This is a genomic window from Micromonospora sp. NPDC049801 (assembly GCF_040656575.1).
Taxonomy (GTDB): Bacteria; Actinomycetota; Actinomycetes; order Mycobacteriales; family Micromonosporaceae; genus Micromonospora.
The window spans coordinates 57,672-173,014 of sequence record NZ_JBFAMS010000006.1 but is presented as its reverse complement, the minus strand read 5'-3'; the positions used below and the strand labels follow the sequence as shown (position 1 = coordinate 173,014).

The following is a 115,343-nucleotide window of genomic DNA, read 5'->3' as shown; positions in this document are numbered from 1 at the left end:
GCGGTGAGGGTGTGGTGGCGCGAACGCATGGGCCTCAACCCTTCAGTCCGGTCGTGGCGATGCCCTCGATGAAGTAGCGCTGGCCGAGCAGGAAGATGACCGCGACGGGCAACACGGACAGCACCGAGCCCGTCATGATCAGCGCGTACTCGGCGTTGTACTGGGAGATGAAGGTGTTCAGACCCAACTGGATGGTGCGCAGCTCCGGACTGCGCAGGTAGATCAGCGGGCCGAGGTAGTCGTTCCAGGTGGTCACGAACGTCAGCAGGGCCAGGCTGGCCAGCGCCGGTCGGGACAGCGGCAGCATGATCCGTCGGTAGATGCCGAACTCGCCGAGCCCGTCCACCCGCGCCGACTCGCTCAGCTCCTCGGGGATCGTCTCGTAGAACTGCTTCATCAGGAACACGCCGAACGCGCCGAACGCCTGTAACGCGACGATCGACCACAGCGTGTTCGACAACTGCAACTTCGACATGAGGATGAACTGCGGAATCATGTACGACTGCCAGGGCACCGCGATCGTCCCGACGTACGCCAGAAAGAGCGCGTTACGGCCGGGAAAGCGGACCCGGGCGAAGCCGTAGGCGGCGAAGCTGCCGGTCACCACCTGCAGGAGGCTGACGACCACCGACAGCAGCAGCGTGTTTCCCAACCAGGTCGTCATGTCCGAGCGCTGCCAGATGTCCAGGTAGTTTCGCCACACCACGGGATCGGGGAGCCAGGTGATCGGGATGGTGAAGACGTCGCTGTTGGTCTTCAACGACGCCACCACCATCCAGTAGAACGGAAGCAGCAGCGCGGCCGCCGCGAGCACGAGGGCGGCGTACCCGACGAGCCGCCAGCCCCGGGACCGGACCGGCCGGCCGGGCGCGCTGCGGTTGCCGGGCGCGGCGACGGCCGGGGTGGGCAGGGAGAGGTCGGTCGCGGTCATCAGCTGTTCCTCCGCTTGTTGACCATGAACTGGATGACCGTGATGCCGAAGCAGATGGCGAACAGGACGATGGAGACCGCCGAGGCGTAGCCGAACTGGTTCTCCTCGAAGCCTTTCTGGTAGATGTACTGCGAGAGCACCAGTGTCGACTGGCCCGGTCCGCCGCCGGTCATCACGAGGATGAGGTCGAAGACCTTGAAACTTTCGATGGTGAGCAGCACGGTGACGAAGAAGGTGGTGTGTCGTAACCCGGGGAGGGTCACGTGCACGAACCGCTGCCACGGTGTGGCGCCGTCGGTCTCGGCCGCCTCGTAGAGCTGGGCCGGGATGGTCTGCAGGCCGGCCAGGAACAGCAGCATGTAGTAACCCATGTACCGCCAGGTGCCGACGATGATGACCGCCGGCATCGACCAGGTCGACGACGTGGTCCAGCCCGGCGCACTGTCCACCCCGAGGGCGCCGAGCAGCGCGTTGATCGGGCCGTACTCCGGGCTGAACAGCTGGTTCCAGACGATCGCGATCGCCACGATCGAGGTGATGTAGGGGAAGAAGGCGACGGTGCGGAAGAACCGTACGCCGCGCAGTTTGCGGTTGAGCAGCAGCGCCAGCCCGAGTGCCGCCGCGAGGGTCAGCGGGATGTGGAAGACGGTGTAGTAGACGGTGTTGCGCAGCGCGGTCCAGAAGCTCGCGTCGCCCCACATTCGCCGGAAGTTGGCGGTGCCGGTCCACTCGGCCGCCCCGAAGACGTTCCAGCTGGTGAAGGCCACGTAGAACAGCACGACGACGGGTAGCAGGGTGAGCACGGCGAAGCCGACGAAGTTGGGCAGGATGAACGACCAGCCGGCGACCGTGTTGCGCGACACCAGCCGCCGGTTCCTGGGTCTCGTGCGCGGCAATGTTGCCATAGGGAGTCTCCGGAAGCGTTCGGCATGGTGGCGGGACCGGCGTACGACGCAGGCGCGCCGGGCCCGCCATCAGCTCACTGGTTGAGGACCTCGTTCTTGGCACGGGTCTGCGCCTTGCTCAGCTCCGCGTCGACGCCCTTGCCGTCGGAGAGGATCGCCGAGTGCGTCTCGTTGAGGAGGTTCTGCAGGCCGGCGGTGTGCTTCGACACCGGGTTCTCCGGCTTGACCGTGTGCTTCGCGTAGGCGAACTTCGACAGGTCGTCCTGCGGTACACCGTCCAGCCCGAACAGCGTCGCGGTGACCGCGTCGGTGACCTGGGCCGGGGTGATGCCGATCCCGGCCAGCGCCTTGGCGGCATCCGGACCGGCCGCGTACTGGAGGAAGGCCTTGGCCGCGGCGGTCTTGGACTTGCTGATCTTCGGGTTGATCCCCAGGCCGGTCGGGTCACCGAAGGTGACCGGCGTGGCGGAGGTGCCGGTGGTGGACTTGTCGAACTGCGGCGCCGGGGCGATCCCCCACTGGAACGTGTCGGCGTCACCGCTCTTGCGCTGGTTGAGCAGCGTGGCCACGTACCAGGTGCCCATCAGCAGCATCGCCGACTGCTGCTTGCCGAACTGCGCCTGGTAGGTGAGCTTGTTGGTCTTCGCGGTGCCGAAGGTCGGCTGCGCGCCGGCCGCCTGCAGGTCCAGTGACCGCTCGTAGTACGGCTTCAGGTAGCCGAAGTTCCCGGAGAGCAGGTCCGCGTTGGGGGTCTGGGCGAGCGCGAATCCCTGCACCGTCGACTGGAAGGTGTGCTGGTACGCGCCGGTCGCGTTCGAGCCGGCCCCCTTCAGCCCGGTGTGCAGCCGCTTCGCCGCGTCGGTGTAGTCGTCCCAGGTCCAACTGCCGTCCGGCGGCGCCACCTTCGCCTTCGCGAACAGGTCCTTGTTGTAGAACAGCACCCACGCGTCCTGCCGGTACGGCATCGCGTACGCCTTGCCGTCCACCTGGTACGACGCGAGGGCCGGGCTCGAGCCGAGACCGGAGGTGGCGTCGGAGACGTCGAGCAGCTGACCACCGCTCTGGTATGTGTAGAAGTTCTTGAGGCTCTTCATGACGTAGACGTCCGGGGCGGTGCCGGCGGCCAGATCCGTGATCATCTGGGTGTCGTAGTCGTTGCCCGGGGCGTACTCCTTGAGCTCCACCGTCACGTTCGGGTGGGTCGCCTTGAAGCCGTCGGCGAGCGTCTTGAACTCGGGCGTGGACGACAGGGTCCAGCCGGCCAGGGTGATCGTCACCGGGGCGTTGGGGTCGACTGGCTCGTCTCCGCCGCCGCAACCGGCGAGAACAAGCGTCAGGGCCGCCGCGGCGCTGATGACGGCCGGTATCGCACGCTTCATCCCTTTCTCCTTAGGTTAAGGGGCCCGGACGGGCCCGCACTGCTACCAGGCACCCGGGCGGGCCCGGCATGCTCCGTGTCCAGACGGGTCGACGTGCTGATCCCGTCGGGCCAGTCGACCGCCAGGTGGAGGCCGTCGGCGTTCTCGTCGGCCACGACCCGGCCCGCCTGCCCGACAGTGGCTGCCGACACCCCGGACAGCTCGATGAAGGCGGCGACCCAGCAGCCGGGCCGGACGGGGTGGTCCAGCCAGGGCACCACCAGCCCGCCGGCCAGCGGTCCGCCGTGCGGAACGGCGCTGGCGCCGGCCGTTCCGTCCCCGCGAACGCTGTCGAGCCGGCTGGTCAGGCCGGCCCCGGTCACGGTCACCGCCCGCTCGCCGACGGTCGCCGTCGCGTCCCCGGCAATGGCCCAGCCGCCGATCCGCAGCCGCAGCGCGGCCGCCTCGACACCGTCGGCGAGGTCGTCGACGCGGGTCAGACGTAGCTCCCAGGGGCCACGGACCAGGGAGTACACCGTGAGGTGCCCGGCCGGTCGGGACGAGCCGAGATGGCCGCCGCCGTGATCGCGCTGACCTGGATCCGGGTCGACCCAGTGGGCGAGGGCACGTGATCCGGCCACCCCCACGCCGTCGCTGTCGACGTGCACGGTCAGCTGACGCATGCCGGCGCGGTGGGTGACCCGGCCGGCGTCGTCGACGAGAGTGACCGACTGGTCGAGCGGACTGGCCCAGCCGCTGTCGTCGAGGACGGGGCTGGTGGCGGTGGAGTAGCCCAGTCGCGCGTAGAGCGGGGAATCTCCGACGGTGGCGCCCTCGACGGCGTGGTCGGTGCCGTGGTTGACGACGCGGACGATGCCGTCGGCGCGGGTGCCGGAGACGAGCCAGCCCGGCGCGTGTATCGCCCGCACCGTATTCCGCTCCTCGACCGGCAGCGGCTCCTCAGAAGCGGTCCACACCGGATGGTCGGTGGGTAGCGCGATGCCGAGCAGGCCCTTGCTGGCCCAGTACGGCGAGCCCGGCCCGGAGTACGACTGGGCCAGTCGCGGCCACGGCCGGTGCCAGCCGAGGGTGAGCAGACCTCGTTCGTCCAGAGCCCCGTTAGCGACGAAGTGGCGCACGATGCGGGTGGCCGCGCCGCGCAGCTGGCCGAGGCTGACCGAGGGCACGCCGGCGATCGCGCCGACCCAGAACGGCGCCGCCGCGGCGAAGCGGTAGATCAGGCTTCGTCCCTGGATCAGCGGTGACCCGTCGGTGCCCACGAGCGCCACCGCGTCGCTCAGGAAGCGGTCGAGGCTGGCCAGGTCCCGATCGCGGCGCTGCTCGGCCAGGTCCGCGGCGCCGGCCATTCGGGCCCACAGCGTCGGATACAGGTGCAGGGCCCAGCCCACGTAGTGGTCGTACGCCCGGTGCGGCCCGTCGGACATCCAGCCGTCCGCGCGGGCGAAGCTGTCGTGCGTGCGCAGGTCCGCGGCCATCTCGTCGAGCGAGTGCGGCCCACCCACCGAACGCAGGAACGTCTGTACGACCAGCCGGAACCAGACCCAGTTGATCTGTGGATACGTGTCGTCGCCGACCGCCGGGCGCAGGTAGTCGACTACCCGCTCGTGCACCGCGGACGGCATCCGGTCCCAGATCCACGGGCGGGTCATGTCCAGGACCAGCGCGATGGAAGCGGCTTCCACCTTCGCCTGGGGGCGCTCGTCCAAGCGCACCCAGCGGTCCGGGGAGGTCGGGTCGGTGCCGGCGGCGATACCGGCCGCGTACCGGTCGGCCAGCTCGTCCAGGCCCACTCCCCTGGCCCCCGCGAGGCGGAAGCCGGCCAGCAGGAAGGTGCGGGCGAAACCCTCAAGGCCGTCGACGGCCCGCCCGTAACCGCCCTCGGCACCGGGAAGGTTGACGAGAGCGTGGCCGGGCGACGCGAACGGCCGGACCGCGGCGAGCATCCGGTCGGCGAGGGCCAGCCAGTCGTCCCGGCTCCAGGTCGCGGCATCCGAGGCCGTCCCCGGCGTTGACCGGCCGGCCGTCCCGGACGTCATCGCAGATCCTGTCGCATCGGTCGGTCTCCATGGAAGGTGGCGAGCGGGGCGTTGCCGGGAATGTGACGCTCCGGCTTCCGCAGGGTTTCCGAAGTAAAACGCTCACATCAGATCAAGTCAATGCTGTTCTCAAACCAGACGAACACATACGATCAAAAGGACACACGCTGTCACCCGGATCGACTGCGGCCGGAGCTGTCGATGCCCTGCCCCCAGCGCGCACATATGCCTCAATCCTGCAGTCTTCGATCGTTCCGCCGGCTTGCGGTCGCCGCCGTACAGCGACTCAGCGGCGTCTTCAACGCCATAACTGATCTGATACGATCAGAACCGCTCACAGCCGCTCGGGCAGCCGAGGGCCATGGCCGTCGCGCGCCGCCGCGTTCAGCCCGGTTGGCAAGCTCGTCGTCACGGCGCGATACCTTTCGCCGCACGAAGCGTTCCTCGGAGGTCCCCAATGACCAAGGACAGTCCTGTCGTCGCCACGGCGGAGACTTCCCGCGCGCCGCTTCAGGTCGCCCGCCGCCAGCAACTGTTGGCAGCGCTGCAGCGCGACGGCTCGATGCGCATCTCCGACCTGTCGCACGTGCTGGGCGCCGCGCCGGTCACCATCCGGCGCGACATCGCGGAGCTCGCCGCCGAAGGGTTGGTTCGCCGGGTCCACGGTGGAGTCGCCCTGATCCTGCCGGACGACGTCCCGGCAACCGAGGAGCCGCCCGACGCGGGCCTGAACCCGCTCGTCGGGCGCGCGGTCGGCATGCTCGTGCCCTCGTTGGACTACTACTGGCCGGACGTGGCGCGCGGTGTCGAGGGCGCCGCCCGCGAGCTGGACATGCGCGTGGTGCTGCGCGGCTCCTCGTACGACACCGAGGACGACCAGCCACAACTGGCCCGCCTGGTGGGGCGGATGGACGTGGACGCGCTGATCATCGCGCCGAGCATGGACGCGCCGACCGCCGAACGCACCATCGAGTGGCTCGACCAGGTCGGCGTCCCGGTCGTCCTGCTGGAACGCACCGCCACGGTGGGCAGCCATCACGCTGTCATGGAGTCGGTGGTCACCGACCACGCGCTCGGTGCGGCCATGGCCGTACGCCACCTCACCTCGCTCGGGCACCGCAAGGTCGGCCTGGTGCTCGACGCCAACAGTCCCACCAGCCAGCACGTGCGGCGTGGCTGGCTCGACGCCACGACCGAGTGCGGCCTCGATCCGAATGCGACAGTGGTGGCCGTGGCACCCGATACCCGGTCACCGGAGCGGGACACGGTCCTCGACGACGTGCTCGACCGGTGCCGGGCGACCGGAACGACGGCGCTGCTGGTGCACGCCGACGCCGAGGCGATCGCTCTGGTGCAGCACTGCGAGGAGCGGCAGCTGTCCGTTCCCGGCGACCTCTCCATCGTGGCGTACGACGACGAGGTCGCCGGTCTCTTCAGCCCGCCGCTGACCGCGATCCGACCGCCGCGACGCTCGATCGGACGCGCTGCCGTGCGTCTCGTCGCCGACCGGCTCGCCGACCCCGACCGCCCCACCCACCGGGTCGTCATCAGTCCGTCGCTGCGGGTCCGGGGGTCGACCGCGCCGCCACCCGCGTAACGGGTCTTCCCGTCCCGCCCGGGGACCACGACCGACGGTCCACCTACGACCACCACGGCGACTGACCGGCGACGTGGCGCGGTGGGCGGTGGCCCCAGCACGGCGGCCACGCGCCGTTCGGGCGATCCGTAACAAGCCCGAAACTACCGGTTGAAAATGCTGGAACTTTCTGCGAGCCTGAGAGCCATCGATGGCTGTGAACGTTAGCACGATCCACTCAGCTCCGGAGGCGCCGCACGCGACCGTCAGGCCTACCTGTCCGCCCGGCGGCCAGGTCCACCACCAGGAGAAACCACCGCACCGCCACCACCGGGCGGACCGACCGCGAACGTTCTCCAGTTCCGGAACTGTCGCGATAATTGTCGCCCTGGTGGTGTCGCTGCTGCCCGACCTGGCCCGGGTGGCCGAGGCGTTCGCCCAGCTTCGGCGGCGACTACGGCCTCCCGCCGTACCGGCCGGCAGGCTGACGCTGCAACGCTGACAATTCGGACACCGCCGGGGCGATCGGGGCTCCGCACGCGACGATCCCGCCCGCCCCTCACTCCCCTACCACCAGGAGGTACCGACAGTGCGAGGATCCGCAGACCACTCCCCGCCCGCGGGGAACACCCATGCCGACCGGAGGTCGCCCGGCCTCCGGGGACGTCTGTTCACAGTGGCCGCAGCCGGGATCGTCGCCGCGGTCGGGCTGCTCACCATCACCCTGGCGACCGGGTCGGCGTCAGCGGCCGACAACCCGTACCAGCGGGGCCCGGACCCGACCCGGACCAGCGTCACCGCCGTGAACGGCCCCTTCGCCAACACGTCGGTCGCCGTCCCGACCGGGTACGGCTTCAACGGCGGCCGGATCTACTACCCGACCGACACCAGCCAGGGCACCTTCGGGGCCATCGCGATCTCACCGGGTTACACGGCGTTGTTCTCCGCCGAACTTGCCTGGATGGGACCGTGGCTGGCCTCGCACGGCTTCGTCGTGATCGGCATCGAGACCAACAGCCGCAACGACTTCGACACGGCGCGCGGCACCCAACTCCTCGCCGCGCTGGACTACCTGACCCAGCAGAGCCCGGTACGCGACCGCGTCGACCCGAACCGGTTGGCCGTCGCGGGCCACTCGATGGGCGGCGGTGGGGCGCTCAGCGCCGCCATGCGGCGTCCGTCGCTCAAGGCGGTGGTCGGGATCGCGCCGTACTCGCCGTCGTCGAACCTGGCCACCGACCGGGTACCCACCATGATCTTCGCTGGCCAGGCGGACACGGTGGTCACCCCGTCCTACGCCACCGGTCTCTACAACAGCATCCCGAGCACCACCGAGAGCGTCTACCTGGAGGTCGCCGGCGCGGACCACGGCTTCATGGTCGGACGGTCGAACCCGGTGATGGTCCGGACCATGTTGCCGTTCGTCAAGATGTTCATCGACAACGACGCCCGGTACAGCCAGTTCCTCTGCCCGCTGCTGGACAACAGCGGTGTGGTGACGTACCGCAGCACCTGTCCGCTGCTGCCGTCGACGCCGACCACCCCGACGCCGACCACCACCCCGACGAGCAGCCCGACGCCGACGCCGACCACCTCGCCCACCACTGGGCCGCCGAGCTCGGCGAGCCAGATCATCGGCGCGCAGTCGGGTCGGTGCGTCGACGTGCCGAATGCCTCGCGCACGAACGGCACCCGGGTCACCCTCTACGACTGCAACCGGCAGATCAACCAGTCCTGGACCTACACCTCGGGCAAACAACTACAGGTGTACGGCAACATGTGTCTCGACGCCGCAGGCAGCGGCAACGGCGCGGCCGTGCAGATCTACAGCTGCCACGGTCAGACCAACCAGCAGTGGAACATCAACGCCAACGGCACCATCAGCAGCGTCCAGTCCGGACGCTGCCTCGACGTCTGGAGCACCGCCAACGGCGCCCAGATCCAGCTCTACGACTGCCACGGCCAGACCAACCAGCAGTTCCGGCTCGCTGCCCTGACGTGAGCGCACCCGGGCGGGCTCGGCATCACGCCGGGCCCGCCCCGCCGTGCGGCGGCGCCGTGCTCTCACGCACCACGAGCGAGGGTACGACCAACGGCAGGGGCCGCGGCACCGTGTCGTCGATGGCCTGGGTGACCGCCGTGATGGCCCGTCGACCGACCGCGTCGAAGTCCTGCTGGATCGTGGTCAACGGCGGAATCAGGTACGCCGCCTCGGGCACGTCGTCGAACCCGATGACCGAGACATCCTGCGGCACGCGCCGACCACGCTCGTGCAGCGCGCGCAGCACGCCGAGGGCCATCTGGTCGTTGGCGGCGAAGACCGCGGTGGTGCCGCGCAGCTCGCAGATCCGCAGCCCGGCGAGGTAGCCGCTGTGGGCCATCCAGTCACCCTCGACGGGCTCGGGTGGGCGTACGCCCGCGGCCACCATCGCCGTACGCCAGCCGTCGCGGCGGGCGCGCGCCTCGGCCCAGTTGAGCGGACCGGACACGTGCACGATCTCGGTGTGTCCGAGGCCGAGCAGATGTTCGGTCGCCATCCGGGCGCCGAGCACCTGGTCGACGCCGACGGTGACGCTCGCCCTGGACAGGTCGCCCTCCACCACCACGAAGGGCACCCCGGACCGGGTCATCCGCACCACTTCGAGAGCCTCGTCGTTGCCGGCGATCATCACGACGCCCTCCACGCCGACGCGCATGAGGTGTTCGGTGGCGTCGCTGAGCGCCCGTACCGTCACCTCCGAGAGGCTGACCGAGGTGGCGAAGTAGCCGGCGGCGCGGGCGGCGTCCTCGACGCTGCGGTGGATGCTCGTCGGACCGAACAGCGTCCGGGCCGTGCCGATGATGCCGATCATTCCGGAGCGTCCCCGGACCAGCGCCCGGGCGGCGGTGTTGGGGCGATAGTCGAGTCGCCGGATCGCCTCGAGGACCCGCTCCCGCGTCTCGCGCCGGATCGCGGGCGCTCCGTTGATCACCCGGGACACCGTCTGGTGGGACACGCCCGCCAGGCGGGCGACGTCCGCCATGACCGCTGGCCGGTGGGCGGTCGTCACCGCTTCCTCCGCGTGAACTCGCACTGGCGGGCCGTCCGTTCTTCCATGAGTCGGGTTCCTCGTCCGTCAGTGTGAGTGACGGGGCACGTCACTGCCGCTGCCACCGACCAGGAAGTCGAGGTCGGCCCCGCTGTCGGCCTGGAGGACGTGTTCGCTGTACAGCCGTGCCCAACCCCGCTCGGCCACCGGCGGCGGCGGCTTCCAGGCGGAGCGACGCTCGGCGAGTTCCGCCTCGTCGACCAGGAGGTCGAGGCGACGGGTGGCGACGTCGAGCTGGACCAGGTCGCCGGTGCGCACCAGCGCGAGAGGACCGCCCACGGACGCCTCCGGCGCCACATGCAGGACGCACGTGCCGTAGCCGGTGCCGCTCATACGCGCGTCCGAGATCCGCACCATGTCCGTGATGCCGTCGGTGAGCAGTCGGCGGGGCATGGGCACGTTGCCCACCTCCGGGAAGCCGGGGTAGCCGCGCGGACCAGCGTTGCGAACGACGATCACCGTGTCCGGTGTGACGTCCAGGTCCGGGTCGTCGGCGGCGACGACGTACTCCTCGATCCGGTCGAAGACGAGCGCCGGGCCGGTGTGCGTGAGGAGGTGGGGGGTGGCGGCGGAGACCTTCAGCACCGCTCCGGACGGCGCCAGTGACCCGCGCAGCACCACGGTGCCGGAGCCGGCGGCCTGGAACGGCTCCTTCATGGTGGCGATGACCTCGGAGTTCCAGCACTGCGCGCCGTCGACGTTCTCGGCCACGCTCCTGCCACTGACCGTGACGTGCTCGGTGTGCAGCAGCGGCGCGAGCTCCTTCATCACCACCGGGAGGCCGCCCGCGTAGGCGAAGTCCTCCATCAGGTACGCCCCGGACGGCATGAGGTTCACCAGCAGCGGAACGTCGGCGGTGAGGGTGTCGAAGTCCTCCAGCGACAGGGGCACGCCGAGGCGTCCGGCGATGGCGAGCAGGTGCACGACGGCGTTCGTGGAGCCACCGATCGCGGCGTTGACCCGGATGGCGTTCTCGAACGCCTCGCGGGTGAGCACCGAGGACAGCCGTTGGTCCTCGCCCACCATGGCGACGATCCGCCGTCCGGCGGCCTGCGCGAGCGCGTACCGCCGGGAGTCGACGGCGGGTACGGCGGCGGCCCCCGGTAGCTGCACGCCCAGCGCCTCGGTCACGCAGGCCATGGTGGAGGCGGTCCCCATGGTCATGCAGTGGCCCCGGCTGCGGGACATGCCGACCTCCGCCTCGGCGCAGTCGGCGGCGCTCATCCGGCCGGCCCGCATCTCCTCGGTGAAACGCCAGACGACCGTGCCCGAGCCGATGTCCTGGCCCCGGAACTTGCCGTTGAGCATCGGCCCGCCGGTCAGCATCAGCGTCGGCAGGTCCACGCTCGCCGCCCCCATCAGCAGGCCCGGGGTGGTCTTGTCACAGCCGGAGAGCAGGACCACCCCGTCGAGGGGATTGGCGCGGACCGACTCCTCCAGCTCCATCGCGAGCAGGTTGCGGTAGAGCATGGTCGTGGGACGCATGAGTGGCTCGCCCAGGCTCATGGCCGGGAACTCCAGCGGCAGGCCGCCGCTCTCCCACACGCCGCGCTTCACCGACTCGGCCAGGTCGCGCAGGTGGGCGTTGCAGGGGGTCAGCTCCGACCAGGTGGTGGCGATGCCGATCACCGGGCGACCGTCGAAGACGTCGTCCGCGAATCCCTGGTTGCGCATCCAGGACCGGTGGATGAACCCGTTGCGGCCCTCGGCGCCGAACCACTGCGCGCTGCGCAGCGGTCGATCTGTCGTCGACATCAGCACACCTCTCTGTCATGCCTCAAGGTCGCTCGGCGCGACCTAGCGAAGGCCTCCGACGGACAGGCCGCCGCGCCAGTGCCGTTGGAGGCTGAAGAACGCGATGACCAGTGGGATCACGGACACCAGTGAGCCCAGGATGATGAGGCTCCACAGCGAGGTGCCGCCCGAGTTGTTCGCCGAGGCGATCCCCTGCCAGAGGCCGAGACCGACGGTCACCGGGAAGAGCCGGTTGTCCGAGAGCATGGCCAGCGGCAGGAAGTAGTTGTTCCAGGACGCCACGGCGGACAGCAGCAGCACGGTGACCACCGCGGGACGCATCAGCGGAAGCGCGATCTGCAGGAACGTGCGCACCTCCCCCGCGCCGTCCACGCGCGCCGCGTCGAGCAGCTCGTCCGGCACCGCGTCGCGCGCGTACACGTGCATCAGGTAGACGCCGAACGGGTTGAGCAGCGACGGCAGGATCACCGCCCAGACGGTGTTCGTCAGGCCGAGCCGGGAGAACATGATGAAGGTCGGGATGACCAGGGCGGTGGCCGGCACCATGAGCGCGCCCAGCACGACGGCGAAGCTGAAGCGCCGCGCGGCGAACCGGTACTTGGCGAACCCGTAGCCGGCCATCACCGCCAGGACCGTGGCGCCGACTCCGCCGGCGATGGCGTACAGCGTGGAGTTGAGGATCCACCGCAGGTAGATGCCACCGTCGTAGGTGAAGAGCTGCCGGAGGTTGCCGACGTAGTCGATCTGGTCGGAGAACCACAGGGTGTTGCCGCCCCCGAACAGGCCCGGCGCGTCCTTGGAGCTGTTGACGATGACCCACCAGAACGGGACCAGGAAGTAGATCACCAGGAAGCCGAGGAGGATCTGCAGGGGAAGGTAGCGCTGCGGCCGGCGGACGCCGGCGCGGACGCTGGTGTGGTCGGCCATCTAGAGGAAGCTCCTCCGCTTGCGGGTGAAGAACAGGAAGGCGTACACGCAGATGAAGACGATGCCGCCGAGCGCGAACGAGATCGCCGACCCGTAGTTGAAGTTGGCCAGCGAGAACGCCTGCTGGTACGCGTACATGTTGGGGGTGAAGTCGGCCCCGATCGTGCCCGCGGCGAGGTAACGCAGGATCTGCGGCTCGTTGAAGAACTGCAGGGTGCCGATGAGCGAGAAGACCAGGATCAGGATCAGCGCGGGCGCGATCAGCGGGATCTTGATACGCGTCGCGATCTGCCACCGTCCGGCGCCGTCCATCCGGGCGGCCTCGTAGAGCGTCGGGTCGACGCCCTGCAACGCCGCGTACAGGATGATCATGTAGTAGCCGGCCCACTGCCAGGTGACGACGTTGAGCAGGCCGTAGAAGATCAGGTCGCTGCCCAGGAAGTCGGGCGCGGTGGCGCCGAACAGCCCGAAGATGTCGGTGAGCGGGCCGAAGCCCTTGCTGTAGAGGAACCCCCACATCACCGCCCCGATGACGGTGGGGATCGCGTACGGAAGAAAGATCATGAGGCGGGAGAAGCGCGCGAACAGCGTCGTCACGGCGTCCAGGATGAGAGCCATCACGAGCGCCAGGACGATCTGCAGCGGGATCGAGACGAGCGAGAAGCGGATGACGAACCAGGCTCCGGACAGGAAGCTCGGGTCGGTGAACGCCTTCACGTAGTTGTCGAAGAGGACGAAACTGGTGCCGCCGATCAGCTTCTTCTGAAAGAGGCTGAGGTACAGCGCGTACGCCAACGGCGCGATGAGGAACGCCAGGAAGACGATCGCGAAGGGCCCGACGAAGAGCCACCCCATCAGGTGCTCGCGGAGGTGCACCTTGCCACGGATCTTGCGCGTCTCGCTCGGCGGACGCGGTGTGCGCTTCTCGGTCAGTACTGTCATCTGTGGTCTCCGAAGGGCGTGGACGCGGTAGGTCGTGGGTGGGCCGGCCGGCCACCGCCGGCGCGACCCACCCGGAGCGGTCACTGAACGGTGAAGCCCTGCTCCTTGGCGTACTTCGCCACGTCGTCCTGGAGCTTGTCGGCAGCCTGGGAGCCGGTGGTCGAGCCCTTGATGACCTCGCTGATCTGCTTCGTCATGGCGTCCAGGTAGTACTGGCCGAAGGGCGCGTAGGACACCCCCTTGTAGGCCTCGGCGGCGGGCAGGTAGACCTCCTTGTTCGCCTGCTGGCCGCTGAAGAACGCCACCTTCAGGTCGACGAACGCGGGATCCTTCAGCGCGGTGAGGTTCAGCGGGAAGATGATCTGGTTGGTCCAGCCGTCGGTGAGCGACTCCTTGTCGGCGTAGAGCCCGTAGGCGACCTTCGCCGCCAGCTCCGGCTTCTTCGCCTGCTTGGTCACCGAGAAGGCCGACCCACCCCAGTTCACCTGCACCGGGTTGGTCGGATCCCACTGCGGCAGTGGCGCGACCGCGAACTTGCCGGTGTCCTGGCCCTTACCGACGCCCGCCCCGGTGAGGTAACCCGGTGCCCACGCCGCCGAGATGTACGTCGCGTAGTTTCCGTTGATCACACCGGAGATGTACTCCGGGGTGAACTGGTCCTGCGTACCGACCAGGCCCTTCTTGGCGAGGCCACCCCAGTAGTCCAGCACGTCCTTGGACGCCTGGTCGTTGAGCTTCACCCCGATCGACTTCGGCTGGGCCGGATCGAAGGTGAAGGGCGACGCGCCCTTCTGGATCTGCAGCGCCATCATCACGGCCGGCACGTTCGCGCCGAGGTCCCCGAACAACGGGCCGCCGGCGTCCTTGACCTTCTGCGCGGCCTGCTCGTACTCGGCCCAGGTCTTCGGCGGGGTGATCTGGTACTTGTCGAAGATGTCCTTGCGGTAGATCATGCCCATCGGGCCACCGTCGACCGGGACGCCGTAGACCGCGTCGCCCACCGACACGTCCTTCCAGGCGCCCTCGCCGTAGTTGGCCTTGACCGCGTCGTAGCCGTACTGCTTGATGTCGACGAGCGCGCCCTGGATCTGGAAGGTCGGGATCCGGTCCGCCTCGACCATGATCACGTCGGGCGCCCCGGTGCCCGCCGAGATGGCCGTCTGGAACTTGTCGTACTCGTCGCCGCCCTGACCGACGTTGGTCCAGCAGACCTGCACGTCGTCGTGCAGCTTGTTGAAGTTGTCGACGACGAGCTGGGTGTTGGGGTACCAGCCCCACATCGTCACGACCGGCACGTTCTGCTTGGTGATGGTGTTCGTGCAGTTGCTCGCGTCGCTGCCGCCGTCGTCCGAGGAGCAGGCGACCAGGCCACTCCCGGCCGCGAGCATGGCCACCGTGGCGAGTATGTGTCTTCTCTTCATTGAGATGGTTCCCTTCGGAGGTGGCGGTGCACGGACATCCATGCGCCGGCGGCGCCACCGGAGGCGCTGGGACCCGGCTCCCGGTGGCGTCGCCTGGGCAGGCTCCTAGCGCTTGAACAGACGGGGCGCCAGGTCGATGAGGTTCTTCTGCCACACGTCCCAGCCGTGCGGTCCGGGGGTGACCCCGTCGAACTCGTAGCGGATACCGAGGGCGTCCATCGTGGTCAGCGAGGCCATGAAGCTCGGGTACACGAAGTCGGTCTGGTCACCGACGTAGAGGCGCAGCATCCTGGTGCCGTTGTTGATGGCCGCGACGTCGACGCCGGTGCCGCTGCCGAAGCCGGCCGAGAACGCCGCGACGTAGGCGAACTGGCCCGGATAGGCCTTCAGCACACCGAACGCCTGCCCGCCGCCCATCGACAGCCCGGCGAGGGCCTGCTGGGAGGGGTCGCTGGAGACGTGGTACCGGGACCGGGCCGTCGGCACGATGTTCTCCAACAACTCCCGGTTGAAGTTCGACGAGTTGCCGTTGCCCATCACGACGACCATGGGTGTCAGGTCCCCGTCGAGGAACTGGTGGTCGAGGATCTGCTTGGCCCGGCCCATCTCGACCCAGTCCGTGTAGTTCTGCCCGCCACCGTGTTGGAGGTAGAGGACGGGGTAGGGCTGTGCTCGCTGCGGGTCGTACCCGGGCGGGGTCCAGACCAGCGCGGTGCGGTCCTGGCCGGCCACCGTGCTGGTGTAGGTCATGCTCTCGACCGTGCCGCCCTGGCCCGCCGGCACGTCGGTCAGCAGTCGGGCCGCAGGACCCGGGACGAGGAAGGTGCTCCACATCGGCTCCGTGGTCACCTTCGTCGGGTTGGAGACGTCCTTGAACGGCACCCGGTCGACGATCAGGCGGTAGTAGTAGAACCAGGGCTTCAGCGGCCCCACGGTCGCCCGCCACCGGTCGCCGTCACGCGTCAGCGGCACGCGCAGCCAACTGCCGCCCGGCGCGATGTTGGCCCACACGGTGACGTGCTGGGCGTCCGCGAAGTCGGTGGTGGTCTCGAAGGTGACGAACCCGTCCGCGGTGACGAAGGGCGTCGGGGTGGTGCCGGCCGGCGGAGGCGAGAACTCGCCCGTGAACCGGCCGTGGCCCGGGCTCGGCCCGTGGTCCGCCACGTGCCGGAACAGCCGTGGCACGAAGTCGACGAGGTTCTCCTGCCAGGTGGTCCAGTTCCCGCCGCCGTCCGGGTTGACCCCGTCGAACTCGAACCGGACGTCGGCCCGGTCCAGCGCCTTCGTCAGCCGGTAGGTGGTGTTGTAGGCCGGGTCGGTCACGTTCCCGGTGTAGAGGCGCAGCAGCTTGAGGTGGTTGAGCGCCGTGGCGTCCCGGCGGTCGATCGTCGGGGTCGACGTGCCCGAGAACCAGCCGACAGAGCCGAACTGACCGGGCTTGGCGAGGGCCGCGCGGACCGCCCGCGCCGCGCCGTCGGTGACACCGGCGATGGCCTGGTGGGCCGGATCGCGAAGGACCCGGTAGTTGTCGCCGACCGCCTTGCGGAGATCCTTCAACTCCCGGTCGTCCGTGCTGTCGGCGATCACCACGACCATTGGCTGCATCGCGCCCGCCGCCGAGAGGTTGTCGAGGATCTGCTTCGTGCGACCGAGGTCGAGCCAGTCGGTGGCGGCCACGCCGCCCCCCGACTCCAGGAAGAGCGTCGGATAGCCCTTCGGCTTCTTCGCCGCGTACCCGGGTGGCGTCCAGACCAGGGCCGAGCGCTGCTCGGCGCGGACCCGGTAGGTCAGCGTCCCGACCGTGCCGCCGCTGCCGGCGGGCGCGTCGGCCAGCCAGCGCGCCGACTCGCCCGGGACCAGGAAGGTGCTCAGGAGCGGGTCGGACGCCACTCCCGCGCTGTTGGTCGGATCCTTGATGGTCTTGTTGTCGTCGGCGGTCACCTGGTAGCGGTACAGCCCGGGCGTCAGCGCGCCGAGCACCCCGGACCACACGTCACCGCGGCGGGTCAGACCGAATTCCGCCCAGGTGGCGGACGGGCCGAAGTTGCCCTCGACGACCACCTGCGAGACGGTGCCGAGGTGCTCCTGGACGTACGCGGCCGGCACGGTGAACGAGGCGTAGCGGTCCGGGGAGACGTCCAGCCACGGCGTGTCCGCCGCCGCTGCCGGTTGCGGCGCGAGCAGGGCCGCCGCCAGGGCGACGACTCCGGCGCTGAACACCGCCGCGAGCCGGCGTACGCCGAGGCGGCGTCGGCGCCCGTGATAATGTTCGGTTGTCACGCTCCACTCCTTTCCTGTGCCGGCAGCGGATGCGACCCGCTGACCAGCTCAACCCATCGGTGGATCTCGCCGTGCGGTAGCGCTCACCTCCTTCGGTCCCTCGCCGGTGCTGCGGTCGAGCCACGGACCACGAGGTTGGTCGGCAGGACTATCTGGTGCGGCTCGTCCCACTCGCCGGTCACCAGTGACTTGAGCATTCGCGCGGCTTCGTACCCGAGCTGGTACATCGACTGGTCGACCGTGGTCAGACCCGGAACGGTCGACGCCGACTCGGGGATGTTGTCGAAGCCGACGACGGACAGGTCCTGCGGGACGGAGAGCCCCAGTTCCCTGGCGACCTCAAGGACCTTAAGCGCCATCCCGTCGCTCGCCGCGAAGATCGCCGACGGCCGGTCCGCCCGTTGCAACAGGGCGCGCGCCAACGGAACCGCCGACTCGGGATTGAAGTCCCCCCGGCCGATCAACGTCGGGTCGACCGGGATACCGGCGGCGACGAGCGCCGCCCGGTAGCCCTCCTCCCGGGACCATGCCGAGGCGAGGCTGTCGCGACCGGCGATGAAGCCGACGCGTCGGTGGCCCAGGTCGAGCAGATGCTCGACAGCGGTGGTGGCGCCGGCGAGGTTGTCGGCCATGACCGAGGGCGCCGTCGCGCCGCGCACCGGGTCGATGGCCACGACCGGCGTACGGCTGCGCATCTCACCCCAGGGCGTGACGACGATGCACCCGTCGGTGAGGGTGCCCGACAGGCGGGTCAGGTGCCGCTGCTCCCAACCCTCCGAGTAGGACCCGTAGAGGTCGCTGTTGGCGTAGATGATGAGGTCGAAGCCGGAGCGGCTGAGCGCCTTCATGACCCCCTTGAGCACCTCTGCCGTGTACGACTGGAAGCTGTGCGCCACGAGGCCGAGGACGTTGGTGCGGCTGCGCCGCAGGCTCGAGGCCACCAGGCTCGACTCGTAGCCGAGCTGTTCGATGGCGGTGCGGACCTGAGCGATCGTGCGGGCGCTGACGCCGTAGTGCCCGTTGACGACGCGCGAAACGGTGGCGGTGGAAACGCCGGCGATCCGGGCGACATCACTCATTGTTACCGGCGCATTGGCTTCGATCATGCCGCTCTCTCTGGACTGCAATCGTTATCGGTTACGTTTCCAGGATGTTGCCAACGTAACCGACCACGATTGCGAACACAAGACCTCTTCATCCCCGCGCGAGAGCCGGCCGGGGGTCCTAACGGGATTGTGCAAGGTGGACTTCCCGGGGTGCAAAGCCGCGCCATTTCGCGCACGGGACCTACCCGTTGACAACGGGACGGCACGCTCTGTCAGGCGCCATTCCGGAACGCGGTGTTCCCTCCGGGGAGCATGATCGGTAACGTTTACATCGATCGCGAACGTAATCGATGATCATGGCGATGTCCAGAGCTCGCACCGACCCACCACCCCGGGTCCCCGGCGCCGCGACACGGATCCCGACGTCGGAGGCCTCCTCCGAGAGGAGCCCGCCCTGAACACCCACCTCGACGCAGCGCCGCACCCACTCCCCCACCGCGCCGCCTCGCCCGTCCAGCCCCGTCCGGGCCAGCCGGGACGGCTGTCGTGAACACCGCACGCCTGCTCCTGGACCCGCGGCGACGTGTCGCACCGGTGCCGCGCCGGATCTTCGGCTCGTTCGTGGAGCACCTGGGCCGCTGTGTCTACGGCGGAATCTACGAGCCCGACCACCCCAGCGCCGACGCGGACGGCTTCCGGGGCGACGTCCTCGCGCTCGTCCGCGAGCTGGGCGTCACGACGGTCCGCTACCCGGGCGGCAACTTCGTCTCCTCCTACCGCTGGGAGGACGGCGTCGGCCCGGTCGAGAAACGACCGGCCCGGCTCGACCTCGCCTGGCACAGCCTGGAGACCAACGCCTTCGGGCTGGACGAGTTCATGCGCTGGGTCGGCAAGGCGGGCGTCGATCCCATCATGGCGGTGAACCTCGGCACCCGGGGCACCGCCGAGGCTGTCGACCTGCTGGAATACGCCAACCACCGGGCGGGGAGCCACCTCGCCGACCAGCGCCGCGACAACGGCGCCGCAGACCCGTACGGGATCCGGCTGTGGTGCCTGGGCAACGAGATGGACGGCCCGTGGCAGGTGGGCCAGCGAAGCGCGACCGAGTACGGGCGACTCGCGGCGCAGACCGCGAAGGCGATGCGCCGCTTCGATCCCGACCTCGAACTGGTCGCCTGCGGCTCGTCCCATCTCGGCATGCCGACCTTCGGGAGCTGGGAGCGCGACGTGCTGACCGAGGCGTACGACGACGTCGACCTGATCTCGCTGCACGCCTACTACCAGCCGGTCGACGATGACCTGCCCAGCTTCCTCGCCTCGGCCGAGGACATGGACAGGTACATCGACGCCGTCACGGCCATCGCGGACTCGGTGGGCGCGATCCGCCGATCCACCAGGAAGATCATGATCGCGTTCGACGAGTGGAACGTGTGGTACCAGTCCGCCGCGCCGTCCACCCCGCCCAGCGGCGAGGACTGGCCGGTCGCGCCGCCGCTGCTGGAGGACCACTACAGCGTGGCCGACGCCGTCGTCGTCGGTGGCCTGCTCATCAGCCTGCTGCGGCACAGCGACCGGGTGACCGCGGCGTGCCAGGCCCAACTGGTCAACGTCATCGCGCCGATCATGACCGAACCGGGAGGCTCGGCCTGGCGGCAGACCATCTTCCACCCGTTCGCCCGCACGGCCCGGCACGCCCGGGGGGTCGTGCTGGACGTACTGCGCGACGGCAGCACCACGACCACCGACCGCTACGGCGTCATCGACGCGGTCGACGCGGTCTCCACCTGGGACGACACCGCCGCCGAGATGACCGTGTTCCTCGTCAACCGGGTCGTCGACACCCCCGCCGAGGTGACCGTCGACCTCGCCGGCGCCCAGGTGGGCGAGATCATCGAATGCGTCACCGTGGGCGGCGCCGACCTCGATGCCAAGAACACGGCCGACGGCCCGGACCACGCCGAGCCGCGCCCCAACGACACGGTCCAGGCGAGCGACCTCGGCGTCCGCCTGACTCTCGCGCCCGCGTCGTGGACCATGCTGCGGCTGCACGTCACCGACGTGACCCCGTAGCACACCCCGGCCGCGCAGCCCCGGCTTTCACCAGGGGGTGCGCGGCCGGGGATTCCCCACCACAGGGAGTACGGAGAATCGCGTCGACGGTCCGGCCAGGACCGACACAATTGCGGCCGAGGAAAACGCGGTGAGCGCCTGTCGAATTGGCGTGCGGAATCTCGGTCCGCTCTATTTCGCGACGGAATCCACGCGTCAGCGGCGGGTGTCGTCAGAATGCACCCGAGAGACCGTCGACGCAATTATTCGACCGCTGGCGTCAACCTCCCGTCGATCCGCCGCACAATCGCGGTGTACTCGTCGCGCAACTCCTCGGGAAGCACCCAGGCCGGCGCGTCCTGCCATGCCAGCGGCCGGAGGAACCGTCGGATCGACGTCGCGCCCACCGACGTGTGCACGGCGTTCGTCGACGGCCAGGGCCCACCGTGGTGCTGGGCCCAGGACACCCGGACACCGGTGGGATAGCCATCGAAGACGATGCGACCCGCGCGGGCGGAGAGCACGTCGACCAACCCACGGACCACGTCGGCGTCGTCCTGCGGGCCACGGTGGACGGAGCCGGTCAGCGACGGCGGGACGGCGTGCAGCGCGGCGTCGAGGTCGGCGGTGTCGTCGTACCGGATGACGATCATGAGCGGCCCGAAACACTCGTCGGCGATCTCGGCGGTCAGCCCCGGCAGGTCGACCTCCAGAAGCCTCGGCGCGACGGCGAAGCCCGCGCCGTTCTCGACCCGCGGCTGCGCCGAGACGCGGACGCCGGCCCGCTCGAACTCGGCCGCCCGGATCTCGTACGCGTCCCGGATGCGCTCGTTGAGCAGGATCGCGCCGCCGGAGCCGGCGACCCTCTCGCGCAGACCGTCGACGAGCTGGTCACCGCCCCGACCGGCCGGCACGAGCGCCAGGCCCGGCTTGGTGCAGAGCTGGCCGCCGGAGGCGGTGAAGGAGGCGAACAGTCCCTCGGCGATCCCCTCGGCCCGGTCGGCGGCCGCGCCCGGCAGCACGACGATCGGGTTCACGCTGCTCAGTTCGGCGTACAGGGGAATGGGATCGGGTCGCTCGTCGATGGCCGCCTGGATGGCACGGGCGGCGTTGACCGAGCCCGTGAGGGCGGCCGCACGGATCGCGGGGTGCCGCACCAGCCAACGACCGGCCCGCTCCCCGTACACGACGCCGATGACGCCATCGGGCCCGCCGAGGTCGCGGACGGCCGCCTCGATCGCGGCGGCGGACGCGTGCGAGGTCAGCGGATGCGACGGATGGGCCTTCAGGACCGTGGGGCAGCCGGCGGCGAGCGCGGCGGCCGTGTCCCCGCCCGCGACCGAGAAGGCGAACGGGAAGTTGCTGGCGCCGAAGACGGCGACCGGCCCGAGGGGTACGAGCATCCGCCGCACGTCCGGACCGGGTCCGAGTGGGGTGTCGGCGGCGTGGTCGATGGCGGCCTCGACGTACGCGCCGTCGCGGAGCACGTCGCCGAACATCCGGAACTGGACCGCGGCCCGGGTGAGCTCGGAGTCCAGCCGCGCGTGGGCCAGCCCGGTCTCCGCCTCGGCGGCCGCGACCAGGTCCTTCCGACGGGATTCCAGGGACGCGGCGACGGCGTCCAGCAGCTCCGCCCGGCCGTGCCTTCCCAGGTCGGCCAACCAGCGTGTCGCCCGGGACGCCTGGCCGGCGACCACGTCCACCCCTGACTCGTCGGTCTCGGTGAGATCCGTCGCGCGGCGCTGGCCGTCGCGCGGATCGACCGTGCTGACCACGTTCACAGCAGTCCCCTCCTTGCCAGATTGCCCATGAGGTCGCGGATGCCGAAGTGCCAGGGCTCGCACTCCTGGGCGTGCCGCACCCGGTTGACCAGGGTGCCGAGCGCCGGGCAGCTGATCCGTACCACGTCGTCGACCTGGTGGGTGAAGCCCTCACCGGGGCTACCCCGGTCCTGGATGGGCGCGAACATGGTGCCGAGCATCAGGGCCGCGCCGTCGGGATAGTGGTGGTGCGGGCCGATGAGCTGCCGCACCAGGTCCTCCGGGTCGCGCGACATCCGCGTCATCTCCGATACCGCCTCGAGCCGGAAGTCGTCCGCGCCGTGGACTTCCAGGCGGACCTCGAGTTCGCGCACCCGTTCCAGGCCGAACCGGTCGTCGAAGAGCCGGATCAGGGGGCCCAGGGCGCAGGAGGCGTTGTTGTCCTTCGCCAGGGGAAGCAGCAGCGCCGAGCGGCCCTCGATGTCGCGCAGGTTCACGTCGTTGCCCAGGGTGGCGCCGACGATCCGGCCGCTGGACTGGACGATGAGCGTGATCTCGGGTTCCGGGTTGTTCCAGGTCGACGCGGCGAGCACGCCCACGTCGACGGCGGTGCCGACGGCGGAGAGGATCTGCCCCTTGGTGAAGATCTCGGCGTCCGGACCGATCCCCACCTCCAGGTACTGGCTCCACATGCCCTCGGCGACCAGCAGGCTCTTGAGTCGATCGGCCTCGGCCGAGCCCGGTTCCAGGTGGTGCAGGTCGACGCCGATGTCGGCGAACATCCGTTGCCGGATGTCCGCCGCGAGCGCCAGGTCGCCGCGGGCCCGCTCCTCGATGACGCGCTCGATCATCGAGATGGGAAAGGTCACGCCGGCGGCCTTGAGCGCGTGCAGGTCGACCGGGGTCAGCAGCCAGGGCCGGTCGCGGTCGCGGGTCGTGACCGCCGTGTTGGCCAGGATCTCCCCGAAGTCCCCCACCCGCGCCCCGTCGAGCCCGACCACGGTCGCGGCGGGGTCGGGCAGCTCGCAGATGTCCCGGACGGTCGCAAACCGGTGGCTCAGGTCGAGGACCTCACCGTCGCGGACGACCACGGGTGTGGGGCCGCTGACGGACGGATCCCAGATCCGGCCGATCAGGACGCTGCCCGCGTCGTCCGGCAACGCCTCGGCGGCGGTGCCGACCCAGTCCTCGCGTCGGGGTTCGTCGGCGGTCCCGGAACGCGAGGGCCTGTCGGTCGTCGTCAATTCGTCGCCCCGGCGAAGCCGATCCGAGCGCACCACTTACCCATCGTCGCTCCACCGTTACAAGTCGGAGTCAAGCTCATAAATTGCAACGATCGTAGCGACATGTGCAACGTTGTCAAGTGGCGGTTGCGCATCGCGTCATCTACATTGCACATGATGCAACGGAAGCGGCGACGCCGCGCCGTGCGAGGGGAGACACAGCCTTGGCGCAATCGATCCGCCGCGCGATCGACCTCATCCGTCGATCGGCCGAACGTCCGCTGTCCCTGACGGAGGCCGCGGACGTGCTCGGCGTGCACAAGTCGACCGCCCTACGGATTCTGCACACCCTGGAGTCCGCGCGCTTCGTGCGCCGTACCGGCGCGGGCGCCTACGTGCTCGGCAGCGGGCTGATCGAGCTGGCGGACCTCGCGCTCGGCTCGATGGACCTGCGCCAGCCGGCCGCCGCGCACCTGCGTGCGCTACAACGCGAGACCGGCCACACCGTGCACCTCGCGCAGCAGACCGGCGACGAGATCATCTATATCGACAAGGTGGACAGCCCGGCGTTCGACGCCGTCAAGCTCCCCTCCCGGGTCGGGCGCGCGGTGTCGATCTACGCGAGCGCCGTCGGCAAGACCATCCTGGCGTACCTGCCCCCTGAGGATCGCGAGCGGCTGCTCTCGCATGTCGTCTTCGAGAGGTTCACCGACACCACCTTCGCCGACCGCGGCGCGCTCGACGCCGAACTCGCCGCCATCCAGGAACGCGGCTGGGCCGTGGACAACGGTGAGCACGACACCTACGTGATGTGCGTGGCCGCACCGATCAGGGATTCCCGAGGGCAGGTCATCGCCGCCGTCTCGATCACCGCGATCGAGGTCATCGCGAGCCTCGACGAGCTGCGGAGCAATCTGCCGCTACTGCTGGAGACCGCCGACCAGATCTCGTACGAGATCGGCTACCCGCGGCCCTCCGCGACCTGACCGCGCCCCCGCCGTCCGGTGTCGCCACTGCGGAGGCGGCCCACCTCAGGGTAGGTCGCTGAGCGTGGACCGGACCTCGGCGGCGAAGAGGCCCGCCGGGTCGAACGGCATGCCGGTGAAGTGCCCGGCGACCTCCAAGCTGATCACCCCGTGCACGCGGGTCCAGAAGGTCAGCGACCGGCGCATCGACTGATCTTCACCCGCGTGCGCGAAGGCATCTCGCACCGGGGCGAAGATGCGGCGGGCGAGTTCGGTGGCCTCGGCCGGAGCGGCGTAGCCCGGCACCGGTGTCCCGTACAGCAGTAGGTAGCGGTGCGGATCGCTTCGGGCCCAGTCACGGATCACCGTGGCGATCGCGGTCAGCCGGTCGCGTGGGGTCGCGCCGGCGCCGGCCGCGGCCTCGACCACGTGTGCCAGGTCGCGGTAGGCGGCAAGGATCAACTCGGTGAGCAGGTCGTCGCGACTGGCGAAGTACCGGTAGAGAGCCGGTGCGGTCATCCCCATCTGCTTGGCGATGGCCTTGAGCGACAGCCCCGCCGCGCCGGCCTCGGCGAGTTGCTTCCACGCGTGTGCGCGTACCTCGGCCTGCACCTGCCGCCGATAGCGCTCGCGCGGCCCGACAAGCGACTCCGCCGACTGCTCACCGGCCGTACGGGTCTGGTCCGCCATGCCATACCTCCCCTTCGCGTTGACATCAGGTTACTGCAGTTATATGGTGTAACGGAAGCGAACGACTGTTACCCACCTGAGGAGTCACCGTGAAGCATCTCCCCGCAGCCACCATCGCCACCCTCCTGATCGGCGGCTCGGCGCTCGCCAGCGGCGCCGTACCCGCTCTGGCCGGCGGCACGGCCTTCGCCCACCAGCAGCCCGACGAGCACGGCACCGCCGGTCAGGCGCGGCAGGTGACCCGCGCCTGGGTTCAGCTCTGGAACGGCGACTACACACAGGCCGAGCGCATCATCTCCCCGGACGTCCGGGTGAGGGCCGCGCTGCTCGACGGCGGCGACGGCAGCGCCGTCAAGGGTCCGCACGGCATGGCCGACCTGGTCGGCCAGATCCGGTCCGCCTTCCCCGACCTGCGCTTCACCGTCGAGGTCGGCCCGATCATCGACGGTGACCACGTGGTCGTGCGATGGGTCGCCAACGGCACGTACGGCGGAGGCTTCCCCGGCGCGACCGCCGCGCCCGGCACCCGGGTCCGCTTCACCGGCACGGACACGCTGCGCATCAGGCGTGGCCTCATCACCGACTACTGGCTCAACGCCGACACTCTGCTGCTCGTCACGCAACTCAAGGTCACGGCGGCTCCCGAGCGGTAGGTCACCGGTCCGCATCCGTGCGGGCGGGACACCGACGGTGCGCGCTGCGATCGACCGCAGCGCGCACCCGGCTACCCGCGGCCGTCCGCGGACCCGGAGAGCGACGGCCGTTCACCGGCCTGACCGCGTGCCCGCTGCGCGGTGTCGCCACCACGGAGGCGGTCCAACTCGGCGAGGTACATCGCCTGCATGCGGTCGTAGTGCCGGACCAGCAGCGCGACCTCCTCGACGCTGTAGCCCTCGACGAGTCGTTCGGCCCCCTCGGCGAACCGCTGGTACGGCCGCGTCAACTCGGCCATCCGCTCCGGGCGCAGGGTGACGATCACCCGCCGCCGGTCCGCCGGGTCACGCTCGGCCGTCACGTAACCCGCCTGCTGAAGGCGGCGCAACATGCTGGTCACCGCTCCGGTGGTGAGGTTGGTCCGCTCGGCGACCTGCCCCGCGGTAGCGGACCCGACGTCCGCCAGGTAGTCCAGGCACTCCAGGTCACTCACGGTCAGGCCCAGCCGGTCCGCGATGGCGTACCGGAACACCATGGAGAGCCGGGACATCTCCCGCCCGGCGCGCATGAGGTCGGCGATCGCGGACGCGCGGGCCGGCACCTGGGACATGCCGCAATCATGCCTCCGGCACGGTCACCCGGTGCAGCCGAGGTAACAGGCGGGTCAGCACCCAGTGTGGTGCGGTCGCGCCCCCGGTGAGACGGCGCATCAGCCGGCCGGCGGTGTCGACGGCGCGGAAGGCGTAGGGCACCATCTCGTCCTGGTAGGCGGCGATCGCCTCCTCCACCGCCCGACCGGTCGCCCGGGCCTCGAGCAGCCGGCGGCCGAGCAGGGCCGCGTCGCGGAGCGCGGTGTTACCACCGTGGGCGCCGAACGGTGGCATGACGTGTACGGCGTCGCCCATCATCGTCGCCCGGGGCACCGCCCACCGCTGCGGGCGTCGGCCGGTGGCGAAGAGGTTGAGCACAGTGGCGTCCAACTCGGCCGTGGCGACCACCCGTCGGATGAGCGGGTGGAAGCCCGTGCTCATCCCGGCGGCCAGTCGCCAGAGCGCCAGCAGGTCGCCGCGGACGCCGATGGGCACCTCCTCCTGCGGTAGCAGCAGTCCCCACATCACGTAGTCGTCGCCGGTGGGCGCGTAGCTGCCCGGGGCCAGCCGCGCGAACGCCTCCCGTGGCCTCTCGCCGAACCGCATGGAGGTGAAGAAGAAGGCGAGGCCGGGTCGATCGGCGATGGCCAGGACGCCGCTGTCGCGCAGCGCGTCCGGGATCATGCTCTCCCCGTTGCGGCGCAGGGGCGACCGGCCGTAGATGCCCGCCATCGGCGCGCTCGCCGGGGCCGCGTCGGGCATGAGCTGCGCCCGCAGCGCCGAGCCCACGCCGTCCGCGCCCACGACGACGGTCGCCGCGACGGCCCCACCGTCGGAGAACCGCAGTCGCAGCCCGGCCGGGCCGCCGCTGTCCACCGCGACGGCCTCCTTGCCGTAGTGGATCCGCCCGTCGAGCCCGGTCTGCAGGATCGAGCGCAGCGTCAACCGATCGACCTGGCGGGTCGCGTACGGCTCGTCCTTGAAGGCGATGGTGAACGCGTCCCGGAGTCGGCTGTCGGTGAAGCGGAGGTGTCCGCCGGGCTCGTCGCCGGTGGCCAGCGCCAGGTTGTACAGCGGACGGGGCAGGCTCTCGCGCAACGCCGCCAACCCGTACCGGTCGAGGATGATCCGGTAGCCCTGCCGCCGGACGAAGGGGCCGGGGTCCCGCTCGTAGACGTGCGCGTCGATGCCGGCTCGCGTCAGGTACTGGGCGAGGCAGAGACCGGAGAGGCCGCCGCCGGCGATAGCCACCGAGAAGTCCGTCGATATGCCCATGCCGTTATCTTAATGACTAAGATGATTTCCGCAAGGTCGCCCGGGACCACCGGCGGCGATGGTCTTGTGTCCACGCGCCGAAAAGCGAGATCATCACGCATGCTCGACGCCTCAAACGAGGACGACGGGATCGCGCCAACCGTCGCCACCCCGCGCTTCGTGGGTCGTGACCGGGAGCTGGCGGCACTGCGGGGCGCCCTGGCCCGGCCACCGGCGATCGTGCTGGTGGAGGGCGAGGCGGGCATCGGCAAGAGCCGGCTGCTACGCGAGTGGCACTCCGCCCCGGCCCGGCGCACCGCCCTGGTGTCGGTGTGCCCACCGCTGCGCGAGTCGCTCACGTTGGGGCCGATCGTCGACGCGTTCCGGGGGATCGACAGTCCGGTGTCGCGGCTGCGGCTCACCGCGCTCGCGGGCGCGCTCCGGCCCCTGTTCCCCGAATGGTCCGCGAGCCTGCCGCCCGCGCTGCCGCCCCTGGACGACGCGAAGGCGGCCCGGCATCGACTGTTCCGCGCCCTGGAAGAGCTGCTGCGGGCGCTGCGGGTCGACGTCCTCGTCCTCGAGGACGCGCACTGGGCCGACGAGGTGACGCTGGAGTTCCTGCTGTTCGTCATCTCCCGACAGCACTCGGACGGTCCGAGCCTCGTCATCTCCTACCGGCCGGAGGAGGTCGACGACGGATCGCTGTTGCTGCGGCTGACGTCCCGGCTGCCCGCTGGCGTGACGCAGCTGAGGATCGCCCTCGCGCCCATGCGACCCGACGACACGGCGGCGCTGGTCTCCTCCATGCTGGACGGCAATCCGATCTCGCAGGAGTTCACGGCGTTCATGCACGAACGGACCGGCGGCGTCCCGCTGGCCCTGGAAGAGTCGGTCCGTCTCATGTGCGATCGGGCCGATCTCGTCTTCCGCGACGGCCAGTGGGTCCGACTGAAGCTGCGCGAGCTACAGGTGCCGCCGACGGTGCGCGACTCCACCCGGGAGCGGGTGAGCCGCCTGTCGCCCACGGCGCAGCAGGCGTTGCGCGCCGCGGCGACGTTGGCGGAACGGTCCTCGGCGGCGACGATCGCGATGACCGCGGGCCTGTCGCCGGCCGCGTGCCGGGCCGCCATCGCGGAGGCGGCCAACGCCGGTGTCCTGGACGGAGACGACCGCGGCAGGTGGCGCTTCCGGCATGTGCTGGCCGCCACCGCGGTCTACGAGTCGATTCCGCTGACCGACCGCAGACACGTTCATCTGCTGGCCGGGCGCGCCCTGGAGCACCTCCACCCGCCGCCCGTGGCGCGCCTCGCCCACCACTTCCGAGAGGCCGGCGAGACCCCGTCCTGGGCGCGGTACGCCGAACAGGGCGCCGAGTTGGCCATCGCCTCGGGCGACCACACCAAGGCGGTCGACCTGCTTGTCGACCTGCTGTCGTGGGCCGTGCTGCCGCCGGTGGACCGGGCGCGGGTCGCCCGTATCGCCGGAGTCGCCGCCCTGGGCCGCCGGGAAGAGGTCGACCAGGTCCACCACCGGGTGATCCGTACCCTGCGCTCGGTGCTGGAGACCCCCGGCCTCTCCGCCCGGCAGCAGGCCGAGATCCGCAACCCCCTGGGTCGGCTCCTCATCACCGGGGGTGAGGCGCAGGCGGCCCTGCGCGAGCTGGAGCAGGCGGTCGCCAACCTCGACCACGACCCGGTCGAGGCGGCTCGGGCGATGACCTACCTCGGCTGGGCCTACGCGGGACCGTGGCCGGCGTCCACCCATCGGCGATGGCTCGATCGCGCCGCCGATCTCACCGCCCAGATCGACTCCCCCGCCGAGAGGCTGAACCTGGCCGGGAACCGCGCCGCGGCGTTGCTCATGCTGGGCGAGGAGGAGGCGTGGGAGGTCGTCGCCGACCTGCCCCTCGGTGGCTCGACCTCGGCAGAGCGTCTCGACGTGGCCCGCATCCACACGAATGTCGGTACCGGCGCGCTGATCTGGGGCCGGTACGCCGACGCCGAGCAACACCTCGACGTGGCCATGAGTCTCGCCGAGGTCGAGCAGGCGTCCCGGTTGCAGCACAACGTCCGACTCGAACAGGCCAACCTGGCGTGGCTCACCGGTCGGTGGGACGGCCTGGCGGAGACGAGCGCGGCACTCGCCGAGGCCGACCGGGACCGGCCGGCGCACTACCTGGGCAGCGTTCGCCTCGCCGCCCGCCTGGCGGCCGCAGCCGGACGGCGGCGGGTCGCCGAGGAGCAGTTCCGACTCGTCCTCGAGGAGTCCGCCCGTCTCGGCGCGGCCGACGACACGATGGAGGCCGCCGCGGCGCTGGCCAGGTTGTGGCTGACGGACGGCAACAGCGGCCGAGCCCTGCGAATCACGAACGAGCCGATGGAGACCGTCCGGCGAAAGGGCGTCTGGGTCTGGGCGACCGACCTCGTCCCCGCCCGGATCGAGGCGCACCTCGCCGCCGGTGACCTGACGGCCGCGACCCGCCTGACCGACCAGTTCGCCAGGGGACTGCGCGGTCGTACGGCGCCCGCGCCACGCGCCGCGCTCACCGTGTGTCGTGCCCTGCTGCTCGCCGCGTCCGGGGAGCACGCCCGCGCGGCGACGGCGTACGACCGCGCGGCGCGCGCCTGGAGCGCGTTGCCGCGTCCGTACGACGCGCTGCGCGCCCGCGAGCGCCAAGCCGAAGCGATCATCGCGCAGGGCCGGACCGAGCAGGGCGGCGAGCTGCTGGCGGCACAGTACGAGCGGCTGTTCCGGCTCGGCGCCCGCGGCGACGCGGACCGTGTCGCACAGCGGCTTCGCGAACACGGCGCCGAGGTCCCGCGACTGTGGCGCGGCGGCCGACGCGGGTACGGGGACCAGCTCTCACCCCGCGAGCTCGACGTGGTCCAACTGGTCGTCGCGGGCAAGACGAACCGGGAGATCAGCCGGATCCTGGCCAAGTCGCCGGCCACGGTGGACCAGCAGCTACGCGCGGCGATGCGCAAGCTGAAGGTGAGCAGCCGGACCGCGCTCGCGGTCAAGGCGGTGGAGGCCGGTGTGTTCGCCGAGGACGAATCCCTCGACAACGCATCGTGAATTTTGACGTATCCGCCGGATAGCTAAGGCCACCCGGCTCACCGAGCATGAGTCCATGATCCATAGCCCATGGGCGATGAATGCCTGAGCGTCCCGTCGTGCCTGACGACTCCGCCCTCGAACACCAGCCGCCACCCGAGCGGCTCGGCGAATCGCGCGTCACCCCGCGCGACGCCTCCGACGTACGCGACGCCGACGGTGCCGTCGACCACGAGAGCCACGACCCCTACCAACCCCTGTAGGCGAAGGACCCCGATGAGATTCAAAGCCCTCGCGGCAACGCTGGCCGCAGCGGTCGGCCTGAGCATGCTCCAGCCGATACCGGCGTCCGCCGCCGAGCCGGATCCCGGCACGGCGGCCAGGAAGATCGCGCCGACCCTGAAGGACCGCTTCCGCACGCAGCCGGCCTCCGACTTCTGGATCACGTTCGACACGAAGCCCGACCTCGGGCCGGCGAAGAAGATCGCCGACTGGACGGCCCGTGGTCAGTTCGTCTACGACGCACTGGCCACGGCGTCGAAGAGCTCCCTGGCCTCCGTCTCCACCGAACTCGACCGGGCCGGGGTCAAGTACACCCCCTACCCGATCGCCAACGCCGTACTCGTCAAGGGCGGCACCGAGAAGCTCGCTCTCGACGTGGCCGCGCGGGTGCAGGTCGCCGAGATCCACGCCACGCCGCAGGTCGCCCTGGTACAGCCCGTGGAGCAGAAGCTCCCCGCTGACCAGGCGGCCCGACCCGCGGCCCCGAAGGCCGGCGCGGACGACACCGTCACGTGGGGTCTCGAGGCCATCCACGCCCCGCAGGCGTGGGCCATGGGCGCCACCGGCGCGGGTATCACCGTCTCCAACCTCGACTCGGGCGTCCAGTTCGACCACCCCGCCCTGTCGCGTCAGTACCGTGGCGCGAAGCCGGACGGCACCGTCGACCACAACTACAACTGGATGGCCACCCGGGGATCGTGCTCGGCCGCGCCGTGCGACGACAACGGACACGGCACGCACACCATGGGCACCATGGTCGGCGTCGACGGCACCGACCACGTCGGCGTCGCCCCGGACGCGCAGTGGATCGCGACGAACGGCTGCTGCGAGAGGACCGGTGTCGAGTCGCTGCTGCGCTCCGGCTGGTGGCTGCTCGCCCCGACCGACCTTGAGGGCAACAACCCCGACCCGTCCAAGCGCCCGCACGTCGTCAACAACTCGTGGGGCCAGGACGTCGAACACAACTTCGACGACTTCTTCCAGGCCATCGACGAGGCCTGGACCGCCGCAGGCATCTTCAGCACCTGGTCGTCGGGCAACACCGTGCCGTACGCGGCCTGTGACACGGTCTCCTCGCCGGGCTCGGCGGCGACCGCCTACTCCGTCGGCGCCTACTCGGAGGACGGCACGCTCGCGGCGTTCTCCCGCAAGGGCGCGGGTGAGGGCGGTCGGATCAAGCCCGAGATCTCCGCGCCGGGTGTCAACGTCCGCTCGTCCTATCCGAACAACAGCTACGTCGAGATGGCCGGTACGTCGATGGCGGCACCGCACGTCGCCGGCGCGGTCGCGGCGCTCTGGAGCTACGACCCGACCCTGATCGGGCAGGTCGACGAGACCCGTCGCCTGCTCGCCGAGTCGGCGACCGACGTCGACGACACCGAGTGCGGCGGCACCGCCGAGCTCAACAACAAGTACGGCGAGGGCCGGCTCGACCTCGTCCGCCTACTCAAGCTCGCGCCCCGCAAGGGTGGCACCCTCACCGGTGTCGTGACCGCCAACGGCGCCCCGGTCCCCGCCGCCGAGGTGACGATCAGCGGGCCGTTCAGCCGGTCGATCGGCACCGACAAGGACGGCCGCTTCACGACGAACCTGCCGGTCGGCGACTACCAGCTCACCACCAGGGTGTTCGGGTACCTGACCGCGACCGCCACCGTCGCTGTCACCCTCGGCCAGGACACCTCCGTCACGCTGCCGCTCACGGCCGCCGCGAAGCACGACATCGGCGGCCGGGTCGTGGACGACAGGAAGCGGCCCGTGCCGAACGCGGACGTCGCGATCCGGGACACGCCGCTGAAGCCGGTACGCACGGACGCCAACGGCGCGTTCACGATCACCGGTGTCCCCGAGGGCGCGTACAAGCTGGCCGTCACGCCCAACTCCTGCTTCTCGCCGAAGACGCTCCCGCTGACCGTGGGAGCACAGAACGAGTCGCCCGAGATCCCGGTCGGGCTCGTCGTCGACAAGGGCGGCTACAGCTGCGCCGTCACCGAGGGCGAGTACCTGCGCGGCACCGAGCAGGTCACCTTCGGCAGCGGTGTGTGGGCGACGGTGAAGCTGCCGTTCCCGATCGCGCTGTACAACGGCAGCCACGACACCCTCGGCGTCGGCCTGCGTGGCGTGATCGCCCCGGACGGCAGCACCGGTCCCGGCTACGGCGGCGCGGGCGCCTTCCCGTTCTACATGGAGAGCCCCGCCGAGTTCGCCCCCGGCGGCGGTGTCTTCACGGCCGCCACCAAGGTCAACGGTGAGGACGCGTTCGTCGTCGAGTACCGCAACACCAAAATCTGGGCCTACCCGACCCGGTCGGAGTACACCGAACCGGTCAACTTCTCGGCCACCTTCACCCGCTCGGGCACGATGATCTTCGGGTACGGCGACGGCGTCGGAACCGACGACCCGGTGACCGCCGGCGCGAACGCCGTCACCGGCATCCAGGGCTGGGCCGGCGTCGACGGCATCCGGTTCTCCGATCACGCCCCGGTGCTGCGCGACGGGATGATCGTCACCTACGACCTGCCGGACTTCGGGTACCTCGACGCGACCGTCGTGGACAAGAACGACGGGTTGCCGGTGGCCGGCGCCAAGGTCTCCTTCAGCACCAAGGACGGGCTCGTCGAGGCCGTCACGACCAACGGAACCGGTCTCGTGCACCGCCAGCTTCCGCTGGGCGACTACACCATGACGGTCGAGGCGCCGAACTACACGACCGGGTCGTACCCGTTCTCGCTCGACAAGCTCTACGCGCAGGCCAAGATCGACGCGCGTCTGACCACGGGTGTCGCCGGTCTGAAGGCCGACGGCCTCGAGACGCTGTTGGGTACCGACCAGAACGGCGTCGGCTCGCTGAGGCTGACCAACACCGGCTCCGCCCCGCTCACGTACGACCTGGGCGAGGCCGCGCGGCACCCCGAGCTCGACGCCACCGGCGCCACCGCGCGTACCGGCGTGGGCGCGGCAAGCACGATCGACCTCGCCGGCTGGAAGGCCGGTGCGAGCGGCATGAAGCCGTCAAACGTCGACGGCAAGCCCGCCACGCCGAGCCTCGCGGAGGCCCAGGCGGCAGCCAGGGTCGGCGCGACCTCCGGCGGAGACGTCATCACCCGGATCGCCATTCCCGGCACGATCGCCGAGAAGGAGCCCTCCGGCATCGGGTACGACGGCGACGTCTGGGTCCACGACTACAACGCGCGGACCAACACCGCCTACACGGTGACCGGCAAGAAGACGGCGAAGGTCTTCGACGCGTCGTGGAACCCCGCGTACCGGGCCTTCGACATGGCGCTCGACACCAAGACCGGTGACATGTGCCAGATGGAGGACAGCCCGGCCAGCTACATCCACTGCTTCAGCCGGGAGACCGGCAAGGAGACGCGGCAGATCAAGGGTGACTGGTCCACGCTCCAGCTCACCGGCCTCGCCTACAACCCGGCCCGGGACGTGTTCTACGTCGGTGGCCGGGCGAACGGCATGATCGGGACGGTCGCCGGCACCTCGCACGACAACCCGGGCGCGCTGCTGTCCTTCTGCACGCCGCCGCTGCCCGAGGTGATGGGCCTGGCCTACAACCAGGCGTCCGACACCATCTGGTACACCGACCTCACCTCGAACCGGCCCACCCGGCTGTTGCAGGTCGACCCCGACGACTGCTCGCTGGTGAACGCGTGGTGGTTCCCGGGCCAGAAGGTGGGCCAGGGCGGTGGCCTCGAGACCGACTCCACCGGCGCGCTGTGGGCGGCGGACCAGATCGCCGACGACGTCGTCCTCGTCGACGTCGAGGACGACCTGCTCACCGACCTGCCGTGGCTGTCGCTCTCCTCGACCGGCGGCACCCTCGCGCCGGGTCAGTCGACGACCGTCCAGGTCTCGATCTCGTCGAAGGACGCCAAGCCGGGTGTTCTCGGCGCGAACATCGTCGTGCGGTCCGACTCCGGACGCCAGTCCAAGACGTACGTGCCGGTGACGCTCACGACCACGAAGTACCAGGTCGGCGTCAACGCCGGCGGCGCGAAGCTCACCGACGGCACCGGCTACACCTGGTCCGCCGACCAGCCGGCGAGCAAGAAGTCGTGGGGCTACGAGGGCAAGACGAAGGTCACCTCCACGAAGGCCCCGATCGCCGGCACGACGGACGACCTCCTGTTCCAGTCGCAGCGCAGCACGCCGGAGAAGCAGTTGTTCTACCGCTTCCCGGACGCGCCCAAGGGCACCTACGCGATCGACTTCGGCTTCGCCGAGATCGAGAAGGCGCCGAAGGGCAAGCGGGTGTTCGACGTCCTCGTGGACGGGACGCTGACGAACTACGCGTACGACCCGGCCGCCGCCGTGGGACCGAACACCGCCGACTGGCGTACCGCGGTCGTGCAGCACGACGGCGGTCCGCTGACGGTGGAACTGCGGGGCTCGAAGGGCCTGAAGGCCCCGAGCATCGCCGCGCTGCGGGTGACGCTCGACCCGCGGGCGGACGCGGCGGAGCCGGATCCCCAGCCCGAACAGCCGGACCCCGGCCCGGTACCGGTGGCCCCCGCCGGTCGCTCGTACTCGATGAAGGTGACCGAGGGGCTCTACCGCCAGGGCACCCAGGAGTCCGGGTGGCTGGGCGACGACCTCTGTGGCCCGTTGTGGTTCAGCTCCGACTACCTGCAGCCGTTCTACGACACGGCCTGGGACGGCGTGTGCGTCACGACGAACGGCACGCTCGTCTTCGACCGCGCCGCCACGTCGGGCAGCAACACGGCGCTGCCGTCGCCGTACCCGATTGACGCGATCTACCCGTTCTGGGACGACCTCGTCGTCGACGACGAGGCGGGTATCTACTTCGGCACGACCGAGGTGGACGGAGTGGCGGCGCAGGTCATCGAATGGCGCAACGTCACCTTCTTCGCTGACCCGAGCGCCCGGGTGAGCTTCTCGGTCACCCTGATCGCCGACGGACGGATCCAGATCGGGTACGGCGAGGGCGTCGGCGGCGACAACCCCCTCACCAAGGGTTCGTCGGCGACGGTCGGCGTGGAGAGCCTGAACCGCAACCCCGCGGGCCAGTACTCCTTCAACCAGCCCGTCCTGAAGGCCGGCCTGGGCCTGGAGTACACGCTCCCGGCCGCGGGCACGATCGAGGGCACGGTCACCGACAGGAACGACGGCAAGCCGATCGAGGGCGCGATCGTCACGCTCAAGGGGCCGGCCGGTGAACGGGTCATCACCACCGACGTGAAGGGCCGGTGGAAGGCCCAGGCGCTGGTCGGCGGAAACACGGTGCAGGTGGAGGCGCCGAACTACGTCACCGCCAGCCACCCGGTGACCATCGCCAAGAAGGACCAGGCCGAGGTGGTCGACACGGCGCTGACCACGGGCATCGCCACCGTCGCCGCAACTGACCTCGACTGGCTCCTCGACAAGGGCCAGCAGGCGACGGCCGACGTGACCGTCACCAACACCGGTTCCGCGCCGCTTCAGGTGCGGGTCAGCGAGCAGAAGCGGACCGACGACGGTGGGCACGAGGCCGCCGACCTGCCGTGGCTGACCCTCACGGGCCCGGCCGCGACCGGCCCGGTCACGCTCGCGGCCGGCACGTCGACCACGGTCACGGTGACGGCCGACAACGCCGGCATCAAGCCCGGCGTACTCGTCGGGGACGTGCTCGTGGCGTCCAACGCCGGCAAGGGTGAGAGCCAGCTCAAGCCGGTCCGCCTGGCGACGTCGGCCTACTGGAAGGGCGTCGACGCGGGCGGGTCCGGGTACGTCGACGCCTCGGGCTTCTTCTGGGCGCCCGACCAGGCGCTCGGCTCGCGGCAGTGGGGCTACGTGGGCGGTAAGGCGCACACCACCAAGGCCGACATCGCCGGTACGACGGACGACGCGCTGTTCCGCACCCAGCGGACCGGCGACACGTTCAGCTACGTGTTCAAGAACGCCCCCGCCGGCACGTACCGGATCGGCCTCGACTTCGCGGAGCTCGAGAAGGTCAAGGCCGGCAAGCGCGCCTTCGACGTGCTCGCCGACGGCAAGGTCGTGCTGTACGACCACGACGTGCAGGCGAAGGTGGGCGCGCTGACCGTCGATGCGAACACGGTCACGGTCGAGCACCCCGGTGGCGATCTGACAATCCAGTTCACCCGGGAGAAGGGCGAGGGCGATCCGATCCTCAACGCCCTGAAGGTGCAGGAGGATCCGCGCCTGAAGAGATAGCCGCGCACTGGTCAGAGCCTCCCCGGCGACGTCGCCGGGGAGGCTCTGCCGTTTCCGCACGCGCTGCGGCGATCCCTACGCCCTTGACGGGAAGCCGGCCTTCTGCTGAACTTTTATCTATGCAGATAACACCGGAGGTCGATCGAAAGACGCAGATTCTGGAGGCGTTCGTCGAGCTGCTGGCCGAGCACGGCTACGCGGGGGCGACGTTCGCGCGGATCGTCGAGACGGCGCGACTCAGCAGCACCCGGCTCATCACGTACCACTACGACACCAAGCAGGAGTTGGTCGCCGCGGCGTTGCGCCACATCGTCGACCGGGCGCAACAGGTCATGGTCCCGGCGATCGAGGCTGAGTCGACGGCACGTGGCAAGCTCGCCGCGTACCTACGCTCGAACTTCCGCTTTCTGGGCGAACGACCGGCGTACGCCCGCGCGGCCGTCGAGATCGTCCGCAACCTGCCCAGGGACACGGCGGATGCGGATGCTCGCGAGGACGTACCCGTGATGCTGCTGGCGCACCTCTTCGTCGCCGGCCAGGAGTCCGGGGAACTGCGCACGTTCGATCCGGTGGTGATGGCGGTGACGGTCCGCGCCGCCGTCGACGCCGCCGTCGAGCGGTTCGCCAGCGGTGGCGGATTGGACCTGGCCGCCTACGCGGAGGAGTTGTGCGCGCTCTTCGACCGCGCGATCGCCGCCGAGCCGGCCACGAGGGATCGCGGGGAGGTGCTTCGGTGAGGCCGGTCAGGAACGACACCCAGCCGACGCCGACTGCCGCCGGGCGTACGAGCGAGCGCGCCCGCCGCGCTCTGGTCGGACGAATCGTCGTCGACGTGGTCCTGCCCCTGCTCGTCTACTACGCGCTTCGCGCCCTGGGCGCCGGCGTGCTGGCCGCCACCCTGGCCGCGGGGGCGGTCCCCGCGGCGAACGCCGCCCTGGTCGCCGCCCGCAGCCGGCGGATCGACGTCGCGGGCCTCGTCGTCGTCAGCCTCTTCCTGGCGGGGGGCGCGCTGAGCGTGGTCACCGGGGACGCGCGGCTGCTGTACATCAAGGACGGCTGGCTCACCGGCCTGCTCGGCGCCTGGGTGCTGCTGTCGCTGGCCATGAAGCGGCCGTTCATGCTCCACCTCGGCACGGCCATCGCCACCGCGAAGGTCGGTGATGCTGGCGCTGCGGCGTGGCAGCGGCGCTGGACCGACGATCCCGTCTTCCGGCGCCGCCTGCGCCTGGTGAGCGTGGTGGTCGGCGTCGTGCTGATGCTGGACGCCGTGGTCCGCGTCGCCATCGCGTCAGTGATCGACCTCGACGCGGTCGCGACGGTCACCAACGTGCAGTACGTCGTCATGCTCGCCGGCCTGCTGTCCTGGTTCTTCTGGTACACCGCCCGGCACGGGCTGCGCGCATGAGCACGAAGGCCAGTGCGCACGTCGCCGTCCTCGCCGTCGGGGCCACTGGTCACCTGCTGCCCGTCCTCGACGTCATCGAGGAGTTGCGGGCCCGCGGGCACCGGGTCACCTGTTTCGCCCCGGACGGCGCCGCACCCGCCGCGCGACGTGCCGGCGCGCACGTCGTGACGTACGAGTCCACGCTTGTCACGCGCCCGTCGTCGACGGTGCCGCCGGCTGATTTCGCGGTCTGGCTCCCGTTCGTGCTCCTGGCGGAAGCAGCCGCCGTCGTCCCCCAGATCATCCCCGTCCTGCGCGGCGACGTCCCCGACGTCCTGCTCTACGATCGGGCCGCGCATCCGGCCGGCCGCGCGCTGGCGCAGTTGCTGAACCGGCCGGCGGTGGCGATGTTTCCGTCCTTCGCACAGGGGCCGGCGTGGTCCTTGGCCGCGGCCACCGGGCAGGCGAGCGTCCTGGACCCCGCACATCCCGCCTTCGCCCCGTTGCAGGACCAGCTCGACCAGTTCTCCGCGCGCTGGGGACTGGAGCGCGGCACCGTACGCGACCTGGCCGAGGCACGCGAGCGGCGATCGATCGCGTTCCTCCCGCGGTGGTTTCAGTGCAACGGAGAGGGCTTCGGCCCGGACCACCACTTCGTCGGACCGTGCCTGCGCTCGCGGCTCGGCACCGGACCGGCAGTGCGCGAGCGCCTCGTGTACGTGAGCGCGGGCACCGCGGCGGCCGAGCCCGAGGCGCTACGGCCACTGATCCGAGCGGCGGCCGCCGCGGCGCCCAACCGCCGGGTGCTCGTGTCCACCGGCGGGCTCCCGATCGCCGCTCTCGGGACGCTGCCCGACCGGGTCGAAGCCCACGAGCACGTCGACCAGCTCGCCGCGTTGGCGCAGGCCGACCTGTTCGTCACGCACGCCGGGATGGGCAGTGTCATGGAGTCCCTCTGGTTCGGCGTTCCGATGGTCTGCGCGCCGCGTACCAGCGAACAGCACGTCGTCGCGGCACGGGTCGAGGCTCTCGGTCTCGGGGTGAACCTGTCGAACGGTGCTGGTCCGAGCAGCGACGTCGAGGCCCGGATCCGCGACCTCCCGCACGATCCGACGATCCGTGAGCGCCTGCGTACCGCATCGGCGACGGTGCGGGCGGCGGGCGGGCGTCGAGCAGCCGCGGACGCGGTGCAGGGGGCCATCGCGTCCGACGGGGATCAGGTCCGCGCGTGAGCGCAGGCGAGTCCTACGTTGAGCTTGCCCCGCTGCCAGGGCTGGTCGACCACCTTCGGACCGTGTGGGTGCAGACCACCGGGACGGCGCCCTACCTGCAGCGGCACCTGCCCACCGGTGGCGCGGAGCTGCACTGGCCGCTCGGCGGAGAGCCACGCCTGCTCGGCCCGTTGACCGGACCCCGGGTCGAGGTGATCCCCGCGTCGACGATCCTGCTGGGCGTCCGATTCCATCCGGGGGCACCCGTTCTGATACCTGGTGGCGTCGGGGACCTGCTCGACCGGCAGGTCGCGCTGGACGAGCTCGGTCACCGGTGGGTGGACCGGCTCGGCGAGGCCATTGCCACCGCCGTCACACCTCGGGCGGGGCTGCTCGTCCTGCAGGAATTCCTGCTGCGCCGCACGCGGACCGCCGGCGGGGATCCCCTCGTTCGCGCGGCGGTACGCATGCTCATGCCCTGGGCGCTGCGTGAGATCGGCGTCGTCGCCGACCACCTCGGACTGTCGGTCAGCCAGTTCCGTCGCCGCTGTGTGTGGGCGGTGGGAACGGGTCCGAAGTCGTTGCAGCGGACGCTGCGGTTCCAGGGTTTCCTGGCGTTGGCGCAGTCGGGCACCATGGCGGCCGGACGACGCGGGGCCGACGGAATGGTGGGACTCGCGGTCGATGCGGGGTACGCGGATCAGGCCCACCTGAGTCGAGAGGTGCGGCGTCTCAGCGGGCTGACGCCGGCCGGACTGCTCGGCGCACAGGTCGACCGGTGCTCGTGCGGGCACGACCACACCGCGTCGTACGCGCCGTTCCTCGCGGCTCGATCGCCCGAGAAAGTCCAGGTCGGTGGAGACGCAGACCACGTGACGGTGCGCGATTCGTTCAAGACCGGTAAGCGCGTCGCTCGATAACGTCCCCCTCCGTGGCAGGCCGGCACCTACCCGGTCCCGCGACGAGTGAGAGGCGATACATGAGCAAGGTCCTCGCAGCCCTGTCGGTCTCGGTCGACGGATACATCACCGGTCGTGACCCGGGACCCCGACGCGGCCTCGGTGACGGCGGCATGCTGTTCGACTGGTATTTCGACGGCGACACACCGAGCGCGGTGTTCGACGGTTTCCGGCTGAGCGCTCCCAGCGCCCGCGTGTTCGACACGGCCGCGGCCAGGGTGGGAGCGAGCCTGGCCGGGCGCAACACCTACGACGACTCCGGCTGGGACAGCGGCGGCACCCCTCACCCCGACGCGCCGCTCGTGGTGCTCAGCCACCGATCGCTGCCCGCCGAGCATCCGCGCCAGATTCTGGTGACCAGTGGCATCGAGGAGGCCGTCGACACGGCCCGCCGCCTGGCCGGCGACAAGGACGTGGCCCTCATGGGGGGCGGAGTGACCACCGCCGCGCTGGCCGCGGGTCTGGTCGACGAGCTGATCCTGCACCAGCGGCCGGTGCTGCTGGGCGCCGGCCGGCCGTACTTCCAGGCCCTGTCCGCACCCGTCGAACTCCGCCTGATCGAGGCCGTCGCCGCGCCGGCCGTGACCCACCTGCACTACGAGGTGGTCCGGTGATCCTCGTGACGGGCGGCCTCGGCATGATCGGCGCCCAGACCGCGCGCGCCCTGACGGACCTCGGGCACACCGTCGTCGCGACCGCCCACCGGCGAACCGAGCGCCCGTCGTTCCTGCCCGACGACGTCATCGTCGAACAACTCGACGTCACCGACGCCGCCGCGGTGTCCACCCTCGGCGACCGGTACCGGATCACCGACATCGTCCACCTGGCCGGCAGCATCCCCGGCGAGGATCGAGTCGCGTACTTCCGGGCCGACACCGCCGGGCTGCTCACCATGCTCGACGCCGCACGCAGCTGGCGCGTGCGGCGTTTCGCCGTCGCCGGCAGTCTCGGCTCCTACCTGGGCAGCAGTGCGATCACTTGGCACGAAGACCTGCCCCTACCCGCGGTGGCCGTACCGCACCCGATCATCGCCTTCAAGAAGGCTGTCGAACCGCTCACCACGAATGCGCTGCGGGACACCGGGATTCAGGCGCTCGTGCTCCGCATCGGCAGCACCTGGGGACCGCTCATGGACCCGGCCACTCCCTTCAACGCGGTCCCGCCCTACATCAGCTCCGTGCTACGCGGGGAACGCCCCACCGCCCTGCACGCCCACGACGGGGGCGACTTCTGCTACGCCCCCGACGCTGGACGCGCAATCGCCCTGCTCATCACGGCAGACGCCCTCGGCCACGAGATCTACAACATCTCGAGCGGACAGCCCTTCACCAACGGGCAGCTGATCGACGCCGTACGCGCGGCCATTCCGGACGCGCGGCTCGACGTGCTCGACGTGCTCGACGGTCGCAGTGGCGGACCGGGGCGCGATCCCTACCTCGACATCTCCCGCCTCACCACCGACACCGGCTTCGAACCGGCGTTCGACCTCACGGCCGCCGTCGCCGACTACATCAGCTGGCGTGCCCATCACGCCCGATAACCACCACACCACCGGAGGGACCACCGTGCTGCGTCTCGACATCCGCCGTGTGCTCGACGGGTCACCGATCGCCCACCTTGCCACCGTCCTGCCGGACGGCGCACCGCACGCCACCCCTGTCTACGTCGGAACGCACGGCGAACACATCGTCATATTCACCGGGCCCGGCAAGCGCAAAGCGCGCAACCTGCGCCGCGACCCGCGCCTGGCGTTGTCCATCGCGCCGGCCGACGATCCGTTCACTCCGATTGTCGTACGCGGCCGTGTCGTCAACTGGCTCGACGGCGACGCCGCGTGGTCGATCATCGACCGCATCGTCGCCAAGTACACCGACGGGACGTACCCGCGCGACGACGAACGCGTCGTCGCCGTCATCGAACCCGAGCACCAGAGCATCGGCATCCGCTGACGCGCAGCCCGTCCCCGCACACTGGCAGCGGTCGCCCAGGTCTGTCTCGTCTCGGTCGTCGCCGCCCAAGACATTGACACCCCTAATTGCGTGATCTAGCGTCGAGTCGAATCGGTTCGACCCTCGGATCTGGTGCTCCGGCATCCTCCGACGGCCGGGCGCGTGGTGTTCGGGCGAACGTTGTGGGCCACCGACGATTCGACGACCATCCGGTCCCGCACGGGCCGCAGGACCGGTGGCGTCCAGCCGGCCCTCGTCATGGGCACGTCCCGCGCCGCGCGTGGATCACCTCGTACCGAACAGACGAGGCGTCGTGCGGCAGGCCGACGTTCCTTTTCGCACAAGGAGATTCAACTGTGCCACTTCGCAGACTGTCCGCCCCCTGGATCGGGGCAGCCATGGCGGTCCTGGTCCTGATCGCCGTCGGAACCTACATCGTCACCAGCGTCACTCCGGCAGCCGCGGCCAGCACCGCCGGCTGCGGCAAGGCGCCGGGCTTGAACAGCGGCACCCACACCATCCAGAGCGGCGGGAAGAGCCGGAGCTTCATCCTTCGGCTACCCGACAGCTACAACAACACCTACGCCCACCGGCTGGCCTTCGGTTTCCACTGGTTGGGCGGCACCGCCAGCCAGGTCGCGTCGGGCGGCACCGACGGCGCGCCGTGGGCCTACTACGGCATGCTCTCCCAGGCGAACAACACCACGATCTTCGTCGCCCCGCAGGGACTCAACAACGGCTGGGGCAACGCCAACGGTGAGGACGTCACCTTCACCGACGACATGGTCCGCGTGATCGAGAACGCCCTCTGCGTCGACACGACGCAACTCTTCTCCGTCGGGTTCAGCTACGGCGGAGCGATGAGCTACTCGCTGGCGTGTTCCCGGCCGACGGTGTTCCGCGCGGTCGCGGCCATCGCGGCCCCGGGAGCGATCAGCGGATGCAGCGGCGGCACCCAACCCGTGGCGTACCTGGGGATCCACGGCATCAACGACAACATCGCGAACGGCCGGGCGTTGCGTGACAGGTTCGTCCGCAACAACGGATGCGCCGCGCAGAACCCGCCCGAGCCCGCGGCCGGCAGCCGGACCCACATCACCACCGCCTACTCCTGCCAGCCCGGATATCCGGTGCTCTGGGCCGCGTTCGACGGCGGACACCAGCAGGGCCCGGTGGACGGGTGTGCGGGCTGCGAGAGCGGCGCGCGGAGCTGGGTCAAGCAGGAGGTGTGGAACTTCTTCGCGCAGTTCGGCGGCGGCGCGCCGCCCACCACTCCCCCGCCGACGACTCCCCCGCCGACGACCCCGCCACCCAGCCAGCAGAGCGTGCTGATCGTCGGCAGCCAGTCCGGCAGGTGCGTCGACGTCCCCAACTCCAGCACGGCCAACGGCGCGCGCCCGCAGCTCTGGGACTGCCACGGTGGCGCCAACCAGCGTTGGACCCGGACCGCCAACCGCACGCTGACCGTCTACGGCAACAAGTGCCTGGACGCCAGCGGCAGCGGCAGCAGCAACGGCACCGCGGTCATCATCTGGGACTGCAACGGCCAGTCGAACCAGCAGTGGAACGTCAACTCCAACGGCACCATCACCTCCGCGCAGTCGGGGCTCTGCCTGGACGCCGTCAGTTCCGGCACGGCCAACGGGACACAGCTGCACCTCTGGGCCTGCCACGGCGGCGCCAACCAGCAGTGGAGCACGCGCACCTAGGGCATCGCCCACCACCTGTCAGAGACGCGCCGCCCGGGTTCTGTCCCGGGCGGCGCGTGTCGTTCGGGTCCGATCGAACGGCCGAACGAGTAGCCGCCGGATGCTCGTACACCGGGTTCCGCGGTGCTGACGCCCGTTGCAGAATGCGCTGCATGGCGGACATCGACCCACGACGGCGCTGGCGCGAGCAGCGGCGGGCGGAGCTGCGCGGACGGTTCCACCCGGATGTCGCCCAGGGTGGCCTCGAGGGATTCGCGTTGGTGTCCGGACGGCACGCTGACGGCCGAGGTCGTCCATGTGCAATGGCTGGACAACCACCCGGCCGGGCCCGACACCCACGTCACGGTCTCCTTCGCGGACGGCACCAGCGTGCAGTTCACCTTCGACACGCGGGTCGTCAAGGGGCGAGCGGCCGATCTGGGGGTGCTGAGTCGAGACGAGCTTCGTCTGGCAGCGCCGTCCGGATGGGGAGCGAACGTCGGACACTGGGACCAGCGCTGACTCGGGTCCCGCGACACGCGAACCGCGTGCCGACGCGCAGACCGGGGAGCGTCAGAGACGAGGGCGATCGGCCAGTTCTCGGCGTGAGGTGATGTCGAGTTTGCGAAAGATCTTGCGGAGGTGATAGTCCACCGTGCTCGGGCTGATGAACAGTTGTGCCGCCACCTCCCGGTTGGACGCGCCGTCCGAGACCCGGCGAGCGATGTCGCGCTCCTGACTGGTCAGGCGACGGCTCTGGGCGAAGCGATCGGTCGTGCGGTGGCTCAACCTCCCGCGCAGTTCGCGGCGGGATGCGACGTTCAGCCGGTGGAACACTCCGCGCAGATGGTGTTTGACGGTGTGGGGGCTGATGACCAGGTGTCTCGCGATCTCGATGTTGGTGGAGCCGGCCGCCACCAGCAGGGCGATCTGTTCCTGTCGGGGGGTCAGTGCCGCACCCGGATGAACGCGGGAAGAGTCGGCTGGGGGGCAGTGCATGGTGCTCCTCGGGCGCGGGTTCGGGGTCTCGACGACCATCCGAACGCACCGCTGTGCGCGACGAGTGCAAACTGAGTGCTCGCGCCCTAGCCGCTCACGACGCGTCGCTCATCAGACTCAGCCGGGCCCGGACGTACGCGACCATGGTTCGGTACGTCTCGGCGTCCTCGATGCCGGCGAACTCGATGAGTTCCCGGAAGCCGTTGTCGGCGATCAGGCCCTCGAACCGCTGGCAGCCCTGTACCGCGCGCGCCTGGTCGCCCAGGTCGAACGCGGCACGCGCGAGGATCGCCGCGACGGCGCAGCGGGGACCGTTCGACTCACTGACGCCTTCGGCCAATCCCCACTCCGAGATCGTCACCGCTCGCTCAAGCTGACCGAGTTTCCAGGACGATTCCGCGAGGAGTTGCGCGTAGCGGACGTTCAGGTGATCAAGGTGCTGCACCATCGCGATGGCCAACCCCTCGTCCGCGATCCGTACGCCGTCGTCGAACCGACCCGAACCGAGCCGCGCTCTCGCGAGTGTCAGCAGCGAGACGGCGAGCGGTTCCTGACGCTCCGTCTGCCGAGTGAGAGCCACCGAGCGTTCGCCGTACGCGTTGGCGGCGTCGTGGTCGCCACGCGCCGACGAGAGCACGGCCAGGTTTCGCAGGACGTCGGCCTGCCCGGCGAGGTCGCCGGCGCCGGCGAAGATGGACAGGGCTCGACGGAGGTATTCGTCGGCCGGTGGCAGCGGGGCGAAGACCTCACCGATGGTACGAAGAAGCTCGGCCTCCATCAGCGGCTCGCCGAGCGCGCCGGCCAGGTCGAGGATCGCGAGGACGGTCGGTGTCCGGCCCGCGGGGATGGAGTTGCTGCCCGGCGCCGAGGCCGCGAGGACCATTGCCGCCGCATCGCGCGCCAGGCCGTGGGCGAGGGCCAGCTCGATCGTCGCCCACAGCGCTGGCCGTTCCCGTGCGTACCAGGCGGCAGCCTGGGACACGCTGTCGAACGACTCGGGCGTGACGTCCGGTGGCGTCCCGGTGGCGGTGCCGACCGGCTGCCGGTGGTGTCTCGCGTACGCGGCCCGGGCCGAGTGCAGGTAGTGCATGACGAGACGCCGCTCGTACTCCGGTCGCTCTCGATCCTCGTCGAGAAGCTCACCCGCGTAGGCCCGCAGCAGGTCATGCAGGAAGTACCGCCCGGACTGCGCCTCGTCGAGCAGGTTCGCGGTCACCAGTTCCGTGAGCAGCGTGCGCGCCCTCGTCCGACTGACCCCGGCGACGCTCGCCATCGACTCCAGCGAGACCCCCGGACCCGGGTGGACGGCGAGAGCGCGGAACACCTGCGCTGCCGATGGATCGAGAGCGCGGTACGACCACGAGAACACCGACCGGACATCGTCTGACGGGTCCGCGCTGGACAACGCGTCGAGTCTGGCTGACGGGGCCGAGACGGCGCTGACGACAGCGCTCAATGGCAGGGCCGGATTGAGCGCCACGCGGGCGGCGACGATCGCCAGTGCGAGCGGCAGCCCGGCACAGAGGCTGATGACCTTGTCGAGCGAGGCCGGGTCCATGGTGGCGCGGCGGGTGCCGAGACGGTTGATCAGAAGCTGCCGGGACTCGGCCCCGGTCAGCCGGTCGACCTGCAGGTAACGTGCCCCCTCCCGGGTGACCAGGCTCGTCATCCGGTGGCGGCTGGTCACGATGACCAGACAGCCTCGGGAGGCCGGCAGCAGCGGACGGACCTGATCGGAGTCGCGGGCGTTGTCGAGGAGGATCAGAACGCGACGACCGGCGAGGCGACTGCGATAACGAGCCGCCTGAGCGTCGACGTTCTCCTGCGGTGACGAGACCGCCGGCTCGCCCAGTGACGCGAGCAGCGTGGCGAGCGCCTCCTGCGGTGACATGACCCGTCCGTCCGGGTCCAGGCCCCTCAGGTCGAGGAACAACTGACCATCGGGAAACTCGTTGGCGATCTGGTGGGCCCAGTGCACGGCGAGGGCGGTCTTACCGATGCCACCCATACCGCCGAGTACGGTGATCACGATCGTCGCGTCGCTGAACGCGTCGGAGAGTAGGCCGTCGAGCACTGCGGCCAGGTCGTTCCGTCGGACGAAGCCCGCGACCGGCGGCGGCAGCTGCGCGGGCCGGGGAGCCTCCAGCGGACGCAGCTCGTCCGGCGAGCTTCCGCCGCTGGCGAGCAGCTCCCGGTACGCCTCCCGCAGTTCGGGCCCCGCATCCACCCCCAGTTCCTCGGCGAGACGTTGGCGCGTCCGCTCGAATACCTGCACCGCTTCCGCCCGGTGGCCGGTGGCCACGTACGCGCGCATCAGGCACGCCTGCAGCGCCTCGTCCAGCGGCGCCGCGGCGGCCACGCTCACCAGCGGGGTCAGGGCGGCGTCGGCCATGCCATGGGCCAGCGCGGCTTCGCTGGCCGCGAGCGCCACCGCGACGCGCTCCCGTTCGATGGCCACGAACTCCGGCGAACGCAACGCCCCGGTCGGCAGGTCGGTGAACGCGGGGCTGCGGCCGAGTTCCAGGGCGGTCAGGTAAGCCCGCACGCCGGACACGGCATCCCCGCCCGCCAGCGCCTCGCGGGCCCGCCGGACCAGCTCGCGATACATGGCCAGATCGGATGCCTCGGTCGCGAGGATCAGCCGGTAGCCCGTACCGGCCGGTAGGAGGTAACGACCGGTCTCGCGGACGTCCAGGTCCGGTTCCAGAATCCGGCGGAGGTTCCCGACGTGCCGGTGGATCTGGTTGGCGGCGCTGGCCGGAGGTCGGTCGTCCCACACGCTGTCGACGATGCTGTCGAGGCTGACCGCGTCACCGCCGGCCGCGAGGAGCTTGGCGAGGATGACCCGCTGGCGGACCGGGCCGAGATCGACGTCCGAGCCATCCCGCCGGCAGCCCATACCGCCGAAGACCTTGAACTCGCAGTGCGACGGCGGCCCGTCCGAGAGCCTGCGGTCGGGCATGGTCACGATTGACATCCTAGAGACGAAGGGGTGGCGGCTTCGCTTTTCGGCCCAAGCCTGCGACTCCTGCCGGGCCCGCCGCATCGCCCATCGCTCGTTGTCTTTCGGGCGGCCGACGACGCCGGGGACTACGTGATTCGGGTGATTCCGAAACGCCGCCACCTCCGTACCTTCGGCAGGGTTCCCAGCGTGGAACGCAAGCCCAAGGAGTACGCATGCCCCATGTCAGCGTTGGCTCAGAGGGAGCCAACCCGATCGACATCCACTACGAGGACCACGGCGCCGGCACGCCGGTCGTGCTCAGCCACGGCTACCCGCTCAGCGGGCAGGCCTGGGAGAAGCAGGTCGCCGCACTGCTCGCCGCCGGGTACCGCGTTATCACGTACGACCGGCGCGGTTGGGGCGATTCCAGCCAGCCCGCGGGTGGATACGACTACGACACGTTCGCCAGCGATCTGAACGTGCTCCTCACGACACTGGACGTACGCGACGCCATTCTCGTGGGCCACTCGATGGGGACCGGTGACGTCGCCCGGTACCTGGGTCGCTACGGCACCGAACGCGTCGCGAAGGCCGTGCTGATGTCGCCGATTCCGCCGTTCCTCCTGAAGACGGACGACAATCCCGAAGGCGCGCCGCAGGCGTTGTTCGATGGGTTCATCCAGGCCGCGCGGGCCGACCGGAACGGGTGGCTCAAGCAGTTCCTGGAGAACTTCTACAACCTCGACGTGTACGGCGGATCGCTGGTCGGCGACGAGGCGTTCCAGGCCAGTCTGGCCGTGGCCGAGGCCGGGTCCCCGGTCGCCGCGGTGGCGTGTATCCCCACCTGGCTCACCGACTTCCGCGAGGACCTGGCCAAGGTTGACGTGCCGGTGCTCGTGATCCAGGGCGACCAGGACCGTGTGCTGCCCATCGGGGTGACCGGCCAGCGGGTTGCCGCCTTCGTCGGGGATTCCCGGTTGCTCGTCATCGAGGGCGGGCCGCACGCCATTGCCTGGACCCACGCCGATCAGGTCAACGCCGCCCTGCTCGATTTCGTGCAGCAGTAAGGAGAAACCGTGAAATTGTCCTTCAAGCGCCGCCTCGTCTCGGTAGGCGTGGCCATCGGTGCCCTCACCCTGACCGGTGTCGGTGTCGGCACCGCGCAGGCCTCGGCGACTCACGTCACGCAGTCGCGCCCCGCCGCGACCAAGCCGACAGTCGTGCTCGTGCACGGCGCGTGGGCGGACGGGTCGAGTTGGGACAAGGTGACCGCCAAGCTCCAGCACGACGGCTACCGGGTGGTCACCCCGCCGAACCTGCTGTCGGGCGTGGCGAACGACGCCGCGAGTCTCCGCGCGTACCTGGACACCATCACCGGGCCGATCGTCCTCGTCGGGCACTCGTACGGCGGCATGGTGATCACGAACGCCGCCCTGGGCAACGAGCGGGTCAAGGCCCTGGTGTACGTCGACGCGTACATCCCGGACCAGCACGACACCGTCTTCTCGCTGACCTCGGCCGTGCCGGGCTCGGTCTTCGGGGGCGACACGTCCGCCGTCTTCGACCAGGTCGCGATCCCCGGTGAGACCGGCAACGTCAACCTGTACGTGAAGCCGTCGGTCTTCGGTACGGCGTTCGCCGGCAGGAGCATTCCCGCCAAGGACGTGGCGGTGCTGGCCGCCCGGCAGCGTCCGCTGGCCTTCAGCGCTCTGGTCGAGGAGTCCGGCGCGCCGGCGTGGAAGACGATCCCCTCGTGGTCGGTGATCGGCAAGCAGGACGCCGTCATCCCTGCCGCCGAGCAGGTCGTCATGTCCGAGCGGGCCAAGGCGCACAGCGTCCAGATCAACGCACCCCACCTGTCCATGGTCACCGACTCGGGTGCGGTCACCAACCAGATCGAGGCCGCCGCCAAGGCGACCAACTGACACGGCGGCCGGCCGTGGCACCGCACAGCGCGATGCCACGGCCGGTCGGGAGGTGGCCGCGTGGGCTGGTCCAGCCCACGCGGCCACTGCTGCCGATGTCACGAGACCTCGTCAGGCGGTCGTCCGGGCCGCCTCCAGAATGACCCTGGTGACCTGGTCCGGGTGCGAGATCAGGCCCAGGTGACCGGCGTCGATCCGGGTGATGTCGGCCCCCGCCCGCTTCATCATCTCCTCCTGGCGGGCCGGCGGAATGACCAGGTCCTCGGTGCCGACCACCGCCCACGCGGGGATCGTCTTCCACGCCGGCTCCGTGGCCGGCTCGCCCAGCGCGTTGGTGGCCAGGGCGGTCTGGGTCACGGCGAGCACCTCCGCCTGCCGCCGGGGCAGACCGTTGGCGAAGCCGGGGATGAACACCTTCGGCAGGACGTACGCGTCGGCCGCGCCCTCCGGGGCACCGGGGAACGGCACGAGCCGGAAGACGCTCGTGGGGTCGGTCAGGGCCGGCTCGAGGATCGAGCCGGAGCCCGCGGTGAGCTCCTCCACGGTCTCCCCCTTGTCCGGCGCGAAGGCGTCCACGAACACGAGCGCCTTGACGTTCTTGTTGCCGGTGGCGGCGTCGCTGATCACGAAGCCACCGTACGAGTGGCCGGCGAGCACGATGGGACCTTCGATGGTGGACAGGAAGTCCTTCAGGTAGCCGCTGTCGATCGACGGCCCTCGGCCGGGTTGCGGCGCGACCTGGACGTCGAAACCGCGCGCCTGGAGTCTGCGGATCTCCCCATTCCAGCTTGAGCCGTCGGCCCAGGCACCGTGCACGAGGACGATCGTCGGTCTGGTGCGGTGCCCCTCGTCGGGGGTTGGTTGCACGCCGCCGTCCGCGAACACGCTTGGGGTGCTCGATCCGAGCACCGTCACCAGAGTTGCGGCGGCGAGCGCTGCGGCGATGACCTTCGGCCGACGTAGCGAGATTCTGAGCATGTCTGTTCTCCCTCGTTGGTCAGTGGATGCCGAACGCGGGCAGATGTGCGTGGCTGCCGACGCGACCCAGCCGAGGCCGCAACCCGTCGGGAGCACCGCCGAGCGGCACGTGACTGATGACGGCCCGCCTCGACCGCTGCGGCATGCTGCATGATCGCCCGACCTCACCGTACTCACAGTGAGGCGGATTCCTGGGCAAAACAGGAGAGTCGCTCAGATTTAGCAATCAAGACGGAGACGGCATCAAAAGGGCAGCCTTTCCCACCCCTCGGGTGGTCGGTCGAGATTCCACGGCGCGAGATTCGGGCCTTCGGTAGCGAAGGGACCGTCCATAGCCCTATTCTGCTAGGCAACTAGTGGAATGGGGTGGCGAGGTGATCGAGTTTCACCTGGACTCGCGGTCCGGGGTTGCGCCGTACATGCAGCTCATCCGACAGGTGCGGCACGCGCTCCGGCTCGGGGTCCTGAACGAGGGCGACAAGTTGCCCACCGTCAAGGAGGTGGTGGCCCGGGTCGCGATCAACCCGAACACGGTGTCCAAGGCGTACCGCGAGTTGGAGTACGAGGGCCTGGTCGTGGCCCGACCCGGGCTGGGCACGTTCGTCACCCGCACGCTGGGCGCCGACTCGCTGGACAAGCACGAGCCGCTGCGGCAGGACCTGACGCGCTGGCTGAACGAGGCCCGGGATGCGGGCCTGGACGACGAGAGCATCGAGGCGCTCTTCCTCAGCAGCTTTCGGGTCTTTTCGGAGGCCCGAGCATGACTAGTGCGCTGATCGCGGAAGGTCTGAGCAAGCGGTACGGCCGGCGTTTCGCGTTGAAGGACTGCACTCTGGACATTCCGTCCGGTCACGTCGTGGGTCTGGTCGGACCCAACGGCGCAGGCAAGTCCACTCTGCTGCAACTGGCCTGTGGGTTGCTCCGTCCGACCTCGGGCCGGATCGAGGTGCTCGGCACGCGGCCGGTCAGCGGGTCGGCGCGGGTCGGTTTCGTCGCCCAGGACACCCCGGTCTATGCCAACCTGTCCGTCGCGGATCACCTCCGGATGGGCGCCCACCTCAACCCGTCCTGGGACGCTGGGCTCGCCGGGCGGCGGATCGCCCAGATCGGCCTGGACCCGACGCAGAAGGCGGGCAAACTGTCCGGCGGCCAGCGCGCCCAGTTGGCCCTGACCATCGCCGCGGCGAAGCGGCCCCGTCTGCTGCTGCTCGACGAGCCGGTGGCGGCACTCGATCCGCTCGCCCGGCGCACCTTCCTGCGGGGGTTGATGGAGTTGGCCGCCGACGAGGACATGAGCATCGTGATGTCCTCGCATCTGGTCGCCGACCTGGAGCGGGTCTGCGACCACCTGATCGTGCTGGTCGCCTCGCGGGTCCAGGTGGCGGGCGACGTGGACGACCTGCTCGCCACCCACCACCGCCTGGTCGGGCAACGGCGTGCGACCACCGACCTGGGCGCGGGGCACGCCTTGATCGAGCAGAGCCACACCGAGGCGCAGTCGACCCTGGTGGTACGCAGCACCGCGCCGATCGTCGATCCGTCGTGGCAGGTCGATCGGCTGGACCTGGAGGACATCGTGCTGGCGTACCTGAGCGGAGCCACCGGCAGCCGGCCCGATCGGGTCCTGGAGGGACAGCGATGATCTGGATGACGTGGCGGCAGTTCCGGACGCCGGCCCTGGCCACCGGCACCCTGTTGCTGGTGCTCCTGGGCACTCTGGCGCTGACCTGGGCGGAGGTGCGAGAGCTGGCCACGCAGACCGGGTACACCGGCTGCCAGGGTGACGGCTGCCTGGCCGCCGGCGAAGCCTTCCTCCGGGCGCTACAACCGGGATGGGCGAGCGAGTTCCACATCGCCGCCATCGGGGCGCTGTACCTGCTACCCGCCCTGGTGGGCATCTTCTGGGGCGCGCCGCTGGTGGCCCGGGAGCTGGAGTCCGGCACGTACCGCATGGTTTTCAGCCAGTCCGTCAGCCGGGGTCGCTGGTTGCTGGTCAAGCTTGCGGTCGGCGGTGGCGCCGCCGCTCTCGGAGCCGGCCTGCTCAGCCTGACGCTGACCGAGTGGGCGCAGCCGATCGACGGGGCCTCGGCCGACCGGATGAATCCGCTGGTGTTCGCGGCCCGGGGAATCGTGCCGATCGGCTACGCGACGCTGGCCTTCGTGATCGGTGTCGCCGCCGGGCTGCTGCTACGGCGAACCCTCGGCGCGATGGCGGTGACCCTGCTGCTGGTGGTCGGCCTCCAGGTCGCCGCGCCGTTCGTGGTACGCCCCTGGTTGGCTCAGCCGGTCACCACGGTCAGCCCTCTGGAGGTGGACGGTGAGTACGGAATCTCGATGAGCCCCGACACGGGGCGGATGACGCTCCACGTCGAGCCCGATCGCAGGGGCGACTGGATCGTGTCGAGCACCACGATCACCTCGACCGGGGCGGAGTTCAGTGGTCCGGCCGACACGACCCAGTGCGGCCCGAAGGCCCCCCACGACCGCGAGACGTGCCCGAGGTGGCTGGAGAGACAGAACCTCAGCCTGAGGGTGAGCTACGTGCCCGGGTCGAAGTTCTGGAACCTGCAATGGCGGGAGTTCGGCCTCCTGATCGCGTTGACCGTCGCGCTGTCCCTGCTGTCGCTCTGGTGGGTGCGCCGCCGACTGGTGTGACGGCGCGGCGAGACGTCCCTTAGGTTTCGGCAATGCAGATCATCGAAGGGGCGGGCCGGTGGACCACACCCGGCGGAGCCGTCAACGACTGGATCGAACACCTGAGGGTTCCGGACCTGTCGGTGGGAACGTACTGCATCCCGGCGGGCGGTCTCGACGATCAGAGCCCGCACACCGAGGATGAGATCTACGTGGTCACCGCCGGGCGGGCCCGGATCGTGACCCCGGACGGCGCGGCCGAGGTGGCCCCAGGTTCGGTGATCTTCGTGCCGGCCGGCGAGGAGCACCATTTCGACGAGGTGACCGAGGACCTGACGCTGCTGGTGGTGTTCGGTCCGGCGTACGGCTCGCGCGCTCCAGATCGGCGAGCCGACCAGTTCGGCCGGGGTACGGCAGCAGAGCCGCACCCCGGCCGGGACGTCGATCGCGACTGACATCACGACCACCGGCGTCGAGAGCCCTCGCGCACCTGCGGGGGCGTCAGCTCAGCAGCCGAGCCGCTTGGTCGACAGGGCGATGTCGTCGATCCAGAGGTCGAACTCACCCGGCGTCGTGCCGCCCTGGTAGAGCTGCCAGCCGATCTTCACCGTGTCGACGGTCGGTAGCACGAAGGGAACGTCGTTACCGCCGTGGTCGTTCGTGGAGGCGGTCAGCTCCGGGTTCGCCACGCCGTCGATCCACACGGCGACGCGGTTGTCCGCCGCGTCGATCTGCCATTCGAAACACTGCCAGGTGTCCTCGACGACCGGGGCGGACTCCCGCCAGTTGGTCCAGTCGCCGGTCGGACCGCCGTCGGCGCCGATGCCCCAGAACGTTCCGGGCACGGTGGGCGCGTACTGGCCACCGACCGGACGCACGACCTCCGCGCTACCGCTACCGGTCGCCTCGACCAGCGTGAAGTGCGCCCAGTCCGGGGCGGTGGGGAAGGCGTCGACGCGCAGGCGCATCCGGCCGTAGAAGCGGTTGCCCGGCGCGGCGAAGTCGTCGACGCGCAGGAAGGCACGTCCGTTGTCGACCGTGTGGACGTGCAGCACCTGGTTGCCCCGGCGAGCACGTTCGACGGTGAGCGTGCCGTGGCGGGTGTCGACGCCCCAGTTCACCGTGCTGGCCCCGCCGGTCGGCAGTCGCTCGAAGTCCTCACAGAAGAGCAGGCCACGGGGGCACGAGGGCCGGGACGCGCCCGATGCCCCGGCCGGAGCGCTGCCGACTGTGGTGCCGAGGAGCAGGGCGGCGCTGAACACCGCGAGAAGTCTGCGCATGGTCGTTCTCCCTATCGACGAGGTGCGGTACGCGAGGACGGTTACTTCGGTCGCGTACCGGTCCGACCACGACGGCGCCCGGGCCCGGAGCGGGTGGCTCCGGGCCCGGTCAGCGTCCCGACGCGGAGGGACCGGTACGCGTCGTCGCGCGTCAACTGGTGCAGGAGAGACCGCTCGGTGCGGTAGTACTGCTGCCGTTGACCAGGAAACCGAAGGTGGTCGAGGCGTTCGCGCCGAGAGACCCGTTGTAGTCGGCGTTACGGACGCTGACCGTTCCGCTGGTGCCGGTGTTGATGCCATTCCAGACATTGGCGATGCTCTGCCCGCTGGCCAGCGTCAGCCGTACGGTCCAGCCGCTGAGGGTGGCGGAGCCGTTGTTGGCCACCGTGACCTCGCCCTGGTAGCCACCGTTCCAGCTGTTGACCATCCGGTACGTCGCGCTACAGGCACCCGGCGGCGGCGTGGTCGGCGGAGGCGTGGTCGGCGGAGGGGTCGTCGGCGGAGGGGTCGTCGGCGGAGGAGTGGTCGGCGGAGGGGTCGTCGGCGGAGGGGTCGTCGGCGGCGTTCCCGGCACGGTGGTGGAGGCGGCGTTGAGCGCGTTGAGGACGGCGGTGTACGCCGCCTTCGGGTTGCTGTTGCGGTCGAAGAGCAGCGGGTTCTCGCTGCCGCGCCACGAGTCGCTGTCCCGGATGCCCCACGTCGTGATGCCAACGCAGCGGGGGACGTTCATGCAGGCCTGGGTGAGGCCCTGGTACTGGCTGGTCGAGGCGTTGGTGACGTCGGCCTCGGTCAACGCCACGTCGACCCCGAGGGCGGCGAAGCTGGACAGGGTCTGCTGGAAGTTGCCGGGCAGCGAACTGCCGCCGGTGAAGTGGGTCTGCAGGCCCACGCAGTCGACCGGCACGCCCCGGGACTTGAAGTCCCTGATCATGTTGTAGACGCCCTGCGTCTTGGCGTACGTCCAGTTCTCGATGTTGTAGTCGTTGTAGCACAGCTTCACGCTCGGGTCGGCGGCGCGCGCGGTCCGGAACGCGACCTCGATCCAGTCGTTCCCGGTGGACTGCAGGTTCGACGACCGCCGACTGCCGTTCTCGGCGAACGCCTCGTTCACCACGTCCCAGTACGCGAACTTGCCCTTGTAGTGGGCCATGACCCCGTTGATGTGGCTGATCATCGCGTTCCGCAGGGCGCTGCCGCTCAGGCTCCCCCAGAACCTCGGCTGCTGGGCGTGCCACGCCAGGGTGTGACCACGGAACCGCATGCCGCGCTGGGTGGCCCAGTTGTAGATCGCGTCACCGCGATCGAAGTTGAACTGGCCCGGGTTGGGCTCGGTCGCGTCGGGCTTCATCTCGTTGACGGCCGTCATCATGTCGAACTCACGGCTCGCGATGGTCAGGAAGCCCGAGTCGTTGAGACGGTCCGCCCCCATGGCGGCGCCGAAGTACCGGCCGCTGCGCTCGGCGGCGGCCTTCAGGGTGGTCCCGGGCGATCCGGGGAGGTCGGCGCGGGCGAAGGTCGCCACGGCCATCGAGGACACGGTGATCGCCAGGGCGCAGGCACCACCCAGGAGCAGCCTCGCGGCGCCTCTGGTCCGGTGCTTCGGTCGAGCGGGTACGTCGTTCATCTGTGCACTTCTCCTCGGTGTTTCGGCTGGTCCGTTGCCGACTCGAGGCACGGGACCGAGGAGGACCGCACGGCCGACGACCGGAGCACCGCGCTCGCCACTGGACCAGCACGCCGCAGGTGACGCCGAGCCGGCGTCAACCCCGCCGCGCCCGAAATCGGTGGCCACCGCCGGCTGCCCGGCCCGCCCGGTGGATGGCGAAAAACTCCGCGCCGCACGCCCCTGCGGAGTAACACTGCCCTGCCGCGATGCTATATCGAATCGGCTCGATCTGGACAGCCGGCGACCGACGACGGTGGCGCGCAGGACAGACGACCAGCGAGTTTGGCATCGACCTGGGTCGATGTAGTGTGGAAACGCTCCCACACCACCTCCACCCACCTGATCGAGGAGCCGAACATGCAGCGACGGCGACATCGTCCGGCCACCATGCTGGCCGGCCTGCTCATCCTGGCCCTGTCCGTGCTTCTGTCACCACCCGCGTCGGTGGCCGGCAGCGCGGCCACCGGCGCGTCCCATGCCCGCGCGACGCCACTCACCGAGCTGACCGTGGTGTCCGAGCGGGTGGCGTTCGGACTGCAGCGCCCGATCGCGATCACCGGCCTGCCGGACGGTCGAATGTTGATCGCGGAGAAGAACGGCACTGTCCGCGCGTACCACCCCGCCACCGGCCTGGCGGCCGATCCGGTGCTCGACCTGACCGCCCGGATCGACACGTCCGACAACGAGCGCGGCCTTCTCGGCATCACGCCGGCACCGAACTTCGCGCGCACCGGGGTCCTCTACGTGGCCTACACGAGCCTGCCGGCCGGCGCGCTGACCCTGGCGCGGGTGCCGCTCGGCGCTCCCGACCGGCTGCAGGTGCTGCTCACCCAGGAGCACGCCGAGTTCGGCAACCACAACGGCGGACAGGTGGCCTTCGGCCGCGACGGCTACCTGTACTGGTCCACCGGCGACGGCGGAAACGCGAACGACCCGTTCAAGAGCGGCCAGAACCTCGGCACCCTGCTCGGCAAGATCGTACGGATCGACGTCAACCGCAGCTGCGGGGGCAAGCCCTACTGCGTACCCGTGGACAACCCCTTCGTCCGCACGGCGGGCGCGCGGCCGGAGATCTGGGTCTACGGGCTGCGTAACCCGTGGAAGTTCTCCATCGACCCGGCCGACAACTCGCTCTGGATCGGCGACGTCGGCCAGGGCCTGATCGAGGAGATCAACCACATCCGCCCGTCACAACGTGGCGCGAACCTCGGCTGGTCCTGCAAGGAGGGCACGCCGGTCTTCGACCAGACGCAGTGCCGGCCGGGCGTACGGCTCACCGATCCGGTCGTCGAGTACGAGCACTACCTGACGGAGAACTGCTCCATCATCGGCGGCCTGGTGTACCGGGGGTCCGTCACCCCGGAGGCACGGGGGACCTACATCGCGAGCGACTACTGCTCGACCCGAGCGTTCGCCGTGCGTCCCAACCCGACGGGTGGCTACGAGTCCGCCGAGATCGGCACCTTCCCCACCCAGCCGACGGCGTTCGGCGCGGACGTGAACGGGGAGCTGTACGTGCTCAGCGACCTCCCGGGCTGGCTGAGCAAGGTCCGGTTCGAGCGGGTCCAGCCCACCCCGACCGCCGGGGTGGCCAACCGCTGAGCCTCGGCGGAAACCGGCACCGGTGACACCGCGGTGGACTGCCACGCACCCGTGGCGGTCCACCGCGGCACGGGGAGAACCGCGTCGTCGGTCCTGGTTGGCCGCCGCCGGCTCACGGGCCGGGGAGGACGACGCGTTCCCGGCCGGGGAACCCGTGCAGTCGGGTACGCACCACCAGGTCGTGCAGGGCCTCCACGGCCGCCGGGTCCGCGCGCTCGGGCAGCATCGAGGCCTCCCGGGCCGTCTCCAGTTCGGCGCGCAGTCGCGGCACGTCGACGGCGAGCCGCGCGGCGGCGTCCGCGGGGAGCGGGCCGTGCTCGGCCTCCCGTTTGGCGGCGATGAGATCCGGTACGTACGCCAGTTCCGTGCCGAGCACCCCGAGGTCCGTCTCCACCCGGCTGGTGCGCATGAGGTGGATCCCGGTGAGCAGGACCCGCAGCGTGTACAACGCCGGCTTGAGCTGCCCGGTCCTGGCGTACAACCTCTCCTGGGTGGCCGCGAACCCGAGATAGTGGTGCGCGTGGTGACGGGTGACCAGGCGCGGCGCCAGAGCGACGAGCTCGGCGTGCACCGCCGTGGTCACGACCACCAGCGGCGACAGCAGTTGCTCCAGAACATAGCCGTTGCGGCCGGTCAACAGCTTGGCGAACTTCAACAGATCGTGGCTGACCACGTCCAACTCGACACCGTCGCGCACGCCCATCTGCTGCAGCGTCTGCGGGCCGGTACGCAACCCGACGACCTCCTCGGACGCGAGCAGGTGCACGGCCCGCAGATCCAGATCGGAGTCGACCGACGCGAATCCGTACAGATGCGCACCGCTGACGGTGGCGAACACCAGCGGACGGGGCAGAGCGCGGGCTGTGTCGGCGGCCCACGGCGGCACCTCGATGGTCACGACAGGTTTCCTTCCCGTACCGCGGTGAGAAGCCGGTCCACCTCGACCCGGTCGGGCTGATCGGGCAGCGCGGTAGTGGCCGCCGCTTCGCCGAGCTCCCGAAACAGGTCCGCCGCCCAGGCGTCGATCTCCTCCCACGGCACCTCGCCGCGCCGCACCGCGAGCAGCCGGTCGCGCAGGTGCCGAACGTCGACCAGCACCTCCCCGGTACGCAGCACGTGGACGCCGGCGACCAGCAGACGGATCATGTGCATGGCCTGCTTGTGGTTCGTCTCGCCGGTGCGCTCGCGGCGGGCCGCCACCCGGTTGAGTTGATCCCGCGCGTAGTTGCCGTAGGTCTCGGCCACCCGCCTCGACAGGAACGCCTGCCGGACCGCCAGCAGGCGTTTCCCGTCGTCGGTGATCCGCTCCACCAGCGGGGACCAGAGCACCTCCAGAACCGTCGGGTTGCCCTGTAGGGCCAGGACGCAGAAGCGTTCGAACTCCCAGGAGAACTGCTCCGCAGCCGGACCGTCGAGGTGGGTGGGCGGCTTGTCGAGGTGCCAGAACGCCCGCGTGGGCGCCACGTACACCCCACGCCGGTCGCGGTCGGAACCCGGGCCGTGCAGCCCGTACGCCCGCGACCCGACCACGACGGCCAGAACCGTGTGCCGCTCGACAAACTCGATCATGCACCGGGACGCTACCCAACCACCGACCCGCACGCGCCACCGTTTCCCGGCGGACCGGTCCGGCGGTCGTCCCCGACCAGCGGTACGTCAGTGGCTGCCGTACCCGGCGCGGCACGGCAGCCACACCGCCGGTCAGCCGTTCTGCTTCGCCTGGCAGGACACGCAGAACTGCGCGTGCGGAAGGATTTCGAGCCGCTCGGCCGGGATGTTCTGGCGGCACTTCGCGCAGGTCCCGTAGGTGCCGGCGCTGATGCGGCTCAGCGCACCGGTGATCTGCTCGATGTTGCGCCGGGTGGCCACCAGCAGCGCGGCCCGGTTGTGGGCCTCGCTCGGGTCACCGGTGTCCGCGTTGAGCTCGGTCAGTTCCCGCAGCCGAGCCGTCTGCGTGGCGAAGTCTTCCGCCAGCGAGGCTCGCAGATCAGCCAGCCAACGCTGGTCGACAGCTCGTTGATCGACGCTCATGGTCCTACCTCTGCCTTCGAAGGGTAAAAAGAAAAGGGCCGAAGCTGGATAGCTTCGCCCTGGCGGTCGTTCCGTGATGCAACGGTTCCGCTGGGGGCCCTCGGCCGGTTCGCGCCGGGCTCGTCAACCACGAGATGGGCGCGATGCGCGGCACGCGGACAACCGGTACCCGCATATCGACCGTCCGGCACGCCGCCATCGCCACATGGGCAGCCCCGACCGCCGCCACGCCGGTGACGGCAGGAGAGCGGAACGTAACCGAGGACATGTCTCCACCATAGGCGGCGACCACGGCGATGCCAACGCCGGAGGAACGGCCGGCCTCACGCGCGGTGTGGGTGACGGGTCACTCCTCCGGCGCGATCAGCCGGTCGTCCGTGACGTCCCGGACGATTATCGCCTCCACCGGGCACGAGTTGGCGGCGTCGAGGACGACCTCGGCCGGGGAGACAACGCCGGCCAACGGCGCGGACACACCGTCGACCAGGCGAAAATGCTCGGGCGCGGTGCCGGCGCAGATGCTCGTGCCGATGCAACGAGCCGGGTCCACCCCGACCCGCCAGGCGGTGCTCACCACGCCACCGGCATGCTGAGCAGGCCCCGTACCAACATGCCGCGCTTCCACTTCAGCTCAGCCTCCGGTACGGCGAGCCGCAGGCCGGGCAGACGGGTGACGAAGGTGCTGACGGCTACCTGCAACTCCATGCGGGCCAACTGCGCGCCGACGCAGTGGTGTACGCCGTGCCCGAAGCCCAGGTGCGGTTTCTGCTCGCGATCGAAGTCCAGCCGGTCCGGGTCGGCGAAGACCGTGCCGTCCCGATTCGCCGACGACAGTGAGCCGAGAACCGGTTCACCGGCCCGGACCAGCACCCCGCCGACCTCGACGTCCTCCTTGGCGTACCGGGCGAAGGAGGAACCGACGCCGAGCGGCACGTACCGCAGAAGTTCCTCGACCGCGGCCGGCACCAGCGACGGATCGGACCGCAGCCGCGCGAGCTGGTCCGGATTGTGCAGCAGGACGTAGACGAAGTTGGGGATCTGGGTCACCGTCGTCTCGTGACCAGCCGCGAGGAGCCCCGCGGCCAGCTCCACCAGTTCGGTCTCGCTGAGCCGATCCTGGTTCTCGTCGCGGGCCCGCACCAGCGCGCCGAGCAGGTCGTCGATCCCCGGGTCGCGGCGACGCTCGGCGACCAGGCCACCGATGTAGCCCCAGAGATTGTTCAGGTACTCCTGGATCGTCTCCAGCGGCAGTGAGGTCGTCGAGACGATCGCCTCGGACCAGACGTGGAAACGGTCGCGGTCGGCGTACGGGACGCCGAGCAGCTCACAGATCACCTGGATCGGCAGTGGCGTGGCGACGTGCTCCACCAGGTCGGCCGGGGGACCGAGCCGGAGCATGTCGTCGACCAGCGTGTCGGCGATCTCCTGGGTGCGAGGTCGCAGCGCCTCCACTCGACGTGCCGTGAACGCCTTGGCCACCAGCCGGCGCAGCCGGGTGTGATCGGGCGGATCCATGGTCAGCATGCCGCTGTACTGCTGGCGCGGGGTGAGCCGGGGCTCGTCACGGTCGACGGCTGGCGCGCGGCCGAACCGCACGTCACCGAGGACCGTACGGACGTCCTCGTACCGGGTGGCGAGCCACGCCTCCTCCCCGTAGGGGAGCTGCACCCGGGTCATCGGCTCGTGCTCGCGCAGCTCGCCGTAGGTCGGATCGACGACGAGGCGGTCGGGCACACTGAACGGGTACGACCGCACGGGCGGAACGGTTCGGCTCTCGGTGCTCTGCGCGCTCTCGGTCATCCGGCTTCCCTTCGTCGAGACGGGCGTGATCCGCAGGCCGGCGCCACCTTCACAGCGGCTTCAGATCGCCTACGCCCAGGGCGTGGATCAACACACCCCTACGCATCGTGACGTTTCAATGTCGGATCGTAGCGAGGGACGTCGATGATCGCCATGGAAACCGATCCGCGCCCCGTACGGGACAGCCGTGCTCCCAGCGGATCGCTCGCGGCAGGATTGAGCTTCTCGCACGGACTGCGGACCGTAGCGGCGACCGGCGCGTGGTTCAGTGACCTCGGTCCTGGCCGAGGAAGCACGACAGCAGTTGCCGGAACTCGCGCGGGTGTTCGACCGCCGGCACGTGCCCGCATCGACCGAACACGTGCAGACGCACGTCGGCCAGGTGTTCGAGCAGGGGTCGGGTGGCTGCCTCGATCGGGGTGACACGGTCCTGGGCGCCGTGCACGAGCAGCACGGGCGCGTGGATCGCTGCCAGCCGCTGCGCGGTGAGGGTGAGGTCGTCGACCCATCGTGCCCTCGGTGCGGGGAACAACGACGCGTACGCGGACGCCCCATCCCGCATCGCCGCCGCACGGGCCTCAACGGCCGCGTCGGTGACGAGAGCCTGGTCGAGGAGGAGGCGGCTCAGCATGTCCCGCGCCCCGAGCGGGCCGGCGGGGGCGGCCCAGACCGCGTCGAGATCGGCGGACAGCGGCGCCCCCGGAGCGCCCATCGTGGAGACCGCCACGACACGGGTCACCCGCTCAGGGCGGGCCGCCGCCAGTGCCAGCGCCACGGCGCCGCCCATGGAGTGACCCACCACGGCGTAGGACTCGATACCGAGAGCATCCATCAGGCCCGCCGCCTGCTCCGTCCACAGCCGGAGTCCGCTCGGGGAGCCGGCCGGCACGGGCGTACGGCCGAACCCCGCCTGGTCAGGAGCCACCACGTGCCAGGACGTGCCCAGCGCCTGCGCCGTCGATGCCCAGGCGCCGGACCCGGTCGTGCCGGGTCCGGAGCCGTGCAGCATCAACACCGCGGGCCCGGCGCCGCTCTCCAGAACGTGGACGGGTGAACCGTCGACCGCGACGGTCCGAAGTGCTGTCACCGGGGCAGGCCGGGCGTGCTCACGCCGAGGCGGAGCTGACGGACTTCGAGAAGACCTCCATCATCGCCCTGCCGAACTGCGGCATGTCGGGCCATCCCCGGCAGGAGACGAGGTTGCCGTCCACGACGTCGGGTGCGTCGATGACCGTCGCGCCCGCATTCTCCATGTCCCCCGTGATGGGCGGGAAGCACGCCGTCTTCCGACCCTTCAGGAGCCCGTACACCGCTGGCACCTGCGCGCCGTGGCACACCAGAGCGATGGGGAGGTTGCGCGCGAAGAAGTGCTCGGTGATGCGCCTGACGTCGGCGTCCACCCGGATCCACTCGGGGGCACGTCCGCCGGGGATGATGAGGGCGTCGTAGCGCTCGACGTCGACCTCGGCCCAGGGCACGTCGACCGGCAGCTTGCGCCCGTTCTTCTCCACGTAGGCGTCGGAGTTGGGGTCGAACTCGTGGATGACCAACTGCACGTCACGCAGCGTCCGTGACGAGACGTCGACGTCCCAGCCGCCCTCCTGCACGCGGTAGTAGGGATACATGGTGTCGAGTTCCTCGGCGGCGTCGCCGGTCAGGAGCAGCGCTCTGGGCACCTGCTTCTCCTCGCGTCTGGTGGCGGGTGGTGGAGATCCAATCCGATCCGATCCGGTGGCGATAGCATTCCTCGACCCAGCCCACCCGTCAAGCCTCTACCGCCATCGATTCCGCGTCCGTGACCTCGTCGAACAATCGCCGGAACCGGTCGCCGGAGCGCAGGATGTGCCGACGCATCGCGTAGGCGGCGGCGTCGGGGTCACGCGCGGCGATCGCGGCCACCACGTCCTCGTGCTCGGCCATGGCCAGGTGGGTGACCTGGGCGTCGTGGTGCAGCCGGAAGAGGTGCACGTGGCTGTGCAGGCGGGCGAGCGCCTCCCGGATCACCTGGTTCTCCGCGCTGCGGGCGACCAGGTCGTGAAACGCGGCGTCGCGGAGCCCGAAGGCGCCGTACGCCGCGGGCCCCTTGCCCCCCTCCAGCTCGGCCATCTCCTCCAGCATCCGTCGCAGGCCGGTCACCTGTTCCACCGAGGCGCGTTCGGCGGACCGGCGCGCCGCCGCGGGCTCGAGCAGCAGGCGGACCTCGAGCATGTCCTCGAATCGGTGGCGGGTGATCTGGGGAGGGATGCGGTAGCCGGCGTGGGGCACCCGCACGACCAGCCCCTCGGCCTCCATGCGGTTCAGGGCGTCCCGGATCGGTGTCTGGGAGACTCCCAGCTCTCGCGCCAGAACGTCGATCGTGACGCGGGAGCCGGGCTCGATCCGTAGCGACATCAGCTGCCCGAGCAGCGTGTCGTACACCTCGTCGGCGAGCCGGCCGCCCGATCTTCCCACCGGCATTCCTCCCGTCACGGCCTTGCGGCCCCGCGCGATCATCGCTCCGTCGTCCATCGTGACGTGAGGTCCCTTCTTGCGCCGTTGCGACCTGTTGACATCAGTCACAGCGCTGCGGCATGCTGACGCCCCCACCAGATCGTATAGGAAAAGTGGCGGATGATCTTCATTCTCCACCTCGCGGCGCAGTTCTGACGCCGGCCCTCACGACGGCCCGGCGCCACGCCCAGAAAACCCAGCAACCGCTTGGCGAAGCACATAGCGAGGCCCTAGAAGTCCCCATCCAGAAAGCAGGCATAACATGCGCGCTCAGAAGCGAATAGGACGAATGCCCGCTCCCGGTCGCAAGGCACGGCTGGCGACGGCCGCCATGCTGCTGGTGGCCACGACCCTGGCGGCGTGCGGCGGCGACAAGGACGACGACGCGAAGGCGAGCGCCCCCAAGGCGCCGGCGGCCGTCCCGGAGCTCAGCAAGGACCCGCTGACCCTCAGCTTCATCTGGTTCGACTGGCCGCCCGCCCAAGCGCTGGAAGCCTTCGCCAACGCGGAGTACAAGAAAGAGCGGCCGAACGCGACCATCAAGGTCAACACCGTGCCGAACGCGAACTGGCACGACGCGATGTTCACCCAGTTCGCCGCGCGCAAGACCGACTTCGACATCGCGATCCTGGACTCGCAGCACATCGGCGAGGCCGTGACGAACGGCAACATCCTCGACCTCACGGACTTCGTCAAGAACAACATCGAGGTGCAGGCCTACGACCCGTACCTCCTGGCGGCCTACGGTCAGTTCCCGCAGGCGGAGACCGGCAAACGCGACGAGAACGCCAGCCTGTACGGGCTGCCGCTGCTCGGCGACACCTGGACGATGATCTACCGCAAGGACCTGATCGGCGACAAGCCGCCGCAGACCTGGGACGAGATGATCTCGGTCGCCGGGAAGTGCCAGGCGGAGCACCCCGGTGTGAGCGGACTGGCCTTCCACCAGGCCAACGGCTCCGACGCCGCGGCCGTCACCTACAACACCGTCAACGGCGTCTACGGCGGCAACCTCTGGGACCCGAAGGCACGCAAGATCCAGGGCGTCCTCAACGACGCGGCGGGCCAGGAGGCGATGGACGTCCTGGTCAACAAGATGAAGCCGCTGACCGCCAAGGGCTCCGGCAACTGGTTCATCGACGAGACGAACGCGGCCGTCGCCCAGGGCAAGGCGTGCATCGCGTTCAACTGGATCGCGGCGAGCGGCGGCCTGCTCGATCCGAAGCAGTCGACGCTCGGCAGCACGCGGGAGCAGATCCTCGACAAGTTGGGCTTCGCCACCCTGCCGACCCAGAAGACGAACCTCGTCCCGCTCGGCGGCATGGGCATGCACGTCTCGGCCTACTCCGGCGCGGCGAACCAGGCGGAAGCCCTGAACTTCATGAAGTGGTTCGAGCGGGCTGACATCCAGAAGAAGTGGGCCGCCGCCGGTGGCGTGCCATCGCGTACCGACGCGATCCAGTCACCCGAGTTCCTCAACGCCGGGCCGTTCAACAAGGTGTACGCCGACTCGGTCCCGCGCATGCGGGACATGTGGAACGTGCCCGAGTACGCGCGCCTCGTCGACATCGAGAACACCAACGTGAACGCGGCCCTCAACGGCGCGAAGAGCCCGAAGGACGCGCTCGACGACATCGCCAAGGAGCAGCAGAGCGTGCTCGACTCGAGCAACCGCAAGGGCGGCGGCGGGCTGTGAGCGACGCCCCTCTGACGACCGAACACCCCGGGCAGGTGGCGTCCGCGACGCCACCTGCGCCGGGTCGGTCCCGCCGGCTGAGCGACCGAGGGCTCGCCGTGGCCTTCATCTCCCCCTCGCTCCTGCTGTTGCTCGCCATGTCGGTCTTCCCGTTGCTGTGGTCGTTGTACCTGTCCTTCACCGACTACTCGGCCACGCGCGGAGGTCCCGCCGAGTTCGTCGGGTTCGGGAACTACACCGCCATCCTGACTTCGGCCCAGGTCCACACGAGGGCCCTGACGACTCTGGTCTACGTGATCGGCGCGGTCTCCCTGCAGACCGTGCTCGGTTTCGGCATCGCCTACCTGATCTCTCGGCGCACCCGCGGGCGCGGAGCGCTGACCACCCTGTTCCTGGTCCCGATGATGCTGTCGCCGGTCGTGGTCGGGTTGTTCTGGCGCTTCATGCTCGACGCGCAGTTCGGCGTGGTCAACAGCATGCTCGGCTCGGTCGGCCTCGGGCAGGTGGAGTGGCTCACCCGGCAGCGGACGGCCCTGATCTCGCTGATCGTGGTCGACACCTGGCAGTGGACGCCGTTCATCATGCTCATCGCGCTCGCGGGCCTCAGCGCGGTGCCCAAGTACCTCTACGAAGCCGCCTCGATCGACCGCGCGTCCGAGTGGTTCAAGTTCCGCACCATCACTCTTCCGCTGGTGTGGCCACTGCTGCTCATCGCCGTGATGTTCCGGGCCATCGAGGCGTTCCGGCTGTTCGACCTCGTCTACATCCTCACCAACGGAGGCCCGGGGGTCTCCACGGAGACGTTGTCGTTCCACATCTACAAGGTCGCGTTCCTGGGCTTCAACACCGGAACCGCGTCAGCGTACGGAATCCTCATGGTCCTCGTCGTCATCGTCCTCACGCAGCTCTACCTGCGTTATCTGAACAAGCTCAAGGAGGACTGATGGCCGTCTCCGTCGACGAGGCCGTGTCCACCGGTCCGGCCGGGGACCACACACCTCCCGTGCGCCGCCCCGGCGGCCGGGGCCGCTCCGCGGTGGAGGTGGTGCTGCTGACCGTGCTGGCCGCCGTGATGCTCTTTCCGGTGCTGTGGATGATCGAGACGTCGATCAAGGAGAACCGGGACGTCTACGCCATCCCGGCCAAGTTCTTCGACTTCGCCGTCACGTTGCAGCATTACAAGGACGTGTTCGTCGCTCAGGGCGACGGCCGTACGCCCGTGTCCGTCAGCTTCCTCAACTCCTTCGTGGTCGCCGGCGCCTCCACGGTGCTGGCCACCGTGCTGGGAGTCCCGGCGGCCTGGGCCTACTCACGATTCGCCGTGAAGGCCAAGAAGGACCAACTGTTCTTCATCCTGTCCACCCGCTTCATGCCGCCCGTGGTGGTGGTGATCCCGATCTTCCTCATGTACCGCCAGGTCGGACTCATCGACAACAAGATCGGCCTGATCCTCATCTACGCCGCGTTCAACGTGCCGTTCACGATCTGGATGATGAAGGGGTTCGTCGACGAGGTGCCCGCGGAGTACGAGGACGCCGCCATGCTCGACGGCTACACCCGGCTACAGGCGTTCTGGCGATACACACTTCCCCAGCTCTTACCCGGCATCGCCGCGACGGCGGTCTTCGCGCTCATCTTCTCGTGGAACGAGTTCGTGTTCGCCATCTTCCTCACGTCCAGCGACAGCGTCCGGACCGCCCCACCCGCCATCGCCGGCCTGATCGGCGGCACCACCACCGACTGGGGTCTCGTGGCAGCCGCCTCCGTGGTGTTCGCCCTACCGGTGCTCATCTTCGCCTACCTGGTGCGCAGGCACCTCATCGCCGGTGTGACGCTCGGGGCGGTGCGACGCTGATGGCGGGTATCGAGGTAACCGCGCTGCACAAGCGCTACCCGGACGGCACGGTCGCGGTCGAACAGGTGGACCTGTCCATCGGCCACGGCGAGCTGTTCGTGATGCTCGGCCCGTCGGGCTGCGGCAAGACGACCACGCTGCGGGCCATCGCCGGCCTGGAGAGGCAGACGTCCGGCGACATCCGCATCGGTGACACGCTGGTCAATGATCTGCCGCCCGCCGAGCGCGACATCGCCATGGTGTTCCAGTTCTACGCCCTCTACCCGCATCTGCGAACCCGCGACAACCTGGCGTTCCCCCTGCGGGCCGAGGGACTGCCCAAGCAGGAGGTGCACGCGCGGGTCGAGGAGGCCGCCCGGCTGATGCGGCTCGGTGCCCTTCTGGACCGGCGACCGCGCCAACTGTCCGGCGGGGAGCAGCAGCGCGTCGCGCTCGCGCGCGCCCTGGTGCGACGACCGCGCGCGTTCCTCATGGACGAACCTCTCACCAATCTGGACGCCGAGTTGAGGGCGGACATGCGCACGGAGATCAAGCACCTGCAGGGGGAGCTGGGGGCGACGATGGTCTACGTCACCCACGACCAGGTCGAGGCGATGTCGCTCGGTCACCGGATCGCCATCCTCAACAAGGGCCGCGTGGAGCAGATCGGCACGCCGCTGGAGGTCTACGACCGCCCGGCGAGTCTCTTCTGCGCCGCGTTCATCGGCTCCCCGCCGATGAACCTGGTCGACGTGGAGGTGGTCGACGGCATGCTGCACAGTCAGGGCGGACTGGTCCTCACACCACCGTCAGGCCTGCCGCGCGATCGTCGCCTGGTGGCCGGCGTCCGGCCGGAGGCGCTGGAAGTCACCGCGCCAGGGACGGAAGGCACGATCCCGGCCCGAGTGGTCTCGGCGGAGTGGTTGGGCGACGAAATCATCTACGTGGTCGACCACGGCGGCGAGCGCGACGTACGGGTTCGGATGCCACCGACCATTCGTTTCGCCCCCGACGCGAAGGTCGGGCTGCGGCACACCGGCGGAACCCCGGCGGTCTACGACGTGCGCACGGAAGAGCTGGTGGCCTGATGGGAACCGTGGCAGCGCACGGGCTGCGCAAGTCCTTCGGCAAGGTCCAGGCCCTGGACGGGGTGACGCTCGACGTGCCGGACGGCTCGTTCTTCGTCGTGCTCGGGCCCTCCGGGGCGGGTAAGACGACGACCCTGCGGGCGATCGCCGGCCTGGAGAAGCTCGACGCGGGTTCGGTGCACCTGGACGGGAGAGACGCGACCGCTGACGCGCCGGCCGAGCGGGACCTGGCCATGGTCTTCCAGAACTACGCCCTCTACCCGCGACACACGGCGTACGAGAACATCGCCTCACCGCTGCGGGCACGCCGCCGTTCGGCGAGCGAGATCGCGGCCGCCGTCGAGCAGATGTCGAAGCTGCTGCACATCGAACGTCTGCTGAAGCGTCGTCCCGCCCAGTTGTCCGGCGGTGAGATGCAGCGGGTCGCGCTGGCTCGGGCGCTGGTCCGCAGCCCCCGGGCTTTCCTCATGGACGAGCCGCTGACGAACCTCGACCTCAAGCTCCGCGTCGAGATGCGCACCGAGCTCACCCGTATCCACCGGAGCCTCGGCGCGACCTTCGTCTACGTGACCAACGACCAGGTCGAGGCCCTGTCCATGGCCGATGCGGTCGCGGTCCTCAAGGAGGGGAAGGTGCAGCAGGTCGGGACACCGACCGAGGTGTACGAGCGTCCCGCCAACCAGTGGGTGGCGGGGTTCGTCGGGAGCCCGCCGATCAGCCTGCTCGCCTGCCGCGCCGAGGGGGATCGTCTGGTCGGTGCGGACGGCTGGACGTTGCCTCGGCCCCACTGGACCACTGCCGAGGAAGGTCGTGCGCTGCTGCTGGGCGTACGCGCGGAGGACCTGTCCGTCGAGCAGCGCGGGGACGCGTCGTTGTCGGGAGAGCTCTACGGGCTCGAGCCGCTCGGCGACCGCACGGTGGTCGACGTCCGGGTGGGAACCGAGATCCTCAAGGTCAAGGCACGACCCACCATCACCGGTACGCCGGGCGAACGGCTGTCGGTCACGGTCGACCTGGACCGTGCGCACCTGTTCGACGCGGACACCGGGCTGTCGCTGTCCGAGGCGGGGCGGTAACCGCGCCGGACAGACCGAGACACCTTCGCCCCCGCCCCGACGAGGGCGGGTGACCCGTCCGTCCACCCGCACGGCGCGATCGCTGGGGCACTCCGCACAGCACCACGAAGATCACAGGAGGCGACGCAATGAGTGACCCGATGACCGTCCTGGCCCCCGAGCACCGGCGGCTCCGCATCGGCGACGCCTGGCGCGACGCCACGAACGGGGCCACCTTCGCCGTCGAGGACCCGGCCACCGGCACGACCATCGCCGAGGTGGCGGACGCCGACGTCGTCGACGGGCTCGCCGCCCTGGAGGCGGCGAGCACGGCGATGCCGGGGTGGGCGGCGACCCCACCACGGAAACGGTCGGAGTTGTTGACCGCGACGTACCGGGCACTGGTCGAGCGGTCCGAGGAGGTCGCCCGGCTGATCACGCTCGAGATGGGCAAGCCACTCGCCGAGGCTCGGGCGGAGGTGTCCTACGGCGCGGAGTTCTTCCGGTGGTTCGCCGAGGAGGCGGTCCGCGTCGAGGGTCGCTACAGCGCCGCCCCCGCCGGCGGATACCGCATCCTCACCGTGCCGAAGCCGGTCGGACCGTGTGTCTTCGTGACGCCCTGGAACTTCCCGTTGGCCATGGGCGCCCGCAAGATCGCTCCTGCGCTGGCCGCCGGCTGTACGACGATCACCAAGCCCGCGGGCCAGACGCCGCTCACCATGCTGTTCCTGGCCCGCCTCATGGAAGAGGTGGGCGTACCGCCGGGCGTCGTCAACGTGGTGACCACCAAGCGTTCCGGCGCGGTGGTCTCGGCGCTGCTGGCCGACAACCGGACCCGCAAGCTGTCGTTCACCGGGTCGACCGAGGTCGGACGCGTGCTGCTCCGGCAGGCTGCGGACAACGTGCTGCGTACCTCGATGGAACTTGGCGGCAACGCGGCCCTGATCGTGTGTGCGGACGCCGACCTGGACGTCGCCGTCGACGGCGCCATGGTGGCCAAGATGCGCAACATCGGGGAGTCCTGCATCGCGGCCAACCGGATCTACGTCGAGGAGCCGGTGCGCGAGGAGTTCACGGCGCGCTTCGTCGAGCGGATGGGCGCGCTGTCGGTGGGTCATGGTCTGGACGACGGCGTGGACGTCGGGGCGTTGATCGACGAGGCCTCGGTCACCGCGATCGACGAGCTCGTCGGCGACGCGGTGGATCGGGGCGCCCGGGTGCTGGTGGGCGGCAAGCGTCCGGATGGGCCGGGCCACTTCTACCCGCCCACCGTGGTCGTCGACGTGCCCGACGACGCGCGGATGCTGCAGGCGGAGATCTTCGGTCCGGTTGCGCCGATCATCTCGTTCACGTCCGACGACGAGGTGCTGGCGAAGGCCAACGACACCGAGCACGGCCTGGTCGGGTACGTCTTCACCCGTGACCTGCGGCGGGCGCTGAGGTTCACCGAGGGGCTGGAGACGGGGATGGTCGGCATCAACCGTGGTCTGATCTCGGACCCGTCAGCTCCGTTCGGGGGCGTGAAGCAGTCCGGCATCGGCAAGGAGGGGTCGCACGAGGGCATCCTCGAGTACCTCGACCTCACCTACGCGGCGATCGACCTGCCGTGACCGGCCCGCCGCCCCGAGCTTGCGCCCGCACATCGCCGCCGACGTTCCGAAAGAGGCACCGACATGCTTGAGACCGTCCGCGGACCGCGCCAGCTCATCGTGGGCGAAGGGGTCGCGCAGAACATCCCCCGGGTGGTGGCCGAGAGTGGATCGCGGGTCCTCGTGGTGACCGACCAGGTTCTCCTGGGCCAACCGGGCGTCGCCGAGATCGTGGCCGCCGTGCGGGAGCGGGTCGACGTCGTCGAGGTGTTCTCGGACGCGACGTCGGACGTGCCACTCTCCGACGTCGCCGTGGCCGTCGCGGTCGCCAACGAGATGGAGGCCGACGTGATCCTCGCCATCGGGGGTGGCACGGTGATCGACCTCGCCAAGATCGTCGGCGTCATCCGACGCCACGGGGGGACGCCGCGCGACTTCTACGGCGAGTCGAGGGTGCCGGGGCCGACCCTCCCCCTCGTCGCGGTCCCGACCACGTCCGGGACCGGTTCCGAACTCACCCCCGTCTCGGTGTTGACCGACCCGGACCGCGAGCTGAAGGTGGGGGTCTCCAGCGTCCACATCGTGCCCGACTTCGCCATCGTGGACCCCGAACTCACCTATTCCTGCCCGGCGACCGTCACCGCCCACTCCGGCATCGACGCGTTCTGCCACGCCGTGGAGAGCTACACCGCGCGACCCCGTGCCCACGGACCACGCGACCCGGTGGAGCAGGTGTTCCTCGGCCGTAACCCGATCACCGACCACTACGCGCTCCTGGCCGCGGAGCGGATCGCCCGGAGCCTGCGTCGTGCGGTCCGCAACGGCGGCGACCGGGACGCGCGCGCGGACATGTCGTACGGGTCGATGCTCGCCGGGCTCGCCTTCTCCCACGCGGGCAACGCGGCCCCGCACGCCCTCCAGTACCCCATCGGCGCGGCCACGCACACCCCGCACGGCCTGGGCGTCGGACTGCTCCTGCCGTACGCGTTGGACGCGGCCCGGGATGCCATCGAAGACCGGTTGGCGATCCTCGCCGGGGTGTGCGGGCTGGACGTGGCCGACGCCTCCGATGCCGAGGCCGCGGACGCGTTCCTCACCTGGCTCGACGGTCTCCTCGCCGACATCGGCATCCCCCGCACCCTGGCGGACATCGGCGTGGCCCGCGCCGACCTGCCACGTTTCGCGGAGATGGCCACCGGCGTCACCCGCCTCATCCAGAACCACCCGGGCCCGACCGACACCGCCAGCCTGACCGCGATCCTCGAAGCGGCCTGGACCGGGGACCGGACCCGACACGTCCTGACTCCGAGCGGAGATGGTGCCGGCAACGGGTAGCCCGACGACGCTCGCCGCCGGCTTCCGCGCGTCGAGGACGATGGCCGGTGCGACCACTACCATGCGAGCGTGGCTCACGTTGCCCAGCCTCGCAGGCCGTACCCGCTGCTCGTCGCCGTGGCGATCGTGGTGGCGCTCGGCGCGGCCACCGCCTGGGCGGTCGGCGACACGCTGGGGCTGACCCACTCCCCCGCCGCCGTGCCGGGCGAGGAGGCGGTCGCGGCGCCGGCGCGGACGCCCGCGCCGGTCCCGCCGTTGACGTCCCTCGTCGTACCCGACAATCCCCGGCTCACCAAGGCCGCGACCGCCGTCGCCGACGCGGTCGTCTTCCGCGGCCGGCCCCGGCCGGTGTTCGCCCCAGCCGGGTCCGTGACCACCGCGCCGGGCACCGGTACGGCGGGCGGCGGGCCCCCCGACCTGTCCGCGGTACGCACGCTGCGGGCGGGCGTGCTGGCCGCGCTCGGTGGGACGCCCGAGTCGTACCGGCTCGACGTGCGTGGCACCGAGTTGGCCGTCCAGGGTGGTGATGTCGCGGGCGTGGCAGCCGGGATGTACCAGCTGGCCGACCGGATCCGCTCCGGAGTGGAGGCGCTCCCCCCGGCGGACACCGGCCGGGTGGTCACCCCCCGGCTCGGCCTGCGGCTGACCGACGCCGGTTCGGTGGGCCGCGAGCCCGACCCGGCCGCCTTCGCCGCCGGCGACGACTACGGCCTGAACACCGACGTGGTCGCGTCGGCGGTGCTGCCCCGCTCGCCGTGGGTGGACGCCGCCGCGGTGGCCCGCATCGACGCGCAGTTCCGCCAGCTCGTCGACCACTCGGTGGCGCAGGGCTACAACGGGATCGTCGTGCCCGGCTTCCTGGAGTACGTCACGTTCGCCACGGTCGGCGACGGACGCGCGGTCTATCCGCCCGGCGACCCGCACGTCGACCGGGCGCGGGCGATGGTCACGGCGTTCGGGCCCGTCTTCCGGTACGCCGAGGACATGGGGATGAAGGTCTTCCTGCTGACCGACATGCTCGCGGTGTCGCCCCCGGTGGAGGCGTACCTGGCGCGGACCGTCGGCGGCCTCGACGTGGCCGACCCCCGGCTGTGGGCGGTCTACCAGGCCGGCCTGGCCGAACTGTTCGAGAGCATGCCGTTCGTCGACGGCCTGATGGTCCGCGTCGGCGAGGGCGGCGAGGTGTACGCCGGAACCGGGTGGGACTTCTCGTCCCGGCTCGCGGTCACCACGGAGGCGTCCGTACGCGCGATGCTGCGGGCGCTGCTGGACACGGCGGGCCCGGCCGGAAAGGAGATCATCTTCCGGACCTGGACGGTGGGCGTCGGCGCGGTCGGCGACCTGCACACCAACCCGGAGTCGTACGCGCAGGTTCTCGGCGGGCTCGACGACCCGCACCTGATCGTGTCCACGAAGTACACCCTCGGCGACTTCTACAGCCACCTGCCGCTGAACACCACGCTGCTGGGCGGCGGGCACCGCCGCATCGTGGAGTTCCAGGCCCGGCGCGAGTTCGAGGGGTTCGGCTCGCTGCCCAACGACCTCGGCCCGCTGCACCGCCAGGCGCTGCGCGCGTTCCTCGCCGCCAACGCAAACGTCGAGGGCGTCTGGAACTGGACCCAGGACGGCGGACCGCTGCGCGCCGGGCCCATGTCGCTGTACCTGCGCGCCGGGTTCTGGCAGCTCTACGACCTCAACACGTACGCCGTCGGCCGCCTTGCCTGGGATCCGCAGGCCGACCCGGCGCAGGTGACGGCGGACTGGGCGTACCGCACGTTCTCCGGCGACCCGGGGACCGTCGCCGCGATCGGGCAGGCCATGGCGCTGTCCCGCCCGGCGGTCACCAGGGGCCTCTACATCGGTCCGTACGCCGACCGCTCGGTACGGGCGCTCGGGCTGGAACCGCCGCCGATGATGTGGATCTTCGAGTGGGACATCCCGACCGGCGACTCCGCAGCTCTGGACAGCGTCTACGCGGTGACCGGAGGCCGCGTCGACGAGGCGATCCAGGAGGGTACGCAGGCCGTCGCGCTGGCCCGGCGCATGCGCGACCTGGTGGCCGCGACCGACCCGGCGACCTGGCGGGACGCCGAACTGCGCGGACGCTTCACCGCGACGCTCGACTACCAGGTGGACCTGTTCGAGACGCTGAGCGCGTACCGGACCATGGTGCTGCGGCACGCGCAGTGGCTGGACACGGGCGCACCGGCCGCCCGTCACGACTGGCGGCGGGCAGCGGCCGCGTACCAGGATGCGCGCGACGCGCACCGGCAGCGCTACGACGCCGACCTGGACCTGCCGGCGTACAACTTCACCGCCGCCGACCTCGGGGCGCGGCGTGCCGACCGGGACCCGGCGATGGCCTGGGCGGCCCGGGCGCTGCTCGCGTCGATCCTGCTGGTGCTGCTGCTCGGCCTGCGCGGTCGCGGGTTCGGCGCGGCCGCCGCGCGCGGATTGCTGCTCGGCGCGCTCCGGCCGTGGCGGGTCGCCGCGCTGCCGACACCCCGCACCCGGGCGGACCGGCTGATGGTGTGGCTGGTCCCGGCCGTGGTCCTGGTGGCGAGCCGGCTCGTGTTGACCTGGTTCGCCGCGCCGGTACACCTGCTGGTCACCCTCGGTGGATGGGCGCTGTTCGCCCTCGTCGTACGCCTCGTCGTCGGCCGTCGGGATCCGTTCCACCTGTGGGCCGCGCTCGGCGGCGTCGCGCTGCTGCGCAGCGTACTTCTCCTGGCGGCGCTCGCCCCGCGCGGACCCGGCGGCTACTGGTTCGCCTTCTGGACCGCGCCGGGCCTGCGCGCGGCGTACGTCACCGTCGCGTTCGCGGCGTTCTGTTGGCTGTTCGTGGTCACGGCGGTGGTTCTGCGGGACCGCTACGGCCTGCGTCGCGCAAGCGCGGTCGGACTGACCCTCACCGCCGTGGGCGTGCCGCTGGGCGCACTGTCCGCCCTGGTCTCGGCGGTGGGCCTGGAACGCGCGCTGACGGTGTGGAACGACCAACTCGCGCTGCTGCCCTGGGGCCTGTCCCGCATCCTCGGCATCACCGTCTACCTCGGCATCCCGGCCCAGCTTCCGACATACACCGCCACCGCCGGGATCGCCCTGGTCGCCGTCGGTCTGCTCCTGTCCCTCGGCCGCGAGTAACGCTCGGATGAGCCTGGTGTCGGCGTTCGTACCGATCTGGATCCTCACCGCGGTCGGCTACGGGGCCTGTCGCCGGGGCCTGCTGGGTGAGGCGGTGGCGACGGTGCTCGGCCGGTTCGTGTTCCACCTCGCGATGCCGTCCGCCCTGTTCCTGGCCCTGTCCCGAATGCCACTCTCCGGGTTCGCCGGCCGCTCGCTGCTCGCCTTCGGGATGAGCACTGCCGCGGTCGTCGGGTTCGGCTGGGTCGGCGCGAGTCGGCTGTTCGGTCGCATGCCCGGCGAACGGCCGATCTGGGGCATGGCCGCCGGTTACGTGAACTCGGCGAACCTCGGCATTCCGATCGCGACACAGGTGCTCGGCAACGTGTCGTTCCTGGCGGAGGTGGTACTGCTACAGGTGCTGGTGGTGACGCCCGTGGTCCTGATCGCCCTGGACCGGCACAGCGACCCGGCCGGGCGGGTGCGGGTCCGCCGCATCGCTTCCCTACCGGTCCGCAACCCGGTGATCCTGGCGTCGCTGCTCGGTGTGGCGTGCTCGGCCGCCGACCTGCGCCTGCCGTCGGCAGCCGACGCGTCGCTCACCCTGCTGGCGGGCGCCGCGGTTCCGGCCGCCCTGGTCGCGCTCGGCGCGTCGCTGCACCGCCCGGCGGGGGCGCGGGCAGAGCCGGCCGACCTGTCCGAGCTGGCCGTGCTCGCCACGCTGAAGCTCGTCGCGCAGCCGGTGATCGCGTACGTGGCCGGGCTGGCCCTGCACCTGTCCGCGCCGCAGTTGCTCGCCGTGGTGGTGTGCGCGGGCCTGCCGACAGCGCAGAACACGTTCATCTTCGGCCAGGAGTACGGCGTCGGCGAGACCATCGCCAACCGGGCGGTCGTCGTGACCACGACCCTGTCGCTGGGCACGCTGGCCGCGACGGCGACGCTGCTCGGATAGGCCGGGGGGGTACGTGTACCCAGGAGGGGCTGAGTATGCCTGCCGATCCATCGGTCGCCGACAATGCGCAGGATGGTTCGCATGCGAAGGACACTGATGGTGATGACGGCCATGATCCTGGGGCTGGTCTCGGTGAGCGGGCCGGCGGCGGCGCAGCAGCGGCCACGGGGAATCCCTGACCGGGTCATGTTGCAGCCGGACGATCTCGGCGGAGCCGTGCCGGGGCCGGTGGAGGACGGGCTGGTGTGGCCGCTGCTACCCCAGCCGTGCGCGGACACGCCCGTGCCCGGGCCCGTCGTGAGCCGCACCCAGGCGGCCGATCTGGGTACCCGCTTCCGGATCTACGAGAACGTCGCCCGTTACCGCGGCGATGGCGCACACGCGTACCTCACCGAACTGAAGGCGCAGCTCGCCCGGTGCGGGGTGGGTGGCGACGAGGAGGGCTTCGACCCGGTCGCCGAGGACCACCTCGGGCCGGACTCGGTGCTGTTCCTCGGCACCTACGACGAAGGCGACCGCTACGTCGGCTATGTCGCCGCCGCGGTCGGCCACTACGTGGTGGTGGTCATGATGTCGGACTCGTACCTGGGTGCGGCTGACCTGACCACGTTGAACGGCCTGGCGCACGCCGCGCGGAACCGGGTGGCCGCGGCTTGACGCGATCGGAGGCCGGCCCTCTTGGGAAGGGTCGGCCTCCGGTCGGTACACAGGTCGCGGCGGCGACCATGTCAGCAGTCGGTCCAGCGCGCCGGGAGCAGTCGGGTGCCGCCGTTGACCGACCCGACGACGAGGCCGTCGTCGGCGATTCCCCAGCCGATGATGATTTGGCCGCCCGGGATGGCGCCGGGCAGGGTGACGAGCCGGCCGTCGTGATCGACGGCCCGGTCGCCGAGCACCGTGCCCTGACTGTTGACGTCCTGCGGCGACACCAGCGCCGGGTGCACGGCGGCGGCCACGCCGGTGCGCAGATCCCAGCGCACCAGGGTGCTCTCCTCGTCCTCGCTGCCGGTGCCGAAGCGGCCAACCGCCCAGTTGCCCCGGGCCGCGTAGACCCACGCCCACCGGGCGCCGGGCACGGTGAGTCGATCGGTCGTCCCGTCGGGATGGCGTACCCAGCCGAATATGGGGGTGCCGCCGACGATGGTGCCGTCGTCGAAGATCTCCGCCGTGCCAGAGTTGGACGGGGCGTCGATCACCTCGACAGTGCCCGGCCGGTCGGCGGGCCAGAGCAGCGGCAGAGCCGCCTCGGTCTCCTCGACGGCGCCGCTGCCGACGATGTCACCGCGCGAGTTGATGCTCTGCGCCGAGACGTTGGCGACCACTGGCGGGACGGGTAGCCACTCCAGCCGCCCCTGCACATAGCGCCAGGGGCGGTAGACGTCGCCGACGTAGGCACTGCCGACGGCGACACCGTACCGGTTGATGCTCTCGACCTGCGGCGTCGCTGGAACGTCGACGACGGTGAGACGGGGCTGGTTCCACACCCCGGGCCGGGTGGCCCAGAGCAGCAGCAGCGGCTGCCGATCCTCGCCATCGATCCGATAGCCGGTGCCGGCGATGAACCGACCGGTCGGGTCGACCACCCGAGCGTCGCCATTCAGGTCCGCTGGTAGGGGCAGTGGTCGTAGCGTGCAGGCCGACACGGTTCGCGCCTGCGGCCCGGCCGTGGCGACGCCGGGCAGGCCGAGCGTTGCGATGAGGACGCCAGCGGTCAGACCGGCCAGGAAACCTTTACCAACAACCCGAGTCATCTCTGCCTCCAGTGACGCGCGGTGGTGATGTGCTCACACCAAAGCACGCCGACGTCGCCACCGGAAGTGCTCCGCCGGCAGCTGTGCAGGCGGCCGGTTCGGGGTTGCTGTGCCAGGTCGCGGCCCGGTCCGGATCGACCGGGCCGCGATCCTGATCCCGGCTGGTTGCGCCAGTCCCGCGGTCAGGGCAGCGCCTTGAGGAACGGGCCGTGGTTCAGCCGGAATTCCCAGGAGTAGTAGCGGTCCCAGTTGATCGACCAGGTCATGAGCCCTCGGAAGTTGGGATTGGTTCCGCTGCGCGGGGTGTACGCGCCGCAGTTCTGGCCTCGGACCAGGCAGGTCACCGCCTGCTGCACGCCCGCCGGGGCGAGGTAGCCGTTGCCGGCGCTGGTAGAGGAGGGCGCGCCGAACGCGACCTGGTCCTCGCGCAGTGCGGGGAAGACCGCGTTGGCGTTCCCGGCCACCGGGAAGCCGGCCAGCAGCATGTCGGTCATCGCGATGTGGAAGTCGGCGCTGCCCATGGTGTGGTACTGACCATCGAGCCCGACGATGGGACCGGAGTTGTAGTCCTGGACGTGCAGGACGGTGAGGATGTCCCGCAGCGCGTAGATCACCGGCAGGTACGACCCGGCCCTGGGATCCTGGCCACCCCAGGGGCCGGAGCCGTAGAACTGGTAGCCGAGCTGCACGAAGAACGTCTCCGGGGCCATCGTGAGCACGAAGCCGCTTCCGTAGCGCTGTTTGAGCTCGCGGATCGCCGAGATCAGGTTCACCACGACCGGGGTGGTCGGGTTGCGGAAGTCGGTGTCGCCGGTGTTGAGGTAGAGGGAGTGGCCCTCGAAGTCGATGTCCAGGCCGTTGAGGCCGTACCGGTCGATGATCGCCGACACCGAGCGGACGAACGTGTCACGGGCGGCGGTCGTGGTGAGCTGCACCTGCCCGTTCTGACCGCCGATGGACAGCAGCACCTTCTTGCCCTGCTGCTGCTTGGCGCGGATCGCCGCCGTGAACTGGGCCTCGGTCTCCACATTGGGGCACTCGGCAACCGGGCAGAGTTGGAAGCGGATGTCGCCGGAGGTGACGGAGGTGGGTTCGCCGAAGGCGAGGTTGACGATGTCCCAGTCGTCGGGCACGTCGGCCATCCGCAGGTATCCGGCGCCGTTGGCGAAGCTGGCGTGCAGGTAGCCGATCAGCGCGTGCTTCGGCAACCCCGTGTTCGGCGGCGGGCTCGTGGGCGGTGTGGTGGTCGGCGGCGGCGTCGTGGGTGGCGCGGTGGTCGGCGGTGTCGTGGTCGGGGGTGCGGTGGTCGGCGGTGTCGTGGTGGGGGGTGCGCCACCACCGCACGCGGCACCGTTGAGTGTGCAGTCGACGGGCGAGCCGGAGCCGGTGGCCAGGAAGCCGAACGACGCCGACGCGCCGGGGGCCAGGGCGCCGTTCCACGAGCGGTTGGTGAAGGTGTGCCGCTGCCCGACGCTGCTGACGGTGGCGTCCCAGTATGAGCCGAGGGTGGTGCCGGTCGGCAGGGTGAAGGCCACCTGCCAGCCGGTCATCGTGCTCGACCCGCCGTTGGTGATGGTGTAGCGACCCTCCCAGCCGGTACCCCAGTCGGACGTCTTGCTGAAGACCGCCGTCGGGCCGGCGGCCAGGGCCGGGTAAGCGAAGGTCAGGGTCGCCGCGGCGGCGGAGACCAGGGCTGCCAGGGCAGCCAGCAACGGTGTACGTAATCTGCGCGCCATCCGGTCCTCCCGAGGGGTGCCCGGCCGAGGGATATCGACGGGAGGCTAATTATTAGGTTTGTTAACTGAAGATGTCCAGGGGTGGCCGGACTACGCGAACTGAAACCATCGGTCCGCTTCCCGGTAGCCGTGACGGCGCTCGGCCCCGTCACCCACTCCCCCCACTGGCGGCCGCCATCATGATCAGGGTGCGCCTCCGCCGTCGACTCATCAGTGCGAAGCAGGCGGTGAGCACCACCAGCTCCACCTCGGCCCACTCGCCAGTGACGTCGACGCGGATCGGCCCGCCCAGTGGGCCGGGGAGGCGCACGACGATGCGGTTCCCGTCGCGGACCAGCTCACCTCCGCCATGACCGGCCTTCCAGCGGGTCACCCCGCCGGGCCCTGGCACATGCGACCGGTCCGGGTCGAGCCGCACCGGCACGCCGTGCTGACCCTGGGCGGTGAAACCGGTGCGTCGGCGGCCGGTCGGTTCGACCGTCCAGCGGCCGGTGCCGGTGCGGATCTCGCCGCACCGCCAGGTCCAGCCGGTACGCAGCGAGGCACGCGGCCCGGTCGCACCGGAGTCGAGGACGAAGGCCCCGTCCTGTTTGCGTACGGTCAACGCGGTCATCGCTTCGCTCCTTCCGGACGCGGCCGGGGCAGGCCGAGGAGGAGGATGAGGCCGACGCTCAGGTGCAGCAGCGCGAGGGTCGCCTTCGCTCCCCCGCCGACACCACTGGGTGGGCCGACCACGAGCGAGAGCAGCAGTACCACGACCGCCACCGAGGTCCACCAGACGTGGGCGCGGTTGGTGAAGCGGTGCAGCGCCGCGAGCAGCGCCCAGCCCGCCAGTGCCGCGACCGTGGTCGCCCCGATGACCGCGCCCATCGTGACCTGCCGGGTCGAGCCTCCGGAGCGGACCGCCAGGTCTACGCCGGCCACCGAGCGCAGGAGCGCGAACTCGGCCACCGCCACTACGACCGCACCGGCCGCCACCGCGGCTTGTCGAAGGAGAGGGTTGTTCGTCATGGCCTGAGTCTGCGGACCGGGCCGGGCCGGACACGTCGGTCCAGACGCCACGACGGGTACGTCCTCCGGTGACCCGGCGTACTACCAAAGGAGGTGGTCCGGCGCGTGGCGAGCCCAGTAGCCTGCGCGATGTGGATGCCGCGGCGTGCGAGGTCGGGCGGCCGAGGACGTGGCGTTCCGTCCCGGCCGGCGTGACGACCCTGGCGGTCGGTGTCCTCGTCGCGACCATGCTCTGGTCCGCAACCCGATCCAGCTCGGCCGGTCTGGCCGTCCTCGACGTCGCGCTGGCGGTGACCGCCCTGGCCCTCGTTCCGGTGGTCCTGCGCCACCCGCGGGTCGGTGGCGTGCTGGCCGGTCTGCTCGTCGCGCTGTCTGCGGTAGCCACGCCGGTGGCCAGCTTCGCGGTGCTCTTCACCGCCCGCAACCGACCGTTTCGGCAGGCGGCGGTGGTGGCGGCGGTCGGCGTGGCGGGCGAGGCGGTGCAGGCGTTCTGGCGGCCGGCGCCCAGCCTGCCGTACGGCTGGCGGCTGGTGCTGATGTCGGTCGCGTACGCCGCCCTGCTCGGCTGGGGCACCTGGGCGCAGGCCCGGCACGCGTTGCTGGCGGCGCTGCGGGAGCGGGCCCGGCGGGCCGAGCAGGAGCAGGAGCGGCGGGTTGGCGAGGCACGCGCGGCGGAGCGCAGCCGAATCGCGCGGGAGATGCACGATGTGCTGGCCCACCGGTTGTCCCTGCTGGCGGCTGCCGCCGGTGCGATGGAGTACCGGCCGGACGCGCCGCCCGAGCGGCTCAGCGCCGCCGCGGGGGTGATCCGAGCGAGCGCGCACCACGCCCTCGACGAGCTACGCGAGGTCATCACCCTGCTGCGCAACGACGACACCGAGGCGCCGACCGACGCGCCAGCCGGACAGACCCTCGCCGACCTGCCCCGCCTGGTCGACGAGGCGCGGGCCGCCGGGCAACAGATCGAGGTCCACGACCCGCTCGGCCCACCAGCCGAGATTCCGCCGCCGGTGGGCCGCACCGCCTACCGGATCGCGCAGGAGGCACTGACGAACGCCCGCAAGCACGCCGCCGGGCAGCCGGTCCGGCTGGTGCTCGGTGGGGCGCCCGGCTCCGGACTGAGCATCGCCGTGAGCAACCCGACCACTCCGGACAGCGGTGCCACCGACAGCGCCGGCACCGGCCTGATCGGCCTCGCCGAACGCGCCGCGCTCACCGGCGGTCGCGTCGCCCACCACGTCGACGCCGCGGGCCGGTTCCACCTCACCGCGTGGCTGCCATGGCCGACGTGACCCCGCCGATCCGGGTCGTCATCGTCGACGATGACCCTCTCGTACGGGGAATGCTCACGCTGATGCTCGACGGCGCCGACGGGATCGCCGTCGTGGGCGAGGCCGCCGACGGCGCCACGGCGATCACCGCGGTGGACCGGCACCTGCCCGACGTGGTGCTGATGGACATCAGGATGCCCGGCGTCAACGGCATCACCGCCACCGAGCGCCTGCGCCGCCGCCACCGACCACCCGAGATCATCGTGCTCACCACCTTCGACACCGACGAACACGTGCTACGAGCCCTGCGCGCCGGCGCGAGCGGCTTCCTCCTCAAGGACACCCCGCCCGAGCAGATCAGCCAAGCGGTACGCGCGGTGGCCGCCGGCAACCCGATGCTGTCTCCGGGTGTGACGCGCCGTCTCATGCAGCGGGTTGCCTCCGGCGCCGAGTCCTACGAGCGGGCGAACGACCAACTGGCCCTGCTCACACCCCGGGAACGCGACGTCGTGCTGGCCATCGCGCGGGGCCGCTCCAACGCCGAGATCGCCACCGAGCTGCTGATGAGCGTGACGACGGTGAAGGCCCACGTCTCGCACATCCTGACCAAGCTGGATCTTGACAACCGTACCCAGATCGCCCTGCTCGCCCACGACGGCCGGCTGCTCTGACGCGGCTGGACGGAACCCGGGCCCAGAGCGCACAGGTCGATGCAGGTCTGCGCGAGCCGAACGAAGAATTCCGGCGACTGCGCGATCAGCGAGGTCGGAAACCCGACCGCCGGGCCTTCGTAGCCCCACCTGAGGCCCTCCGCCTGATCGATGAGCACCTCCACCGTTCCGCTGAGCGCCTGGTAGAGCGCGGCGGCCCAGCGGGGGCCGACGTCCCAGAACCCACAGGGGCAAGGGTCGTCCTCCTCGTCCGGGCTCTCCGTCACACACCGACACGATCCGCCGGGACCGCACTGGTTGCTGCCGGCGTCATCGTTTCGGCGTTCGGCGTGCGCCGGACAGCCGTCGCAGTAGTCGCACCCGTCGGTGGGGCACCGCGCAACGGGAAACAGTCGCGCCCAATCGATCCGGCCACCGTCCACCGGAAGATCGGGGACGTCGAGTTCGGTGACGAACCAGGTGGCGAGGAAATTCCGTTCGTCGGTGTCGTCGACACGCTGCCGGGCCGCCTGCTCGAGCCCGGCCCGAACGCTTGCGGGCAGGCTGAGCCAGAGGCCGGAAAGAGCTTCCTGTCCCCGCTGGGGGGAATTCAACAGGTTGCAGATGGCGACGGCGTGGTGCGGCCAGTCGACGGTCGCGATGGCATCAAGTTCGTTGCCGTTGCCTTTGTCCACAATCGACATTACACGCGACTTGGTGGTGGTGTGTCGGGGCACGAAGGCGATCACTTTTCTGGGCATGACAACTCCTCCCGAACGCGCATGAGGGCGCGCGGGGTCGATGAAGAAGATTTCGGGGCCGCGCTGGTTGTCTCGGTGCTTCCGTAGACTCCGCTTCGCGCGAAGGTGGAAGTAGCATGCCCGCGGCAAGCGCAGGAGCCCTCGCCGACGGGATCACCTACTCGTCAGGCCGCCCCACGGAGGCGACGTGTTCATCGACCAGGAACAGTTCTCCTTCTTGGAGGATCTACGCCGCAACTGGCGCGACATCCGCGGCGAGTGCCTCGCCCTGGCCGAGGACTCCTTCGAGCCGTGGGTGCAGCGTCACATGTACGGCGAAGGCTGGAGCGTGTATGGCCTGGTCGCGTTCGGCACTCGCATCAAAGCCGCCTTGTCCGCCTGCCCACGCACCGCCGACGCGCTGCGACAGATACCCGGCCTGACCACCGCCGGGTTCTCCCGCATGACCCCGGGCACCAGGATCAAGCCCCACGAAGGCTGGGTGACCACCGTCTACCGCGCCCACCTCGGCCTGGTCGTACCCGACGGTGACTGCGCGCTGAGGGTGGGCAACCGGACCCGGCACTGGCGCGAGGGCAGCATCTTCGTGTTCGACGACACGGTCGAGCACGAAGCATGGAACCGCACCGGCGCTCCCCGCACCGTGCTGCTGTTCGATTTTCTGCGTCCGGGCCAGTCCATGGATCAGCTCGACGAACTCCCGCCCGAGGTCGCGGCGCACCTACGGGGCCGGAGCTGACTTTCCGTACCCAGTGGGTTGACGCAGGTCCGCGAGCCGACACTTGTGAGCACACACCATCGTCGATACATAATGGGTTGTGCACTGAGCGCCGCTTCAGCGACCAATGTGATCCGCCGACCCGATGGAGGCCCGTCCATGGCGTTGACCCCGGCGGCTGGGGGCGGTTGCGGCGAGTCGACGCCACGTTCGCCGATTCAGTCGCCGAGGCCGGTCAATTCCGACGTCGAGTGGGACAGCTTCGACCCGCAGGCGTATGTCCGGCACAACTACGCGGATCTGCGGCCTGACGATCGGGAGATCCTCTGCCGCATCCGAGACTTCTTCGGCGAGGCGAAGCTCTCCGACGCGCGGTGCGTCGACGTGGGGTCGGGGGCGAACCTGTACCCGGCGCTGTCGCTCCTCCCGTTCGCGAAGGCCGTCGACCTGTGTGAATGGTCGACGGCGAACGTGAACTGGCTGCGTACGCAGGTCGACAGCTACGACGAGCTCTGGGACCCGTACTGGCAGGTGTGCACGGAGCACCCGGCGTACGCGGCCCTGACGGATCCGCGTCGACGACTGGCACAGGTGGGCCGGGTGGTGCGGGCCAGCGTCTTCACCCTGCCGAGGCACGCCTGGAGCGCCGGGACGATGTTCTTCGTGGCCTGCTCCATCTCGGCGGACCAGGCCGAGGCCGAGCACGCGATCGGTCGGTTTCTGGACGCGCTGCGACCCAGGTCGCCCTTCGCCGTGACGGTCATGCTCGGATCGGTCGGATACGACGTCGGTCGGCGGAGGTTCCCGGCCGTGGCCCTGCAGCGCGCCGACGTGGTTGCCACCATCGCGGCGGGCGCGGACGACCTGGACGTCCACGAGGTACGGCCCAAGCCGCCGCTGCGGGACGGATACGTGGGCATGCTGCTGGCCACCGGCCGGACCCGCGGATAGCGCCCATGCGTACCGGCGGAATGCGCCGACCTCGTGCTGTCGGCGCAGCGGGGCGGCGGGGCATTCCCCCCGCGTCCGATTGGCCGGATTGCCGACACGCGGCCATCGAAGCCTTTCAAGTGCCACTCGACTGGCCCGCTACCATGACGTTGTACGGCACCGTGGATCATCGTGGGCACGGCTATAGCAGCGGTTTCAAGTCGACGACTACAACAGACGGCGGTGGATCATGCGGATGCAGCCTCGCCAGGAGATCCTCGACATCTGGCGGGCCACGGTTCGCAGTTGCTGGGCGAACGGTGAATGGCACTGGGGCGGCCGAAGTGGTACCAACTCGATCAGCGACGCGGAGCAACTACTGACCCTGTTGCTCCCCGCGGCCAAGGTCCCCGTGCTGTCACTTGACGACCCGGACCGCGCCGACGAAGAGGTGATCGAGGCGCTCAGCCCGCTCGGCGGCGCGATCGAGATTCCCCGCCGGCTGGTCAGCGTGATGATCGACTATTTCCGGCGGTACACCGACGACGCCGGCACTCCGATCTTCGGCGGCGGCAGTTACCTCACCCCGCTGGAGGGTGGTCCGGAGCTCACCGAGGAGCAGCGTTCCCAGGACATCGTCGACTCGTTCGCGGTGTCGGTCACCCTCACGTTGGCAACGATCGGTTTCGTCAAGGTCTACCGGGGGTCCACCCAGCGGCGTGACCTGTTGGCGCAACTGGACGAACTGGAGGCCATGGCGAGCGCGCGCCTCACGGCGGCGATGGTCGGCCTGCTCCGCAGCTTCAGCACCTTCGTCTTCACCTCCACCGACGAGTACGGCATCCGCCTGTGCGACATGGTCAATCAGGACGAGCTACCTCGCCGCGAGCTGGTGGCCGCGCTGCGCGAGCAGTTGCGGGACACCATGGCGAGCCTGCGTAGCGTGGTCATCGGTTCGGGTCGGGTGACGGAGGACCTGGACAACAGCGAGATGCTGTTCGAGTGCGGCTGGTCGTGGGGGCTCATCTCCGGGACCGAGGAGGTCCCGACCACCGAGCCGATCGGCCGACAGCGTGCGGGCTCCGCGGAGAACGCCCCCTACCTCTACTTCACCGTGATCGCGATGGACGCCATCGAGGACCTGAACTCCGAACGCACCCGGCTGCTCGGATTGCTCAACGAGGAGCAGCAGCGGCTGTCCCGGGCGCTGCAACTTCGCTGGGAGCTCACCCGGACGTACTGGGCGACGGTGGCGACCTTCGGCAACCGACGACGGTGGCCCATCGAGGACATTCCCTGGCGGACGACCGATGGTGACCGGACCGACTACTACACGCTCCAGACGACGTCGCTCGCCGTGAAGGGTCTGCTCGCCGTCGGGCGCGGCGGTGACGAGGAGCTCGGGCGGATCGCCTCGGTACTGGTGGAGCTGGCGCAGCGCGCGCGGATCACCCGGCGGGCGTCACCCGGCGAGCCGGCGCTGTTCGTGCACGCGCCCGGCAAGCAGGTGACCCTGAACGACGACACGTCGAAGCCGATCATGACGTGGAACGTCAACGAGTTCTCCGTGGTGCTGCTACAGCGGGCAGCCGCCGTCGCCGGTCTGCTGAGCAACGCCCGTCAGCGCAGTGAACTACTCGAGCTGGCCGACGAGGTGTGGGATCACCTGCTGCTGCGGCGCATCCCGGACGGCCGGCACCAGGGGCTGTGGGACCACGCCAGTGGCGCCTTCCCCGGCCTGGCGCCGAAGCCGGAGGCACCCTCCTGGTATCTGACCGTGCGGGTGGCGCAGGCGCTGGTCACCTCCGGTCAGCTGCTGTGGGAGCGACCGTTCCCACGAGCCGGCCGGCTGGCCGACTACGCACAGGATCTCATCGACGAGGCCGAATACCTGTTCGACCGGGAGTTGATGCGCGGCACCTTCGACGGTGAGGCGATGCAGCGCAGCATGCGCAGCATCCGAGCCAGCCTCGGCCGGGCACAGTTGCTGGTCGACGAGCGGCCCGGCACGGCGGCGGCGCTGGTGAACACGCTTCTGCTGCTACTCAACGACGTCGCCACCGGGCAGCAGAAGGCCAGCGAGGGGATCTGAATGCTGGTCTTCGTCACGTCGCACAAGGGCGGCACCGGCCGGTCGGTGACCGCGGCGAACATCGCCTATCGCAGCGCGTTGTCCGGTCACCCCACCTGCTACCTGGATTACGACTTCGGCTCGCCGACCGCCGGCATCACGTTCCAGATACCCCAGGCCGTCAACGGTGTTGAGGGCGCCGGGCCCAACGGTGGCGGCCTGCACCGATATCTGCGCGGGGAGATCCCGTCTCCGGAGCAGTTGGACGTGTGGGGCACCTCCGAACGTGCCAGCCTGCGTCAGCGGCCCATCGGGTCCGGTCCGCTGGTGCTCCTGCCGGGGCAACGCAACGGAAGCGAGTTCGGTTTCACCAACGACATCGCCAAGCGCTGCGCCGAGCTCTTCCTCCGACTGGAGGAGGAGTTCGACCTGACCCTGGTGGACCTCAGCGCCGGCCGGTCGTACGCCAGTCAGATCGCGCTGGCCGCGACCGCGACCTCGACCCTGCGCAAGGTCGCCGTACGCTGGCTGGTCTTCCACCGGTGGACTCCCCAGCACGTCACCGCGGCGGCGGACCTGGCCTTCGAGGCGGGTGGGATCGTGGCCATGGGCAAGGAGTACGGCCACGAGCCGGAGAGGCTACGGGAGTCGCTGCGCTTCATCCGGACGGCGGTGATCGACTCACGTGGCCCCGAGGTCGGCCATCTCGGCCTCGCCCAGCAGGCCTTCCTGCGCAAGTGCGACGCGGAGCTGTCGGAGCTGGCCCGACGACGGGGTGTCGGACGTACGACACTTCTCGGCGTGGTGCCGCTGGATCCTCTGCTGCAGTGGCGGGAGCAGCTGATCTCCGACCACGACGTGCAATCCAAAATTGCCAACGTCAAGACGGTGGACGCCTTCGTTGACCTGACTGAGAAGCTTTTCGACGAGACGGCATGGGACACCGCGTGATCGGCATGGATGTCAGGTTCCAGGAGGCAGCTGCGGTGCGTCGTACAGAGAGCGTGGCGTACTCGCATCTGTCCGTGGAGCTGGGGCATTTCTACGCGGAGGACTTCGGCGACGGGTGTGAGGAGCTGAGGCGCAAGTTCGAGCGGATCGCGGACTGGTCGGCCGCGATCCCGGCGCTGGCCCGACGGGGGCTGCCCGCGTCCCGGGAGCCGCGGATCAGCACCTGCTTCATGTTGGACGACTACTTCCACCGCTTCGGCACCCCCCGCGAGGTGGTCCCGCAGGTGCAGAGCGCCGCGGCGGAGCATGGCCTGACCTTGGACTACGTGGCCCGGGAGTCCAGTTTCGCCCGGCACGACGGCGCCGAGCTGGCCCGGTTGGTGGTCGACACACTGGTGGTGGAACCCCCTCGGGGCACCACCGGGAGTCGCCCCCCGTTGAGCGAGTCGGGCTGGCTGTCCAACGGTAAGCGGTCCCCCGGGCACGTCGACGCGCCGGCGATGACCCTGCCGCGTCCGTGGTCTCCGCCGTTGCAGTCCGGCGATCCCCGGCACTCCATTTTCGTCGACATCGAACTCTGGTCCGACGAGCCGGACGCCCGGGTGTGGGCCTGCGCCCTGCTCGCCTCGGTCTGGCAGATGACCCGGCTCGGTGTGCTACGGCATCGAGGCGAGACGATGACCCAGCCGCGCCAGCTCGTCGGCGAGCTACCGACGGACTGGGACCAGCTGCCGGCGATCGTCCAGCTCAACCCGGCGGCCGCGCCGTTCTGCGCGTATCGCACGCTGACCCTCATGGGCACCGAGTACCTGCCGGTGGAGCTGGCCGTACGGACCATCCTCGGCCAGGTGGCGGTGCCGCCGACGGTCGCGCAGCAGGTCGCCAAACGGGCCGGCGGCGAGGGCCTGCAGCTACCCAGTGAGCTGGTCGACCGGCTGAGCTACGTGTTCATCAGCGACTGAGTGTGCTCAGCGCCCGCACGGCTCGTCGACGGCCATCCGGCCGGCCAGGTCGCGAAGCAGAGCCATGTTGCTCACGCTGATCTGGTCCCGGATCCAGTTGACCGACGAGTTCCACTGACGGCTGAAGCCGGGTACCTGCTCCAACTGGTCCCAGATCGGCCGCAGTCGCGGGTGCACCCGCGCGCCCGGCAGCCACAGGTGCAGCAGGTGCTCCAGCACCGGACGCAGCCGCTCGACGTGCTCCTGCCCGGAGGCCGATCGGGTGACCGCGGACTCCACCAGCGAGGACAGGATGGTCAGCAGCCAGTCGTGCAACGCGAGGTCTTCGCAGAGCCCCGCCACGGCCGCCGGCACGTCCTGCGGGGCGAGCACGAGTTCGACCGTACGCAGGGTGGGTGAGTCCACGGTGACCACCGCCGAGACGTCCCGGTTGGGACGCTCGTCGGTCTGCGCGGTCCAGCGCAGCCGTGTGCGGGCGGTGCGCAGGGGCGGGCGCCGGTCCAGCAGGTCGGACATCTGCACACCGTCGAGCACCCTGCCGGTGATCGCCTCCAGGTTCAGCACGTCGGCGTTGTTGCCGTGCAGGAAGCCCGCGCTCAGGTCGGCGACGTCCAGCTTGCCGACCGTCTCGAGGACGCCGGGGTTGGCCAGGTAGTGCGACCACGGCCGACGGCGTTGCCCGGCGACGACGTGGATGACCGAGGAGGCCTGCACGATCCGGCCGCCGGTGATGATGGCCCGGGTGAGAACCGCGCCCACCCCACGTAACTGGCGCTTTCTGGCGCTCGGGAGCCAGCAGTCGACACCGGTGCGAACATCGGGTGACACCGCGTACAGCGATGGACGCCGGGAGGTCAGCACGGCCTCGCCCTCGATCAGGCTGAGCACGTCGGCGCTCTGCTCCTGGGCCAACGCCGTACTGTGCTGCAGAAGACTGGTGTGCACCTCACCGACCGTGAGCATGGCTTCCTCCGCGACGCTGCCACCGACCCGCGTTCGTCCCGCGTACGCGGCTCATGCTGATTGACGTACACCCCTCGCGACCGGCACTGACCCGGATCCGCATCGGACAACCGCAACTCCACGAGTACGCGATTCGACCGCCGGATTCGTTTCCGTTGGTGGCCATCATAGGCCCGGGGTCGGCGGGAATCCCATGCACGGCGGGCGTTCGGAGTGTTCGCGGGTCGGACGGACGTGACAACGACTGATATTTTCGATGATGCGGTCGCCAGCCACCCCCTGGAGTTTGCCGTTCATGAAGGTCTACATTTCGGCCACCCAAAAGGACTTGCTGGAATACCGCGCTGCCGTGCACGCCGTGGCTCGCCGTCTGGAGATCGACGACGTGGCCATGGAGGCGTACGGCGCCGACATCCGGCCGCCGCTGGAACGCTGCCTCGCCGACGTGCGCCGGTGCGACCTCTACGTGGGGCTGTTCGCCTGGCGGTACGGGTTCCGACCGCCGGGCCAGGAGTCCTCCATCACCGAGTTGGAGTACCGGGAGGCGCTCGCGGCGGGAAAGCCGTGCCTGGTCTTCCTGCTCGCGGAGGACACACCCTGGCCGGTCGACATGATCGACCGCGATGCCGACTGGCAGCAGATCGTCGCGTTGCGCCGTGAGCTCAAGGAGCGCCACCTCTGCGCCTTCTTCTCCGGCGTGGACGACCTCACCGCCAAGGTGACCGCCGCACTGGCCGACGTACGCAGCGGCAGATCCCCGGCGCGCGAGCCGGCCGACCCGGACACTCATCTGCCGACGGTGGTGCGCAATCAGTACTACAAGCAGTTGTCGCTGCGATACCACGCCGTCTCGGTGGACGCCGTCTCACCGCGTCCCACCATCGGTTACCTCACCGTCGGGCTACCCAACGTGTTCGTGGAGCCCCGCGTCCACGAGGACGCGCGACCCGAGATGCCGCTGGCGTGGTGGCGTTGGGCCGGGTCCACGCCGGGCGGCGACGTCGGCGGGCTGCCCGGGGTGGTGAACCCGGAGGAGGTGGAGCGGCTCTGGGAGGAGTACGCGGCAAAGGACGAGCTGTCGTTGTTCGACGTGGTGTCCGACCCGGGGCGACGCACGATCGTGCTGCTGGGCGACCCCGGCTCCGGCAAGTCCGCGGCCGCGCGGTACCTGGCGCTGACGCTGGCCGGGGTCTGCGTCGAGCCTCGACTGAGTGCGCTGGACCGGTACCTACCCGTCCTGGTCGAGCTGCGCTCCTACGCCACCCATCACGGGGACGGCCGGTGCGACGGTTTGCTCGACTACGTCGGCCACCGCCACCAGCAGGGGCTGGCCGGTATCGACCAGGACGTGCTGGAGGCGTACCTGCGCCAGGGCGGCCAGGCGCTGTTCCTCTTCGACGGCCTGGACGAGGTCTTCGACCCGGCGCAGCGGGAAGAGGTGGCTGCGCAGATCGCCACGTTCGCCAACGAATACCCCGGGGTGCTGACCGTGGTCACGTCGCGGGCGGCCGGCTACCAGCGGCACACGTTCGCCAACGCGGGCTTCGACCACTTCACTCTGGAGGATCTCGACGACGAGCAGATCGCGCGGTTTCTGGACAACTGGTACCGCTACGTGATGCCCACGTCGGCTGCGGAGGCGGAGCGGCAGCGGCGGCAGATCCTCGACGTGGTGAGCAGTTCCCGGGCGATGCGCGAGATCGCCGGTAACCCCCTGCTGCTGATGCTCATGGCGATCGTCGGGCGGGGTCACCCGCTGCCGCGCAACCGACGCCGGCTCTACGCGCACGTGACCGACGTACTGATCTCGGAATGGGATGTGACCAAGCAACTGCGCGAGAGCCACGGCGACGTGCCGTCGCTCGACCTACAGGCGAAGCGTCGGCTGCTGCGTCGCCTGGCGTACTGGATGCAGTTCCGCGAGTCCGGCCCCGCCGGCAACTACATTGAGTCCGACGAATTGGCGCGCATCTTCCGCGACAACCTCGTCGAGTTATACGGTTTCGAGAATGAGCGGGCGCTCGCCATGGCCTACTCGATGATCGAAAAATTGCGGCAGCGAAGCTTCATCCTGGAGCGTTACGGCCTACGACTGTTCGGGTTCGTGCACCGCGCGTTCCTGGAGTTCTTCTGTGCCGAAGAGATCGTGGACAGATACGAGCGCGATCCGTCCGCCGCGGGCCTCGATCATCTGCGTTCGTTGTTTCGCGGGCGCTGGGCCGAGCCGTCGTGGCGGGAGGTGCTTCGACTGGTCGCCGGCGCCCTGCCCGCCCGGGTCGCCAACGAGCTGGTCACCCTACTCGCCACCGAGGCCACCCAACTGTGGCCGCCGCTGAACCTGACCGGGCCGCCGTGGAACCTGGTGCTGGCGGCGCAGTGCGTGGCCGAGGCGCCGCAGCCCGCCGAACTGGCCGGTGCGGGCGACGCCCTGCTGCGCCAGGTCGTGCGTCTCATCGAGCATGGCATCTCCGCCGACGACCCGAACCTGGTGGATCTCACCGAGCAGGATCTGCTGTCCTCCATCCGGACTCTCGGCCCCGGTTGGCCCGGCCGGGAGGTCTTCCTGCACTGGTACCGCCGCCGCGGGGTCCGGACCAGTTGGCGATCCGGCTCTCCCTTCGCCACCAGAATCGCGGCGGTGCTGTCCACCGCCGACGAGCAGATGGAGGACCTGCTCGTCCGGGAGCTGGGGCAGGGCCGCGAGCGGCAGGCCCGCCTCACCCTGGTCGCCGGGCTGGCCGAGGCCGCCGGCCGCATCGAGGCCACCGGCGGCAACAGTGGCCGATGCCGGGACATCCTGCTCGCCCAGGCGCAGGCCGAGGTCTCCACCGCGGTACGGCAGGCCGCCGTACGCGCACTGGTCGCCCACCTCGGCGCCGGCCCCGATTTCGTGGAGGTGCTGTGCGACCTCGCCAACTCTCCCGATCTCGCGGTGCGGGCGCTGGCCGTGCAGTCCCTCGGCACCCGGTCCGAACTCTCCGACGACGTGCGTCAGGTGTTGGCCAGGGCCACCGGGGACACCGCCGTCGCGGTGCGGCGAGCCGCCGCGGGAGTGCTCAGCACGCGCTACGCCGACCTGCCGGACGCACCCGAGACGATGCAGCGCCTGCTGGCCACCGACACCGATCCCGGCGTGGTGCAGTGCGTGCTGAAGCGTCTGCTGGCTCTGCCGGAGTACGCCGAGACCGCACGAACCACGGCGTTGCGGCGGATCACCGGCGACGCCCCGGACGAGGTCCGCCGCTGCCTGCTGACCGGGCTGCTGCCGGAGCGACCCGGTCCGGAGGACACCGAGCTGTTGCTCAAGCTGGCCTGCTCGGACACGTCCGCCCGGGTGCGCGCGGTCGCCGTACAGCGGTTGGCGCTCGTACCCGACCTCGAGGGGCGCTGCAGGGCCCGGCTGATCGACCAGATCGAGCAGGACGAGGATTCCTCCGTACGAGCCGCCGCGGTCACCGCCCTGATCGACCGGGACCGCGCCGACGACACCGGGTGGACCGTGGTGGCCCGCTCGGCTCACGTCGACGAGGACGCGACGGTACGCCTCGCCGCGGTGCGCGCGCTGGCCGAGGCCTACCCCGACCACCGCACCGGGGAACTGCTGCTGGAGAGCGCCCGACGCGATCCGACCGCGAGCGTCCGGCTCGCCGCGGTCGAACTGCTCACCGGGCGACCGCTGTTCGGCCACGCGACCCGGGATCTGCTCATCAGCCGCGCCTCCCAGGAGCGGGACCCGATCGTCCGGCTCCGGGTCACCCGTAGCCTGGCCCGCCTCGCCGACCCGCCGGACCTTGAGGTGCGGGAGTGCCTTGCCGAGCAGGTCAGTCGGGACCCCGACCCGAACGTGCTGTGCGCCGCCGCCCAGGCGCTCGCCCGCCACGGCAACGCCCCGGGCCTCATCGAGACCCTGTGCCGGCGGGCCCGCCGAGACAGCTACGTCGGCATCCGGTTGGCCGCCGTACAAACCCTCTGTGCGTACGGAAGCCCGGAACTGGTGACCGACGTGCTGCTGGAATGCGTCGAGTCCGACACCGACCCGACCGTGTTCGACGCGGCCGTACGCTGTCTGACCCAGCAGGGTTCGGCATCCATGGCGGTGACGCTGCGGCTCATGCGCCGCCTGTCGGACCAGGACCCGGCGATCCGCGCCCGCATCGCCGCCGCCCTCGGCGAGCACTTCGGCACCGACCCGGAGGTGCAGGTGCTGCTGGTCGGGCTGGTCCGCGACGATCCGGCGCTGGAGGTTCGCCGCCGGGCCGTGGAGCAGCTGGGTGCCAGTCTCGCCGGTCGCACGGGGGTACGGGACCTGTTGCTGCGGCTGGCCGACGACGATGACTGGGAGATCCGCCGGACCGCGCTGCTCGCGTTGACCCGGCACTACGACGGGGACACCCGGACCCGGGAGGTGCTCGTACGGCTCGCGCATCAGGAGGACGACGGCGCGGTGCGGCGGCTGGCCGGGCAGCTGCTGGCCACGCTGCCCGACACCCGACCCGACGACTTTCCGTAACCGCTCCGGAGCCATCGGCGCACACCCGCGTGCGCGTCGAGCGACAGCCCGATCGACCTCGTCAAATACCATGACCTCATGACGGATCCGGTCGCCGGCTCGTCCCGCCCGACCGGCTGGAGTCTGCGAGTCCTCTTCGGCCTGATCGGGCTGGCTGCCCTCGTCCTCGGCTATGTCGGCTTCGAGCGCCTGCTCCAGGCCCGCCCGGACGTCGCCCACGATCCGTACGACGTGCTCTACTACGACCTGCAACTCTTCGTCTTCGGCGCCGAACCCTTCCAGAACGCCGGCCCCTACCCGTGGCAGCTGCAGGTCGCCCGGTTCGCCGCCCCGCTGTTCACGCTCCTCGCCGTGGCCGAGGCCAGCCGGCTGCTGTTGGCCGCCGAGAGTCGCCGCCTGCGCGCCCGGCGGGCACGTGGTCACGTCCTGGTCTGCGGCGACTCCCAGTTCGCCCACATGCTCGCCGACCGGCTCTTCGCCGACGGTGAACGTGTGGTGGTGGTGCGCTCCGAGCCGTTCGGGCCGCTGGAGTACCGGCGGCGCCGGTACCTCGGCGTGGTCGGCGACCCGACCAGCCCCGAGGTGCTGCGCGGCGCCGGACTACCCCGAGCCCACACCATCTACGCCTGCAGCGAGGACGACGACCGCAACCACGCGATCGCCAACACCGCCAACCGGCTCATCCAGGAACGACGACAACCACCGCGGGTCTACATTCTGGTTCACGACGCGGAGATGTGTCTGTCCCTGCAGGCCCGACGGCTCGGCGCCGCCGGTTCCAGCCGGCTGCGGCTGGACTACTTCCACGTCGACGACGTCGCCGCACGCGCGCTGCACCGGCACCACCCGCTGCCCGGCGCGGGAGTCCGACCAACGAGGATCCTGATCGCGGGCACCGGCACCTTCCGCCGGGCGCTCCTGGTGGAGACCGCCCGGCACTGGCGTGCGTTCCGCGCCGACACCCCCGGGGGCCACGCCGCGCCACCCCTGCGGGTGGACGTCGTGGCACCGGATGCCGGTTCCGAGATCGCGCTGGCGTCCTCGCGTTACCCGTTCCTGGCCACCGTCTGCCAGATGACCGCGTACGACCTGGATCTCGACGGCGTCGTCGGTCTCGGCCGCGACCGCTACGACCGCATCTACGTGTGCGCGCCGGACGAGATCAACGGCCTGCGGTTCGTGCTGGACACGCCGGCCCTGTGGCAGGGCGCCGAGAGTGCCGTGTTCGTGCCCGTCTACCGGCAGGCGGCGCTCGCCGCGGCTTTTCACGGCGACTCCCGGCACGACCTGCTCGACGAGGTGCACGGCAAGCTCCGCCTCTATCCGGTGCTCGCCCACGCCTGCGACGCCCGGCTGATCGCCGAAGATCTCACCGAGCGGTTGGCCCGGCTGATCCACGAACGGTACGTCCAGGCCCAGCAGCGCGCCGGGGTACGACTCGGCGACGCCTCGGCGATGGTGGACTGGTCACGACTACCCGAGTCGTTGCGGCGGGCCAACCGGGCCTACGTCCAGGACATCGCCGCCAAGCTGTTGGATCTCGGTTGCGTCGTGGCGCCCCGGCACGGCGGCACCGTTGACGCCTCGGCCGCCGGGCAGGCCATCGACGACGGGATCGAGGAACTCGCCCGCCTGGAGCACGAGCGGTGGTGCCGGGAACGGCGCGGGGACGGTTGGACGTACGGCGACCCGCGCGACGACGCCCAGCGACGGCACCCCGCCCTGCGGCCGTGGGACGAGCTGCCGTCCCACGTACGGGAGCAGAATCGCGAGGGGGTCCGGGCACTGCCTGACGTGCTGTCCGACAGCGGGTTCGAGCTGATCCGGTTGGCACCCCCGGTGCCCACTCAGCGGACAGGCCCGACGGATGCCGCCTGACCTCGACCCGGTCCGCGTCGGCGTGACCGGGCACATCAACCTGACCCGCGACACCGAACTGCTCGTCGCCGCCGCGCTCCGCGTCGAGCTGGGCCGGATCAGCGACCGGCCGGTACACGGCGTGACCTGCTTGGCGGCCGGCGCGGACCAGGTCTTCGCGCGCACGATCCTCGACCTGGGCGGCACCTACGAGGTGATCCTTCCGGCCCTCGACTACCGGCTCGCGGTCATCAGGCCGGAGAATCGGCTGGTCTTCGACGAGCTGCTCGACCGGGCGGTCGCGGTCGTCCACACCGGACACGACCGCTCGGACACCGCAGCGTACGTGGTCGCCAACCGGGAACTGGTCCGACGGGTGCAGCGACTCGTGGCGGTGTGGGACGGCAGACCTGGCCTGCACCCCGCGTCGACGGACCGGACCATCGAGTGGGCGCGGCGCCACGGCGTCCCGACCACGGTTCTCTGGCCCGTCGGCGCCCGTCGAACGCCCATCGAGGGTTGACGAGCCGGTCCTGCTGTCGATCGACGACGCACCGGCTAGAGCCGCCGTTGGCCCGATAACTGGTCCCACCCGATCGACTGCGGCTGGTAGCGTGCGCCGATCATGAAGATCACGGGGGAAACATCGATGAACCGAACTCGACTCGTCCTGACTGGCCTGGCCGTCGGGGCGGCGTTCGCGATGTCCGGCTGCGATCCGCAGCCCGAATCCGAGAGCACCGCGACCGCGCCGTCTCCGGCGGCCTCGAGCGCCGCCCCGACCACCACCGCAGCCAGCAGTGCGGCCAACGACGCGGCCACGGTGCAGGCCTGCGCCGACATCAACAAGGACATCAAGGACAACGCCACCAAGATCGCCAAGGCCGAGAAGATCGGCCCGCCGGCCGGGCACTTCGCGGTCAGCGCCCAGTGGGTCGCCGGTTCGGTCGCGATCCTGGCGCACACGATAGGCGCCAACGACGTGGTCACCACCGCCTCCGAGAAGATCCAGAACGAGATGATGGCCCTGAGCGACGCGTACAACAAGTCCGCCGACGCCAAGCCCAGCAAGAAGGCTCTGGAAGCAGCCCTCAAGGAGTTGGACTCCGCCTGCTCCGCCGCCTGACCGGTTCGACTACCGATCGGCGGTGACCCCCACTCGGACGGTCACCGCCGATTCGCATGTGATGCGACCTCCGGCACCCGCATCAGCGGCCGCTGAACAACCCACGGAGGCCCGCGCGACGAACGGCGGGCCTAACCAACTGCCGGCGCAGTGCTATGGCCTGTTTCCGAAGGGCGTTCGAGATGCCCCTCAACGGTGCGGTGGGACCGTGGGTCGGAACGGCGGCTGGGGGGTAAGTCCCAGCAGATGGCGTAGCGGGAGGAGCAGCGACGGTGGCCCGAGAGGGGATGACGCTCACCGATGCCGGCGCGGACCAGCGCGATACCGGCGGCGAGCGGAGCAATCTGGTCCGATATTCGCTGCTCGCCTCACTCGCCCGGCTGGCCGACGAGGGTGCCCGCGTGGGGCTCGTCCTGCTCGCCGTCGAGACCACGCGGAGCGCCGGGTTCGGCGGCCTGCTGGTCGCTGCGCTCATGGTCCCGCACGTGGTCGCGGCGCCGCTGGTCGGCGCGGTGGCCGACGCCACCTCCCGGCGCAAGGTGTTCTACAGCGGTGCGCTTCTGGTGTACGCCACAGCGCTCGCACTGACCGCGGTGGCCACCGGCTCGTCTCCCCGATGGGTGGCCGTCGCCGCCGCACTGGCTGCCGGTTGCGTCGGCCCGTGTCTCAGCGGCGGGCTCACCAGCCTGCTCAACGAGCTCGTCCCCGGGCGCCTGCGCAGCGCGTACGGCATCGATTCGACCCTGTACGGCCTGGCGGGCATCGTCGGACCGTCGGCGGCGGCGGTGTTGGCCGGCGCGTTCGGCGGCCGGATCGCGGTATTCTGCCTCGCCGGCTCGGCCGCCGCCGCCTCGTTGCTGCTGTGGTCGCTGCCGTTGGCGCGACGCGAGCGCTCGGAGAGGTATCACCTGCGCGGGGCCGACTTCCTCGCCGCCGCCAAGGTCATCATCAGGCGGCCGGCCCTCGGCTCGGTCACGCTGGGCAGCTGCCTCGGGCAGCTGGGCGCCGGCGCGCTACCGGTGACCGCCGCGCTGATGGCGCAGCGCGTCCACAGCACCTCGCTGACCGGTGTCATCCTGTCCCTCATCGCGCTGGGCGCGCTGGCCGGATCACTGCTGTATGTGTACTTCCCACTGCGCTCGTGGCTGCCCGAGAACGTCATCCTCGTCTGTCTCCTCGCGACTGCCGTCCCGTTCGCCGCAGCCGCCGCGTTCCACACCACCCCTGCCGTCTACCTGCCTGCCTTCGCGATCAGCGGCCTGATCAACGGCCTGATGTTCTGTTCCCTGCTGGTGGTGCGTGGCCGGGAGGCGCCACCCGAGCTGCACACCCAGGTGTTCACCGTCGGCGCTGGCCTGAAGAGCGCGTCCGGCGCCATCGGATCCGCGTTGGCCGGCGGGGCGGCCGGTGCCGGCGTGGCTGTCCTGCTGGGCGGGGTGAGCCTTTGCCACGCGCTCGGCGGGCTCCTGGGCGCCGCGGTACTCCGCGCGCCGCGTCGACGCCCGACGGACCCGGAGAACCAGTGACGGAACGCCGGCATCGGTGGGAGCAGCCGGTGGTCGCCCACTGGTCTTTCGAGGCGCTCGTCAACGACGGTGCTGGACGAGCCCGACCGACGCATCCGCGACGTCGCCTGCTCGACATGGACGCGGCGCATCTGGCGAAGGAGTGATCACATCAGTCAACCGACGACCGAGGCCGACCCCTCGACAGACCGGCGGACGGCGGTGGCGGCACTCGTTGCGCTCGCCGTGGGGGCGTTCTGCTACGTCGCGATGGAGACGATGCCCGTCGGCCTCCTCCCCTTGATCTCGGAGGAGTTCGGGGTGTCGCTCGCCGACGCCGGGATGCTGGTGACCGGCTACGGGTTGACCGTCGCGATCGTCTCCGTGCCGCTGGCGTACGTCACTCGCCGCGTACCGCGACGGCTGCTGATATCCGTGCTACTGGGTGTCTTCGTGGTGGCGACCCTGCTGTCGGCGGTGGCGGTGGACTATGTGATGTTGCTGGCGGCGCGGGTCGTCGTGGCGCTCAGTCAATCGGTGTTCTGGGCGGTGGTCGGGCCGGCGGCGGCCAGCCTCTTTCCGCAGCGGGTACGTGGCCGGGCCATGTCGACGGTCTTCGGCGGCTCGGCTCTCGCACCGATGCTCGGCGTGCCGGCAGGGACCTGGCTGGGCCAGCAGGCGGGCTGGCGCTGGACCTTCGTGGCACTGGCCGGCTTCGGCCTGCTCGCGCTCGGGCTGGTCGCCGTCCTGATGCCAACGACACCGGTCGGAGCCGCACACGCCGCGACCGGCACCGCGCCGAGCGTCCCGCGCTACTGGATCCTGGTCGCGACCACCGCCCTGTCCATCACCGGACTGTTCACCGCGTTCACCTACACCGCCCCGTTCCTCACCGAAGTGAGTGGCTTTCCCGCAGCGGCGATCGGCCCCCTGCTGCTGCTGCGCGGCCTGGTCAACTTTGGTGGCATCGCGGTCGCCGGTGCCGTGGTCGACCGCAGTGAACGGGGGACCATGGTGGGCTCGCTCCTCGTTCTCGTGGTCTCGCTGGTCGGCCTGTACCTGTTCTCCGGCTGGCAACCGGCTGTAGCCGTGATGCTCGCCCTGTCCGGCTTCGCGCTCGGCGCGCTGACCCCGGCCCTACAGAACCGGGTGCTGGAGGTGGCTCCCGGCAGTTCAGACCTGGCGTCGGCCGGGAACTCCGCTGCCTTCAACGTCGGTATCGCCGGCGGGGCGCTCCTCGGCGGAGCCCTGCTGTCCGGACCCGGCATCGCCGACACCGCACTGGTGGGTGGGCTGGTCGCCGCCGCTGCTCTGCTGCTCGCACTGGTCGAGCCGCTGATCGCCCGCGACGTTCATCGGCAGCAGGCCACCGAGGGGCCGCGTCGGTACGCCACCAGCCCGCACGCACCGCGGTGAGGAGGAAGCCGGCCAGGCTATCCGGACCCGGCGGAGGCAACCACGTCCTGGCCGTGGGGAGATGGACGGTACGGGTGGAGCGCGGCGACCCGTCGGGCTTCATCAGTCGCCGTGCGGGTCGCCCTGAGCCGGGCGATGCTCCTGCGGACACGGGCGGCCGTGATTAACCTCGCAGCATTTGCCTCTAACGTCAACGTGAGGTTCTAGCGTGTTGGTATGGAAATCAACGGCTCAACAGCTCTCGTGACCGGCGCCAACCGCGGCCTCGGCAAGGCGTTCGCCGAGGCACTCCTCGCCCGCGGCGCCACCGTCTATGCGACCGCCCGGCGTGTGGAAAGCATCGACATTCCCGGTGCCATCGCCCTCCAGATGGACATCACGGATCCGGCGTCCATCGAGGCCGCGGCGGCCCAGGTGGGCGACCTCGACATCCTCATCAACAACGCCGGCACCTCCACGGACGCCCCGCTGCTCGGGCCCTCGACGGAGAACATCCGCAAAGACTTCGACACCAACTTCTGGGGAACCCTCAACGTCACCCGCGCGTTCGCGCCGAGGCTGGCCGGTGGCGCCATTCTCAACGTCATCTCCGCGTTGAGCTGGTACACCTTCTCCCCCGGCAGCAACGGCTACGCCGCCTCGAAGGCCGCGGAGTGGTCCCTGACGAACGGCATCCGACTCGAGTTGGCCGACCAGAAGACTCTGGTCACCGCCCTGGCGCTGGCGATCGCCGACACGGACATGATGGCCGGCATCGACATCCCCAAGCTCGCGCCCCACGAGGTGGTCACCCAGGCCCTCGACGGGCTGGAGGCGGGCAAGATCGAAGTCATCGCCGACAAGCCCACCGCCAACGTCAAGGCCTCGCTCTCCCGCGACCCCGCCCTCTTCTACGCCGACCTCGCCGGCAACCTCTTTGCGTGACTATCGCAGCGTCACGCAGGCCGGAGTAGACGACCTGGTCAGGGGCGTACGCCCGATACGGGGGCCGGCCTCCGGTGGAGCCGGCCCCCGTATCCGTGACGCCGCAACGGCCCACATCTTCGGCCGGATCGCCCCGCACGTGCCGTAAGCGATCGGTAATCCGGCCCCGCCTGGTCACGATGAGGTCCGGCGGCTTGACTTGAACCGTGACTCGCCGTCTTCTCCGCGCTCCTGTCGCCTGGATCGTCGTTGCCGTGCTCGGCATCGGTGCCGCAGGAGCGCTCTACTGGTTCCAACCGTGGCGGTTGTTCACCGACACGGTCGTGGCGGAGCCCCTCTCCACCGTCCCGCAGCCGTCTCAGTCCGCGCAGCCGTCTCGGTCCTCATCCGACGCCGCGGACGTCCCGGCCGCACCGATCGTTCTCGCAGAGGGAACCTTCATCACCCACGAGCACGACACCAGCGGCACGGTCCGGATGGTCCGCAACCCGGACGGCAGTCACCAGCTGGAGATCGACGGGCTGGACACCAGCGACGGCCCTGACCTACGGGTGTGGTTGTCCGATCAGCGGGTTCGCGCAGGCACCGCCGGCTGGCGGGTGTTCGACGACGGTCGGTACGCGGAACTGGGCAAACTCAAGGGCAACCAGGGCGATCAGGTGTACCGGCTGGCCGCCGGAGTCGACCCGGCGGAGTTCCGCAGCGTCAGCATCTGGTGCAAGCGCTTCGCCGTCTCGTTCGGCGCCGCGGAACTTGCCGCCGTCCCGTCATAGCTGGACGCGTCTGCGTCCTGAGCCCGGAACGATGCCCCCGCTCCGCGATCGACATCCGCGTCGAGATCGGTCGGGCCGTACGGGAGGCGTTATACGGCGACGTCGACGCGGCCACCGCCGATTCCGCCATCGACCTGCTCGCCCCGGCCGCGCCGGTCGGCATCGCGGCCGATGCCCCGGTCGTGACCCGCGAGCGCTACGGCTCGGTACCCAAGACGTACGTGGTCTGCACCAAGGAGAACGCCGTTCCGCCGGCGCCGCAACGACGGCTGATCGCCGAGATCGACGCCGTCTCGACGTCCCCGACCCAGGTGATCGAGCTGGACTCCGCACACTCGCCGATGCTCTCGCACCCGGACGACCTCCCCGCCGCCATCGGATCGGCCGGGCTCGGCTGATCACGGCCCACCCATTGCCCGCTCAGGCCGCGGTGAGCTTCCGGATCGACGGCGAAGCGCCGCGGCCTGAGGTGGGAAGCGCAATCAGGACCGACCGCCGCCCGGCCATACGTCGTAATTGACGGTGGTCCAGGAGATCCCCGGACCGAGGCGGGAACGGCTCGGTGCGCAGAGGCCCGCCCCGCAGGGCTCGGAGAACACCGTACGGATGGCCCAGATCGGTCCGGACGGTCCCATCGGCGGATTCTTCGCCGCTCGGGAAGTCCCCTGGTGACCCGTGCCGGCCCCGAACTGCTCGGCGCGAGCGCCCCGACCGTGAATGGATCACGGACGAACTCCGAGAGGAATGGCGCCGTCAGCGCCCCGGGCGCAGTTGCCAGGAGTTGTGCGAAGTGGACAGGAATCTCCGCACCGCCCAGAAGTGGAACGCCAGCCCGATGCTCCAGGCGACGATCGACCAGACCGGCCAGAAGAATTGGTCCGGGGTGACGAACCACCAGACCACGATTTGGGCGAGGTTGGCGACCACGTACCAGACGAAGTGGATCACCAAGGCCCATTTGGCAGCGGTTTCGCTCTTCGAGAATGTCATGGCCGCAGACTAGGCCGAACGACTTGACGAACACGGAAATCGCCCGGCAGTCGAGCTGCATTCCCGTTCAGTGTCCGTCAAGCAACGCCTTTTAGGTTCAACCGGAATCTCTTCCGGAAACGACTACTGAAAGGCTCATATCAATGACGACAACCCGCCGAACACTGCTGGCCGGTGCCGCCGCGGCCGCCGCCGGGGCTGCGCTCGGGGCACCCGCCGCACAGGCCCACCCGCGACCCGCCAATCAGCCGAAGCCCACGGTGGTACTCGTGCACGGCGCCTTTGCCGATGCCTCCGGCTGGAACGACGTCGCCACTCGCCTCATCCGCGACGGATACCCGGTCATCGCTCCGGCGAACCCGCTGCGCAGCGTGGCCTCCGACTCCGCGTACCTGGCGAGCGTCCTCGCCACTCTGAGCGGCCCGATCGTGCTCGCCGCCCACTCGTACGGGGGGATCGTCGCCACGAACGCGGCGACCGGCAACCCGAATGTGAAGGCGTTGGCCTACGTGGCCGCGTTCGCGCCCGATCAGGGCGAGACGCTGCTGGGTCTACAGACGAAGTACCCGGGAAGCAAGCTCAATGAGGCGGCGCTGGACTTTCGGCCCTACGAGGCCGGCCTCGTCGACGGGTACATCAAACGGCAGTTCTTCCGGGAGGTGTTCGCCGCTGACGTGCCGAAGGCGACCGCCGAGCTGATGTGGACCGGGCAGCGGCCTGCCGACGCGCGCACTCTCGGGGAGCCGTCGGGCGTACCGGCCTGGAAGAACATTCCTTCCTGGTACCTCGTTGCCCGCAACGACCAGGTGCTGCCTGCCGAGGCGCAGCGGTTCATGGCAGAGCGGGCCGGCGCGCAGGTCCGGGAGGTCAACGCGTCGCACGTCGCCATGATCTCGCAGCCCTTCGCCGCGGCCGAACTCATCAAGCGCGCCGCGCGCTGACGAGGCGCAAGAGAGGGCTGGAGGCCGGCCCTCGACCGGCCAGGGCCGGGCTGGGGGTAGTCCACCAGCTCGGGGCCCTGGTCAGGCGCGACGGGAAGGTCACCTCGGTATTTCCCCGGATCTGCGTCGACCACCGGCCTACGGGCGTGCCCGAACCCCGCTCACACGAGTGAATCTGCGGAGGAACGCGATGCACCAGCAGGCATTTGAGGGTCAGTGTGCCGCCGCGGAGAACCGGCGCGCCTCGACCACACCACCCGTGAGACATCCGAAGCTGACGTTGCTGGCGCTGGCGCTGGGCACCTTCGCGATCGGTACCGGCGAGTTCGGTAGCAACGGCATCATCCAGCTCTTCGCGTCCGACCTGGACGTGTCTATTCCGGTGGCGACGTATGCGATCACCGCGTACGCCCTCGGAGTGGTGATCGGTTCTCCGACGATCATCCTGCTCGCCGCACGAACGAACAGGCGCCGACTACTGATCGGCCTGATCGGACTGTTCCTGGTCGGCAACGGGCTCTCCGCGCTGGCTCCTGACATCACGTCACTCGTCATCTTCCGATTCATCGCCGGGAGCGTGCAGGGTGCGTTCTTCGGCGCGGGAGCTGTGGTCGCCGCCTACGTCTACGGACCGGGAAGGGGCGGCAGGGCATTCGCCACCGTGATGGGCGGCCTGACCATCGCCACCATCGCCGGGTCCCCCCTGGGCACTCTCATTGGTCAGAACGCGGGCTGGCGTGTCATGTACTGGACCGTTGTCGCCGTGGGTCTGCTCGCTGGCGCCGCCCTCGTTGCCTGGCTGCCGCGCACCGACGAACTGCGCGGCAGTTCGGTCGCCAGCGAGTTGCGGGCGTTGCGTCGACCGAACGTATGGCTGATGGTCGTCGTCGCGGCGCTCGGCATCTCCAGCATCTTTGCCGTTTACACGTTCATCGGCCCATTCGTCACCGACGCCGTAGGGCGGGACGCCTCAGTCATTCCGCTCGCACTGGCCGTCTTCGGCCTCGGCATGGCGGTCGGCAACCATCTCGGCGGCCGCGTCGCCGACCGCTCGGCAGATCGCGGTCTGACCTGGGGCTACGGCGGCGCTCTGGCACTCCTCGTGCTGATCGGCGTCGCCGGCAGCAGCCTCGAGGTTCTGCTGCCGTGCCTGTTCGGCGTCGGCGCGACCATGATGTACGCGATCCCCAGCATCCAAGTACGGCTGACCAGCTTCGGCCCCGACGCCCCGACGCTGATGGGTGCCCTCAACCTGGCCGCTCTCAACCTGGCCAACTCTCTCGGCGCGATCGGCGGCGCGATCACCCTTGACGCCGGTTGGGGCACCCTGTCCACCGTCTGGGCCGGCTTCGTCCTCACCACCACCGGCCTGGTCCTGTACGTCACGACCGTCGCCCGACGCAGGCCAGCTCCATGGATGACGGCGCGCTTCATCGCGGGCTGATCGTCAACGACGAACAGCCCTCGCCCCCGCCCACTAGAACTCAGAACGAGGAGATTCACGATGAACACGAGTGTGAATCGGCAAACTGTCGACCTGTCGCCCTACCCGGACCTGGTGGTCGTCTATCTGGGCATGCGCGTCAACCGGCTCTTTGGCCTGCGGACGCTGATGGGTTACGGCCCGCAGATCGGCCGATCCGCCAGCGACAACCCCGAGGGTCTCCTTCGGCATGAGCCCCTGCTGTGGTCGCTGTTCCCGATGCACGTCGGCATTCGGCAATACTGGCGGGACCTGCCCTCCCTGTTGTCCTGGGCCCGTTCGGAACCACACCGGATCTGGTGGCGCAACTTCCTGCGCGACAGCGGCGGTACGGGCTTCTGGCACGAGACCTACCTACTCCGTGGCGGGATGGAGGCGGTCTACGACGACATCCCGAAGGAGCAGGGCTTTGCCGCCTTCGCTCCCGTACACCCCGCACGCGGTCCCCTCTTCAGTTCGGCCGCACGCGTCGGACGCCCCGAGGACAACGCCGCACCGGTCATCAGCGAAGACGAGCTCTACACAGCGGGATCCGGTCAGTAGGCAACACCGTTCCGCAATCGATCGTCACCTCGGCGATCGACCCGTCGCGGTGAGCCGTTCGCCAGGTGGCTGCGGCTCACCGCGGCCGGCGGGCGGTAGGCGTCGGAGCGCGCTTCTCCGCTGCTCGGATCGCTACCCGCTCAGCCTCGCTCGGGCGTCCTCGGCGTCGGGGTGGTCGAGCGCCTCGAGGATGGCCAGCGCCTCCTGCCACGCGAGTCGCGCCTCGGTCTCCCGCCCGCCGACCTCGTGACAGTCGCCGATGTGCAGGAGGATCGTCGCCTCCGGGTACCGATGGCCGAGTTCACGCAGCATGTCCAATGAGCGTTGGTGGCAGTAGCTGGCCTCGTCCTCGTGGCCGAGCTTGTGGTGGGCCTGACCCAGACTGTCCCAGGTGTACGCCTGACCGGAGCGGTTATCGACCGCCTCGAACAGCGCCAGTGCCTCAGTGCAGCTGGCCAGCGCCTGTTCGTAGTCGTCGGCGAGGTAGTGGATCCAGCCGATGTCGTTGCGCGCCGCCGCCTCACGGTCGCGGTCGTTCCCAGCCTGGAACAGCGTCAACGCGCGGTCGGCCTCGGTCATCGCCTCGGGATAGCGGCCAAGCTGGACGAGCACCTCCGAGAGACTGAGGTGGATCCCGCCCTGACGGACGGGGTCGGCATCCGGGCCCAAGTCGATGGCCCGCAGGTAGAGCCGGATGCCGCGGCGACGACCGCCGCGCCTTCTCGGCGGCGGCGGCGAGGGTCGCCGTACCTGGTGGTGATACTGGTGACGGGCAACAATGAGCCGATCGGTTCAGGCGCGGCGGACAGGAGCAACCGATGGAGCAGTTCGCGGTCGTGGTCGGCGCCGGCTCGTTCAGATCGGATGACGGTGGTGCGATCGGGTTCCCTCATCGCTGGACACCCGAGGGCGTCACCGTCGAGGCGGACTTCACCGGGGCGCACCTGTTGCACCTCGCTGCGGCCGGCTGCGTTCTGAACGACGTGTATCGGGAGGCAAACGTACTCGGCATCCGGATCGACGGGGTACGTGTATCGGCGGAGGGAGGCTTCGACACGCAGACGTGGATATCGAGCGGCATCACCTACCAGGTCGAGGTGAACTCACCCGCGTCCGGCGACGAACTTGCCACGCTGTTGGATCGTGTCGACGACGTCGCCGAGATACCGCGGGCGATTCGCGCCGGGGCCACGGTACGAAGAGGCTGACTCACCCGCCGGCCGAACGAGCAGGTACAGCGGGCGTGGCGGCGACTCATGCCGACGCAAGCAGGACCTCGATCATTGTCTGCGGTTCGATGATGTCTGGCCGGTCGTTGACCTGACATGCATCCGATTGCGTTGCGACCGCGTCGTGTCCGTGTGTTGCAGCCCGAGCCCGGGGCCCCGTCGCGCCGGGTCGGCCAGGTAGTCGTCACCGATCTGCCGGTATCCCAGCAGCGCCTGCCAGAACGGCAGCACGTCCGAGCTCACCGCGGCGTCGAGGGTGATGTTGAGGAGCTGCACTGCGGCGGGGTCGGCGGGGATGCCCAGCGCACGGGCAGCGGCCGATATCCGTCGCGCCAGTGAGACGTCCCGCCGGGACAGCGACACGGTGACGCCCAGGTGGGGCAGGTCCACGTTGGATTGCTCCTGCTCGTCGGGGCCCGCGAGCCGACCGATCTCATCGACGAACGCGATCCCCGCAGACAGCGAGCCGGTCCGGAAGTGGGCCGAGACCAGGTGGTAGAGACAACGCCAGTCTTCGACACCGTCAGCCGCGTGGAAATGCCCAGCGGTGATCCGCACCGTCGTGTCCGCGAACCTAACATCGACGGCGGCCTGGTCGCCCACCGCGGCTTGGCCACCTCCAGGGACGCTCCGTCGTCGGTGCGGAGCGCGCGCCCGTACCGGCGTTGCGGGGCATGCGCAGAGCCGGGAGCCCGAGCAGCCGACGGCCGCCCGGGCTCCGGACCGTGCGGCGTTCGTCAGGGATACATCTGCGCGACCGTAAAGTTCATCGATTGCGCGAAAAGGCTGACACCGGTCGGGCTGTTGGGGTGGAAGGACTGCGTCGATGTCGGGCCGTCCGGGGTGTCACCCGGCGACTTGTCCGTCACGACCCCGTGGATGCCGGCCGGCGAGCCGCAGACCGCCTTGCCCGCGAACTCGTCGATCGGGTCGGAGTAGTACGCGATCGTCGCGCCGTGCGCGGTGTTGAAGTCGTGGACGACGTCCAACTGCTCGTCACGCAGCAGCACGCTCATCTCGGTGAGCCACACCCGCTCCTCGTCGCTGAGGACGAGCTTGAGGGCGCAGAGCGGGTCGCCGCCGATCTCGACGAGCTTCGGGTACCCCATCAGCATGATCTTGGCGTTCGGCGCCTTCCGGTGAATCTCTTCCAGCACCTTCGTGTTCGACCGCGGAACCGCGTCGGCGATGCGGCGCCGGGTCGACACGTCCACGGTGTCCGTCTCGCCCGACAGTTTCGCCTTGAAGCAGTCCAGTGGGCCGGCCATGACGAGGCACTCCTTGACCACCGGGCCGAACCTCGCGTCGTTGCCGCCGATCGAGATCGTGACCAGGGTGGTGTTCTCGTCCAGGTAGCCCTTGTCGAGCTGGGACGCCTCCAGGTACTGGCCCATGCCCCGTTGACCGTCGGCGTTGCGGGGCTCGTTGCTGACGGTACGCAGGGGCAGGATGTTCTCCGTCTCCGCGCCCGAGCAGGCGATCAGGTGATAGTCCATGTTGACGTCGTGCTGTTGGCTCGTGATGTCCGCCCGCAGTCCGATCGGCGTGGACGAACCGGGTAGCACCGCCTTGCGCGACCACGCGTTCTTCGAGCGGTGGCAGCCGTTGCGGTAGGCGTTGTTGCTGTTGTTGTCCGACTCGCGGTAGTAGTCCGATCCGTTCACCGGCGAGGCGCCCTCGCCCGACGAGAACGAGTCGCCGAGCGCCACCACCTGGTGCTGCGGCTTGCCCGGCAGCGGGATGAACGCCGCCGCGTCGAAGGCCACGTTCTCCTGCGGCCGGCCCAGCGCCAGGTCGCCCTGCCCGCTGGCCGGCACATCGTCACGCAGCTGCGCCAGCTCCTCGGGGGTCAGGTCCGACACCGTGTTGGTCAGCTCCACCGTCGGGACGTTGTTGAACTCGAACACGCCGAGCGCCACCCACCGGTTCGCGTACCCGCGCTGCTGGACCATGCGGGTCTTGACCACGCCGTTCTTTGTCGTGATCTTGTACGCCGCCTGCTGCGTGGTACCGAGGTGATCGGGAATGTGGACCATGACCCGCATCCAGCCGTTCACCGTCCGGTCCAGCGTCCATGTTCCGCTGACGTAGAGGTTGCTGCCCGGCTCGCGGGTGTGTGTGAACCAGTAGTGCGCGCCGTACCCCCCGCCGACCTGGTGCAGGTCGATCTTGCCCGGGTACTGGAGCGTGCCGTTCTGTGTCTCGCCGGCGAACCCGTGCGTGAACGTGCCGCTGTTCGTCCGTCTGGTGCAGAGCCAACCGGCCTCGTCACGGCGTGGGCTGACGACTTCGTTGATCACATCGTCGACCACGAGCGCGTTCGCCGGGAGTTCGGTGCCGCACTTCGGTAGGTAGCTCACCCCGGCGGCCGGATACTCCCAGCCGGGGTCGTACCTGATGGCGGCGTTCCCACAGTCCAGACAGCCCGGTTTCCAGTCCGCCGATCGGTTGTACCAGCACTTGAGGTCCCGTTCGCCGATGACGTTCACGTGGTGGCACGGGCCGGCCGGCTCGTCGATCACGTCCGGCGCCGTCGGCGGGAGGTTGTTGCCGTAGTAGCAGTCGTTGGACTGGTCGCAGAACGTCTGAAGGTGCGGCTTCACCCGCGCCCGCCCGTCGTTCGTGCTCCACCACGCGTACCGGTAGCCGTCGGTGTAGGTGTCCGGCTTCTCGATCGCGTTGAGCGGGTGTCCGGCCCAACCCATGATCTTTTCCGGGTACGGCCATTGGCTCGGGTGCCGCGCGTCGTCGTAGGCCTCCTCCAGGAACGCCTTGCGGTTCGCCGGGTACCGCGGGTTGGCCGGGTTGTTCGCCCAGCCGACGCCCCACGGCTCGTCCGTGCTGCCCTGCGGCGCGTAGAACCCGGTGTTGTAGGCCCACACCGCGAAGAACCAGTTCTCGATGTACTGCGGGTCGCCGCCGTTGACCTTCATGTTGTACGCGTGGACCTGGTTCCACTTGTCCTGCAGGATTCGCAACGACTGGGAGATGTTCGCGGCGAAGTCCACGGCGATGGCCAGCTGCTGGTTGTACGGCAGCGGGACCTCGTTCGGCTTCTGGAAGCCGGGCTTGCGCATACCGTCGGTGACCTGCCCGACGCCGTAGCCGCAGTCGGACTTGTCCCAGCGGATCGCCCAGTCGTCGCTCGTGTCGGCGTCGTAGATGTCGAGCCCGTAGTAGTTGCCGACGAGCGGGTTACCGAACTCGCCAGGCAGGACGTGCGGCGAGGCCTGCCACAGGTTCGACTCCTGCGCGAGAATGCCGAGCATGATCTGAGCGGGCACGTGGCCGCCGCCGTCGAGGGGCCGCATCGGGAACCATTGAGCGACGTTGTAACCCGGCAGACCGGACTGGTTGAAGTTGTTGCCCCGGTTGAGGATCAGCGAGTCCTGCACCGCCATGTCAACAACCCATTCGATCTCCCGGGCGCGCGGCTGGTACACCTGTACCCGCACGTCGTTGCGGGGGATCGCGCACCAGGCGGCCGTGTCCACCGGGTCGTGCAGCGGTGTCGCCAGCGTCGTGGCACCCGGTGTCGACGGGGCCCGCCCCGGCGTCCTCGGGTTCGCCCGAGCGCTAGCGTCGCCCGACGTCGGCGTGGTTGGCGCGACCGCGAAGTTCACGCTGCGACCGGTCGCCGGCACCTTGGCCTTCATGACGAGCGACCGTCCGCGGCGGTCGTCCGTGGCCTGCGCCGCCCGCGGGTCGGTCGTCCACTTGATGTCGTCCAGCAGCAGGTCACCCTGGCTGGACATCTCCGCCTGTACGGTCGCGTCGAGCTTCGCGACACCCGTGGGCAGTTTGTGCGTCCTGCCGGGGGTACCGGTGATGCCGACCCGACCGCCCGCGCCCTTGACGACGTTCATGTCGGTCGTGCCGCCCTCGGCCAGCGTGGCCGTCGCGCCGGACCGCACAACGGTCCGCTTCACCCGGCCGGCCTTGCTGTCGGCATCCATGTACACGACGCCGTCGCCGTTGGCCGCCAGCCGGAACGGTACGCCGGTGGTCCTCGCGACGGCCGACCGGCGGCCCTTGCCGTCGACCTTGACCAGCGCGCCGTTATCGGCGGCGATGATCCTGCCCGCGACCGGTAGCGCCGAGGTGAGCTGGCCCGCCACCTGGATCGGCGGTGCCACGGAGCCGGTCGCGGCGTCGAGCTGCGTCAGCCGGGTCTTGCCCGAGCCGGTGTCGCCGCCGGTGAACGTGCTCAGCACGACGTTCTCACCGGTACCGCAGCCGGGGCTGAAGTACGCGAGAGACGCGTGCGCGGCCACCTTCCGGACGGACTGGTTCTTGAGGTCCACGACCGCCACGAAGGCGCCGCGGTCGAACAGGTCGGGCTTGTTGGTGTAGGCGCGCGGCGCGTACGTGACGACCAGCCGCCGGCCCGACTCGGTGAGGCAGCCGTTGCCGATCCACTGGTCGGTCTCCAGCCCCGGCTCGCTCAGCGTCGCCGCGGTCGTCCAGCTGTAACCGGAGGCCGCCGACGCCACGAGCACGTGCAGACCGGTCATGTCGCCGGAGAGGGTCCAGGCCCGATCCTGCGACGTCCGCCAGCCCTGCTTGAGGGTCGAGTCCCGCTGGCCGGGCGGTACCGCGGTGACCGCCACATCCTTCGGGGGCGGGTCCGGCGCCGCGGCAGCCGGCGCGGGAAGCGCCACGAGACCGCTGGCGACGAGCGCGGCGGCGGCGAGCGCGGCGGTGACGGCGCGACGGGCGGCGCCGGGGCTGAGCCCGCGCGGCAGCGCGGGGCGGGGCGGTGATGTTGACACTGCGGATCCTCCAGGATGCTCGGGATCGATGCAGTGTCGGAACCGCGCACACCGTCGGCGCATCACGAGGTCATCGTGGGCGTACCGCTCCGGCGTCACGGCGCGGCGTACCCCCTGCTGTACCGCGAGTCCCCTCGTTCCTCTCCGGAGGCTCCGCGGTGCCCGCCGCAGACGGCGATGGCGGCGCGACGCGGCGCGGATGGCCTGACGATGCGGCCGCGATGCGGCGACGCCGAAGGATCACCTCCACGACATGCAGCACGATTGAGGAGAACAGCATGAAGGTAGCGAAGGTCCGGACGCATCGCCTGGCGCGGACGCTGATCGCCCTGGTGGCGTTCATGGGATTCGGCATGGTCGCCGCGGCGGTACCGGTGTCGCCGGCGCTGGCCGCGTGTTCGGGCACCGGCTGTCACAACGTCGATCCCAACGGTCAATGCAGCGGCACCCGGTACGGCTGGACCGGCGGCGGCTACGACAGCGGGCTCGGCATCGTCGTGGTGAAGTCGCCCGGCTGCAGAGCGGCCTGGGCACGCCTGCAGAACGACCAGTACGTCCGCTACGCGGGTGCCACGTTCACCGTACGCATCGAGCGCCGGGTGTGGTCGTCCTACGGCTACTGGTACACGGGCAGCCTCAGCAAGCAGTTCCTCTCCACCAACGGCGGGGTGTGGACCAACATGCTCGAGGATCTCGACTCCTCCGACGAGCACCAGGCCTGCTTCAGCCTCAACGGCGGCGCCTGGACGTGCACCCCCTGGATCAGCTGAACGGCAGGCGGACGTCAGGGTCCCCCGGCGGCGCGGGGGCCCTGAGATCCGTCATCCGCGTCGGCTTGCGCCACCTGGGGAAGCTGGCCGCCGGGGGCATCCCAGATAGACATATGGCCCTGCGTCGACGTCGGTGTGCCTTGTTAGCCTGCGGCTGTGGAGCTGCGACTGCTTGGCCCCGTCGAGGCTGTCATCGGCGGACGGGTCGTGCCCGTCCGACGTCGTCAGGAGCGACGGCTGCTCGCCATCCTCGCGATACGACCGGGCCAGTTCCATTCCGCGGAGCGACTCATCGACCTGCTCTGGGAAGATCGGCCTCCGGCCCAGGCACGAGCGGGCCTGCAGGCCATGATCTCGCACCTGCGGTCCACGCTGGAGCTGGGCCGGTCGACGGAGCCCGCGTTGCTCGCCCGACCCAACAGCTACGCACTGGAAATCCCGGCAGAGCGGGTCGACGTGCACCGGTTCACCGCCCTGGTGACGCAAAGCAGGGGCGTCACCGATGCCGATCAGCGCATCGCGATGCTCAGTAGCGCGCTCGGTCTGTGGCGGGGCGCCGCCCTGGCCGACGTCTTCGACGACGCCCAGCGGGGCCGGCTCTTCCCGGATCTCGACGAGGCACGACTGACCGCGCAGGAAGAGCTGCTCGGCGCCCGCCTCGACGCCGGCCAGCACCGGGAGATACTGGCGCCGCTGCACGAGCTGATCAGCGAGGCGCCGACCCGCGAGCGCCCGGTCGAGCTGCTGATGCTGGCCCTGAGCGGGATCGGTCGTCGCGGCGAGGCCATCGCGGCCTACGACACTCTCACAGATCGGCTCGCCACCGACCTCGGTGTCGCGCCCGGAGAGCAGATCCAGGCGACGTACCGGAAGCTGTCCCGCGCCACCGCGGCCTCGGACGCCACGCCCACGTCCTCCACCGGGCCGGCGCAGCTACCGCTGCCGCCGGGACACTTCGTCGGCCGCGACGCCGAATCGCGTCAGCTCGACCGCCTGCTCGCCGACGCGGCAGCGCCGCAGGTCCTGATCCTCTGCGCGGTCGTCGGCACGGCGGGTGTCGGAAAGACGGCGACCGCCATCCGGTGGGCGCACAGCGTCCGTGACCGCTTCCCGGACGGGCAGCTCTTCCTCAACCTGCGGGGTTACTCCGCCGGCCGGCCGATGCGCTCGGCGGAGGCGCTCGGCGCGCTGCTGCGGGGTCTGGGGGTGCCGGCGGGACGCATCCCGGCCGACCCCGAGGAGGCGTCGGCGCTCTACCGCACCGTCGTCGCCGATCGCCGGCTGCTGATCGTTCTGGACAATGCCCTCGACGCCGAGCAGGTGCGGCCGTTGCTGCCCGGGTCTGCGGAGAGCCTGGTGGTGGTCACCAGCCGGGACCGCCTGACCGGGCTCGTGGCCCAGCAGGACGCCCGCCGCCTGACCATCGGACTGCTCCCGGAACCGGACGCGATCGAGCTGCTCACCGTCCTGCTCGGCGCCGACCCGCGAGCCGCCGATCGTGACGCGATCCGGGACCTCGCCCAGGT

General features: G+C 70.1%; 96 protein-coding genes (2 of these 96 cut by a window edge). 57 read left to right on the top strand and 39 right to left on the bottom strand.

Features of this window, described 5'->3' with window-relative positions; genetic code table 11:
• The 5 genes from AB0I89_RS13560 to AB0I89_RS13540 form a co-directional block, all read right to left on the bottom strand.
• On the bottom strand, nt 1–29 hold the 5' end (the start) of the coding sequence (locus AB0I89_RS13560; RefSeq protein ID WP_357125158.1) for a hypothetical protein. The gene continues 649 nt to the left of window position 1, outside the view; the window shows 29 of its 678 coding nt (coding positions 1–29); the start codon lies at nt 27–29; the stop codon falls past the left edge of the window.
• Between the two features lie 5 nt (nt 30–34).
• Nucleotides 35–931, bottom strand: coding sequence for a carbohydrate ABC transporter permease (locus tag AB0I89_RS13555; protein ID WP_357125155.1), 897 nt, complete (start codon nt 929–931; stop codon nt 35–37).
• On the bottom strand, nt 931–1,794 hold the full coding sequence (locus AB0I89_RS13550) for a sugar ABC transporter permease (protein ID WP_357125152.1): 864 nt from the start codon (nt 1,792–1,794) through the stop codon (nt 931–933). Before AB0I89_RS13550 ends, AB0I89_RS13555 begins: the two co-directional genes overlap by 1 nt.
• A 116-nt stretch (nt 1,795–1,910) precedes the next feature.
• Nucleotides 1,911–3,215, bottom strand: a complete 1,305-nt coding sequence (locus AB0I89_RS13545) for an extracellular solute-binding protein (protein ID WP_357125149.1) — start codon at nt 3,213–3,215, stop codon at nt 1,911–1,913.
• The gene (locus tag AB0I89_RS13540; RefSeq protein WP_357125146.1) at nt 3,212–5,251 is read right to left on the bottom strand and encodes a DUF2264 domain-containing protein; all 2,040 of its coding nucleotides are present in this window, start codon (nt 5,249–5,251) and stop codon (nt 3,212–3,214) included. The genes AB0I89_RS13545 and AB0I89_RS13540 overlap by 4 nt, the downstream gene beginning before the upstream one ends.
• A gap of 457 nt (nt 5,252–5,708) precedes the next feature.
• Here AB0I89_RS13540 and AB0I89_RS13535 point away from each other — a divergent pair, with 457 nt between their 5' ends.
• The gene (locus tag AB0I89_RS13535) at nt 5,709–6,848 is read left to right on the top strand and encodes a substrate-binding domain-containing protein (RefSeq protein WP_357125143.1); all 1,140 of its coding nucleotides are present in this window, start codon (nt 5,709–5,711) and stop codon (nt 6,846–6,848) included.
• Nucleotides 6,849–7,416: 568 nt separating this feature from the next.
• Nucleotides 7,417–8,829, top strand: a complete 1,413-nt coding sequence (locus AB0I89_RS13530; RefSeq protein WP_357125140.1) for a ricin-type beta-trefoil lectin domain protein — start codon at nt 7,417–7,419, stop codon at nt 8,827–8,829.
• 22 nt (nt 8,830–8,851) lie between these two features.
• Here the strand turns inward: AB0I89_RS13530 and AB0I89_RS13525 are convergent, their stop codons facing one another.
• From AB0I89_RS13525 to AB0I89_RS13495, 7 genes are all read right to left on the bottom strand, one after another.
• A complete protein-coding gene (locus tag AB0I89_RS13525; RefSeq protein ID WP_357125136.1) occupies nt 8,852–9,877 on the bottom strand; it encodes a LacI family DNA-binding transcriptional regulator in 1,026 nt (341 codons plus the stop codon).
• A 66-nt stretch (nt 9,878–9,943) separates the two neighbouring features.
• Nucleotides 9,944–11,671 carry an IlvD/Edd family dehydratase gene (locus AB0I89_RS13520; RefSeq protein ID WP_357125133.1) on the bottom strand — a complete coding sequence of 576 codons (1,728 nt, stop codon included), beginning with the start codon at nt 11,669–11,671 and terminating at the stop codon, nt 9,944–9,946.
• 42 nt (nt 11,672–11,713) lie between these two features.
• The gene (locus AB0I89_RS13515; protein WP_357125130.1) at nt 11,714–12,598 is read right to left on the bottom strand and encodes a carbohydrate ABC transporter permease; all 885 of its coding nucleotides are present in this window, start codon (nt 12,596–12,598) and stop codon (nt 11,714–11,716) included.
• Nucleotides 12,599–13,540 carry a sugar ABC transporter permease gene (locus tag AB0I89_RS13510; RefSeq protein WP_357125127.1) on the bottom strand — a complete coding sequence of 314 codons (942 nt, stop codon included), beginning with the start codon at nt 13,538–13,540 and terminating at the stop codon, nt 12,599–12,601. It abuts the gene before it with no gap.
• Between the two features lie 80 nt (nt 13,541–13,620).
• A complete protein-coding gene (locus AB0I89_RS13505) occupies nt 13,621–14,961 on the bottom strand; it encodes an extracellular solute-binding protein (protein ID WP_357125124.1) in 1,341 nt (446 codons plus the stop codon).
• Between the two features lie 105 nt (nt 14,962–15,066).
• Complete coding sequence (locus tag AB0I89_RS13500) at nt 15,067–17,241, bottom strand: alpha/beta hydrolase-fold protein (RefSeq protein WP_357125121.1); 2,175 nt, start codon at nt 17,239–17,241, stop codon at nt 15,067–15,069.
• A gap of 83 nt (nt 17,242–17,324) precedes the next feature.
• On the bottom strand, nt 17,325–18,347 hold the full coding sequence (locus AB0I89_RS13495) for a LacI family DNA-binding transcriptional regulator (RefSeq protein WP_357125118.1): 1,023 nt from the start codon (nt 18,345–18,347) through the stop codon (nt 17,325–17,327).
• A gap of 486 nt (nt 18,348–18,833) precedes the next feature.
• Here AB0I89_RS13495 and AB0I89_RS13490 point away from each other — a divergent pair, with 486 nt between their 5' ends.
• Nucleotides 18,834–20,357 (top strand): alpha-N-arabinofuranosidase, encoded by a 1,524-nt coding sequence (locus AB0I89_RS13490; RefSeq protein ID WP_357125116.1) that lies wholly within the window; start codon nt 18,834–18,836, stop codon nt 20,355–20,357.
• A 242-nt stretch (nt 20,358–20,599) separates the two neighbouring features.
• Here the strand turns inward: AB0I89_RS13490 and AB0I89_RS13485 are convergent, their stop codons facing one another.
• Nucleotides 20,600–22,117 carry an aldehyde dehydrogenase family protein gene (locus AB0I89_RS13485; protein WP_357125113.1) on the bottom strand — a complete coding sequence of 506 codons (1,518 nt, stop codon included), beginning with the start codon at nt 22,115–22,117 and terminating at the stop codon, nt 20,600–20,602.
• Complete coding sequence (locus tag AB0I89_RS13480) at nt 22,114–23,340, bottom strand: fumarylacetoacetate hydrolase family protein (protein WP_357125110.1); 1,227 nt, start codon at nt 23,338–23,340, stop codon at nt 22,114–22,116. Before AB0I89_RS13480 ends, AB0I89_RS13485 begins: the two co-directional genes overlap by 4 nt.
• Before the next feature lie 119 nt (nt 23,341–23,459).
• Here AB0I89_RS13480 and AB0I89_RS13475 point away from each other — a divergent pair, with 119 nt between their 5' ends.
• On the top strand, nt 23,460–24,305 hold the full coding sequence (locus tag AB0I89_RS13475; RefSeq protein ID WP_357125107.1) for an IclR family transcriptional regulator: 846 nt from the start codon (nt 23,460–23,462) through the stop codon (nt 24,303–24,305).
• Nucleotides 24,306–24,350: 45 nt separating this feature from the next.
• On the opposite strand, the gene AB0I89_RS13470 is transcribed toward AB0I89_RS13475, so the two are convergent.
• A complete protein-coding gene (locus AB0I89_RS13470; protein WP_357125104.1) occupies nt 24,351–24,974 on the bottom strand; it encodes a TetR/AcrR family transcriptional regulator in 624 nt (207 codons plus the stop codon).
• 89 nt (nt 24,975–25,063) lie between these two features.
• On the opposite strand from AB0I89_RS13470, the gene AB0I89_RS13465 reads away from it, so the two are divergent.
• Entirely contained in the window at nt 25,064–25,627 is a 564-nt protein-coding gene (locus AB0I89_RS13465) for an ester cyclase (RefSeq protein ID WP_357125101.1), read from the top strand.
• Between the two features lie 71 nt (nt 25,628–25,698).
• Here the strand turns inward: AB0I89_RS13465 and AB0I89_RS13460 are convergent, their stop codons facing one another.
• Together AB0I89_RS13460 and AB0I89_RS13455 are read right to left on the bottom strand one after the other, a co-directional pair.
• Complete coding sequence (locus AB0I89_RS13460; RefSeq protein WP_357125098.1) at nt 25,699–26,238, bottom strand: MarR family transcriptional regulator; 540 nt, start codon at nt 26,236–26,238, stop codon at nt 25,699–25,701.
• A 7-nt stretch (nt 26,239–26,245) separates the two neighbouring features.
• Entirely contained in the window at nt 26,246–27,493 is a 1,248-nt protein-coding gene (locus AB0I89_RS13455; RefSeq protein ID WP_357125094.1) for an FAD-dependent monooxygenase, read from the bottom strand.
• 99 nt (nt 27,494–27,592) lie between these two features.
• Here AB0I89_RS13455 and AB0I89_RS13450 point away from each other — a divergent pair, with 99 nt between their 5' ends.
• From AB0I89_RS13450 to AB0I89_RS13395, 12 genes are all read left to right on the top strand, one after another.
• The gene (locus AB0I89_RS13450) at nt 27,593–30,547 is read left to right on the top strand and encodes an AAA family ATPase (RefSeq protein ID WP_357125091.1); all 2,955 of its coding nucleotides are present in this window, start codon (nt 27,593–27,595) and stop codon (nt 30,545–30,547) included.
• Between the two features lie 98 nt (nt 30,548–30,645).
• Entirely contained in the window at nt 30,646–30,789 is a 144-nt protein-coding gene (locus AB0I89_RS13445; RefSeq protein WP_355236120.1) for a hypothetical protein, read from the top strand.
• Nucleotides 30,790–30,802: 13 nt separating this feature from the next.
• Nucleotides 30,803–36,994, top strand: coding sequence for a S8 family serine peptidase (locus AB0I89_RS13440; RefSeq protein WP_357125088.1), 6,192 nt, complete (start codon nt 30,803–30,805; stop codon nt 36,992–36,994).
• A 119-nt stretch (nt 36,995–37,113) separates the two neighbouring features.
• Nucleotides 37,114–37,731 carry a TetR/AcrR family transcriptional regulator gene (locus tag AB0I89_RS13435; protein ID WP_357125085.1) on the top strand — a complete coding sequence of 206 codons (618 nt, stop codon included), beginning with the start codon at nt 37,114–37,116 and terminating at the stop codon, nt 37,729–37,731.
• Entirely contained in the window at nt 37,728–38,399 is a 672-nt protein-coding gene (locus AB0I89_RS13430) for a VC0807 family protein (protein WP_357125082.1), read from the top strand. Before AB0I89_RS13435 ends, AB0I89_RS13430 begins: the two co-directional genes overlap by 4 nt.
• The gene (locus AB0I89_RS13425) at nt 38,396–39,610 is read left to right on the top strand and encodes a nucleotide disphospho-sugar-binding domain-containing protein (protein ID WP_357125079.1); all 1,215 of its coding nucleotides are present in this window, start codon (nt 38,396–38,398) and stop codon (nt 39,608–39,610) included. The genes AB0I89_RS13430 and AB0I89_RS13425 overlap by 4 nt, the downstream gene beginning before the upstream one ends.
• Nucleotides 39,607–40,509, top strand: a complete 903-nt coding sequence (locus AB0I89_RS13420) for a helix-turn-helix domain-containing protein (RefSeq protein ID WP_357125076.1) — start codon at nt 39,607–39,609, stop codon at nt 40,507–40,509. The genes AB0I89_RS13425 and AB0I89_RS13420 overlap by 4 nt, the downstream gene beginning before the upstream one ends.
• A 59-nt stretch (nt 40,510–40,568) precedes the next feature.
• On the top strand, nt 40,569–41,162 hold the full coding sequence (locus tag AB0I89_RS13415) for a dihydrofolate reductase family protein (RefSeq protein WP_357125073.1): 594 nt from the start codon (nt 40,569–40,571) through the stop codon (nt 41,160–41,162).
• Complete coding sequence (locus AB0I89_RS13410; protein WP_357125070.1) at nt 41,159–42,088, top strand: NAD(P)-dependent oxidoreductase; 930 nt, start codon at nt 41,159–41,161, stop codon at nt 42,086–42,088. Before AB0I89_RS13415 ends, AB0I89_RS13410 begins: the two co-directional genes overlap by 4 nt.
• Entirely contained in the window at nt 42,069–42,497 is a 429-nt protein-coding gene (locus AB0I89_RS13405; protein ID WP_357125067.1) for a PPOX class F420-dependent oxidoreductase, read from the top strand. Before AB0I89_RS13410 ends, AB0I89_RS13405 begins: the two co-directional genes overlap by 20 nt.
• Nucleotides 42,498–42,853: 356 nt before the next feature.
• The gene (locus AB0I89_RS13400; RefSeq protein ID WP_357125064.1) at nt 42,854–44,206 is read left to right on the top strand and encodes an RICIN domain-containing protein; all 1,353 of its coding nucleotides are present in this window, start codon (nt 42,854–42,856) and stop codon (nt 44,204–44,206) included.
• A 225-nt stretch (nt 44,207–44,431) separates the two neighbouring features.
• Entirely contained in the window at nt 44,432–44,707 is a 276-nt protein-coding gene (locus AB0I89_RS13395) for a hypothetical protein (RefSeq protein WP_357125061.1), read from the top strand.
• A 51-nt stretch (nt 44,708–44,758) separates the two neighbouring features.
• Here the strand turns inward: AB0I89_RS13395 and AB0I89_RS13390 are convergent, their stop codons facing one another.
• Together AB0I89_RS13390 and AB0I89_RS13385 are read right to left on the bottom strand one after the other, a co-directional pair.
• Entirely contained in the window at nt 44,759–45,223 is a 465-nt protein-coding gene (locus AB0I89_RS13390; protein ID WP_357125058.1) for a helix-turn-helix transcriptional regulator, read from the bottom strand.
• Nucleotides 45,224–45,278: 55 nt separating this feature from the next.
• Nucleotides 45,279–48,146, bottom strand: coding sequence for a BTAD domain-containing putative transcriptional regulator (locus tag AB0I89_RS13385; protein ID WP_357125700.1), 2,868 nt, complete (start codon nt 48,144–48,146; stop codon nt 45,279–45,281).
• 215 nt (nt 48,147–48,361) lie between these two features.
• On the opposite strand from AB0I89_RS13385, the gene AB0I89_RS13380 reads away from it, so the two are divergent.
• The gene (locus AB0I89_RS13380; RefSeq protein WP_357125055.1) at nt 48,362–49,195 is read left to right on the top strand and encodes an alpha/beta hydrolase; all 834 of its coding nucleotides are present in this window, start codon (nt 48,362–48,364) and stop codon (nt 49,193–49,195) included.
• Between the two features lie 9 nt (nt 49,196–49,204).
• Nucleotides 49,205–50,053, top strand: a complete 849-nt coding sequence (locus AB0I89_RS13375) for an alpha/beta hydrolase (protein ID WP_357125051.1) — start codon at nt 49,205–49,207, stop codon at nt 50,051–50,053.
• Between the two features lie 111 nt (nt 50,054–50,164).
• Here AB0I89_RS13375 and AB0I89_RS13370 read toward each other — a convergent pair whose 3' ends face one another.
• Nucleotides 50,165–51,031: an alpha/beta hydrolase gene (locus tag AB0I89_RS13370; RefSeq protein ID WP_357125048.1), complete on the bottom strand. Its 867-nt coding sequence runs from the start codon at nt 51,029–51,031 to the stop codon at nt 50,165–50,167.
• Between the two features lie 374 nt (nt 51,032–51,405).
• Here AB0I89_RS13370 and AB0I89_RS13365 point away from each other — a divergent pair, with 374 nt between their 5' ends.
• The 4 genes from AB0I89_RS13365 to AB0I89_RS13350 are packed head-to-tail and all read left to right on the top strand — an operon-like array spanning nt 51,406 to nt 54,120.
• Nucleotides 51,406–51,795 (top strand): GntR family transcriptional regulator, encoded by a 390-nt coding sequence (locus tag AB0I89_RS13365; protein WP_355047873.1) that lies wholly within the window; start codon nt 51,406–51,408, stop codon nt 51,793–51,795.
• Nucleotides 51,792–52,673 carry an ABC transporter ATP-binding protein gene (locus AB0I89_RS13360; protein WP_357125044.1) on the top strand — a complete coding sequence of 294 codons (882 nt, stop codon included), beginning with the start codon at nt 51,792–51,794 and terminating at the stop codon, nt 52,671–52,673. Before AB0I89_RS13365 ends, AB0I89_RS13360 begins: the two co-directional genes overlap by 4 nt.
• Nucleotides 52,670–53,686 (top strand): hypothetical protein, encoded by a 1,017-nt coding sequence (locus AB0I89_RS13355; RefSeq protein ID WP_357125039.1) that lies wholly within the window; start codon nt 52,670–52,672, stop codon nt 53,684–53,686. Before AB0I89_RS13360 ends, AB0I89_RS13355 begins: the two co-directional genes overlap by 4 nt.
• Nucleotides 53,687–53,718: 32 nt before the next feature.
• Complete coding sequence (locus AB0I89_RS13350) at nt 53,719–54,120, top strand: cupin domain-containing protein (protein ID WP_357125036.1); 402 nt, start codon at nt 53,719–53,721, stop codon at nt 54,118–54,120.
• Between the two features lie 51 nt (nt 54,121–54,171).
• Here AB0I89_RS13350 and AB0I89_RS13345 read toward each other — a convergent pair whose 3' ends face one another.
• Together AB0I89_RS13345 and AB0I89_RS13340 are read right to left on the bottom strand one after the other, a co-directional pair.
• Nucleotides 54,172–54,945, bottom strand: coding sequence for a hypothetical protein (locus AB0I89_RS13345; RefSeq protein WP_357125033.1), 774 nt, complete (start codon nt 54,943–54,945; stop codon nt 54,172–54,174).
• Nucleotides 54,946–55,096: 151 nt separating this feature from the next.
• Entirely contained in the window at nt 55,097–56,569 is a 1,473-nt protein-coding gene (locus tag AB0I89_RS13340; RefSeq protein WP_357125029.1) for an endo-1,4-beta-xylanase, read from the bottom strand.
• A gap of 399 nt (nt 56,570–56,968) precedes the next feature.
• Here AB0I89_RS13340 and AB0I89_RS13335 point away from each other — a divergent pair, with 399 nt between their 5' ends.
• The gene (locus tag AB0I89_RS13335) at nt 56,969–58,213 is read left to right on the top strand and encodes a PQQ-dependent sugar dehydrogenase (RefSeq protein ID WP_357125026.1); all 1,245 of its coding nucleotides are present in this window, start codon (nt 56,969–56,971) and stop codon (nt 58,211–58,213) included.
• A gap of 112 nt (nt 58,214–58,325) precedes the next feature.
• Here the strand turns inward: AB0I89_RS13335 and AB0I89_RS13330 are convergent, their stop codons facing one another.
• The 8 genes from AB0I89_RS13330 to AB0I89_RS13295 all read right to left on the bottom strand — a co-directional run bounded on the left by AB0I89_RS13330 (nt 58,326) and on the right by AB0I89_RS13295 (nt 64,501).
• On the bottom strand, nt 58,326–59,111 hold the full coding sequence (locus tag AB0I89_RS13330) for a nucleotidyltransferase domain-containing protein (RefSeq protein ID WP_357125023.1): 786 nt from the start codon (nt 59,109–59,111) through the stop codon (nt 58,326–58,328).
• Complete coding sequence (locus AB0I89_RS13325; RefSeq protein ID WP_357125020.1) at nt 59,108–59,782, bottom strand: nucleotidyltransferase domain-containing protein; 675 nt, start codon at nt 59,780–59,782, stop codon at nt 59,108–59,110. Before AB0I89_RS13325 ends, AB0I89_RS13330 begins: the two co-directional genes overlap by 4 nt.
• A 132-nt stretch (nt 59,783–59,914) precedes the next feature.
• The gene (locus AB0I89_RS13320) at nt 59,915–60,244 is read right to left on the bottom strand and encodes a TraR/DksA C4-type zinc finger protein (protein WP_355047864.1); all 330 of its coding nucleotides are present in this window, start codon (nt 60,242–60,244) and stop codon (nt 59,915–59,917) included.
• Nucleotides 60,245–60,590: 346 nt separating this feature from the next.
• Entirely contained in the window at nt 60,591–60,818 is a 228-nt protein-coding gene (locus tag AB0I89_RS13315; RefSeq protein ID WP_357125017.1) for a ferredoxin, read from the bottom strand.
• Nucleotides 60,815–62,044, bottom strand: coding sequence for a cytochrome P450 (locus AB0I89_RS13310; RefSeq protein ID WP_357125014.1), 1,230 nt, complete (start codon nt 62,042–62,044; stop codon nt 60,815–60,817). The genes AB0I89_RS13315 and AB0I89_RS13310 overlap by 4 nt, the downstream gene beginning before the upstream one ends.
• 265 nt (nt 62,045–62,309) lie before the next feature.
• On the bottom strand, nt 62,310–63,131 hold the full coding sequence (locus tag AB0I89_RS13305; protein WP_357125011.1) for an alpha/beta hydrolase: 822 nt from the start codon (nt 63,129–63,131) through the stop codon (nt 62,310–62,312).
• A gap of 19 nt (nt 63,132–63,150) precedes the next feature.
• Nucleotides 63,151–63,720 carry a DJ-1/PfpI family protein gene (locus tag AB0I89_RS13300; RefSeq protein WP_355047859.1) on the bottom strand — a complete coding sequence of 190 codons (570 nt, stop codon included), beginning with the start codon at nt 63,718–63,720 and terminating at the stop codon, nt 63,151–63,153.
• Nucleotides 63,721–63,808: 88 nt separating this feature from the next.
• Nucleotides 63,809–64,501, bottom strand: a complete 693-nt coding sequence (locus tag AB0I89_RS13295) for a GntR family transcriptional regulator (protein WP_357125697.1) — start codon at nt 64,499–64,501, stop codon at nt 63,809–63,811.
• 295 nt (nt 64,502–64,796) lie between these two features.
• Between AB0I89_RS13295 and AB0I89_RS13290 the strand changes: the two genes are divergently transcribed.
• From AB0I89_RS13290 to AB0I89_RS13245, 10 genes are all read left to right on the top strand, one after another.
• Nucleotides 64,797–66,230: an extracellular solute-binding protein gene (locus AB0I89_RS13290; RefSeq protein ID WP_357125007.1), complete on the top strand. Its 1,434-nt coding sequence runs from the start codon at nt 64,797–64,799 to the stop codon at nt 66,228–66,230.
• Nucleotides 66,227–67,174 (top strand): sugar ABC transporter permease, encoded by a 948-nt coding sequence (locus AB0I89_RS13285; protein WP_357125004.1) that lies wholly within the window; start codon nt 66,227–66,229, stop codon nt 67,172–67,174. The genes AB0I89_RS13290 and AB0I89_RS13285 overlap by 4 nt, the downstream gene beginning before the upstream one ends.
• Complete coding sequence (locus AB0I89_RS13280; RefSeq protein WP_357125001.1) at nt 67,174–68,085, top strand: carbohydrate ABC transporter permease; 912 nt, start codon at nt 67,174–67,176, stop codon at nt 68,083–68,085. The genes AB0I89_RS13285 and AB0I89_RS13280 overlap by 1 nt, the downstream gene beginning before the upstream one ends.
• Nucleotides 68,085–69,152, top strand: a complete 1,068-nt coding sequence (locus tag AB0I89_RS13275) for an ABC transporter ATP-binding protein (RefSeq protein WP_357124998.1) — start codon at nt 68,085–68,087, stop codon at nt 69,150–69,152. The genes AB0I89_RS13280 and AB0I89_RS13275 overlap by 1 nt, the downstream gene beginning before the upstream one ends.
• Nucleotides 69,152–70,228, top strand: coding sequence for an ABC transporter ATP-binding protein (locus tag AB0I89_RS13270; protein WP_357124995.1), 1,077 nt, complete (start codon nt 69,152–69,154; stop codon nt 70,226–70,228). Before AB0I89_RS13275 ends, AB0I89_RS13270 begins: the two co-directional genes overlap by 1 nt.
• A gap of 128 nt (nt 70,229–70,356) precedes the next feature.
• Nucleotides 70,357–71,817 carry an NAD-dependent succinate-semialdehyde dehydrogenase gene (locus AB0I89_RS13265; protein WP_357124992.1) on the top strand — a complete coding sequence of 487 codons (1,461 nt, stop codon included), beginning with the start codon at nt 70,357–70,359 and terminating at the stop codon, nt 71,815–71,817.
• 63 nt (nt 71,818–71,880) lie between these two features.
• Nucleotides 71,881–73,131 carry an iron-containing alcohol dehydrogenase gene (locus AB0I89_RS13260; RefSeq protein WP_357124989.1) on the top strand — a complete coding sequence of 417 codons (1,251 nt, stop codon included), beginning with the start codon at nt 71,881–71,883 and terminating at the stop codon, nt 73,129–73,131.
• A gap of 69 nt (nt 73,132–73,200) precedes the next feature.
• Nucleotides 73,201–76,272: a hypothetical protein gene (locus tag AB0I89_RS13255; protein WP_357124986.1), complete on the top strand. Its 3,072-nt coding sequence runs from the start codon at nt 73,201–73,203 to the stop codon at nt 76,270–76,272.
• A 7-nt stretch (nt 76,273–76,279) separates the two neighbouring features.
• Nucleotides 76,280–77,203, top strand: coding sequence for an AEC family transporter (locus tag AB0I89_RS13250; RefSeq protein ID WP_357124983.1), 924 nt, complete (start codon nt 76,280–76,282; stop codon nt 77,201–77,203).
• 81 nt (nt 77,204–77,284) lie between these two features.
• Nucleotides 77,285–77,860: a hypothetical protein gene (locus AB0I89_RS13245; protein ID WP_357124980.1), complete on the top strand. Its 576-nt coding sequence runs from the start codon at nt 77,285–77,287 to the stop codon at nt 77,858–77,860.
• A gap of 71 nt (nt 77,861–77,931) precedes the next feature.
• Here the strand turns inward: AB0I89_RS13245 and AB0I89_RS13240 are convergent, their stop codons facing one another.
• The 4 genes from AB0I89_RS13240 to AB0I89_RS13225 all read right to left on the bottom strand — a co-directional run bounded on the left by AB0I89_RS13240 (nt 77,932) and on the right by AB0I89_RS13225 (nt 81,701).
• On the bottom strand, nt 77,932–78,954 hold the full coding sequence (locus AB0I89_RS13240) for a hypothetical protein (protein ID WP_357124977.1): 1,023 nt from the start codon (nt 78,952–78,954) through the stop codon (nt 77,932–77,934).
• Nucleotides 78,955–79,136: 182 nt separating this feature from the next.
• Nucleotides 79,137–80,690, bottom strand: a complete 1,554-nt coding sequence (locus tag AB0I89_RS13235) for a cellulose binding domain-containing protein (RefSeq protein WP_357124974.1) — start codon at nt 80,688–80,690, stop codon at nt 79,137–79,139.
• 148 nt (nt 80,691–80,838) lie between these two features.
• On the bottom strand, nt 80,839–81,303 hold the full coding sequence (locus AB0I89_RS13230) for a hypothetical protein (protein ID WP_357124971.1): 465 nt from the start codon (nt 81,301–81,303) through the stop codon (nt 80,839–80,841).
• A complete protein-coding gene (locus tag AB0I89_RS13225; RefSeq protein WP_357124968.1) occupies nt 81,300–81,701 on the bottom strand; it encodes a DUF6069 family protein in 402 nt (133 codons plus the stop codon). The genes AB0I89_RS13230 and AB0I89_RS13225 overlap by 4 nt, the downstream gene beginning before the upstream one ends.
• Before the next feature lie 191 nt (nt 81,702–81,892).
• On the opposite strand from AB0I89_RS13225, the gene AB0I89_RS13220 reads away from it, so the two are divergent.
• The 8 genes from AB0I89_RS13220 to AB0I89_RS13185 all read left to right on the top strand — a co-directional run bounded on the left by AB0I89_RS13220 (nt 81,893) and on the right by AB0I89_RS13185 (nt 90,015).
• On the top strand, nt 81,893–82,993 hold the full coding sequence (locus tag AB0I89_RS13220) for a histidine kinase (protein ID WP_357124965.1): 1,101 nt from the start codon (nt 81,893–81,895) through the stop codon (nt 82,991–82,993).
• Nucleotides 82,981–83,643 (top strand): response regulator transcription factor, encoded by a 663-nt coding sequence (locus tag AB0I89_RS13215; protein ID WP_357124962.1) that lies wholly within the window; start codon nt 82,981–82,983, stop codon nt 83,641–83,643. Before AB0I89_RS13220 ends, AB0I89_RS13215 begins: the two co-directional genes overlap by 13 nt.
• A gap of 329 nt (nt 83,644–83,972) precedes the next feature.
• Nucleotides 83,973–84,470, top strand: coding sequence for a hypothetical protein (locus tag AB0I89_RS13210; RefSeq protein ID WP_357124959.1), 498 nt, complete (start codon nt 83,973–83,975; stop codon nt 84,468–84,470).
• A 100-nt stretch (nt 84,471–84,570) separates the two neighbouring features.
• Complete coding sequence (locus tag AB0I89_RS13205) at nt 84,571–85,122, top strand: aspartyl/asparaginyl beta-hydroxylase domain-containing protein (RefSeq protein ID WP_357124956.1); 552 nt, start codon at nt 84,571–84,573, stop codon at nt 85,120–85,122.
• Nucleotides 85,123–85,260: 138 nt separating this feature from the next.
• Complete coding sequence (locus AB0I89_RS13200; protein ID WP_357124953.1) at nt 85,261–86,052, top strand: SCO2525 family SAM-dependent methyltransferase; 792 nt, start codon at nt 85,261–85,263, stop codon at nt 86,050–86,052.
• Between the two features lie 235 nt (nt 86,053–86,287).
• The gene (locus AB0I89_RS13195) at nt 86,288–88,123 is read left to right on the top strand and encodes an SCO2524 family protein (protein ID WP_357124950.1); all 1,836 of its coding nucleotides are present in this window, start codon (nt 86,288–86,290) and stop codon (nt 88,121–88,123) included.
• Nucleotides 88,124–89,053: an SCO2523 family variant P-loop protein gene (locus tag AB0I89_RS13190; protein WP_355047832.1), complete on the top strand. Its 930-nt coding sequence runs from the start codon at nt 88,124–88,126 to the stop codon at nt 89,051–89,053.
• On the top strand, nt 89,038–90,015 hold the full coding sequence (locus AB0I89_RS13185; protein WP_357124946.1) for an SCO2522 family protein: 978 nt from the start codon (nt 89,038–89,040) through the stop codon (nt 90,013–90,015). Before AB0I89_RS13190 ends, AB0I89_RS13185 begins: the two co-directional genes overlap by 16 nt.
• A 6-nt stretch (nt 90,016–90,021) precedes the next feature.
• Here the strand turns inward: AB0I89_RS13185 and AB0I89_RS13180 are convergent, their stop codons facing one another.
• On the bottom strand, nt 90,022–90,978 hold the full coding sequence (locus tag AB0I89_RS13180; protein ID WP_355047830.1) for an SCO2521 family protein: 957 nt from the start codon (nt 90,976–90,978) through the stop codon (nt 90,022–90,024).
• A 295-nt stretch (nt 90,979–91,273) separates the two neighbouring features.
• On the opposite strand from AB0I89_RS13180, the gene AB0I89_RS13175 reads away from it, so the two are divergent.
• From AB0I89_RS13175 to AB0I89_RS13135, 9 genes are all read left to right on the top strand, one after another.
• Nucleotides 91,274–95,488 (top strand): HEAT repeat domain-containing protein, encoded by a 4,215-nt coding sequence (locus AB0I89_RS13175; protein ID WP_357124942.1) that lies wholly within the window; start codon nt 91,274–91,276, stop codon nt 95,486–95,488.
• A 78-nt stretch (nt 95,489–95,566) separates the two neighbouring features.
• Nucleotides 95,567–97,366, top strand: coding sequence for a RyR domain-containing protein (locus AB0I89_RS13170; protein ID WP_357124939.1), 1,800 nt, complete (start codon nt 95,567–95,569; stop codon nt 97,364–97,366).
• Nucleotides 97,356–97,868: a hypothetical protein gene (locus AB0I89_RS13165; RefSeq protein WP_357124936.1), complete on the top strand. Its 513-nt coding sequence runs from the start codon at nt 97,356–97,358 to the stop codon at nt 97,866–97,868. Before AB0I89_RS13170 ends, AB0I89_RS13165 begins: the two co-directional genes overlap by 11 nt.
• A 126-nt stretch (nt 97,869–97,994) precedes the next feature.
• The gene (locus AB0I89_RS13160) at nt 97,995–98,471 is read left to right on the top strand and encodes a hypothetical protein (RefSeq protein ID WP_357124933.1); all 477 of its coding nucleotides are present in this window, start codon (nt 97,995–97,997) and stop codon (nt 98,469–98,471) included.
• A 272-nt stretch (nt 98,472–98,743) separates the two neighbouring features.
• Nucleotides 98,744–99,997 (top strand): MFS transporter, encoded by a 1,254-nt coding sequence (locus tag AB0I89_RS13155; RefSeq protein WP_357124930.1) that lies wholly within the window; start codon nt 98,744–98,746, stop codon nt 99,995–99,997.
• 201 nt (nt 99,998–100,198) lie between these two features.
• Entirely contained in the window at nt 100,199–101,392 is a 1,194-nt protein-coding gene (locus AB0I89_RS13150) for an MFS transporter (RefSeq protein WP_357124927.1), read from the top strand.
• A 216-nt stretch (nt 101,393–101,608) separates the two neighbouring features.
• On the top strand, nt 101,609–102,316 hold the full coding sequence (locus tag AB0I89_RS13145; protein WP_357124924.1) for an SDR family oxidoreductase: 708 nt from the start codon (nt 101,609–101,611) through the stop codon (nt 102,314–102,316).
• Between the two features lie 206 nt (nt 102,317–102,522).
• Nucleotides 102,523–103,089, top strand: a complete 567-nt coding sequence (locus AB0I89_RS13140; protein ID WP_357124921.1) for a DM13 domain-containing protein — start codon at nt 102,523–102,525, stop codon at nt 103,087–103,089.
• A complete protein-coding gene (locus AB0I89_RS13135) occupies nt 103,032–103,487 on the top strand; it encodes an alpha/beta fold hydrolase (protein ID WP_357124919.1) in 456 nt (151 codons plus the stop codon). Before AB0I89_RS13140 ends, AB0I89_RS13135 begins: the two co-directional genes overlap by 58 nt.
• 355 nt (nt 103,488–103,842) lie before the next feature.
• On the opposite strand, the gene AB0I89_RS13130 is transcribed toward AB0I89_RS13135, so the two are convergent.
• Entirely contained in the window at nt 103,843–104,079 is a 237-nt protein-coding gene (locus AB0I89_RS13130; protein ID WP_357124916.1) for a 2TM domain-containing protein, read from the bottom strand.
• Between the two features lie 143 nt (nt 104,080–104,222).
• Here AB0I89_RS13130 and AB0I89_RS13125 point away from each other — a divergent pair, with 143 nt between their 5' ends.
• The 3 genes from AB0I89_RS13125 (at nt 104,223) to AB0I89_RS13115 (ending at nt 107,046) form a co-directional block, all read left to right on the top strand.
• Complete coding sequence (locus AB0I89_RS13125) at nt 104,223–105,020, top strand: alpha/beta hydrolase (RefSeq protein ID WP_357124913.1); 798 nt, start codon at nt 104,223–104,225, stop codon at nt 105,018–105,020.
• Between the two features lie 259 nt (nt 105,021–105,279).
• Nucleotides 105,280–106,464: an MFS transporter gene (locus tag AB0I89_RS13120; RefSeq protein ID WP_357124910.1), complete on the top strand. Its 1,185-nt coding sequence runs from the start codon at nt 105,280–105,282 to the stop codon at nt 106,462–106,464.
• Nucleotides 106,465–106,524: 60 nt separating this feature from the next.
• The gene (locus AB0I89_RS13115) at nt 106,525–107,046 is read left to right on the top strand and encodes a DUF4188 domain-containing protein (RefSeq protein ID WP_357124906.1); all 522 of its coding nucleotides are present in this window, start codon (nt 106,525–106,527) and stop codon (nt 107,044–107,046) included.
• A 132-nt stretch (nt 107,047–107,178) separates the two neighbouring features.
• Here AB0I89_RS13115 and AB0I89_RS13110 read toward each other — a convergent pair whose 3' ends face one another.
• Complete coding sequence (locus AB0I89_RS13110; protein WP_357124903.1) at nt 107,179–107,715, bottom strand: tetratricopeptide repeat protein; 537 nt, start codon at nt 107,713–107,715, stop codon at nt 107,179–107,181.
• Nucleotides 107,716–107,864: 149 nt separating this feature from the next.
• Here AB0I89_RS13110 and AB0I89_RS13105 point away from each other — a divergent pair, with 149 nt between their 5' ends.
• On the top strand, nt 107,865–108,254 hold the full coding sequence (locus AB0I89_RS13105) for an OsmC family protein (protein ID WP_357124900.1): 390 nt from the start codon (nt 107,865–107,867) through the stop codon (nt 108,252–108,254).
• A gap of 72 nt (nt 108,255–108,326) precedes the next feature.
• Here the strand turns inward: AB0I89_RS13105 and AB0I89_RS13100 are convergent, their stop codons facing one another.
• Both AB0I89_RS13100 and AB0I89_RS13095 read right to left on the bottom strand, forming a co-directional pair.
• Nucleotides 108,327–108,878, bottom strand: a complete 552-nt coding sequence (locus tag AB0I89_RS13100) for a VOC family protein (protein ID WP_357124896.1) — start codon at nt 108,876–108,878, stop codon at nt 108,327–108,329.
• 134 nt (nt 108,879–109,012) lie between these two features.
• Nucleotides 109,013–113,047 carry a hypothetical protein gene (locus AB0I89_RS13095; RefSeq protein ID WP_357124893.1) on the bottom strand — a complete coding sequence of 1,345 codons (4,035 nt, stop codon included), beginning with the start codon at nt 113,045–113,047 and terminating at the stop codon, nt 109,013–109,015.
• Between the two features lie 278 nt (nt 113,048–113,325).
• Here AB0I89_RS13095 and AB0I89_RS13090 point away from each other — a divergent pair, with 278 nt between their 5' ends.
• Both AB0I89_RS13090 and AB0I89_RS13085 read left to right on the top strand, forming a co-directional pair.
• On the top strand, nt 113,326–113,817 hold the full coding sequence (locus tag AB0I89_RS13090; protein WP_355047809.1) for a hypothetical protein: 492 nt from the start codon (nt 113,326–113,328) through the stop codon (nt 113,815–113,817).
• Between the two features lie 156 nt (nt 113,818–113,973).
• On the top strand, nt 113,974–115,343 hold the beginning of the coding sequence (locus AB0I89_RS13085) for a BTAD domain-containing putative transcriptional regulator (protein WP_357124889.1). 1,873 nt of this gene lie beyond the right edge of the window; only the first 1,370 of its 3,243 coding nucleotides appear in the window; the start codon lies at nt 113,974–113,976; the stop codon falls past the right edge of the window.

Coding starts and splice junctions, on each gene's coding strand:
- AB0I89_RS13555 (WP_357125155.1), bottom strand. CDS start 931: ATGACCGCGACCGACCTCTCCCTGCCCACCCCGGCCGTCGCCGCGCCC.
- AB0I89_RS13545 (WP_357125149.1), bottom strand. CDS start 3,215: ATGAAGCGTGCGATACCGGCCGTCATCAGCGCCGCGGCGGCCCTGACG.
- AB0I89_RS13540 (WP_357125146.1), bottom strand. CDS start 5,251: ATGACGTCCGGGACGGCCGGCCGGTCAACGCCGGGGACGGCCTCGGAT.
- AB0I89_RS13535 (WP_357125143.1), top strand. CDS start 5,709: ATGACCAAGGACAGTCCTGTCGTCGCCACGGCGGAGACTTCCCGCGCG.
- AB0I89_RS13520 (WP_357125133.1), bottom strand. CDS start 11,671: ATGTCGACGACAGATCGACCGCTGCGCAGCGCGCAGTGGTTCGGCGCC.
- AB0I89_RS13515 (WP_357125130.1), bottom strand. CDS start 12,598: ATGGCCGACCACACCAGCGTCCGCGCCGGCGTCCGCCGGCCGCAGCGC.
- AB0I89_RS13510 (WP_357125127.1), bottom strand. CDS start 13,540: ATGACAGTACTGACCGAGAAGCGCACACCGCGTCCGCCGAGCGAGACG.
- AB0I89_RS13505 (WP_357125124.1), bottom strand. CDS start 14,961: ATGAAGAGAAGACACATACTCGCCACGGTGGCCATGCTCGCGGCCGGG.
- AB0I89_RS13495 (WP_357125118.1), bottom strand. CDS start 18,347: ATGATCGAAGCCAATGCGCCGGTAACAATGAGTGATGTCGCCCGGATC.
- AB0I89_RS13470 (WP_357125104.1), bottom strand. CDS start 24,974: ATGGCGGACCAGACCCGTACGGCCGGTGAGCAGTCGGCGGAGTCGCTT.
- AB0I89_RS13460 (WP_357125098.1), bottom strand. CDS start 26,238: ATGTCCCAGGTGCCGGCCCGCGCGTCCGCGATCGCCGACCTCATGCGC.
- AB0I89_RS13455 (WP_357125094.1), bottom strand. CDS start 27,493: ATGGGCATATCGACGGACTTCTCGGTGGCTATCGCCGGCGGCGGCCTC.
- AB0I89_RS13450 (WP_357125091.1), top strand. CDS start 27,593: ATGCTCGACGCCTCAAACGAGGACGACGGGATCGCGCCAACCGTCGCC.
- AB0I89_RS13440 (WP_357125088.1), top strand. CDS start 30,803: ATGAGATTCAAAGCCCTCGCGGCAACGCTGGCCGCAGCGGTCGGCCTG.
- AB0I89_RS13435 (WP_357125085.1), top strand. CDS start 37,114: ATGCAGATAACACCGGAGGTCGATCGAAAGACGCAGATTCTGGAGGCG.
- AB0I89_RS13425 (WP_357125079.1), top strand. CDS start 38,396: ATGAGCACGAAGGCCAGTGCGCACGTCGCCGTCCTCGCCGTCGGGGCC.
- AB0I89_RS13415 (WP_357125073.1), top strand. CDS start 40,569: ATGAGCAAGGTCCTCGCAGCCCTGTCGGTCTCGGTCGACGGATACATC.
- AB0I89_RS13395 (WP_357125061.1), top strand. CDS start 44,432: ATGTCGCCCAGGGTGGCCTCGAGGGATTCGCGTTGGTGTCCGGACGGC.
- AB0I89_RS13390 (WP_357125058.1), bottom strand. CDS start 45,223: ATGGTCGTCGAGACCCCGAACCCGCGCCCGAGGAGCACCATGCACTGC.
- AB0I89_RS13385 (WP_357125700.1), bottom strand. CDS start 48,146: ATGCCCGACCGCAGGCTCTCGGACGGGCCGCCGTCGCACTGCGAGTTC.
- AB0I89_RS13380 (WP_357125055.1), top strand. CDS start 48,362: ATGCCCCATGTCAGCGTTGGCTCAGAGGGAGCCAACCCGATCGACATC.
- AB0I89_RS13370 (WP_357125048.1), bottom strand. CDS start 51,031: ATGCTCAGAATCTCGCTACGTCGGCCGAAGGTCATCGCCGCAGCGCTC.
- AB0I89_RS13360 (WP_357125044.1), top strand. CDS start 51,792: ATGACTAGTGCGCTGATCGCGGAAGGTCTGAGCAAGCGGTACGGCCGG.
- AB0I89_RS13355 (WP_357125039.1), top strand. CDS start 52,670: ATGATCTGGATGACGTGGCGGCAGTTCCGGACGCCGGCCCTGGCCACC.
- AB0I89_RS13350 (WP_357125036.1), top strand. CDS start 53,719: ATGCAGATCATCGAAGGGGCGGGCCGGTGGACCACACCCGGCGGAGCC.
- AB0I89_RS13345 (WP_357125033.1), bottom strand. CDS start 54,945: ATGCGCAGACTTCTCGCGGTGTTCAGCGCCGCCCTGCTCCTCGGCACC.
- AB0I89_RS13340 (WP_357125029.1), bottom strand. CDS start 56,569: ATGAACGACGTACCCGCTCGACCGAAGCACCGGACCAGAGGCGCCGCG.
- AB0I89_RS13335 (WP_357125026.1), top strand. CDS start 56,969: ATGCAGCGACGGCGACATCGTCCGGCCACCATGCTGGCCGGCCTGCTC.
- AB0I89_RS13325 (WP_357125020.1), bottom strand. CDS start 59,782: ATGATCGAGTTTGTCGAGCGGCACACGGTTCTGGCCGTCGTGGTCGGG.
- AB0I89_RS13320 (WP_355047864.1), bottom strand. CDS start 60,244: ATGAGCGTCGATCAACGAGCTGTCGACCAGCGTTGGCTGGCTGATCTG.
- AB0I89_RS13310 (WP_357125014.1), bottom strand. CDS start 62,044: ATGACCGAGAGCGCGCAGAGCACCGAGAGCCGAACCGTTCCGCCCGTG.
- AB0I89_RS13295 (WP_357125697.1), bottom strand. CDS start 64,501: ATGCCGGTGGGAAGATCGGGCGGCCGGCTCGCCGACGAGGTGTACGAC.
- AB0I89_RS13290 (WP_357125007.1), top strand. CDS start 64,797: ATGCGCGCTCAGAAGCGAATAGGACGAATGCCCGCTCCCGGTCGCAAG.
- AB0I89_RS13280 (WP_357125001.1), top strand. CDS start 67,174: ATGGCCGTCTCCGTCGACGAGGCCGTGTCCACCGGTCCGGCCGGGGAC.
- AB0I89_RS13275 (WP_357124998.1), top strand. CDS start 68,085: ATGGCGGGTATCGAGGTAACCGCGCTGCACAAGCGCTACCCGGACGGC.
- AB0I89_RS13270 (WP_357124995.1), top strand. CDS start 69,152: ATGGGAACCGTGGCAGCGCACGGGCTGCGCAAGTCCTTCGGCAAGGTC.
- AB0I89_RS13265 (WP_357124992.1), top strand. CDS start 70,357: ATGAGTGACCCGATGACCGTCCTGGCCCCCGAGCACCGGCGGCTCCGC.
- AB0I89_RS13260 (WP_357124989.1), top strand. CDS start 71,881: ATGCTTGAGACCGTCCGCGGACCGCGCCAGCTCATCGTGGGCGAAGGG.
- AB0I89_RS13250 (WP_357124983.1), top strand. CDS start 76,280: ATGAGCCTGGTGTCGGCGTTCGTACCGATCTGGATCCTCACCGCGGTC.
- AB0I89_RS13245 (WP_357124980.1), top strand. CDS start 77,285: ATGCGAAGGACACTGATGGTGATGACGGCCATGATCCTGGGGCTGGTC.
- AB0I89_RS13240 (WP_357124977.1), bottom strand. CDS start 78,954: ATGACTCGGGTTGTTGGTAAAGGTTTCCTGGCCGGTCTGACCGCTGGC.
- AB0I89_RS13235 (WP_357124974.1), bottom strand. CDS start 80,690: ATGGCGCGCAGATTACGTACACCGTTGCTGGCTGCCCTGGCAGCCCTG.
- AB0I89_RS13230 (WP_357124971.1), bottom strand. CDS start 81,303: ATGACCGCGTTGACCGTACGCAAACAGGACGGGGCCTTCGTCCTCGAC.
- AB0I89_RS13225 (WP_357124968.1), bottom strand. CDS start 81,701: ATGACGAACAACCCTCTCCTTCGACAAGCCGCGGTGGCGGCCGGTGCG.
- AB0I89_RS13215 (WP_357124962.1), top strand. CDS start 82,981: ATGGCCGACGTGACCCCGCCGATCCGGGTCGTCATCGTCGACGATGAC.
- AB0I89_RS13200 (WP_357124953.1), top strand. CDS start 85,261: ATGGCGTTGACCCCGGCGGCTGGGGGCGGTTGCGGCGAGTCGACGCCA.
- AB0I89_RS13195 (WP_357124950.1), top strand. CDS start 86,288: ATGCAGCCTCGCCAGGAGATCCTCGACATCTGGCGGGCCACGGTTCGC.
- AB0I89_RS13190 (WP_355047832.1), top strand. CDS start 88,124: ATGCTGGTCTTCGTCACGTCGCACAAGGGCGGCACCGGCCGGTCGGTG.
- AB0I89_RS13185 (WP_357124946.1), top strand. CDS start 89,038: ATGGGACACCGCGTGATCGGCATGGATGTCAGGTTCCAGGAGGCAGCT.
- AB0I89_RS13180 (WP_355047830.1), bottom strand. CDS start 90,978: ATGCTCACGGTCGGTGAGGTGCACACCAGTCTTCTGCAGCACAGTACG.
- AB0I89_RS13175 (WP_357124942.1), top strand. CDS start 91,274: ATGAAGGTCTACATTTCGGCCACCCAAAAGGACTTGCTGGAATACCGC.
- AB0I89_RS13170 (WP_357124939.1), top strand. CDS start 95,567: ATGACGGATCCGGTCGCCGGCTCGTCCCGCCCGACCGGCTGGAGTCTG.
- AB0I89_RS13165 (WP_357124936.1), top strand. CDS start 97,356: ATGCCGCCTGACCTCGACCCGGTCCGCGTCGGCGTGACCGGGCACATC.
- AB0I89_RS13160 (WP_357124933.1), top strand. CDS start 97,995: ATGAACCGAACTCGACTCGTCCTGACTGGCCTGGCCGTCGGGGCGGCG.
- AB0I89_RS13145 (WP_357124924.1), top strand. CDS start 101,609: ATGGAAATCAACGGCTCAACAGCTCTCGTGACCGGCGCCAACCGCGGC.
- AB0I89_RS13130 (WP_357124916.1), bottom strand. CDS start 104,079: ATGACATTCTCGAAGAGCGAAACCGCTGCCAAATGGGCCTTGGTGATC.
- AB0I89_RS13125 (WP_357124913.1), top strand. CDS start 104,223: ATGACGACAACCCGCCGAACACTGCTGGCCGGTGCCGCCGCGGCCGCC.
- AB0I89_RS13115 (WP_357124906.1), top strand. CDS start 106,525: ATGAACACGAGTGTGAATCGGCAAACTGTCGACCTGTCGCCCTACCCG.
- AB0I89_RS13105 (WP_357124900.1), top strand. CDS start 107,865: ATGGAGCAGTTCGCGGTCGTGGTCGGCGCCGGCTCGTTCAGATCGGAT.
- AB0I89_RS13090 (WP_355047809.1), top strand. CDS start 113,326: ATGAAGGTAGCGAAGGTCCGGACGCATCGCCTGGCGCGGACGCTGATC.